The following is a 115,343-nucleotide window of genomic DNA, read 5'->3' as shown; positions in this document are numbered from 1 at the left end:
TTTGCTGGCCGGTCCGAACCGCCGCAACAACATTAGGCCTAACACAAATGCCAACAGGGCGGCAATCGCAAGTGACGCCTTTTCAACGATCGATGTGATCTTGGTCCAGTCAAACGTAGCTTCCGGAGCGGTCACGTTGAGGATCGGTTCGGTGAATGGCAAAAAATCGACGGTGATGCTGTCGGTGTCATCGCGAAACCCGACGGCGTTCTTGACCAGTGCGGTGACGCGTTCGTCCAGTCCGGGGATCAAGCTGCCGTCTTCCTGTTTGACGCCCTGGGTTTCGGAGTTGACCAGCACGCTGACGCTCAGGAAGTTGCGAATCGGGGTGGAATTGGCTTGGGTTTCTTCAGTGATCGGGACCAGATAGCTTGTTTTGACGTTTTCTGTTTTGTTCAGCACGCTGCTTTTGCCGTTTGTCCCCCGCCGCGATTGCAGGTTGGACGCCACACCGGCCGCACCGACGGCGGGCTGTTCCATGTTGGTCGTGGTTTCGGAAACCAAGTCTTCCTGACTGGGGACCGCCCCGTCGGCGTCGTATTTGGTGGTTTTGGTCGATCCCTGCGTGAAGGTCATGTCCAAACTGACTTGCACGCTGGCATTGCCATACCCCAGGAACTGCATCAATTGTGCTTCAGCCTTGTTGGCTAATTTGCGTTCGGCCGCCGCGATGTATTCGACTTGCGAACCGATCTGCTGGGATTGTTCGTCGGGGATCGTGTAGCTGCGACCGTCACGGTCGGTGATTTGAACGGATTCGGGGGCCAGGTCCTCGACGGCATAGGCGACAAAGGAGGCGATCGAGGCGGCCTGTTGGTCGCTCAATCGAGCTCCATAGCGCAGGGTGAGCATCACGCTGGCCGACGGAGGGGACGTTTTGCGTTCAAAGGGCCCCTTGTCGGGGATGTTCAAGTGAACGTCGGCGTGCTCGACGACGTCCAGCTTTTTGATCGTCTGCGCCAGGCTTTGCTGCTTTTGCAGTCGGGCTCGGTTGCGGCGTTCGGTCGGGCTGCCGAAGGCACCGCCCATCGGCAAATCGGCGACCGCGGCGGCATCGGAAACGCCGTTGGTTCGCGCCAACAAACGGGCTTTGGCAAAATCACGCTTGTCCACCAACAGGTTTCCGCCCGCGCCGGAGAGTTGGTAATCGATGCCGGCCTTGTCCAAGGCGTTGATCACGCGGTCCACCTGGTCGCCTTCGCCCTGGCTGACCAGCACGACGTAGCTGGGTTGGACCGACCAATAACCGACGCCACCAACGGTGACCACACACAGCACTGCCAACAGCAGGATTCCGATCCTTGCCGAAGGAGAGCTGTGCCGCCAGATATTCAGGAGGGCGTCGATATAGGGTTGGATGACGTTCAAGGCAAATCAAGCAAGCGAATGTCGCGTCGGGGAGGTAGCGCGAAGGTCGTCGGGGGCTGTCGCAAAATCACGAATCTCAAGGCGAGACCGAATACTAGAACTGCATTCGCATCAATTCGTTGTACGAATCAACGATCTGATTTCGCACTTCCATAAAGATCTGAAACGACATCTCAGCCTTGACGACTTCCATGACGACTTGTTGGACGTCCTGATTCTCGCCGGAAACCAAACCTTGGATCGCTTCCTCCGATCGAATCTGGTCTTCGTTGGCACGGGCCATCAGATCCATGAACAGGTTGCGATCAGTCGCCTCGGGCTTTGCCGGTGAGGACGGCAAGGCGACGTTGGCAGATCCCGTGGTGGCGATGGGGGGCAGGGCAGACATCACTGGCCTCCTTGGAGCAGTGTGAGGGTTTGTTCGACCATCTCTTTGAAGACGCTGATCGCTTTCGAATTCGCCTCGTAGGATCGGCTGGCCGTGATCAGGTCAACCATTTCTTCGGGAATCTTGACGTTGGACAGTTTCACGAAACCGTCGGCATCGGCATGCGGGTGGGCCGGGTTGTAAATGCTGGGAAACTCGCTCGGGTCGCCTTCCACCCCGACCACCTCCACGCCGTGCATGGCCGCGGCGCCGTGTTTCCGGTCGACCGGGTCCAATCCGGCGGCAAATACCACCGCCTGGCGACGATAGGGCTGGCCGGTGTCGGTCATCGTCGTGCCGGCGTTGGCGATGTTGTTGGCCGTCACCTCCATCCGAAACCGCTCGGCGGCTAAGCCGGAAGCGGCGATGTCGATCGTTGGAAATCTAACCGTCATGACGTTCCTTCGTCTCTGTTGGATAGTGGCGGGGGCGTTCGGCGAAATTCACCGGCAACGCCCTAACCCGAAATCGCTCGACGCATCGTCGATACCCTGGATGCCAGCAGGTGCGAAAAGGCCTGGAACGCCAACGCGTTCTCCTTCAATTCCGCAACTTCCTTCTCCAAGTTCACATTGTTCCCATCCACCCGTTCCACCAGGCCCTCCAAGTCCTTGACCGGCAATTCGATGCCGTCGGCGTCCTCGGCCTCGCCCGACTGAAGCTGGCTTAACAATCGCTCAAACTCCAAACGCTTGGTCTTGTAACCCGGCGTGTTGACATTAGCGATATTCTGGCTGACAACGCGATGGCTCTTTTCCGACGCGCTGACCGCTGAACCCAATAAATCCATTTGGTAAAATATTCCAGTCATGCCAGTTATATCGGCCCGAGAAGCTGTTCGCGTTAAGGGCAACTTTCCGAGAATGTCGCTGAAACGCCATCTCCGAGCCGACTGGCGGTGAGGGAGTTCCCTCAATTAGCCCATCCTGTGCGGCTGAGTCGACGTCAATTCGGTCGATCTCTAGCGATGAACTATGAATCGAAAGACGGTTTTGAATCTCGATTCGAACACGCAGCGCTAGAGTGCCTCTCGACCGCTCTGTCTGCGATCACACGGGGCGGCACGATGGGGCCGCGGGGGGAAATTTCGGCAGTTATGGATATCGCAACAATCATCGGACTGATCCTGGGGTTCGGTCTGATCTTGGCTTCGATCGCGATGGGCGGGGGTGGCTTGGGACCCTTTATCGATCCCCCCAGTATGATGATCGTGTTCGGAGGCGCTACAGCGGCATCCCTGATCAACTTCCCCCTGAAGTACAACCTGGGCGCCTTCGGCGTCATCCTGAAGTGCTTCCTGTTCAAACTGCCCACCGCCCAAGACACCATCGCGCAGTTCAAAAAGTTCGCCGAAGTCGTTCGTAAAGACGGCTTGCTAGCATTGGAAGATCAAGCGGCCGAGATCAAGGACGACTACATGCGGCGGGGACTGGAATCGCTGATCAGCGGCGTCCCGGCCGAAGACGTCGCGCGGACGCTGGAGATCGAACTGGCGTACATCGAACAACGCCACGTCACCGGCAAAAAGATCGTCGATTCGGCCGGCGCGGCTGCCCCGGCGTTCGGCATGATCGGCACCCTGATCGGTCTGGTCCAGATGCTTCGTTCGCTGGACGACCCCAGCAAGATCGGTGGCGGGATGGCGACCGCTCTATTGACGACATTGTATGGCGCCTTGATCGCCAACGTCGTCTGTATCCCCTTGGCCGGCAAGCTGGAGACCCGCAATCGCGAGGAGACGATGATTCGGGAGTTGATCATCCGTGGCATCGCATTGTTGGGCGAAGGGGAAAGCCCGCGGGTGGTCGAAGAAAAACTGCTCGGGTTCCTGTCCCCCAAGACCCGCCGATCGATCCTCGCAAAGGCGTAGACTGATGGCCAGCGATCTGCCCGAGGATCCGCCGGAAGACATCCCGGCGTGGTTCATGACCTACAGCGACGTGATCACCCTGTTGATGACGTTCTTCATCCTGCTGTTGACCTTTGCCACGACCGAACCGGAGCGGTTTGAGAAGGTCACCGCCAGCGTGTTCGGCGCCGCCGGGGCGAAAGGTGTCGCCGGGCACGAGCACGACATGTTGGATCGGAACTCGTGGAGCCAACGCATCCGCCCACGCGCGGCGCGGATCGCAATGCAGGGCAGCGAAATGCCGCCGATTCAAAAGGACGTGACGACCAAGGCGATCGGACGCGGATTGGAAGCGGTCAGCGAACTGGCCAGCCAAAAGGACGTGATGAAGACCTATGCGTTCGAAATGCCGCTGGAAAAACTGGTCGACCAGAACCTGAAACTCACCCAGCGGGGGACCAAGGTCGCAGCCAAATTGTCAGAACAACTGCGATCGCTCAGTATTCACTGCACCTTCGAAATCTCCGACCGCGGCTTGGAAGACCGCGTCTGCGCCTTCGCACACCACCTGTACCACGTCCAGCGCGCCCGGCCCGGTCAAATCGGGACCAGCATCGCCGATAACGTGACCACCAAAATGGTCCGAATCGTGATCGAGAAGTACGAGGGGAACCGATGAGCAAACGCAAGAAGCAGGCGCCCAGCGTTCCCAGCAAGGCCTACCTGGTCTCCTTCGGCGACACCATGACCGCGCTGTTGGCCTTTTTTATCGTGCTCAACTCGCTGGCCAAAGAACAAACCGGTGCCAACATGCACTCCGGAACCGGCTCGTTCGTCAACGCCTTCTCAAGCTCCGGCCAACCCGGGCACTTGAGCGGCAGCCGATCCAACGAAGTGATCCAACAGGAATCGCAAAAGCCGATCTATGCGTTGGCGGAGAACATGAAGGACGACTCCGACAAGAATATCGGGCCGGACGAGATCAACGAACAACAACGTGTGCTCGATCGAGAGAAAGAACAGTTTCAAAAGTTTCTCACCGAGCTGGAATCGCAACTCGATCTGGACATGCTGCCGGAGATCGAAAATCAGGTCGTCTTCGATTCCTTCGAACGACCGGATCCCACCACTGGAAAACTCAGCCTGCACGCGGTCCAGTTGATCTCCGAAGCCGTGACGAAACTCCGCGAACCCGGCATGACGCTGGAGATCGTGCTGTGGGCCGACATGCCGCGCGGCTCCGCGTTGAAACGCAAACTGGATAAATCGGTCGAGCTTCGCAAGGAGGTCGAACGGACGTTTTGGATGAAGGCGAACCAAAAGTCGCGGATCCGCTACCGCGTCAAACCGTGGCTGTTCGCCGACGCCAAACGCCCCTACCTGTCCGTCATCCTCGGCCGATCCTCCGTCGCCCCCGACGGCGCCTAAAAGTACGATCGCCCCTTCCGGGCCGTCGCTCGTATCCCGCCGGTACTCTTGAAAAAGCCGACGTCACCTTCGCCCGATGGGACCAAAAGGACACAGCGGACGTCTAGGTCCCCTACGTCCCATTCGTCCTATCAAACGCAACATCCATCGGCACCGCTTGAATCAACCGAACCAACGTTTCTCTACGAACCGCTGGCGCTGCGTTTCAAATACTCTAGATTGCCCTGATGCGGCGCCTGGCGATGGTCTTGCATCATCAAGTCGCGATCATGAATCGTGCCCGGCCGGACCGGCCGGTGGGCCTGGTCGGCAAGTGCCACAAGCTGCTTCAGCGTTTCCGGGTAGTCGTCGGCGACGTTCTGTTTTTCTTCCACGTCTTGCGACAGATCGTACAGTTCCCACGTCCCGTTGCGACCGCGATAGGCCTTCCAGTTGCCCATCCGCACCGCCGTCTGGCCCTGGTATTCCCAGTACAGAGACGGGTGCGTGGCTTGATCGTCATGCCCGAGCAACGTCGGGGCGAACGATAGGCCATCGGTCGCTGGACACGTTGCACCGGACAGCGCCGCGAGCGTCGGCATGACGTCCGGATAGTAGAGCAGATGATCGGCGACCGAAGCGGCCTGGATCTTCCCCGGCCATCGCACCAGATAAGGCACCTTCAGGCCGCCTTCGTACAGCGATCCTTTCCCGGCACGGAAACGCTCTCCGGTTTCCGGGTTCAGATTAGGACCAAAGAAGCCGTGCGGTCGTTCGGGCGTCTTGAAATAATCCTGGCCCCCGTTGTCGCCGCACAGAAAGATCACGGTGTTGTCGTCGACGCCACGTTCTTTCAGTAGCGAAATGATCTGCCCGAGTTGGCGATCGATCATGTGCAGGAACGCGGCATAGACCTTGGCATCGTTTTCGGTCCGTTGCCCCGCGGTCCACGGTTTGTCTTTGAAAAGCTGCCAGGAAGGATTGTCTTCATCGATGCCCCACAATCCATGCGGCGGCGTCCACGGCAAGTAACAGAAGAATCGCTGGTCGCTGTGCTCGCGAATAAACTTCAACGACTCATTGAAGATCTCGACATGGGCGTGGGTCTCGCCGTCGTAAAAACTCATCCCCGAGTTGCCCGGCAATGGCACCTCCTGGCTGTTGCGGATCAAGTAGCGCGGATAGAAGGTGTGGGCGTGGACTTGGTCGTAGTAACCAAAAAACTGATCAAAGCCATGCTGCTCCGGAACACCGGACGTGCCGCGGCCACCGATCCCCCACTTGCCGAACCCGCCGGTGACGTACCCCTGCTGTTTGAGCATGCTGGCCAACGTCGGCTCCTCCGCGCGAATCGGCGAGAACCCGTCGTTCTTTCGCATCGACATGTGCCCGGCATGCAGCCCGGTCAATAGCGAACAGCGGGTCGGTCCACAGACGGGTGCCCCCGCGTAGGCATTGGTAAACCGCATGCCCTCTTCGGCGAAGCGGTCGATGTTGGGGGTCAGCAGATCATCATTGCCCATGTGGCCAGATTCAAAGTAACCCCACTCGTCCAGCATGATGTAGATGATGTTGGGCGGCTCGGCTACCGCAGATTGAGCTGCTGCAGGGGAACCACCGACGACCAAGCCGGCAACAACAATCCAGGCGGCGGCAATCGCCACGACAGGGTGACCTTTCATCGGATACGAGTTTCCTCGGGAGGGAGTCTTTTTCTTCAACGCACCAGTACCGCCCCTGCGGGTTCGAATCATAGCAGGATCAAGAAACGCGTCAGGACCACGAAACGACGATGCCCGACGCCGCGCCCAACACCCGCCTGCAATAATCGTTTTGCCCCCATTGTTTTGCCCTCCCCACCCGCCAACACCAGCGAGAAGCGTCAACCAGCGGCACCGACGACACCGCGGCATCAGTTAGATTCAGGCGGATTCCTCGACGCTCCAGAGGATACGATCGACCATTTCTTCATCCGTCGCCGGATTCATAAACACGGCTTTCCAAGCAGGGATTTCGATTCCGAAAGGTTTAAACCCAAAATTCGTCGTGAAACCCAATCTCGCGTCAACCTTTGGATCCATCATCTTCTCACGCTTCCGCTGCGTTCGGGCGACTTCGGCAAAGTACTGTTCGCGTTCCGCGTCGGGCAATGTTCCTTCGACCAGTTGCCGATAGATGCGTTCGGCATCACGGCCCTTGGGCAAGACCCACCAATCGACGGAAACGCCGATCGTTTCGCGATTCAAAACCTTGCAATAGGGAAGCGTCTCCAATCCCTGCTTGAGCCGCTCGGCCAGTTCCAGACTCCGTGCGGTCAGCATTTGCCACCCCGTCAACCCGATACCATTAAGCGAGGCCATCACGATGTAGGGACCCAATGCAGGCCGCGAACACTCCAGCGTGATCAGCGCCGGATCACGACTGGCCTGTGCTTCCGAAAAGTAGGGTGTGTCGGTGACCTCGCGCGCAAGGTACTTCAAATCCCTGCGGTGATTCACCAAAAATGCACTGGAGGGATAATGGCCGCGACCGAGCTTGTGGAAGTCAATCGTCGCACTATCGACGACGCGCAAGCCCTTGCAGGCCTCCTGCACTCGTTTGACGATCGACAGCAGACTGTCCGAAAAACCGAGCGTGTTTCTGCCCAGATCGTAGTCGGCCAGGAAAGAAAGCGCCCAGCCCACGGCGGCATCAACGTGTAACTGCGGTGTCGGCTGTTGGTACTCGGTTGATTTGGCATCCAGAAGTGTGCGGATCGCAGCCAGATCATCGATCCCAAATCCGTCCGTGGTTCCAAAGGACGCGACGACATAAGCCACCTTGGTCCCGTTTTGGTAGCACTCGTCAAGCTGCTGCTCAAGCAGATCCACACGGATCGACAGATGGGCGTCCGTCGGGATGGCGATCAGATTGTTCACGCCGATTCCCAGCCATCCGGCGACGGTGCGGTTGGAATAGTGACTCGCTTCGGAACAAAACCCGACCACACGTTGCCCCCCGATGCCGTTCTGCATCGCCCCGGGAACGACTCGCTCGATTCCGATTTTCGCCCCGTACAGATTGGAGATGGTTCCTCCGATTGTAAAGACGCCCCACGGATCGTCGGTGTGATAGAAGATCAAATTGGCCAACGCCGTGACCGATTTGACCTCCAGTTCATTCGAACGCTGGCTATAGCGGTCCGTGCACAGGTTGGGATTCTTTAGCAAACAGGCGAACGCGCCGATCAACGACGCGTTGTTGGCCGGGCCACGTACGTTTTCCAAGTGCAGGGGGCTGTTAAAGCTGTCCGTGCCCCAAAAGTAAGGAAAAACGGCGTCGCGAGCGTCTTTCAGATTGCCCGGCAACATGTGAATCTCAGGATTCGCTTTCGCCGTCTCATAATTCTGCGACATCGCGTGGGCCGGGTGGAGTGCGTGTTCGGTCGCCGCAGCGCTCAGCAGCTCTTCCAGGATCGTCACAATCGACTCTTGATCCCACTTGAAGAAGGTGTCAACCAGTTTTCGATAGTCGTTCCGATCCATTGGTCTCCCCCGCGGTCGCTAAGTCATGATCGTATCATGAAGGATACCTCCCGCTCTTACGAGTGCGGCAAGAGCGACTGAAAGAGCTTGAGCAATGCTTTCGCGTGGTCGTCGTTTGCAAATCCGTACCAGCCATGCGAAATCTGGCGTTTCTGTGCGTCATAGCGCGGAACATAAAAATTCTGACACTCCCAACAGATGGTCGTTTCGAACAACAACGCGTCATCCCGGTACAGTCGCATTCCGTAAGCCGGTGTGTGACAAAACGCACCACCCAGACGATCAAATGACAACGATTGCCAAGCCCGGCGTATCCTCGCGCAGTCGCCACCGGTAATCGAAACGTGAGCGTGAATGTCGGCATGGACGCCGTAGGGACGCACCGGAAAGGATTGCGCCGACGACTCGCGCCGCGAATCCTGGTCGCTGAAGGGATCTCGTTTGGGCAATGAGACGGCGTACAGTTCCGCCCGGTCAAATCCCGGCAGCGCGTCGGTGTGGGCGAGCGACAGCATGCGTTCGGCTGGCGATTCGCCGTCAGGATGCGTCGGATCCCAATTCGTGTCCATCTCGCCTTTGTCGACCGATTCCTTGGCTGGGTTGGAGGCCTGTGACCATGCCGCGGGTACCCAAGCGACCTGCAACAGTAAATACAGTGAAATGGGTTTCATCGGCGCGGGTTGTGTTTCAAGGGCTGGTTGAGGGGGCAGCGGCGACGGTTCAGCGATTCCATTAGCTCGTCGGGAACGAAACCAGAGTAGCGGGTGATGAGAAGGACCATTCGGGGCTAACGAAGTGTGGCGATCAGCGCGAGGAATCCCAGCCCGAAGAGCAGCGCCCCAACGTTCACGAGGGTCGGATGGGCGGACGCTGCGGTCAATAGAGCGACGCCGCCAATCATCGCAGCGAGTCCGCCAAAAAGAGTCGCCTCATACATCAGCGAGGACTTGACAGCGTTTCGCGGCAGCTCCTCAGATGCCGGCGCCGCGTACGGATTGAGTTGCGACTGGTCTCGATCAAGTTCGCTCATGCGGAGATCAATCCGTTTCCACTGGGGACAACACCGCTTTCTCAAAGAGCCTCACTTTAACGGATCGTCGTCTTGCGTTGACAACACTTGCTCCAACGCATCGAGTACCCTGTCTTGACGATCCGCCTGCTTTTCCCATCGGTCCAGCAACGCATCATAGCGATCGGATTGTGCCTTGGATCGATTCTGTTGTCGCTCCGTCTCGTCTTGCTGTTGTTGTGTCCGATCAAGTTGTTTTTGGGATTGATCCAACTGCTGCTGCGTTTGAAGAAGTTGCCGCTCGGCCGTTTCTGACTGCCGATTGTATTCGTCAACTTGTTGTTGATACTCAGCATCGTACACGCCTCCCGATTGTGGCGCGCAAGAGCAGGTCAGAAGGAACATGAATACAATTGGAATGTTTTTCACCTTGTGCCTCATTCGGTGAGTGACACGCGTCAACCGGCCGTGCGAAAGGAATTCAACGTTTATACCACGCAATTTCGCCGCTCGGTGGCATACGTTGGTTCGTCCGCTTCGAGACCGCCTTGTGGATTGGACTCATTCTACCATCTCGGGTGACGAAAAGATGACACCGCTGCAGACGGATGCTTAGTCGGTCGACATCATTCGAAGTCAGTTCGCAGTCCTCCAATGCAATGCCCACCCAGCCTCGCATCGTGTTGGCAATCTTGAGTTCGTCCAGTTGATCCGCCGTTGGGATGGCAGTCAACGTGATGCGGTATTCAGCGCCGAGTGGCCACAAGGGGATCGAGCCCATTCGTCCACCGATCCGCGACACCGCATTAGAAAGCAGCTTCTCTTTGCGCGACATATTCCAACTGTCGATCGCGAGTGCGAAAACGCCCAAGGCAGCAATCAGCAAGATGGATTTCGACAACCGCGTCATCCTTGGAGGCAACGTGTGGACGAAGGAAAGGCGATCTATCGGCGCACGCGGACGATTGCGGATAGACCTTGCGCCAGAATTCTGTCGGCTCTGGTGTGGGCCGGTTACACGATCCGATTAGAGCGGATCCTGGCAGAGCGTGCCAGTTTCTCGGGGCCCAGGTAAACTTGAGTTGAGCGGCGGCAGACCCGTCCGATTCGGCGGCAGCCTCCTGCTCACCTTCTGACTCGCTTTTCAGGGAACGAACGAAGCTCGATTTCAAAGCCCAGCGGGCTGACAGAGTGTTTGCCGGGCCCGTCAGGGCCCGGTCTCGAATGGCAACTTCGGCGCAGGCCTGGAAGGCCGACACAGTGCGCGGCGATCGATCCGGCACGGTGGATGGCGTTGCCCCTTCAGGGCTGGTGTAGCGGACATTCAACCGGTGACTCACCGGACTATAAATTGAATTGTTTTCGACGAATGAACGCAACAGTAATCGGCTCTGTCCCGAAACCCGGCAAGGGGCGTATATGGTAGCGGAATTCGCCAAGAATTTCGGCTTTTCCCGTGTGAACTGCTGCGAGACGAAAGCCTTGGCGGCTTCCGCTACGGATTTAGGGACAAAGCCTAGCCCGAAGCGCAAGTCACCCTTGCTCGCGCCGCAGGCTACTGAATGAACAGGCCGTCACACCGCCTGCAATCATTCGTCTGCAATCACTCGCCTGCCCTCCGGGCATCACCATCAATGCAACGTACATCCGTCGTCACTCCCTTCTCCCGCACCGTCCGCTCTCCAAATCCACTGGCAACGTAGGCGGATTGTATCACGGAGGTCGGTGGAGATTGCCATCGTCCGGTGTTCGATTCAATCGGTCTTCTTCCGGTCGATCGACAGAAAGTAGCGATTTGCAGCGGTGGACTCAAACGACGTTGGTCGAGGATCGCCAGGATAGGGGAAGCAGTTGATGAAGTGTTTGTCGTCAAAATGAAAAATACCGGGTAGAGTCTGCCCGTCACGTGGGCCACCCACGTAGGTGACGTCGATCTTGTATGGCTTGTCCGAAACATCAATTTCGAAAGTGGCATGCCCGACTTCTTCGTCATCGGCAACGAACACGATCTTTCGATTTTCGATTCGGTAGGACCGATTGTCTCGCCCGTCTGAGGTGTCCTTGCCATGGATGATCCACTTCTCTGCCTTCCAGTGCCCTTGGAGCTTTCGAAGCACCATGGTTTCTAACTGCGATTCGTCGGCGTCCATCGATAGTGCCGCGGTCGCAAGTACGCTTGCGGCAACGAACAAAGAGATCACGCGCATGTTCACTCAAACCTCATCTGTTAAAACGGTGCATCTCTACGAGGGATGCGAAAGTGCCAAAACCCGACAGGGATGTCCATACCCGATTTCACCCGTATCTTCAGGGCCTGTACCGGCAGCGTTTACGGCACTGTCGAGTGCGGCGACGAATTCGTCAAATCCCGAGGTGCTCGCTGCGCGGAAAAAGTAGACCGCCTTGTTCTACTCAAAATGGAGGAATCACCCCGGCACCGTGCAGACCGAGACGTCATTCGGCCATGCAAACCTCAGCGATCTCCCAGTCACGAAGCGTGACAAAGTAGCCGCGGAACTCAGGATCGCCCTCGACGTTGTATGTGAGCTCGATCGTGGTTGAGTCACCATGCAGGTTGATGCCAATGTGACTTACGATCCGAGCAGACAACTCGTCGGACGTTTTGATCTCAGGGTGGCATTTGACGAGCGCTGCACAAATACTGGGCCACAGCTCCATATGTCGGGCCGGAAGATCACGAAGAAGTTGCCGTTGGTGAACAGTGGGACCGTTCTCATCAGCACAAACGTGGATGTGTGCCGATTTAAGTGGACAAGCGTCGAAAGGGATGTCGGCGTCCCACGCGTTGACGTAGTAGTTGAGCTTCCCAAGTTCGGCATCGTCAATTGACTTCTTGGGGCTACCGGTCATTCCGCACGGTTCGTCGAAATCGCCAGGTGGAAGAATGCGGATTGTGATTTCGTCACCGGTTGCAATTTGAGGTGACGCCCAATCCGCATGGTGCTGGCGTTCCTTCGAGTCGTCAAACACGCCGAGACCACCAACTTGCAGATCGTGACTCAGGTCCTGTCCCGGGTGTTTGACGTAGGTAACGCCAACAGAAAGAACACCATCGCCATTGATCCCAGAGATGCAAACACGTTTGCCGTTCTTCAGTATCTCGAATCGCGTTGACATTCGGCAAGCTAAACCACTATGCGGTCAGACGGCAGTCCTCACCGAGGACGGGCAATTGAAATTCGTACAAATCGTATCGGGTCCGAACTTTGGAATCCAACTCGACAAGCAATTTTGGCGAAGTGACTGACCAAAATCAAGAAATGAAATCAGCCCCCTACCGTGCGGCTCCCGCCATCCAAATGACGATCAAGGCGAGGGCGACAAAAACCAGCGAAACGATTGCCGATACTTGCGTTTTTCTGATTCTATCACGAATCTCGGACGCCAAATCGCGATCAGCGATCAAACCGAGCCATGTTCAACCCCGTCGGGGTTGGCGGCATGGTGACTTCCGGGGCTCGATGGGACCGATAAGTCCTAGCTGTCCTATCGGTCCCATTGCACGCTTGCTGCCCCACCAGCGAGGAATGGCAAAACGATGGGGGCCAAACGACAAAAAGAAAGACATTTCGGTAACCTGACCACACGCTGCAGCTGGATCATTCTGTCCCGAATCATTCAGCCAATCTCTCCCCGTCATCGTCTTGCCACCATTATTTTGCCCCATATTCGATTCATCGATTGCTGCTCCACGCCACCTTGTCTTCGGCCTCGAGTCTTCAGCAATATTCACATCCGCTTGCTGAGGCGGAGATGTCATTGGAAGGCACTGCGGAATGTGTCAACGACATTGAGACAACTTTTGGATACTTGTTAGCAGGGCGGCCCAGCGTACTCGGGGGCCAGCCCCCGAACCCCCGGGATTTTTTTAGGCATCGCTCGGGTGTTCAAACGACGGAAAACGGTTGCAATCCGCTGCACGTTCAGCGATCTTTATTTCAATGGCTTGCGTTTCAATGGCTAGCGTCTCACGCTGGGAGGGTGACATGGAACGATTCATCAAACGATACGGTGATCGCATCATCGGTGTTTTGTCGGGATTCGACCGAATTCTTTTTCGTGGGACCATACGGGCGTTGAGTTACGTGGACGGGATGATAAGTATCTGAACGTACATGGCGTCCTCTACAAACATTTCGGCGGGTTTGTTCAACGCATCTCAAACCAAATCAAGGAACACGCGGCTGAATATGCTGCAGCGCATGGTCGGCCGTTCCGATACCTGGCGTCTTCATCTATTTCCAAAGAAGACTGCGCGCGAAGCATTATGGAGCAAGACTCAGTTCAGCAGGGATTGGTATGCGTCTTGTCAGGTGTGGAATCGTGCCAAACCTATGAGCTTCGCAAAGATCGAAAAGGGAAACGTCTTGAATTGTGATCTGCTCGAAGGAAATGCTTGTTCCTCTATTTCTACTTTGTCGATCGGGAATTTGGCCTGATGCACGTCCGACTGCAGACTTGGCTTCCCATGACCATCCAGGTTTGTTTGAACGGGCGTGAATACCTTACGCGTCGACTGGATAAGGCTGGCATCGGTTACAGCAAACACGGCAATTGCTTTACCCATATCGACGACCTCGCCAAGGCGCAGCAGATGATTGACGATCTGCACCAGCGAAACTGGGTACACTTCCTCAATGCGCTGGCCCGTCGGTGCAATCGCTGGCTCAAACTGAAAAGTCAGCTGAAGTTCCCAGCGTATTACTGGACCATGCGCGAAAGTGAATACGCGACGGATGTGATGTTCGCCAATGAGGCAGCTCTTAATGCCATCTACCCCGCTCTTGTCAATCACGCAGTTCAGCACTTCAGCTGTCGCGATGTGATGCGATTTATGGGCCGTCGTTTTCATCGTGATTTCAACGGGGAAGTGACAAGCGATGTGAAGCATCGTGTGGAAGGAGTAAGAATGAAACACTGGGTCGATGAGAATTCGATCAAAATGTACGACAAGGCGGGCAGCGTACTGAGGATCGAGACCACGATTAACAATCCGAGACGCTTCAACGTTCGGAGAAAAGCGACCCGTGGCGGCGAAGTTGTTGTTGCATGGTTTCCGATGCGAAAGAGCGTCGCCGACGTTGCCCGGCGTGTGGAAATATGTCACGCCGCGAATGAGCGCTATCTTGAGGCACTCGCTGTCGTGGGAGAATCATCTCCCGCGCACAAACTACTTGATCCAGTAAGTCGCCGGATCATCCGACAGGGACGACCATATCGGGGACTGCGCCCGATCGAACCGGACGAAGTTCGCATGTTTTCGGTTCTGCAGGAAGGGACCTTTCTTTTGCAAGGGTTCCGCAATAAAGATCTACGGTCAAGGCTCTTTCCACATGTCAATCGCAATGACAAAGAGCGGAAGCGGGCGGTTGGGCGTGTCACTCGGTTGCTACGGTTGCTTCGCGCACACAGATTAATCCGAAAAGTCTCAGGTACGTTCTACTATCGAATAACACCAAAAGGTCAGAAAGTTATGACGGCGGCTCTGAAACTTCGCGATACCGAAGTCCTCGCGATGAGCGCATAATCTTTGTTGTCAAAACAAGCTTTTACGAGTTTGTTATACAGAGGGTCGCCCTAATCATGCCCGAGCTAGAGGTTGTCAGGTCTTTGATTCAAGCCGGAGCGGACGTCAATGTATTGGATCAACAAGGGGAAACTCCACTTCTGCTTGCCGTTCGGGCCCGTGATCCAGGCATTGTCAGGATGCTTGTCGAGGCAGGAGCGGCCCCCGATCTAGGTTCTGATTCGCATGGTTCTCCCCGCCAGTTCGCCGAAGAACTCGTCACCATGCACGAAGCGGCACTTGCTGATCCATCGACGCAGGATGAGCGTGAGGTAAGAGCGATTAACGAACTCTTGACGAAGGCCCGTGAGATTCTTGGTGCCTTCCCGACCGATAAGGATTTATAGCGAGTCCCAGTTTATCACAGCGCTGGCCCCCCTCATCCCCAGCCCTTCTCTGTGCGCAAAGCCGGGGGAGAAGGGAGCCAGGGTAGGTGCGTGAGGGTGTGCGATGCCAGCGGGAAGCGTGAGCGAGCGGCGTGTGGGAAAGCGAAATCGTCTGAAACGCTTCACTCAATTCGGCAGAAAGTACATCGCAATCGCATTGAGAATCCATAGCCCAATGACCACCGCTTCTGCGATCAGCATCGTCCACTCCCAGTCCGTGATCTTTCGCGGCGGTGGCTCTGCGAACGAGTCGTTGGTTTCGGCTGGTGGCGTGTAGGGATTCATGGCACCCAATGGAAGCCTTTTGGCGGTATCAAATTGAAGCCGACAACCTGTCCAAAGTCCGGCGGCAATGCTTGTGGCCGGGGCGATTGCAAATTGCAAAATGAACATTGCAAATTGCAAATTTTTTCGTCGGGGAGGAGAGCGAACAGATTCGGGCCCCGGCGGTGGCCTCGGTTTTTCGCGAATTTTCTTACCTCCAAAATCTTCCTACTATCGCCCATCAATCCGCCCGGCGCACAAAAAAAGCCGTTTCTCTTGTCAGAGAAACGGCATATAGGGCTGACAGGAGTCGAACCTGCACTTCCGAAGAAACTGGAACCTAAATCCAGCGCGTCTGCCAGTTCCGCCACAGCCCCGCAGGTTGCTTTTCCGGTGGACATTGCGTCGCCAACCGCTCGCGGCCGTCCTGTCTTGGCCCTGCCGATCGTGGGGTGGATCGGATCGGTGGGCGGTTGGGATCGGCCGGTGATGAAGCCGGCGAGGTCCGGTTGGTTTCCCGATGACCGGAAACCGCGATGCTTAGGAAACGGTCGCGTCTTCGGCGGCGGTCGGGACGACCCAGACCTTCAAATTCGCTTCGACTTCGCTGTGCAAGTGAACTCGGACGGTGTACAGGCCGAGTTCGCGGAGCGGGCCGTCCAGACGGATTTGGTCGTTGGCCAGGCTGAAGCCGGCTTCCTTGAGGGCCGCGGTGATTTCGTGCGGGCCGACGCTGCCGTACAGGTGGCCTTCGTCGTTCGCGTTGGCTTCGATCGTGATCGATTGCTTGCCGAGTTCGTCGGCCAGATCGCGATAGCTTTTGAGTTTTTCCAGCTCGATCGCACGCAATTTCTCGCGGTGTTTTTCGACCATCCGTTTGTGGTGATCGGTCGCGATGGTGGCCATGCCCTGGGGCAGCAGGTAGTTGCGCGCGTAGCCCGGTTTGACTTCGACGATATCGCCTTGCTTGCCGAGGTGTTCGACGTTGTGAATCAACAGAAGCTGGATCCCACCGTGTTCGCCTTTGGGCAATCGTTTGTAGGGTCGTTTAAAGGTTCGGCCGTTGCGTGACATCGTTGTGCTCTGGCGGGAGGGTTGGATTGGTGGTTGCAAATGAAAACAAGACGAACCGGGGCGTCATTGCCGGGGCCGTCCACAATAACGGTGTGTTGATTAGAACGGAATGTCCGGATCGTCGTATCCGGTCCCCTTTCCGGTCGGCTGGGCATCGCGTGCGCCCGAGTCGGCGGAATAATCGTCCGCGTTCTGGGCGTTGTAGCCGCCCTGGTTTTCGGCGGTTTGGCCGCTTGAGGTGCGTTGACTGGAATGGTGCTCGGAACCGCCGCCGGAGCGTCCGCCGAGCATTTGCATTTTTTCACAGATCACGCGCAACTTGCTTCGTTTCTGTCCGTCGGTCTCCCAGCGATCGAGCTTCAATCGGCCTTCGATCAGGACCGGCGATCCTTTGGACAGGTATTCGCTGGCGACTTCGGCATTTCGCCCCCACAGCGTGACATCGACGAACGTGGCTTCATCGACCCATTCTCCGCTGGCGGTCTTGCGTCGATCGTTGACCGCGACGGTCACGTCGGAAACGGCTTGACCGCTGGGGATGTAACGCAGTTCGATATCGCGCGTCAGATTCCCAACCAGAATGACGCGGTTGTAGCTGGCCATCGTTGTCCTGTGAGTTGCTGGGAATGAGGGGAGGGAAACAAAAACCGTGGACGTCTTATGCTAGGAATTCGAGCTGTCGTCGCTACTCGCGCTGTCGCTGCTCTCGCCCTCGCTGGCCGCTTCGCCTTCGGCAGCGGCGTCTTTGCCGGCGACCGGCGTTGCACCGCGGGCGTTGGCCAAGATCGGTTCGACCAATCGCGGGTCCAATTTCAGCGTCATCTGACGCAGCACCGGTTCGCAGAGGTGGAACGCGCGATCCAACTTGGGGACTTCGCTGCCTTCCATTTCGAAGTAGGTCAACCAATAGGTGCCTTTCTGGTGGCCATCGATCGGATAGGCAAGCTTTTGCTCCATCCACAGACGATTGACCTCGACTTTTCCGCCGGCTTCGGTGATCAAATCTTCGATCTGCTTGCTCACTCCGCCGGGGTCACGGGCGTAGTGGTTGCTGTCGAGGATGCAGAGTGTTTCGTAAGTGTTTTTGGCCACGACTGTTTCTTTTCTACTTGGCTACGTTTGGCTTCAGCCCGATCGGCCAGCGGCGATCGGACTGTCGCGGGTGTGAAACGGGAACGATTGATTGAACTGGGTTTCTTGAACTGGGGTTACTGCGGGCCGACCGATCGCGGGTCGCCTTGGGGCTGATCGGACGGTTTTCGTTGATTCGGTTTTGAGTCAGCGCCCGGGTCACCGTTAAACTGGCTCATCGTGCGATCGACCCCGTCGGTGACAAAGCTGATCACAGCCTTGGCCGCGCGGGTGGTCGCCGCTTCGATTGTATCGCATTCGCTCTTGGAGAATTTCCCCAAGACATAATCGGTCACCGTCCAACCTGCCGGAGGCCGTCCGATTCCGACGCGGAGCCGCGGAAACGACTCCGAACCGAGATGCCGGATAATATCCTTGATCCCGTTTTGCCCACCGGCACTGCCCGAGGGTTTGATCCTGATCCGGCCGCTGTCGAGATTAAGATCATCGCAAACGACCAGGATATCGCTTAACTGCAACTTATAAAAGTCGAACGCCTTGCGGACGCTCTGCCCGCTGGCGTTCATGAACGTGTGGGGGCAAAGGATAACGACCTTTTCCCCGCCGATCGAAGACTCCGCGAGTTCGCCTTCGAATTTGACCTTGGGGGCACCGGCATGGGTCAGCACGGCGAGCTTTTCGGCCACCGTGAAACCGACATTGTGTCGCGTTTGTTCGTATTTTCGACCGGGGTTTCCCAGCCCAACGATTAACTTCATCGCAATGTCGAAGGATCCATGGCCGAGCGGCCTGGTGAGTCAATCCGCGGCAGCGGCGGACTACTCCGCTTCGCCCTCTTCCTCAGTTTCGTCTTCCGCCAGGCCCTTGGGTTTTTCGACGTGGTAGATCACCGTTTCGCCGGGGGTGACCAAGCTGACGTTGTCGGGCAGCGACAGATCGGCCGCCGTGCGGTTTTCACCCAGTCCGACGCTGGCCACGTTGATCGGCAGCGATTCGGGGATGGCCACCGCGGGGCACTCGACTTCGACTTCATGAGCGTTTTCGATCGCGATTCCGCCCTGCTTTCCGCCGGCCGGTTCGCCCTTGAATCGAATCGGCACCGTCACGGTGACCTTTTCGTTCATGTCGACCCGCTGCAGGTCGATGTGCAGCACCTCGATCCCCAACGGATCGAATTGCAGATCGCTGACCAGAGCCGTTTCGCTGACCGCACCTTGCAGTTCGACGATCTTGCTGTGATGCCGCAAGATCGATTCCACCGTCTTCTGCGAAATCGACAGATGCTCGTTACTTTGCTTGTGCCCGTACAAAACGGCCGGGACGGAGCCGGACTTTCGCAGCCGGCGTGAGGCGGCCGTTCCTAGGCTGCCCTCACGTTTTTGGACCTGTACCACTTCCGCCATTGCGGATCACCCTGACGTCGTTAATTTCTTGTGTTTTGTTCCCTCAAACGCCACCAAAATCAAACTTTGGGGTGCGTTTGGCACGCCGATACGTTTACGGCGAAGCGGGTAAGTATGTCAGGGCAATGGATCTCTGCAAGCCCAAACAGGCGGCCGGCGGCAAGCGAGGATCGATCTTGAGGCTCCCACGCCGGATTTTGCTGTGATTTGCTGCGATTTGACGGCGTTCCGCTGCGATTTCGCCGCCGCTCGCGTCCTTCGGGAAAGGCGCTCAATTGAGACTTCGCTCTCCTCGGCGAGGTCGTGTGGTTTTTTGAGTCGTTGATCAGCACCGGGTTTGGTCATTTCCTCTGGCCTCCCTGATACCCTCGAGAGAACGAACCCTCGAGAGAACATTGCCCACGGATAGCAGCGCGAACCCACGGATCTCAGGCAGCAACACATCCGTGGGTTCGCGCTGCCATCGGTGGGCGTTTTCGGTTCCCCCAACCCTCCACCTCCGAGCGCACACCTCAATCAGAGGCTTTCTGATCGGGGGGAAACGCGTACACGCTTGGTATCCCAGCGGTTGAAAACCACACGACCTTGGTTGGCAGCGAGGGGAGGGGCGGTTGGTGGTCAATGCGGCTCTCTGGGACTCCCTCGCCTCTCGCGTCCCGCCGACCGCTGCCGTAGGATGCCGCTGGCTGGGGTTGGGGTGACCGGAAATCGAACCGATCTCCGGCAGGTTGAAGGTGCCCTTCACCTCGCTGGGCTCGACCTTGGCGTGCTCTTCCCCTTGGCGCGTCCTCCCGTCGCTGCGCCCTCCCCTCGCTGCGCTCGCCCCTCTCAGGGGGAGGGTGAACCTTGGAATGCCGATCCTCGCAGGGGGACGGTGGCTTTATACATTTGACCTTTCCCCTCGTTGCTCCGCCATCATCTATGTCGTTTGTCCCCGAATCCAGCGGCCCGCATCAAGGCTTGGTTACGTTCCTGGGTACCGGGACCAGCGTCGGCGTGCCCGCGATCGGATGCGATTGCGCGGTCTGCCAAAGCAGCGACCCGCGCAACAATCGCACCCGCTGTGCGATCACGGTCCGGCTGCCCGGCGGCACGGTGCTGATCGACACCCCGCCGGATCTGAGGGTCCAATTGATTCGCGAGCGGATCCGTGTGGTCCACGCCGTCGTCTACACCCACGAACATGCCGACCACATCTTCGGGCTGGATGATTTGCGGTTGATGCCGTTTCGACTCGGTCACGCCGTGCCGCTGTTCTGCACCGAGGCCGTTGATTCGAACATCCGGCGGGCCTTCGCCTACGCGTTTGCCGACCGCGAGGACACGCACCCCGGAGCGACACCCAAGTTGGCGCTGCACCGGATCAATCACGCGCCGTTTGAGGTGTTGGGGACCGAGTTCATTCCGATTCCGATGAAGCACGGACCGCATTTCAACGTGCTGGGGTTTCGGATCGGTGATTTTGCCTACTGCACCGACACCAACTTCATCCCCCCGGAATCGATCGAGCGACTCCGAGGTGTGAAAACCTTGGTCGTCGGCGCACTCCGCAAGGAACCCCACCCGACGCACTTCAACCTGGACGAGGCGATTGAGGTGTCGCGTGCCGTCGGAGCCCGGCGGACGCTGTTGACCCACACCGGCCATCAACTCGATTACCAGGAGACCTGTGATTGGCTGCCCGAGGGGATCGACATGGCGTATGACGGGTTGCAGGTTGAGGTCAGGGTTTAGGGTTTAGGGTTTAGGCAGTTGGGAGTTGGGAGTTGGGAGTTGGGAGTTGGGAGTTGGGAGTTGGGAGTTGGGAGTTGAAACTGATTCGCACGGGCACATGGGCGGGCTGAGTTCCTTTATACTTCGCCGCGGTTGAGGGTCTGTTTCATTGGCTGTCTTTCTTGAGGTCTCGATGTCGTCGCTTTCGGACACACAACGCTCCAACGCCCGTTTGGGGCTCTGGCTGTTCGCCGTCTATTTGGTGCTGTACCTAGGATTCGTTTTTCTGAGCGCGTTTGCGGCCCATTTGATGGAACGCCCGGTCATCGCCGGATTGAACTTGGCCATCGTCTACGGATTCGGCTTGATCGTCGGCGCCCTGGTAATGGCGTTGCTGTACGGGATGCTGTGCAAATCCGAGCCGCTGGACGAAACATCGGCCGGCCAACCGCCCCACGGGGCTGCCTCCGGCGATGAACCGCGGGGGGATCTCGCGTGATTTATGACCCTTCTTGGATCGCCGTCTTCGTTTTCTTTACGTTCGTCGGCGCAACGGTCGGCCTGAGTTTCTTCTTGGGGCGAAAAGCGAAATCATCGGCGGGATACTTCGCCGCCCATGGCCAGATTCCCTGGGCCGTCAACGGGATCGCGTTTGCGGGTGACTACCTGTCCGCGGCATCGTTCCTGGGCATCTGCGGCATGATCGCCTCGTACGGTTACGACGGCTTCCTCTATTCGATCGGGTTCCTGGCCGGATGGATCGTGGCATTGTTCGTCATCGCCGAGCCGATGAAACGGTTGGGGCGATTCACGTTCGCCGACGCCTTGGACGCCAAGTTTGATTCGCGCGGGATCAAAGCCGCTGCGGGCGCGAGCACGTTGGTCGTGAGTGTGTTTTACCTGATCCCCCAGATGGTCGGCGCCGGATCGCTGATTCAACCGCTGTTGGGGTTCCCGCACTGGGTCGGCGTGGTGTTGGTGGGGATCGTGGTGATCACGATCGTCGTCACCGCCGGGATGGTCTCGACGACCTGGGTGCAATTTTTGAAAGGGTCGTTGTTGGTCGTCTTTAGTGCCGTGTTGGTGGTCTTGCTGTTGGGGCGCGGCTTTGTCGCCCAGCCGGAGGCGTTTGAATCGATCGGGCCGATTTCGGTGAGTGAACTGGGGCAACCCGAGATCGCCGGCCGAACCGTTTTGCCGGCCGAAAACGGCTGGGAACAGCACGAGGACTTGGTCCGTTTCCTGCGTGCCGACCGCGTCGGATTTGACGTCTTTCATGTCCAACCGGCCGATGACGGTCAAGTGATCCTGCGACAGGCTCAGTCCATTGTCGCGACAAGTGACGGGCTGGAAATCGACGGTGCACCGCTGGGGCGCGACGCCAAGCAAAAGGAATTGCAACCGGTCGGCACACTCACGCGGCTGCCCGACGGTCAGGAAGAAACCGGGCCGCTGGGGCCGGTCAGCTTCTTCACCACGCTGAATGACAGCGAAGTTGTGTTGTGGCGAAATAAAACGGTCGTGCACAACGATGGCACGAAGTCGACGGTCTACTTTCAGAAGCTGACGCCCGGCAACGAGGTGCTGCGTCCCGGTGAGCATCCCAAGTTTGCCGGCATCCGCGAAGAAGCGATGGTGGGCAAGCTGAATTTCCTGTCGCTGATGCTGGCGTTGTTTTGCGGCACCGCGTCCTTGCCGCACATTCTGATTCGCTACTACACGGTCAAAGACGGCGCGGCCGCCCGAAAGAGCACGATCGTCGGGATCGCCAGCATCGGGTTCTTTTACGTCCTGACGCTGTACTTGGGTCTGGGGGCAATGACCAGCGCGTCGATGGACCTGACCGACAGCAACATGGCCGCCCCGCTTTTGGCCCGCAGCATCAGCACCTGGCTGTTTGCGATCATCTCGGCGATCGCATTCACCACCGTCTTGGGCACCGTCAGCGGCCTGATCCTGGCCAGCAGCGGCGCGGTCGCCCACGACCTGTTGGTCGGGGTGCTCGGATTACAACTGTCGGAAAACAAGAAGGTCCGAATCGCTAAAATATCCGCTGTTATCGTCGGTGCGATCGCGATCGTGCTGGGAATCCTGTTCAAAGAAATGAACGTCGGTTACCTGGTCGGATGGGCATTCAGCGTCGCCGCGAGCGCCAACTTGCCCGCCCTGGTGATGCTGTTGTTCTGGAAGTCGACGACCAAGGAAGGCATCGTGGCCAGCGTGCTGGTCGGCATGGTCAGTTCGCTGGGATGGATCTTGTTGTCCAGTGACACCTACAAGAGTGTCTATGGCTGGGATCCCGAACTGGCTTACGCGCCGTTCAGCCAACCCGGCATCGTGACGATCCCATTGGCGTTCGTCACGCTGATCGTGGTCTCGTTGATGACGCAGCGGAAAGGGGCGGAGATGGCGTGAGAATTAATGTAGGACGATTGTCCCAATTGTTCGCAGAGCAATTGGGACAATTGCTCTACACTGCCACTTACGCCGGCGAGGGACTGCGCCGGCGTCGGCGGCGACCGCCTCGCATGAATTTGTCACGCGCCTCGTTAACCGCTTGGACCAATCGGTCCACTTCTTCAAGCGTGTTGTAGAGATAAAAACTGGCGCGGGTCGACGCGGTTTTGCCAACCGAATCATGCAGCGGCATCGCGCAATGATGCCCAGCACGAACGGCAACCCCGCGGGTATCCAACCACTGGGCGATGTCGTGGGCGTGGATGCCGTCGACGGTGAAGCTGACGATGCCCGCTTTCTTGTCCGGCGTGGGGCCGAGGATCTGGACTCCCTCGATCTCTCGCAGCGCCGCATCGGCCGCCTGGCACAGCAGGTGTTCGTGGGCTTGGATGTTGTCCATTCCGACCGATTGCAAGTAACGCATCGCTGCGGCCAGCCCGATCGCTTCGGTGATCGGCGGCGTCCCGGCCTCGAATTTTTCCGGCAACCCCGTCGGGCTGAACCCCTCGGTTGTGACTCGATCGATCATCCCGCCGCCGCCCAAGAACGGTGGCATCGCGTCCAGCAACGTTTCTTTGCCGTACAGCACGCCGATCCCGGTCGGCCCACACAGCTTGTGACCGCTGAAGACGACGAAATCGGCGTCCCATTGCTGGACATCGATCGCTTGATGGGGCGCCCCCTGTGCCGCGTCGACCAGCACCGTCGCTCCGGCGGCGTGGGCCATGGTGGTCCACTGGGCCACGGGAAAATTGGTCCCCAGGACGTTGCTGCAGGAGGCAAAGGAAAACAGTTTCGGCCGCAGCGACTCAAGTTTCGCTTGAACCACCGCATCATCGATCGTGAAGTCCTCACGCAGCGGTAGAAATTCGACGCGGCAACCGGTCCGCTCGGCCAGTTGGTGCCAGGGCACGATGTTGGCATGGTGTTCTGCGATGGTTAAAAGCACGACATCGCCGGCGGCCAGGTTTTCGCCGCCCCAGGAATGGGCGACCGTGTTGATCGCGGCGGTCGTCCCCGCGGCGAACACGATTTCGGTCTGCGACCGCGCCCCGATGAACTGCCGCGTCGTTTCGCGAGCCGCTTCGTAGGCCGCCGTCGACTCTTCACTCAGCGTGTGGATGCCGCGATGCACGTTGGCGTAGTAACGCTGGTAACAATCGCTGATCGCATCGATCACAACTTGCGGTCGCTGGGCGCTGGCGGCATTGTCCAGAAATGCCAACGGAGCGCCGCTGGCGGACTTGCGCTCCAGGATCGGAAAATCGGGTCGGATTTGTTGGGGGTCAAGCGGCATCGTTAGCTCTCTTCACTTAAGCTGGGACCGCCGAAACTGGGCCCGGCGTCGTCATCGTCGGCAGAATCATCGACCGGAGCGTGCAGGGCCGATTGCAGCACCCGCCAAGACAACAAGCAGCATTTTTGGCGGTTGGGCGTCAGCTGGGGGCCGAACAGCTCCAACATCTCGTTGGCGGTAAACTCCTTCGCCTCCTCGACCGTCTTGCCCTCAATCGCCTCGACCAGCATCGATGCCGAAGCCTGGCTGATCACGCAGCCTTCGCCTTCAAACCACGCTTCTTCGATCTTTCCATCGCGATCCAAACGCAGCATCACCTGGATCACGTCCCCGCACAGAGGATTCTTGCCCTCGTCCGCATGGGTGGCCGTGGCCAGCTCGCCACGGTGGTAGGGGTCTTCGTAGTGATCCAAGACGTGTTCTTCGTAAATGTCTTGTTCGTTAGGCATGATCGGGCAAAACCAGAGACGATTGTCAAACGGACTCGGCGATCCCTCGGTCGACCGCCGCTGCATTAAAGTCGCTGCATTAAAGTCTACGCGCGTTGTCAAAAATCGACGAGTCCCTATTCCGGTCGAAATGGTCGCAGCTGGGCTGTCGCCGGGTGTTTCGCCCCCGGAATGAGGCGTGGGCGAGGCTTCCAGCCTGTCATTTTCTAGGCGTTTTTGATCCCCGATTGCTCGCGATGGGGGTTTGCTGTTCCAATTGAACACAACGCTAAAAAACCCCGTCACAGAAGGCCGCCAAGGCTTTCGTCCCCCCCGAACAAAACAGTAGCGGAAGCCGCCAAGGCTTTCGTGGCCACTCGAACGAAACAGTAGCGGAAGCCGCCAAGGCTTTCGTGGCCACTCGAACGAAACTCTTGGCGAGTTCCGCTACCTGAACATGAAGAAAACCGCTCCGAACCGCTCCCTCAATCGTCGCGCCGCGTTGTCGGCGCTGGCGGCGTCGGCACTAGTCACCACCGGCTGCCCGCTGTCGATCCCCGAATCCTTGCCCGACGGTGAGCCGGCCGCGGACGCCTCTTCGCTGCCCGTCGCGGACCTGGTCGCTCAAACGCTCGAAGCGGAAAAGCGTCGCCGGGGGCTGTCGACAATGGTCAACGGTGCCTGGCAGATCTTCCACGGCATCCTGGCCTATGGCAACGAGTTCCAGATCGACACGCCGCGTGGTCGCCAGAGCGCGCTGGAATACTTTCGTACCGGCGGGACCTGTGACGGGTTTCGCCCGATGATCGGCGATGCGTTTGAAGGAGACGATCGCTACGGGCTACGCGTCGATTTGGAACCGTCGACCAAAGTCGGCCAGGGACACCGCGACCAGTGGCTGGCCGTCGTCGCCCAGACAGGGCTTCCCGCCGATGCGACTTGGGTGGTCGAAGAACGCACACTGACGATCGACGATTGGATGCGACAAGCCGAGTGGGATGTCCCACTGAACTACGAAGCGGAATTCAGTTGGACCCTGATTCCGCTGTCCTACTACCGCACGACCGACCATCGCTGGACCGCCCGCGATGGCAACACGTACAGCACAGAATTGTTGCTGCAGTCGGAAGTCGAACACGACCTGGCCATCAGCGTGTGTGGCGGAACGCACCGGTTGATCGGGATCGCAACGGCACTGCGAAACCGGATGGCCGAAGGCAGCCCGATCACGGGCGTTTGGGCCGCCGCCAAGGAACACCTGGAAGCATCGATCGAACTGGCCCGCGTCAACCAAAACCCGGACGGAACCTACAGCACGTCCTACATGCATCGCACCGGTTGGTGCAACGACTTGGGTGAGACGCTGGGCACGACCGGCCACGTGCTGGAGTTCATCGCAACCGCGTCAGACCGTGACGTCTTGCAATCCGATTGGGTCGTCCGCAGCGTCCGCAAGTTGTGTGACGTGTTGCACCAATGCCGCGACGTCGACCTGGAGTGCGGTGTGCTGTACCACGCCCTGCACGGGTTGGTGGTCTACCAGCAGCAGACGGCCACGTAGCTACCTTCGCCAGAAGGTGGATCCCCGGCATTCACCACGCTCTGGCGAGCGTAGCTACATCCCGCTGAAGTCACCCCGCCAGCGCTACTCATAGATCGGAAAAAAGGTGTTGAACGCTTTTTCGCCGAACTCACCGGGATCGTTGAAACGCCGGTTTTGGTTGAGCGAGTTGAGTGCGTTCATCTGCTGGTCGGTCAATTCGAAATCGAACAGATCCAGATTCTCTTTCAATCGCTCGACGCGCGAGGTTTTGGGGACGATCGACGTTCCGCGTTGAAGACCCCAACGCAACACGACCTGGGCCGGAGTCCTGCCCACCTGCTCGGCGATCGCCTTGGTTTCCTTGCGATCGATCACGCCCTCGCCCTCTTCGGCCATGCCGATGGAGAAATACGATTGCGCCCCCAGCGGTGAGAACCCGGTCACGTGGATGTCGTGCTGGCCGCAGAACCGGAGCAATTTTTCCTGAGTCAAATAGGGATGCAATTCCACCTGCAGCACCGACGGTTTGACCGACGAGGACGCCATCAGGTCGCGGATCAGCGAAACGCCGAAGTTACAGACGCCCAGGTGGCGGATCAGTCCCGCTTTCTGGCACTCGATCATCGCCTGCCAAGTCTCCAGAATCGGCACCGGATCCTCTTTCATCTGCGGGTACTCGGCATCGGGATCATAGAACCATCCCGGCGGGTACCGTTTCTCGATCGGCACATGAGCCAACGAGATCGGAAAGTGGATGTGATACAGATCCAAGTAGTCCAGTTCCAAATCCGACAACGTCTTTTCGAGCGCGACGGGCACGTCTTCGGCGCGGTGGAAGGTGTTCCAAAGCTTGCTGGTGATCCAAAGGTCTTCGCGGCGGACCAAGCCGTCGTCGATCGCCTTTCGAATCCCGTCGCCCGCTTCGTATTCGTTGCCGTAATCACAGGCCGCATCGATGTGGCGGTAGCCGATTTCGATGGCCTTGTAAACAATCTCGGCGGTCGACTCGCGATCAATTTTCCACAGGCCCAGGCCGACCGAAGGGATCTTGTCTCCGCCGGCAAGGATAAATTCGCTAGACATCTGCAATTGGGGGGCAAAGGGAGGCGTTCAAAGTTGAGTCGCACTATGATCCCAAACCTGACGCGCCGATGAAAGCACACTTGTTGCTAGCGGCTTGTTGATTTAGTCGCAACCGAAACAATAGTGAGCCGATGGCGCGAGCGACGGGCCTCGAAGGGGCATGCTGGCACCGCTAGGCCCGCGGCTAGCGCCGTCGGCTCACTAAATCAACAGGCCGCTAGAGTGCATTGGCGGATCCCGCCGTGGTCGGGTAGGGTATCGTTTGGTGGTCAACTTCTCTTGCTCGGGTATTCCCAGATGGATCGCGAACAATCGGTAACCCGGTCGCTGTTGATGGGGCTCAGCAACGACGGGCTGGAAAACGTGCTGTCGGCGTTTCAGCCGCGCTCGTTCGACGCCGGCGCGACGATCATCGAGATCGGTGAGGAAGGCGACGAATTGTTCTTGATCACGGCCGGCAAGGTCCGCGTCTGGACGGGCGACGGTCCGGCAGTCGCCGAGCGCACGCTGGGCATGATGGGCGCGGGCGACCATTTCGGTGAATCGTCGGTGATCTCCGGCGGCCCGCGGACCGCCACCGTCACCGCGGTCACCTACGTCGAAACCCTGGTGCTGAGCGGCGAAGACTACCGCCGGCTGGTGAAAACCTATCCGCAACTGCTGGAAAACCTCAGCCGGTCATTGACCAAGCGGTTGTCGATGATGAACACCGCGGCATCGTCGCCGGCCGAGACCAATCGCGGCGTGCATTCGCTGGCAGTCATCGTTGATCACCCCAGCGGCTGGTCGCTGGCCGAACAATTGCTCGGCCAACTGCGATGCGATCAACCGCTTGTGCAACCGCTGTTGGTCAGCGACACCGAGCTGCCGTTTACACCAACCGACTTTGATCGCGACGCCGTCTCGGTCTCGGTCCCCGACTTGGGGTGCACGATCGCCGGTCGCAGCAAGCAGGCCTTGGCGGTGGCCGTCGCCAGCGGGACACAAGCAACCGCCGCGGCCGTGCGAGAATCCAATCGCGTCGTGTTTGCCGTCGATGCCCACCGCGGCCTTTCCGACCACGCGCAGAGCCTGTTGAAATCCATCCCGCTGCATCGCCGACCGATCGTCGCGGTGATGTTTGATTCGGAAACGCGACCACGGCCGAAGATGGATGCCCCCGACCTGCTGGCAGTGCGATGTGAGTATCGCGGACAAGGTCGACAAGCGCAGTTTGTTGCCCCGTCGATCATTCGACTGTATCGATCGCTGATCGGCAAACGGATCGGGCTCGCACTCGGCGGCGGCGGGGCGCGAGGGATTGCCCACATCGGCGTGTTGGAGATTCTGCAGCAACACCACGTCGTGTTCGATTCGATCGCCGGCACCAGCGCCGGTGCCATCGTCGCCTCGGCGTTCGGTGCGGGCTTCAGCCCCTGGGAGATCGGTGATTTTTTCCGCAAGGAGATGATCCCGCCGCGGTACCTGGCGGCGCGGGCGGCGACCCGACGGATGTTCCTGCTGCACAGTTTTCGGGGCGGTCGTTTCGAAACCAAGCTACGGCGTTATCTCGGCCAGATGACGTTCGCGCAAGCCGACTTACCGCTGGCGATCACCACGTTGGACCTGATCAGCGGCGAACAACAAATCCGCCGCTGCGGCGATCTGGTTCAGGCGGTGCTGCAGAGTATCAACCACCCCGTGTTCGGGCGTCCGATCATTCACGAAGGGCAAATGCTGGTCGACGGCGGGGTGTTGATGAACGTCCCGGCGTCGGTACTCCGCAGCGAAGGATGCGACCATGTCGTTTCGATCGACGTCGGGTCGACGATCACGACCGATTTTGCGAAGGACCGCAAAGGCAGGTTGCGTCCCCCCAGCTATCTTTCGACGCTATTACGCACGATGGACATTTCGCGGCGACATTCCAGCGCCCTGCATCGCGAAGAAAGCGACCTGATCATCATCCCTCAAACCAGCGCGTTTCGGATCGAAGATTTCCACGCCGTCGATCCGCTGATCGAAGCGGGGCGGCGGGCCGGTGAAAAAGCGGTCGAAAACGTCAAACGTGTCATCGAAAACCTCCAACCGACCGACGCTGTTGCATGAATGTTCCCGCCGATTCCGACGTCCCCTCCGCGGACGAATTGCTGGTCGCCCAAATCCGCGACGGCGATTCCGCGGCCTGGCAATCCCTGATCGATCGTTACGAAGGGCGGTTGCTGGCGTACACCCGCAGCCGGATCCGTGATTCCGCCGCCGCCGAAGACATCGTCCAGGAAGCCTTCGTCGGGTTTCTGATCAGTCTGCCCAACTACGACGGCGGCCGGCCGCTGGAAAGTTATCTGTTTTCGATCTGCGCCTACAAGCTGACCGATCACCTGCGACGCGAAGGCCGACGCCCGTCGCTGCAGCTGCACGGCCGTTCCAGTTCGACCGGGGATTTCGATTTAAAAGGGAGCGCCCGGGTGGCCAGTTCGATCGCCCGCAGCGTCGAACGCAAACGCATCGAAGAGCAAGCGATCCGCGATGCCATGCACGAACAAATCGATCGCTGGAAACAAAGCGGCAATTGGATCAAGCTGCAAGCGATCGAGTTGATGATCGTTCGCGGCTGGGGCAACAAACACGTCGCCGAAACGCTGGGCCTGACCGAACAGCAAGTCGCCAACTACAAGAGCGACTTTCAAATTCGCTTGAAATCGATCATCAAACGCGCCGAACTCGACGAGAGTGTGTTTCCCGAGTTGGCAGGGGAGTGAATGGCAATCGGACCGGCCGGGAGGATCATTCCTCGCCGAACACCGAGTCGTACGAATCGAAATCCAGCGCGGTGGTGAGCGACGATTGCATGTATCGTTGGCGGGCCTGTTCCAGTAGTTCTTCCGGATCGACGGGGATGGCTGCGTCGACGCCATAGACCTCCAGTTCCAATTGGACTTCGTCACGACACTCCAGGGCAAGTTCGATGAACTGGTCGATTGTCAGATCGAAGCGGTCGTCCAGCCACCCGCGGCAGGCCGCGATCGATTCATCGCCGGCGTACCAGAGTGCGTCGGTGACGAGTGTGCCGCCGTGGACGGCGATCGCGAGGGGCTCTTCGATCTCCGGATCGCGATGGCTGGCGACGGCGTCGCAAATCACATCGGGAAATTGCCATTGGCACAGCAGGCGTGCGCCGATGGCGACGTGATCGATGCCATATTTCTGCCGCTCCAAGGTCGCCAAGCGCTGGCCCGATGTGCTTCGGTAGAGCGACAGATACTTTTCGCCTTCGACCTGTGCAAACACCAGCGTGCCGAGATGGCTGAGCAACCCGGTCGTGTAGGCGTCATTGTGATCCACGTCGTCCAAGTGGACGGCCAGTCGGCGGGCAGCCGCAGCGGTGGTCAATGCCTGGCGCCAAAAGTCGTTGTACAACTCACGCGCGGCACCGGTGGAAAACGCATTGGCAATGCTAAAGGTCATCGCGATCAAGCGAATGCTCCGCTCACCCAACAGCGACACGGCCTGGTGCAGGTTCGTCACCGAGGTGTTCAACCCATAGCGAGAGGAGTTGACAACGTGCAACACGCGGCTGGACATCGCCGGGTCGGCGCGAATGCAATCGACGATTTCGTGCAGCCCGAAGTCGTCATTTTTGGTCAATTGCAATAGTGATTGAGCCACTTCGGGAGGCGAATGAAGTAGTTCGGGGCGGTCGATGACCTCCTCGATTCGTTCAATCGTGCTCTGGCGATCCATAGAACGTCTTCCAATCTCTTTGGGGTGCTGCAAGTGACTCGTCGCTACGAAAGCATAGCTCTGAAGTATTGCCCGCATTCGCGTCCGATGCGGCGGCTGGCCATCGAGACGGTCCAGCTGTGAGGGAAAACCCGCCCGGGGGTAAACACAACCGCCGCCCTGTTTCCGCGAAGCGACATTGTCTTCGCGAAAAGTCGGGCGGCGGCAGATCGGAATGGGTTTGTGTTTACGGGCTCAGCTTTGAGCTTCGACCAGCTTGAAGTCGACTTGGTTTTCCCCCGCGACGACTTCGATCGTCGACGGTTCCAAGGTGACTTCACCGGTCGGTCGGCCCTTGCCCTTGGGACGAACCAGCCCCGGATCGCCGGGCTTGGCCTTGGCGATTTCGAATCGAATGCGGTGTTTTCCCGGAAGCGCGCCCGGCATATTGGGCAGGTAGTACGCCGTGTAGCGTCCTTCCGCGTCGGTCAACGCCAGCGACGGACGCCCGCCCCCGCTGGGGACAAATTCAATGCTGCCGTTCTTCACCGGCTCGCCGTCCATCGTCAACACACCGGTGACTTGGCCGAGTTTCGGTGACGAGTCACATCCGGTCTGCAGCACCGCCAAAACCAGGATCATCGTCAGCCAGCCGAGTGGTCGGAGGAATCGTTGATGAAGCTTCATAGTCATTCTCTCTTTAATGGTCTCGATCTCCCGTTCATTCATCCTTTGCATCGATTAGTTCACCCACTCCTGATCAAAGACGTAGCGGTCCGAGCGGCCGCACAGCGCGGTGAAGATTTTGTCAAAATCGATGCTATCGGTGATGAATCGAACCGAACCGTCGCCCATTGTGAACTGCACCCCGCCGACGTGCTGTGATCGGAATCCGTTGTGCAACGTGTGCTCCATGTTCTGGGTCCAGTTGCCCGAGAACAGACTGTTGTTGGGATACCGCGGCACCGTGACATTGGCGGTCTTGCCGTGATACGCCCCCCAGGCGTAGTGCATCGGACGGGCGGCCCAGAAGCCTCCCGGACCACGACCGGGACGCGAATCTTCCTGGGTCCCGTCAAAGTGCTGGAGGAACGCACCGTGTTCGCCGACGGCGATCGTGTTGCTCAACCCATCCAAGACGCTGGAGAATTTCCGTTCACGGAATCGATTGTTCAACATCGACAGGAAGCCATCGTCTTGCAACCATCCCCAAGACCACGTCGCCGTGTTGTTGTAGTAACGGTCCCACGAAAAGACGTTCGATCCCGGCGGGTTGTAGTAACCGACCGACGCGACGTAATCAGGAATCTGGACTTCATAGTTGTCCGGGGCATTGGGATCAAAGTCTTTGGTCGCTTGGCTGGTGTCCTGAATCCGGAATCGCTCCAGCGCACTAGAAGGACAGTTGTAGGTCGGCACGTTGGTTCGCGACATCAATTCCCAGTTCCGGTTGGGAACATTGGAATCCTCGCTGAAATCGGTGCCCTCGTAAATGATCGCATCGGCCGCGGACGACTGCTCCAACTGGGGCAGAATCACCACCATCCAGGAAACGCCCGAGTGGGGACGTCCGCTCGAAGGCAGGTCCCCCCGCAGCCCGTGATTGGCCGGCATTTGACGAAACGTGTCATGGTAGTTGTGAATCGCCAACCCGATTTGTTTCATGTTATTGGAGCATTGCATCCGCCGGGCGGCTTCGCGAGCAGCTTGAACCGCGGGTAGCAGCAGACCGACCATGATGCCGATGATGGCGATCACGACCAATAACTCGACCAAGGTAAAAGCGTAACGTTTGTGACTGAGATTTCTCATCGTTTGAATGTTTGCATTGTGAAAGAGGCAGGACTCGAGCGAGCCGTCCGGCAACGTGCCGACGAACTGCTCGAACGCGTCTCTGCTAGGCAAACCACATACCGCTGTCCCAAACGAAGCGCGCCGTGCGCTGCGATTCGTTTGCGGTGTTGAAGAATCAAACGGCAGCAACCGCCAAGGTGAATTGATTTCCCATCTCACCTTGAGCCGTTTTGAAAAAAATTCGGAATCACGTCCTCGGTCGCGAGCGTATCGTATGTTCAAAATTAGGCAGTGCCTTGATCGTTGGCACACAAATTTTGCACACGACCCTCGACAGAAGTGTGAGTGACTTGCACCACAGAAGGACCTTGGTGACACGCCCTTGCCGAAACCCACCACAGGCGTCTTGATGTGTTAACCGCAATCACAGCATGCGGATCTGCGGTTAGCCGCAACCATCACCAATTTATAGCGTCCAGTGCGAGACTCTTAATATAGATCTTGCCATGCAGATGCCGATGTGCGCGTTTGTCGTGTGATCCGTGGTGCTCGCGCACATGGCGATTGCGGCCGGTGATCCGTGGGCGATGGCGAAGAATGATCGATGGGCGTGAAGCCGAGAAAAAGCCGTAAATTTCGGGCAATCCGCAACCACAGGCCCCAGCACACGATCGCCGGTTTGATCACCCTGGCGTGTCTGAAACCGTCGACCGGGCAGCACGTGTTTGTCGCAGCAGCTCACCCCACCTTCTACTTACAAACGAATGAATCAAAGACTTGCGACAGGATCCGCTATTAAATAAACAACAACAGAAAGGTGTAGTTTACGCGTCCCGCATGCGTTGGTTAACGGATGCGCACAACACACGCGGCGCAATTCCATCTCTCCCCATGTGAGCGTCATCGGATGGTCTTTTCCATGAAGTCCGAGACGACCGAAACGCTTCAATCGTGTTGATCGTCGGACGCGGGCCGGCTGGGGTGAGCTCCCCGCTCTTTGAGCCACGATGCGACCGCCGCGCGATTGGCTTTTAAGGTTTCCATGACCTCGTTCTTCGGTTGCTCCGTGACATCCTTGCCCCTCCTCACACCCCAAGGTGTCGTTTTGATCCGGACCCGATGGTAGCCCCACGAACTGACGGGTTCCTGCGTGGCATAGTCAAATGCATTGAGTCCGGCGCGTCCGCCGCGGAGATCGTCCAAGAGGTCTGTGACGAATCTTCCACGCTCCGTTTTGAAGACGGCTCCATACACTCCGATTCCCATCCCGCCTCGACTGCTGACGGAGGTCGTTTGGTGCCAACGCACCGTCACGACGGTTTGGCTGCCGCCCTTGGCAAGTTCCGCTTTCCCGCATCCGAGAGTGGACACGGCGTGAAGATCGGCCCCTTTGGCGACCAGCAGTTTGGCGAGCGTGAGATCACCCGCCGCAGCGGCAAGGTGAAGCAGCGTTTTTCCCCCACACCGGGCATTGATGTCGATCTCCCCACTTTCAATCCCAGCCATCAGGGCTGCGGAATCGCCGAGAATCAATTGTTCGATTGGTTTGGGATAGATCAACGTCGTGCTGCGGTAGGTCGGCTGGATCAGGGCCAGTTCGTCCAGGCTGAATCCGGAGGCGCGTTGCCATTGCGCCAGCCCGGCCGTCTGGATGTTGCGTAGATAGTCGAGTTGATGTTCGCGGTTAATCGCACCTGCCAACCGGCTGTGGCCGGATGTCGCAATCAGATGCCCGACCGCACAGTGCGTCCCCCAGGGATCGATAAAGACTGGACGGCGACCGGTGACAAAGATGTTCCGTGGGAAATTCCCCTCGGCCATGTAAGCCTGTAGGGTTTGCAGGTGAGCGGTCCGCTGGGCGAGCTGAGAATCACTCAGATGAGAGACGTCTGCCGATCGCAGCTGAGCGATCACGAGTTTGAGATGGGTCTGAATCTGCGAAACCTCATCGTCGATGGGAATCGTTCCGTTGAGGATTTCGAAGCGAGGCGTGTACCCGATCCAATTGGTGTTCAGCTCACACAGCATTTTGTAGAGCAACGCGTGGGAACCGTCTTGGAATCCGGCGCCGGCCTGAGCGTGCGGCCGTGGGTCGGGCGAGGTCTCGGATTCCGCCGTGCGTGCCGAGACCGGACCTGACAGCGTGATCATCGCCAAGACGGCGAAGGTGAAGATGGCATGAAAAAGCGGGTTGCTTCGGAACATCAAAAGGATTCCTGTCGAAAGGGTGTTTGCATCGAGAGAAACGCGATCACCTCCCCCTGCGGATTCCGCGGCGTTGCCCCTCAAAGCATTCCTCCAGTTTTTCCCGCCAAAGTCGCCCTGCGAGGGACGATCGCTTTTCTAAGTACAACAGCCCTTCCGGGCTGTCGATGAGACTCTGTGCAACGCTGCTAGAAAGTCGGTCGTACAGCCATCCGCTGACCACGTCTCACCCAAACGCTTCGTTCGTTTTCGTGGCCTGACGACAGTCGAACACGATCGTTGCGTCCGGAGAACGGAATTTCGCTGGTGTGGGGCTCCGGCCGGGTAGACAATTGAGGTGATCTACCGAACAAGCCGGTCAATTCACGTAACCTTGAAATGAGAATTCAAGCATGAGTCGATTTCATTATTGGCGTGTGTGCTCAGCGCTTCTGATCGCTTTCTTCGCGTCGAGCGGCGTTGCCTAGAGCCAACAAGACTCGCCGCCGGGAGCGATCAGCGACCAGCCCCCGGCAGGAGCGACGACTCCGCTGTTCGTGGGCATTACGGTCCACCATCGAGGCATCACCACCGAATCGGACGAGGCTCAGCGATACTTCGACCAGGGGCTGAATTTCGCCTACGCGTTCGATCACGACGAAGCGTTTCGGTCGTTTCAACAGGCGTTGCGGTTCGACCAAGACTGTGCGATGGCTTGGTGGGGAATCGGCCTTTGCCACGGACCGCATATCAACAACCCGGCGATGGATGACGCGATTCGAAGCCGCATGGGCGGATGCCGACACGCAAATCCAGTCGACCTGTTTGTGTGCCAGCGGGAGCTGACCTACCAATTCGGCGACAACCGACAAACCAGAATTTCAAGACACGCGTCGGTGTCCATCACCGTCGCGATCGAGTTCGAGCACAAGTTCGAAAAGTGCAGAATCTTGGCTTAGAAGATCATCTACGGAACGTTCGAAAGATTGCCTTTCAAAACTCTTTTTATCCCGATCTTCACTCGGCAATGGATGGTGATTGAGAGTCCAATCCGCGACAATGTCGTCTTCCAGATCACCTATCTCCGCCCACTCGATCAGACTGATCTGATCGTGAACGTCTGGATCCAGGTGCGATGGACTTCCGATGGAAGATGAGCCAATGAAACCGAAATCCGCTCGGAGTTCGGCCTGCTCTGCTTGGACCGTTGTGTCGGCGTTTTGCTGAAGAGCAATGAAATTGATGACGATGAGTGCATCGAGTGGCGTCACCTCATGATTGCCGTTGACGTCCAAGAACATTGAACTATTGGCGGGGAACGGCAAGGTTCCTTGCTGAGCCAATTGTCTGCCAAGGAAATTGATCACCAGCAGTGCGTCGTGCGTTGTCGATTCACCGTTGTTGTTGACATCCCATTGTTGAACCGGGTTCTGTGCAGGGATTCCGGCTGCGAGCACCGGACCTGCAATCAAATCGATCGTGCCGTCCGGGAGTTGATCCAGATCCGGCATGGATCCGTCGATGTACCGTGAAACGAGTTCGTCGTCGGCAATCGACTGAATGCCGGTACCGTTGCTCGGATCCCTGCGATAGGAGAAGAAGTTCGAGCCGTCGTCGACGACTTGGTCGGTAAAATGAAACAGCGAGGTGATTTCCGTGTCACCGTGCAGGACCCACGTCAAATCGATGGGGCCGTTGGCACCGGCAATGCCGAGTTCGATCGAGAACAACCCGCTGACGAAAGTCTGGTGGGATGGGAAAACCGCGCCACCTTGGGGTGACGGATTGGTGATCGCGGAAACGTTGTGAAGCGTCACCCCTTGAGACGCGACGAGCGTCACATATCGACCGTCAAGGGCATTGGGCAGCGAAGCGATACTGGCTTGCAAACTGTCCGGAATTCCATCTCCGTTGGCATCGCCTGCACCTGGCGCGTCGTTCTCCACCGTATCGAGGACTCCATCGTTATCATCGTCCAGGTCTTCATTGTCGAAGATCCCATCGCCATCGGTGTCCACGTCGTCGACGACCATCAACACGATTGAATCGGAAATCGATGCTTCAATCGAATCGGTCACAACAACGGTGATCGTAAAATCCCCGGCCGTGGTGTAGGTGTGATTCAGTTCAAAAAGCGTGGCCGTGGTTTGAAGGAGATCGACGGGGGAACCGTCGCCGTAGTCGATGCTGACCGTCCAGGAATCATCGACATCCGGATCGTTGAATTCGATGGCACGGAAGAAGTCGGAATCAATCAGAATGCTGTCGTCGAGTCCGAGTTCAAGTGCGGGCGGCGTATTGTCAGTGAAGACGGTGGTCGTCGCATCGGCTTGAGCGGGCCGCGACTCGGTATTGCCGGCGTTGTCCCGAGCGATGCTATAGAACTGATAGGTTCGCCCTTCCTTGCCGGAAAAGGGCGCGGCGGTGAGCGTCGTGTTCGCCAGCCAAACTTGATAGGGGCGACCGTTTTCGGAAACCCAAACGGTAAAGTCGCGAATGCCGGAACCGACGTCGTCGCCAGTCCAGGAGACGTCGAAGGTTGGGTCGGCGACTTCCGCGGGCAGAGACGCGACCGCGGTTTGCGGAAGGTCGGCATCAACGGTGTTGAAGATCGGTGGCGTCTCAATCGGCGGATTGATGTCGAAGACGATGCTCGCCACAGCATCAACGAGATCGCCGGTTTGAATCGCGGTCGGCTGCGGTCGCACGGAATAGGTCACAAAACCCTGGCCTTGGACACCATCTTCATTGGGAGCCAAGAATCCCAGCAGCGGATTGGCGGGGAGATCGCCGGTTGCCGGGTCGATCGAGCGGAATTGCCAGAACGCTTCGCCGCTTTCAACATCAATTCCGGCAACCACATCAAGCAGGATGCCGAATTCTTCGCTCAGATCGATTTGATCGATGTAGAAGCCTTGATCCTGCGGAACATCAACAACGGTCTCGCCGAATCCGAAGGAACCAATTCGGAAACTTCTGAAGTCCAAGTCCGGATCGAGTTGCTGAGTGATGCGGACGACTTGGGCCGGTGCGGTCGCCAGTTCCGGGTCATTCTCAAAACGGATCGTGTAACCGAGTGAATCGGCGAGCGAAACATAGCGATCATCGCCATATCCCTCCGGCCCCAGAATGTCATTGGGGTCGACCGCCTGGGGTCGGCGGATGTTGCGTTCATCGTCGGGATCGGGAAGATCCGGAATCCGAGGCAGTCGGCGGTTGCGACCGGGATCCTCGCCCGATTCAAGGCTGGTCAAGTACCATTGATTCGCCAGATCCACGTTGGCGACCCACAGCTCATAGGTCGCGATCGCGAGCCGTGTTTGACGAACGCTCGTTTCAATGTCATCGAGATTGCCCAGTGAGGCTTCCAAATCCAAAGGACGCACACCGGAAAGCAGGTTGGTGATGTTGGCGAGCAGAGCGTGTTGGGGCGTACCGCTTAACATCGCTCCTACATTGGCGATCACGGTCGCCGCGTTTGAGGCGGCTTCGGCGACGCTCAGCAACACTTGCCGGGCCCCTTCGACCGACGGTTGGCGGACAACCGATCGCAGTCGTTCCAGGGCCGTCTCAAGTTGCTGGCCCGTAGAGACGAGCGCACCGCTCACGGTTGTCGCGCCGTTGATTGCATTGACAGCCGAACTGGCCAGCGAAACGGCCGCCACGGCTTCGACCGCCCCCGCCACCGCCAGAACGATTCCCGCAAGCTTTCCTGCTTCACGAGCCACTTCGGTTGCCAAGAAGGGGATCGCGATGTCAAGTCGTTGGGCCAACGCCTCCTGATTCAACAACGCCGCGTCGCGGAAATTGTCACGGATCCGGATCGCTGCCTGCACGCGTTGGTAGGCTGCGGCACTTTCCAGTTGCCTGTCGTAGGGCTGTTCGTGCAGCGGCACGACGTCGGCTTCGGTCAGCAGTCCTTCGCGGACGAAATCACGTTCCGCCAAGGTCCCGGCGTCCGACAAGAACCCGAAAAAAGAACTCGACCGGGCTTCGCCTTCCGGCATCGGACCGCTGACCATTGGGACGTCGCGACCGAAGGCGACCGGCTGCACAACCGTGTCCGACAAGCTGGTTTGCTGACCGATCGTCGCGTCGATTCCGGTCAATTTCTGATCGCGATAGCCCGCGACATGAATCTGCAGCGTCAAATCGTTTCCCGCAGCGGAATCGATCGAAAAACTGCCGTCGGAATTGACCGTCACGTCACCGACAAGACGCTGTTGTGCATCCTCGACTCGGACCGATCCGTACGGGATCGGGTTGCCGTCGCTGTCCAGCAATCGTCCGCGAAGTTCCGTCGTGCTTGCTGTCAGCATGACGTCGTGCTGTTGGTCTGCACCTACAACAACCACCGAGTCGACCGCCGCGGCGAAGCCTGGTCGGACCACAACAACGCTGTACGTGTCATCCTGCAAGTTATCGGCCGTGTACGCCCCCGATTGATCCGTTTGCACCGATCGCACCAATGACGGGTTGGTTGTCGATCGGAACAGCAAACTGGCCCCCACGACGGGCGTGTTGGACGCGTCCGTGACCACTCCTTGGATCTGATATTGCCGACCGATCGGGAGAGCGATCGATTCTGTCGAAGCGGAGGAAAGGGTTGCCGAGGCGACGGCTCCACGTGTGGGCCCGTCGATGACCTCCACCTGGTAATTGCCGCCGGTCAGGTGACCAAAGCGGATGTCTCCCCCCTGCACGACGGCGCTGTTGACCAGAGTGCGCTCGCCGTTTTCAAGTGACAGGTAGAGCAGCACCAGAGCGCCGTCAGGACTTTCTTGATCATTGGTGACGCTCACTTCCAGAGCCGAATCACCCGAGAGGACATCGCGTCGTGCCGTGGCCCCTTCCGTGACCGACACACCGCTGACCGGATCGAATGTCGCGCCACCGCCGCGGAATTCCAGGTCGAACTGCCCACTTTGCAGCAAACCAAACTCATATTGCCCAAGCGCATTGGTGGTGGTCATCGCGACGGCTTGGCCGTTGTCGATCAATGCGACCACGACGTTTTCCAGCGGGAATGCATCCGAATTCTTGACCTCGCCTCGAATCGTCGCGACGGGCTGGAGGACAAGATCGGGAGCCGAAACAACGGTTCCGTCCACGGCGGTCACCTGGGCATCGACGGAACCCTCTGAAGCGACCGGAAGCAAGCTGATTTGATACGAACCAAGTTCTCGTTGACTCAAGCGATAGATTCCGTCCGCGTCGGTGACGACCATTTGGACGCGGCCTTGCGAATCCTCGGCCAGGACTCGCACACCGGCTTGGGGCATCCCCGAGGCGTCTTTCACTCGTCCCTCGACGCCCCCGCCCGGAAGCACTGGCAAATGGACACCACCTCGCGATTCGCCCTCGCCTAGCGTTACAGTCACCGAAGTGTCAATCGAACGTGTGGCATTGACCGCTCGAACGGAATAGCTTCCTGCCGGCAAACCCGTGATATCGAATTCACCGTTCGCACTGACGGCAGAGCTTCCGACTTGATCGTTACCATCAAACACTCCGATCAGCAAATCGGCGAGCGGTTCGTTTGCGTGCGTTGTGACAGTCCCGCTGATGCTCGCAGCGACAAGGAGTTCGATGTTCCCCACGTCGATACGTTCCGCCGCCTCGACTTGAACACCGACCAGGGTCGCGGGGAGATATCCGGGTTTTCGCAATGTCACGTCGTACGATCCGGCAGGCAGCCCTGCGACGGTGAACAGGGTTCCCGTTGCGGTGGTGCGGAACGCATCCGTGCTGCGATTTGATCCAGTCGGTGTAACGCTGACTTGCAGCACACCATCGTCGGAACCACCGGGTTGCAAGGAAATGGATCCCTGGATGCCCGCTCCCGGCACCAGGACCGCATTCTGCTGGACCGTGTCGGTGGCGGACTGGATCCCGGTGACTTCGTAACGGGCAAAGCCGGGGGCAGTGATCCGCAGCCGATACGTGTCCGGTTCAAGCCCTTCGAGTCGGTATTCGCCATCGTCGTTTGAGACCGCTGCAAATGATTGTCCGTCTGGGGTGGCAGCCACGATCGTGGCATCGGCAACGGCCTGGCCGGTGGACTCGGTGATCCGGCCAATGATCGTACCGCCGGGTTCCAAGGTCAGGACCAAACTCGTGACTTGCTGTCCGTCCACGACAGACACCGGTGTGGCACCGGTTTGGATCGCACCTTCGAATTCAAGCTCATATTCTCCCGCCGTGACGACCGGAAAGACAAACGACCCGTCGTTCATGGACGTCGCGCCAAAGACCTCACCGGTGCTTCGGTTCCTTGCCAGTACGGTCCGCCCACTGATCTCGACTGCAAAATCGCGGGCATACGCGATCCCGCGGATGGATGTACTGACGGCGGCTTGCGCACGCCGAAGTTCTTGTTGCAATAACACCCCGGGGTCACTGACGTTTCCGATTTCCGCTGGCAAGAGCGTCGCGTTGCGCGACAGCATCGCCAGATAGTCACCCCACGAATTCCCCACCTGCGCGATCAACTGTTGGAAGATCGGTTCAAAGGTCTCATCGGACATTCCTTGTGGCACCATGTCGCCACGAAGCGATTGCCAGTCAAAGGGCGCATCGGGATCCTTTCCCAGTCGATTGACCTTCAATTCGATGTCGTCGGGGTTCGGGTCGATCAAACCGAAGAATGTCGTCTGACCGCCTTGCCCCGGCAAGAGCAAGCCGGGCGGACCTTCCAGGCCGGTGACACCGAGGCGAACCACGGTTTGCGGCCCGAACAGTGTGACGGGGTTCCCGCCAAAGTCATCGAATCCGATGACATTGGGCAAGATGTCATACGTCGTTGCGATGGGGGCGCTGCCGTCAACAACCAGCAGTGGCACCGGGGCGTCATTGATGCCATCGTTCGCCCAGCGGACGAAGAAGTTGTACCGGAACGGGGGATCGTGATTCGGACGCCGCACAGCCGATGGTGTATTGAACAGATACGAAGCGTTGCTGGCGTCGTCGACGCCAACGATTTCCAGCCCGTCGGTAACGAGATCGCTCGCTCCATCGGCGTTGTCGATCCGCACGTCGTAAAATCCAACCGCCGCATTCTGTAACTCGAAGGTTGCGTACAGCTTTGTCTCGTCAACGTACCAGTGTGATGTGGCGGGAATACGGTTGCCTTCACCATCGATCAGGCTGGCAATGACGCTACGATCGAGCCGAGCCCCGTTGATTTCGAGAGTTCGTTGTCCCCCCGAACCGGCTTGTCCGTAGCTAACATCCAAGATACTGAACTGCAACAGATCAGCCGTTAATTGGAACGAGCCATCGGAACCAACACGGTCGCCGTACACTTGTAAAAAATACGTGCCCGCTTGCGTGTCGGGAATCACAACCCGTTGGTCCGATTGAAACGGTTCGATTCCCGCGCGGTCAAAATTGGCTCGGCTGGGGACATCGCCGTACCGCAGGTAGACCTGGAAGGACGCGTCGTCGTCGACCGCATCGAGCGCGACGAGCAGTGTTTCGCCCGCCGGGACATCCACTCGGAAGAACGTGGATTGACCGTTCCCGATCTGGCCGTCCAGTGGAGTGCTCAGGATCAATTGCCGGGCGTCCATTGCGAACTGGTCGAGTGAGCCTCGCAGGTTGTTGGACTCGTCGCTCTCAGGAATCCGGTTCAGGATGTCGCTGCGGACAATCACGTGGTAGTCACCGGGAACCACTGCCGGCAACGGAGCCGTCAACGACTGCGAGTAGCTTTCCGACGCCAAGACATCGCCCTGACGAAGGACCCGACCGAACAACGCGTCGCCGATGTCCCATTGATCGTTTGCCGATAGATAGATCGAATCGTACCAGGAACCGCGGGCCGGGCTGCTGCCGGCATTTTCGACGGTGTAGCCGATGGTTGCGGTTTGCCCCACAATGCTGTCTTGGGGTACGCTGATATTGCCCACGACCAGATCCGCCGGTGGCAACAATCGAACGTTCATCGACAGCGGGTCATAGGCGACGTTATTCAATTCTTTGGCGCGTTCGTAGACATCGTTGCTTCCGTCCGCCAAGACGAAGACATAAAACGGACCGGACAGTCCACGAGGCAGAACGAACGACGCGTCGTGGGTGTATTGTTCGTCATCGGCCAGCGGTTGCATTCGACGGTGGAAGCCCAAGAAATGGTCCTCTTCAGCATCGAACACCTGATCCAGTGAGAGATAGACCAAGTCATTCCACGGCGCCGTGGCGGCACTCGTCCCGGCTTCGTTGCGAACCGTCCAGGACAGATGAAATGGCTGGCCGGCAAAGGCTTCTGGCGGTGCATCCACATTGGTGACCGCCAGATCTGGAGTGGCGGACAATGTGATTTGTGTCGCGGCCGGTGATCTTCCTTCGTTGTTGTCCTCCGACGGGGATTCCAAGACCTCGTCATCGGCATCGGTGCGAACGATTACAAAATAGTCCCCGGAGATGTCGATCGGCAGTGTGAATTCCCGGGTCGCTGTATAACCCACCGTGGGCGGCAATGCCCCGCTGTGCAAGACCCGACCGAGCTGGACATCGATTTCGTCGAGGATCGAATCGGAGGAAAGGTAAACCGAGTCGGTCCAGACGTGACGATCGGTAGCCGCACTCCCCGCATTGGTGACCGTCCAACTGACCGAGAACGAGGTCCCGGAGGTAGTACTGGCTTGAACATCGTCGACGGTGACTCGCAGATCAGCGGTGTTGCGTCCCACGGTGATCGGCGATACGACACGATTATTCGCTTCGGTGCCTGGCTCGAACACCGCGTCGTCCTGATCGGTTTGCAGAATCATGAAGTACTCGCCCGGCGCAACCGACAATGGGATCGTCATCAGTCGCTGAGCGGTGTAGGCCTGTCCGGGCAGCAAACCGGAAGTGCGGTCGTCATTGACAAGCATTCTGTCGTTGTCGTCCAACACATCGTCGGTCGAAAGAAAAACCCGATCGGTCCATTGGTTGACTTCTGTCGCTGCCAAACCCACGTTTTGAACGGTCCATGTCGCCAGAACGGCCTGACCAGAAAGTGCGTTGGCCGGGACGGCGAAGTTGTCAACTTGCAAATCTGCCGGAGTCGAAGTGACTTCAATCGGCACGGCGTCCACCCCCAAATTGTCCTCGCTGAATTCGAACACCGCGTTATCAACATCCGTGACCACCATTGCGAAAGATTCACCAAGCAATTCGTCTGGCAGCCGCACCTTGAATTGTGCGTCGTAAAACTGGTCGGGGGCGAGCGCTCCGTACCGTTGGCGAACGCCCAGCGGCAGGTCGACGTCCGGATCAAAAACGTTGTCGGTCGACAGGTACAACCGATCGAGCCAAGACGTGTTGGGGGTCGTCGTCGTGCCTGCGTTCGTGACGCGATAATCGACCACCAACTCTCGGCTGGCCAGGGCTGAGGCGGGCGCATCCACACTCGTCACTTCTAAATCGGGTGGCGGCGTCAAAATGACTTGGGTGGCCGGTGTATCAAAATTCACATTGTTCGCGTCGAACGCATGCTCAAAAACACGGTCGGTTGCGTCGGTGTGGACCAGGAAGAAATAATCTCCACTGACGCCGATCGGCAGCTGCACCGTCGTTTGAGCTTCGTAGAATTCGCCGGCCTCCAGGCCTCCGACCAGCGCGCACGCCGGCAGCTTGAACGCGTTTGGATTGATCTCCGTGGTCACACTGACACTGCCGCTGCCGCTGGTGACGATCTGTGGACCAAACGTCGCTCGCGAGCAAATCAGACCGTCGGCGGCCATGGACACACTACGCAACAAACGGTCTCCCGCATCCAAGGTCTCGTCACTGGACATGTAGATTTGGTCGACCCACTGGGTCGGCAGGGCGGTCGTTTGCCCACGGTTTTCGACGGTCCAACGCAGCGAGATGCGTTGTCCACTGAAAGCGTCGATCGGCGCAGACACTTCGGTGATCTGCAGATCAGGCGGTGGTGTCAACGTGATTTGAATCGGTTCGCTGAAGTTGATGTTGTCGGATTCGAAAAAACTCTCGTAGACCGCGTCTTTGCGGTCGGCGCGCACCAACAAATAGAATTCACCGCTAATCCCGTTGGGCAACCTGGTCGTCAGCCGATTCAGATAACTCTCCCCCACATCCAAGAAGCTTGTGTTCGCCGATTCGCCTAGAAAAACGTCGCTCGCGTCCAAGACAGGGTCGAGGGACAAGAACACGGCGTCCGTCCAGGCGGCGGCGTTGGTGGACCCGGTTCCGACATTGTCGACGACCCATTGAATCACCATTTCTGTGCCGGAGAAGGCGTTTGGGGGAGCCGTGACTTGCGCCACCTGTAAGTTGGCATGCGGAGCGGGGCGGATATCAATCACGCTGCCGTCGATCATCGCGTTGTCATTCTCACCGGCGTGTTCATAAACATTTGAACTCGAATCGGTGGCCACGACCGCGCGATGCGCTCCCGACAGACTGATTGGCAAACGGATCGTTTGACGACGCGTCACCGATTGCCCCGGCAGAATTGTGCCTGTGAACGCGAAGTCTCCGAAATATTGATCGCCGCCGATCAAATCATCGTCCGAAAGAAAAACCGTGTCCCGCCAGGTTCCCGAAGCCGGTGCCGAGCCCTGATTGGTCAGCGTCCATCCGATGGGAATCTGTTGGCCCGATAACGCCTCGGCGGGGGCGTCGATGTTGGTCACCACCAGATTCGGCAACGACGGCAAAGAGATCGTAACCGGCGCACTGACTGCCAAATTGTTCTGTTCGTCGATCTCCGGCTGTTGCTGTTCGCTGTCCGCCTCGATCAACACGTAATACTGGCCGGCGTCCAGACTTTGGGTGAGCGGCAAAGGGACACTGACGTCACGTTGGTACTCGGCGGTGGCCGGCAGGGGACGATCGGCGGCCGCGGATTCGATCCCCAACAGGATGTCCGATGTATCGAGCAAGGTGTCGCGGGAAAGCCACGCCTTGTCCTGCCACACTTCCAGTGCGCTATCGCTGCCGACATTGCGAACGGTCCATTGCAGCGGTAATTGCGTTCCGAAAACCGCGGTCGGCGGCGCGTCGACTCGCACCGCATTCAGGTCGGGCGATTGCAATTGCAGTGACCCGCTATATGCGTCGATGACCTCGCCGTTGATGCCATCGGAATTTTGATCCATCGCATTGCCGGCGACATCTTGAATGTCCGGGCCCAGCGAGATCTGATACGTCCCGTCAACGGATTGCGGGTCGAACGTGACGGTGAAGGTTGTGCCCGATCCCGTGATGCTATTGATCGCGCCGCGCAGGTCGGCACCAACGGGACTTTCAAACAGCGTTATATCGTCGGTCGTCAACGTGACGGGGTCGATCTGTTCGTCAAACACGAAGGTCCATTGCGAAAATGGCGCTGCCGACTGTTGCAACGGAATCTGATTTGTCACCCTCGGCCCGCTGCGGTCAATTTCAAAGGATCCGACATGACCTTGACTGCCTTGTCCTTGCAGATCCGTGAACGCTCCGGTTGCCAATTGATAGGTGTAAACACCGGCGACGTCTGGTACCTGGACCGAGAATCTCACGGTGGCTCCATCGACCAATTCAACCGAGGTCGGCACCGCACCTCCGTCGACGCTTATATCCGACACGTCAAGCGAGTTTGCAAGGACGGCCTCCGAGAGACGAATGTCGATGAATGTTGGCGGGGCGGCCAATCGCTGTGCTTCCGACGGTACGGTTGTGACCACCTCCGGCATCGGATCGACGGCTCCCGTGGCGCCACTGACTTGCACGGTGTACGGGCCACGACCATTTCCCTCCACACGCACCACGTACTCGCCTGTGCCCTCGGTGGGAATCGTGTAGTCCACTCGAGCATTTCTGCCGTCAGCGGCTGAATTGTCGTCCCCCACAACAAATTGGCCCGTCGGGTTAAACAGCTGGATCGAAGGATCAAATCCATTGTCGATGGTCGACGATTCGCCACCGGGCGTTGTCGTCTGCACGACGATCTGGTCACCCGCTGCCGCGTGGAAGATGAAATGGTCCGGCAAATCGCTGATGACTTGTAGATTGTCGAGCTTCATGCTGCGGACGGCTTCCCCACCGGCGATCACATACGAGATTCCTTCCGGTCGACCGTTGACCGTCAGGCGTTGAATCGCGTTCAGGGGCAATCGCGCCGATGTTGCCTGGGCGATCAAGTTTCCACGATCATCGAAGGCCTGCAGAATGGCGCGGTCTTGTGCCACATCAGCAATGAAGTCGAGCGAGACCTGGCTGACCGGTTCTTCAAAATCGACACGCAAGCCTTCCGATAACTGGAATCGAGTGGGGAAGGGAAAGTTGCTGCCGGAGAAAACCCGCACGCCCGTTGATGCGGGAAGATCCTCTTGCGACCGAATGATGGCCGTCGGTCGACCGGCTTGGGAGAGGCGGACGCCGGGCCAACTGGAACGAATCAGGAAATCATCCGGCTCGACATTCGGAATCTCAGGAGCCGATCCGGCAACGATGACGGGAGCCGGATCCAGACGCTGGCCCTGTGCCGCGGTCGGACTCCAGCCCGACTCCAGATCGGCTGCACGGGAGGCGACAAGCGTGTATTCCGCCATCTCGCTGCCACTGACCCGTGCAAAATAGCCCCCTGACGGAGCGAAGAATTGCGTGATTCGTTGCTGACCCAACGGTACAGCAACGCCCGACGTCACCAACTGACCGGCATCGTCGAGCAATTCCAGCGTCAAATTGCCTGGATCGGCAAAGTCGGATTGGGGCGTGAGTACGAACGTCACCGGTTCGTCCGGATTCAGTTGCAGGGTGTAGACGTCGATATCCCCGGCATCGGCCAGGGTACCCAACACCGCGAGACGTGTTGCGTCACCTGGCAACGCCAAATTTGATGCGTTGATGTCTTGGGCCGTGGCCAGAGTGTCGTTGCCGATTCCGGCGATGTTTTCCGTCTCCACGGAGGCGTTAAGAATCACTTGCAGTTGGTACGATCCGTCACCGACCAGGCTGCCGGCGTCGATCCGATAATCACCGGCGGAATCAATGGCTACCGTTTGCAGGATCACACCGTCGCCCGGGTTAGCGGCGGAGGCCACTGCGACACTCGTTCCCGTCGAATCAAAGACTTGCAGTTGACCTCGGATCGTTGGGTCGCCCGGTATCAATATCACGGTCGCCGTCTGACCGGCGTCCAATGTGATCGTAAAGGGATCGATGTCACCGGACTGGTGGAAGTATTGTTCGGCAACTGGATCATAAACCAGCGATGCGACCGGCTGCTTGGGTTCCAATGGGGTCGGGTAGGGATTGCTGGCAGCGTCCAAAACAAAGTTCCTGACGAAATCACCCGCCCCACCATCGGACTCACCATCCAAGGGCCGCCCGGCCACATCTCGAAACGCATCCGAGCCGCTCTTGAGCGTCAGTGAATATCGCCCGTCGGGGAGATCGCCAAATGTCAAACGGAGCGTATTGGTGTCGGAGTCAAAGCCGAACGTGTCGACGGTGAACATCGTGTTCGTCGTCGTTTCCAGCAACGTCACATCTTCGGTTCCCAATTCGGTTTCGGCGATCCGCTCGCTGAAGGTCGCTTCGAAGACCAGTTCTCGGGTCACCACAACATCATTTTCATCCGTCGAAGTCGCGATGACCGTCGGCGTTTCGGTGTCGTAAATAAAGCTGCGATGGAATTCCGATAGCGGCACATCCAACCAACTGGTGATGGCGCCCGACGCCAGGCTGACGGCGTACGACCCGTCACCGGAATCAACTGCGCTGATGTCAAACTCGATGGTTTGTCCGTCAATCACGGTGAACGAACTTGCCGCAACGCCATTGACCAGCAGATCAGACGCTTCGACCGTATCGAGACGCACTCCACCAGAAAACCGGATGCGATAGCCGTCGGGAAACGCTGCAATGATCTCTGCGTCTGTATGCGGTGCGGTGAACACTTCCAAGGCTGGACTGGCCGGTGACGTTCCGTCAACGAACAGCGTGTATTCACCAACGGTTGTTTCGGCGGTCACCGACGCGGTGTAGATGCCTCCCTGACCGGACGGCACGACATGGTTGATGACTGCGTTGCGGAAATCAGATCCGCCGTTGTCGTCGCTTGAAACCTGGACCCCATCCGCGTTGAAAAGCGTGAGCACGGGATCCAGCGGGTTGTCGAATTCGTTGGGACCTCCGGAGGGAGTCGTTGTTTGCAACACCAAATGATCCCCCGGCTCGGCATGAAACCGATAGAAATCCGGTCGCTCATCGAAGATCTGAAGACTGTCCAGGCCGATGCGAGAGGTCCCGTCGCCACCGGCAAGAATGTAGGCGATGTTTTGGTCCGGTCGGCCGACCGTCAACGTTTGAGCCTCACGTGATAATAATTCTCTGGACAGCACTTCGTCGATCAGATTGCCGTCTTTTCCGTACGCCGCAAGCTTGCCAAAGTTGCTGTTGCTAAAGATGGTGCCGATGACATCCAGCGAAACCTGAGTCACTCCACCCAGAAAATCGACGCGCAACGGAACATTGGTCATGCTCCATAGCTGATCCGGCGTCGAGTCGTTTGCCGTACCGTGCTGGAAGGTGCGGCTACCGGTGGAGGCAAATCCGCTGCGAGAATAAACCTGTTCGTTCGGCCGGTTGCCCACCGAGAGCGCGACACCGGGCGAAACGATTAAAGTCCGAAGGTCGTCTGCGAAGTCATCCGGTTCGACATCGGGAATGCTCTCGGTCAGAAAACCGAGCACTTTCGTTCCCGGGTCTAGCATTTGGCCCACGCTGTGGACGCTATTGGGTTCCTGCTCCAGATCGGTGTCTCGGCTGACAAGCAGCGAGTAGCCGCCCGCCCCCGAACCGCTCACCCGCGCGTAATAGGTTCCTGCCGTCCCTCGCAGCAGGCCGATGCGAGATGATTCGTCCGGTCCAGGCACTCCGCTGGCAATCAACGTGCCGCTGGCATCCAACAACTCCAAACCCGACGCGACGCCGCCTTCCAGTGAAGTCAACGTCAGGCTTGCCAATTGACCGTCGACAAGCTGGAATGAATAAAGGTCGGCGTCGGAACTGTCATCCGATGCACCGACAACAGCCATTCGGCTGGAGAAATTCGGCAGCGCGACGGACGATCCGTCGATCGCTTGCGCGAATGCCAGCGTATCGTTGTCATTGCCACCAAAGGCTTCGTGTTCCAACGCAGCATTCAGCGATACGCGGATGTCATATCTCCCTTGACCGGCTAACGATGTCGCTTCAAGACGGTACCGACCGGGCTGGGTGAGGCCGAGATTCTGCAGCACGATCGACTGGCCAGGCGACGCAGCGGAGACGAGGCCGAGGGAAGCATTGCTGGGGTCAAACAGCTCCAATTGACTTTGCATCGATCCGTCGCGAGGAATCAACGCGAAGCTGCCCACGTGTCCGGCATCAAGTTCAAAGGTAAACGAATCGACATCGGAAGCCGAGTTGAAATGACCGTCGCCGCTCGTCTCGTAGATCAAAGCACCGGCCGGATCGACTCGCGTCATCGTAGGCGTTGTATCCACTTCCCAGCTGATGCCAAATGCTTCCAGTGGCTGGCCCGCGAGGTTGGTAAGAGCCCCCGCTGCAATTGCGACGCGATACGTACCATCCCCGTCGTGCAACGATGCGACGTCAAAGGCCACGGTGTTTTCATCAATCGCTTGCGCACTCACGGCGGGCTGTCCGTCAATCGTCAGATCGCTGGCATCGATCGATGGAAGCAGTACAGCCGACGAAACGTCGACCCGGATCGTTGTCGGAAACTCGCTGAGTACGACGGAATCGTCCGGCGTCACCGCCGACACCACAAACGGCGGCGCCGTCCCCGTGGCTCCCTGAATGGATACTGTGTATTCCCCGATCCCACTGTGGGCCCGCGTTGCCAGTCGGTAGGTGCCTGCGCTGCCGACCGGCACCGTGTATTGAATCACCGCATTGCGACCGTCCGTGTCTCCATTGTCATCGGTCGCCACCATCGAATTCATCTCGTCATACAAGTCGAGATGCGGATCCAGGCTGTTGGATGGCTGGCCGCTGCCATCACCGGGAGTCGACGTCACGATCGTCAGCGTATCGCCGGGATTCACTTCGAATTGGTACCAATCCACGTCAGCCGATTGATCCGCCGACGCGTGGGCTGCGATTTGATTTCCCGATAAAGCGACGTCGTAAATGGCGATTTCGTCCAGGTACCCCGACCATGCGTCCCAATTGAATTCGATGTCGTCGTACCCGATTCGCACGGGGGCTTCGTTGTGAACGATCGGTCCGTCAAATGCAAGCGAACCTTGTTCAACGCCATCGACAAACAATCGGATCGTTGCACCATCGTAGGTGCCGACGACATGTGACCATGCGTTCAACGGAATCGGCGCCGACACGCTCCAAAAGTCATCCACAAAGAACTCGATCGATGGATTGGACGTGAAGCCGTCAAACCAAAGTCCGTATCCGGTACTCAAGCTGTCGTCGTTTTTCGTCACAACGGCATCGCCCCGCTCAATCCCGTTGTCTGGATAGACCCAGGCTTCGATCGTTAACTGTCGCGGCCGCAAGGTTTCGTGGTCAGCGACCAACGCGAAATCATCGACTCCATCGAACTGTGCGGCGGTGTCGGGGTCGCCGGGGATGGCGCCCGGAACGCCGAGCGTGACGCCGTTGTAGCTGCCATCGTTACCGAATCCGGAGTGGTCAAACATGGTCGATCCACTCGTCTCCCCCATTGGCCAATACGCGACCGGCTGACCGGCCAAAACGAGATCGGCGTAGCTGGGGTAACCGAGAAACCCCAATACCTGGCCGGACAGACTGAGATCCTGAGCCTCCGTGGAGTCATCATTGAGTTCCTGTTCGAAGTCAATTCCACGCGTGACGAGCAACGCATATTGCGTCTCGATCTCTCCATCGACTCTGGCAAAGTACGTTCCACTTGCGGAAGCCACAAATCCGCTGATTCGCCGGTCGTCGTTAACGGCAGCGGTCGCCCCGTCGGCAAGCACATTGCCCGTCCCATCGATCAGCTGCAACGCGACATCGGCATCGGTGTGTGCGGACAGAGACAGCGTCGCGTACTGGCCTTGTTCCAACGAAAAACTGAAGTAGTCGCTATTGCCGTTCAGCAATCCAATGACACCAAGGCGATCGCCGCCGGTGCCAACGGCAACCGACGATCCGTCAATGGGCTCTGCTGTGCCAAGCGTCTGATTGGTCGATCCGATGCTGTCTTCCGCCTCGCCGGCGGCATTCAAAAGGACGCGAAATTTGTAGGCCCCGGAACCGGCCAATGCGGTGGTTTCCAGCCGGTAACTGCCGGCATCGGGCAACGGAATCGTTTGCATCAGGGCACGCCGGCCCGCCGCGGATGCGGAAACGGTTCCCAGACTGCTCCCATCGGGAGCAAACAATGTGATGCCTGCGCGGATCGATGGATCCAAGGGCTGCAAAACGACGGACAACAGCTGGCCGGCATCGAGATTCAACTGGAACGTGTCAACGTCAGCTGGATTTGAAAAGTGCCCTTCGACAGGAGGATCATGAATCAGCGATCCCAACGGCGTCTTCCTCTCGAGCGGGGCGATCATCTCCGCATCAAAGCTGGCGTCAAAGCCCGTGAGTGGCGTTCCGGAAATGCTGGTGATTGCGCCTGCGGCCATCGACACCTGATACGTGCCGTCACCGTGATTCGCGGATGTGATGTCAAATTCCAAGGTTCGGTCATCGACCATTCGGACCGCATCGGCAGGTACTCCGTCGACCGTCAAATCCGATGCGTCAACGCTGCTTATGAGCACGCTGTTCGAAAACGACACCCGATAATCGGGCATACCGAAGACGGCCTGTCCGTTACTCGGGGTCGATTGGGCGACTGCAAAGGGCGGCAGCGTGCCGCTGAACCCCGTCGCGATCAACTCGTAATCGCCAAGACCGGCCTCGGTACCAACCACAACGCGATAGCTTCCGTTGTTCAAGGCCAGATGCTCAATTCTGGCGTTCGTTCCGGCGGCACCGTTGTCATTGGCTGCCACCGGCGTGCCGGACGGGTCGAACAACACGAGTGTCGGGTCGAGCGTGTTTTGAGGTTCTCCGGTACCGGAACCGGGGGTGGCAGTCTGTAAGACCAGACTATCACCCGCGTTGACTTCGATCAAAAACTGATCGTCACGGTCGGGCGCGGCCCAGGCGATCGCCTGTTCGAGCAACCGATCCGCGCCGGCGGACAACGTGCTCCCATCAAAGTATCGCGGTTGCAGGTACACCGATCGCGAAAGGCTTGGCAAGCCGATCGCGCGATCGAATGAATCTTCTCTGACAATGATCGCCGGTAGTCCACCCTCACCGCTTGTCGCCAATACAGTCGCGTCGGAATCGGCACCGTTGGAACTTGTCTCCCCAAAACTGCTGAAGTTAGAGACTCCCTTGGCGACCGGATGAGCGCCGTCGACGATGATGATCGTCTCGCCGGTGAATTGGTTGGCGTTGGAAGCTGAGAGGTCAAGGGGAATAATCTCGTCCAGCTCGTCGCGCGCCGCGGAGGAATTGGCGTTGACTAATGCGCTGTACAGGTAAGAGGTTCCGACCACTCCTCCCAAACCGGATTGGTACCAGTCGCGGACTGCCGCCGCGGTGGATTCGTCAAACGTTTCGAAGTTTGGATTGTTGCTTCCAATAACAACCACGTCGAATGCGGCAAGTTCTGCGGGCGAATCGATCTCTGGATCGTCAACCGGCGTCGCATCGATATCGAAATACGTATCGTCGTTCAGCTGGTCAATGAACCGTTGCGAATGTCCGCCCCAGACTGCGACGCGAATCGGTCCGGCGTTGGTGCCGCCAAGCCGTCCGAGCACTTGGCCGCTCGACGACACATCCTTGGCATGGGATTGCGATCCGTTGGGTTCGATTTCGAACGATGAATCGCGAGTCACCATCAGGTTGTATTGTGCGAGACGGTCCGCGGTGATCTGCAGATAGTAAACGCCATCGGCTGGCGCAACGAAATCCGAGATCACTCGGTTCACGTTCGCAGCGTCCCCACGACTCCACGCCAACAGAGCCCCACCGGCGTCGAGCAGCTGTAAATCGAACCCTGCTCCACTGGGACCACTCAGCCCCATTGTCGCGACCTGACCCGCCCCCAATGAGAAACTGTACACATCCGCGGCATCGTCAAAGCGATTGATGCTGGCCGAATTGACGACGAAACCTTTTGACCAGTGATCCAGCGTGCCAAGCGAACTGACTTCACCTGACGTGGAGACTTGGAAAAGCCCATACCCATCGGACAACAAAAATTGGTCTTCCGAAAAATGGGACAGTCCGCGAAACGAGTCAAATGACTCTCCCTGCAAAGGAATATTCACCAGCGAACGGTCCGCCAAGTCGATCGACTCCAAAATCTCGTCATCACGGCCCGAACCGTGGTACAGCAAGCCGTCAATCGGATTGATGGCGATCGTCTCACCGCCGTCACCATTGCCGAGTGCCATGTAGACGGTTGGTGTTGCATCGGTCTTATTGAGCGTATAGAGCGTTTCGGGAGTCGTCGCGCCATCGCCAGTGACCCCATAGAGTGTCCCCGAACCGTCGAATGCGATCGCCGCAAATTTGTCGCCCGTGCTGCCAATCACGACGGAATTTCCAGTCGCCGGATCGATTTTGATCAAGTCACGCTGATCTTCGCGACCGCGCAGCGAGGCGAGCGCCCACAGCTCCCCCGTCGTTGGATCCCGCGCGATGCCGTTCATCCAGCGTACTTCTTCCTCGGGAACGTTGACCGTCACGCTTGAAATTGTCGCACCATCAGCCGGATTGATGACATACAACTGATCGCCAAACCCATCGATCGAATACGCTTCACCGCTTAGCGTCGTGCGAATGTCAATGACGCCTTGGATCGCCATGCGGTCCGCACCTGCGCTCAGCGGGATGCTGGAACTCTCCAGGCTCTCAGCGGTTGCAATCGAGTCGTTCGATCCCCCAATCGATTCGTCTTCCAACGCCGTGTTCAGCAACAACGACAATTCATAGTCGCCCGAACCGGTCATACTCGTGACATCAATTTGATGAACACCAGGCGTCGAAATGGATAAGGTTTCCAAAGCAAGCGTCTCGCCCGGACCCGCTGCGACGGCACTTCCCAACGGAACCGCCGCTGGATCCAATACAGTCAGCTCTGCCTGGATCGAAGCATCGTTGGGGACGAATAAAACCGTCGCGGATTGATTCACGTCCAATTCGACGGTGAAACGATCGCTTTCGGACGTCGCTGCAAAACTGTCTGCAGTGGCCCGCTCATAAACGAGCGATCCGTATGGCTCGACTGGATCCAGCGGCGAAGGGATGGTGGTCAGGAGAAGCCGTTTCTCCAGTTCTTCCATCCGCAGCGATTTGCCGCGCAAACGCGTGAAATGATCTCGAGAACGAAGCTTGCGATGACGACGACGGCGATGGGACCATTCGCGGTGCCCGACTGGATAACTCATGGATCGATCTCCTCAGCGTTCAGGCTAATTCACCGAGATCCTCCCTGCAATTTTGCTGCCGAAGCAGAGATCGAATAAAGCACGAGCTGAAAGCCTTTCTTGCACACATGCGGAGTGCCAAACGTGTGCGAAGTCGCGCACAAACGGTGACGTTTGCACGCCCACCATGGTTGGCAAGAGACGATTGTACGTAGCGAATCCAAGAATCCGGCGTCAGTTGTGCCGACGGGGTATCACGCGGTGGCGGCAAGCCGTCACCGCGTGATGGTCAGATTCATCGAAGAGGCGACGTCAACCGGATTCACGCTGGCGTTTGCTCCAACCCCGGCGGTGAAGGGGGCGGCACTCGACGGGGCCGATAGGCCCCATGGGACCCATAAGTCCTACATGTCCTATTGGTCCCATCGCGCGATCGATGCCCCCATCGTTTTGCCCCCATCGTTTTGCCACCATCGTTTTGCCACCATCGTTTTGCCACCATCGTTTTGCACCGTTTGTTGCCCGAACACGCAACACTTCCCCACAACCAACCGACCCGCCGAACGGATCCGGCATCCGCAGGGCGGTCTGATTCACCACGTCCACCAATGTGAATCTCCTCTCACCGGTCGTTGCCGTCCAGATCGACGTTGCGGGTTCGTTTCAGGGCTTGATCGGAATCTGAAACGATGGCGTTGGGCTGGTGTTGGGGGGAATTCGTGACGATTTCGAACGCCCAGGCGAACTGGCTGTTGCCAAGGTCACTCGGCGGTGTGATATGCAGCCCGTCCGGCCCGATCGACCAGTCGACGTCGCCCTCGCTGCCGAGCAACCGAACGGACTTCACCTCTGTCGCATCCCAACCCGCAGTGGCGTCGATCATAAACGGCGCCGTTGGCTTGGCGAGTTTGATGGCGAACAGCGTCTTGCCTTTGGTGGTGAAAGCCAGGTGTTCCTTCGGCTGCTCGCTCACTTTCCAATAACGCGTTCCGTAGATGGCGTCCCCGTTGATGTCCAACCAGTTCCCCATGGCACGAAGACGCTCGACTTGCTCGGGGACGAGCGTGCCGTCTCCCTTGGGACCGATGTTGATCAGGAAATTCCCATTGCGACTGACCACCTCGATCATCTCGTGGATGACGTCTTCAACGGACTTGTACCGATCGCCTGCCAGGTAGCCGAACGAAGATCCGAACGTCGTGCAACTCTGCCACTTCAGACCGATCACTTTGAGCTTCAGATTGTCTTTTTCCAAGCAGCCGACGCCCTCGGGCCAGTTGCGATTGCCGCCTTTGTTGTTGCAGTACACTTCCTGGCCACGGGACGCTGCGTCGTTCATGAAGTCGGTGATCATGACGCGTACGCGGTCGTCAAAGTATTTGATCTCCGGTTTCATCTTTCCGCTGCGGACACGATTCCCGTCGCGAGTGTAGATCGGAAAGTCGTCGACCCACAGAAAATCCGGCTGATACTTGTCCTGGATTTCCTTCCAGCGGGCCACGTAGTCATCGACAAAGGCCTTGTCGTAGCTGAACGGTCCATACAGCGACGCCGCCTCGGGAGCTCGCCGCATCTCTTCGGCAATGTCCTCGCGAGGCTCGCTGTGGACGGCGTACTTTTGCTTTGCAAAGAACCCTGTGTGACGTTCGCGATGGTAGGAGGGGGCATACTTCAGCCCGCGTTTGCGAACCGCACGGCCAAGATCACCGACCAGATCTCGCTTCGGCCCCATGTCGACGGCGTTCCACCGTGTCAGATCGGAATCCCAATTGGCCCAACCGTCGTGATGCTCCGCGGTCAACACCACATATCGGGCACCGACTTCTTGGAACAATTCCGCCCACTCGTCCGGATTCCACTTCTCCGCTTTGAACTCGGGGATGATGTCCTTGTATCCGAATTCCGGAGGCCTCGCGCCCCAGCGTTTCTGCATGTACAGGTAATAGTGTGTCGATTCTTCATATAGCAACTTCGGAACATGTTCTGCATAACCCCGATTGCCTTTGCGATATCCGATCGCACTGTAGGGTCCCCAGTGGATGAAGATGCCGATCTTGCCGTCGTCAAACCACGCCGGGACGGGCATCTTTTGAAGCGATTCCCAACTGCCGTCGTAGGGCGGCTCCGCTGCGATCGCGACGTGTGCCTGCAAACAGACCAAGGCAAGCAGGATGAAACGGTTGGTTGTTGATTGTAGGTTCATGCAGCAACGCGAGTTGAAAGGGCGTTTTGACAAACAGGATAGGGTGGCAGAATGATTCGGGGCATACGCACCAAGTTAAGACGAAACCCTCCCTGGCAGGGAGGGTCGAGCGTAGCGACGGGAGAGGCGATTGGTGATGTTTGAGTGCTTTCGAGCCACAACGAACCCTCCCCGCGTCGTCGTATACTCCTCCGCGCCCCTCCCAGAGGGAGGGTGACTTCAATTGCTTAACGCTCGAAGCCTTAACTTGATCCGTATGGGGTGGCAGAATGGTGGGGGCACGCGGGCTGGCGTCGAGCGACGGATCGAATCCGCTGTTCGGTACGCTCGCAGACACCTATCCACCCGACTCACTCGGTGAACGACAGCGAGACCCGCTGGATGATCGGTTTGGATTTGTTGTCCGTGGTATCGGTCAGGCGCAGTTCGACTTGGAAACCGTAGCCGGCCGGCAGGGTCGCGAGGTCCAGTTCGGCGGGTGTCTTTGCGATTTGCTTTGAGAACCCCGGGATGTAGTCGTAGGTTTCTTTGACTTCGGTCCAGTCGGTCCACCGGTCGATCTTGTCGTCGTTGTCCGTATCGACGCCGACACGTGCTTCGACCGATTCCACCCACGGCCCGGGGCTGACGAAGTCGGTCTTTTGTTGGGTGGCCAGGTAGAACTGCCCTTCGGCGAATGCGACGTCCGGATCGGGGTGCCCTTTGCCGATGTTGTCGCACCAGGTGAACGGTTCATCGATCGACGGCGATGTGAACCAGCCCACACTCATCTCGTGTCCGCCTGCCGGGTCGTAGTCACCGAACAGGTAATACCGGCCGCCGATACAAATCGCTGCCCAATCGCCATAAGCTTCCTGTTCGGGTTCGTGGATGTTGTACTCCGCAACGTTGGTTTTGTAGTTCTTCGGATCCTCCTTGGCCCAGTGCGGGTGCTTGTACGTGCCGATCTTTCCGGTCGGGGTGGTGCGGTTGTCGACGGCCGGTTCTCGAAAGACAAACCCGTCGATTCCATTCGGGCTGACGGCGTGCCCGGCCAGCGGCGAGTCCCAGGAACGCTTGTTGGCACTGATCGGGCTCCAGTCCTCGATAATGACATGCATGTTGCCCTGCAGGTCGCGAATGAACCCGGCATCGCTGCCGTGGGAAGGATCTTTGACCGCCATCCCCATGTTTTTCCCTGGTTGGCCGTCAAACAAATCCTCGTCGACATAGACGTGCGGATCCTGGTCGTTGGGGAAGTCGTAGTAGATCAACGCCTTGCCATCGACCCATTCAGCGCTGGTCACCCATTTCGAAAATGTTTCTGTGACCGGACCGTGATGGACCCAATTCTTCATATCGCGACTCTGCCAGGCGTGGTATCCGCCTTTGCCGGGCTTGAGTCCGCCGGGCGCGTCGAACTGATTGGGGAACCGCGTGGTTTGCAGCGGGATGTCGAAGCCTTCCAACGTCACCGGTTCCGGTTTGAAGGACGCCGATTTCGCCCCCTGTTTCTGACCTTTCGCTCGCCCAGGTTTGCCACCTCCGTAGCGGCCAAACATCCAGTAGTTGTCCGGCCCCACGGTCAGCAAGACTGGGGCATCGGCCAGGTTTGACGGACCGAGGTTTTCGATCGGGTTCCAGTTCTGCCAGATCGGCGACTGGTCGATGACGAGCGATTTGGCGGAACGTTTTTCGTCCGAGGTGTGAATCCGCGTGACGATGGTCGCGGTTTTTGCGGTCGGCGATACCGAGCCACCAGCGACCGTCGCGCCTTCGGCGGATTGGATGTTCGTTTTCCAGTCGTCGGCGCTGTCGATCGTCCAATCGGCGGCGTGGAGTTGGGCACCGGCAAGCAGCGCGGCGATGAGCGAAAGGGAGCGTAGGTTCATGCGTTTCGTTGGGGGGGTGAATGACAGGCGTCGGTTTTGCTTACGGTTGTTGCGGAATCAATCCGACCTTCGATAGGTCGATGGGCACCATGCCCAGTTTTAGTGCCGGTGAATCGGGGCGGAATCGGAAATCGCCGTTTTCAGGGTCAACAAACAACGGATCGGTGGCCAAGCTATGCTTGTCGATTCCGTCGCGTTGGTTTTTCGCCAGCACCTGCTCGCCCAGTTGTGGGTCGGTGGTGCAGAAGTAGAGGTTGTAATCCGTTTCGGCATCCTTTGCCCTGGCCAACGCCCTTCCCCGGCTATCCTCGGTCTTTCGACCGCGACCGGCGGGCAGCTCGTCGATAAAGACGGTGTCTTTGCCGGTGGAATAAAAAATGTTGCGTCGGATGGTCGCTCCTGTCATCGGCCCCTCTCGCAGTGAGAGGTAATAGCCGCGCGGCGGCGCCAAGACATCCGCGACGATGTTGTTTTCGCAGGCGTTGTTCAGCTTCAGAATGATCCCCTGCGCCATGCACTTGTAGATCAAGTTTTCGGCGATCAGCGTGTCCCGTTGGCCTCCATCGGTTCGGATCGCCGCTTGCATCAGCATCGGGGTCACTAGATGATGGATGTAATTGCGGCGAATCACGTTTCCGGCTCCCGCGCCGCGAATGTAGATGCCGTTGCCGTCCCCCATCGTTTCCATCACGTTGTGAATCTCGTTCGATTCGATCAGGTTGTCGTGTGAATGCAGGTAGGGCCGGACATCCTCCAGCGTCGGTTGTCTCGGCAGGCCTTCGATTTCGTGCCTGCGGATCGTGCGGCTCAACTCGCGGCCGTTTTTGTCAAAGAAGTGCGTCATGCAGCCGGAGACAATCATTCCGCAGTACGGCATGTGGTGAATCAGGCTATTTGCCACACGATTCTGGCCGCTTTGCCAGATCATCACGCCGGGTGAATGCAAATAGATTTTTCCCAGGTCATGAATGTGGTTGTTGTAGACCAGGTTGTTGCCGTTGACATCCTTGGTGCCCGGACCGTAACCACACAGAAGAATGCCGCCTCCGCCCAGATGCTCGATGTGATTTCCTGTGATCTTGTTGCCTTGGCCGTGCAAATCCACGCGGATCGCACCACTGCCGCTGTGGGCGAAATGACATCGTTCGATCGAACAGTTCTCCGTGCCGCGCAATCGAACGAGCGAGTTGGGTTTGTCCAGCATGTCCCAGTCGTGTTGCAACCCGGCATCGTCTTCGGCCAGGGTATACCGTTCGCCATGCATGAACGTCAGACCGCGGAAACAGAGGTTTCGCACAGGGACATCCTTAGGACCATGCTTGTCGATTTCGCCTTCGATGCGGATCAATTCCAGCAACCGCGGCGCCAACACGGGTGACGCGGGAGGAAACTTTCCTCTCGGCCAAAGGTAGACCTTTCCTTGCTCGGTGTTGAGAACCCACTCGCCTGGCTCGTCGAGTTCTTCGAGTACGTTTTCCACCCAACACGATTCGGTTGTCTTCAGGAAATGAAGCGGGTTCATCGCGTAGGTGGCGTCGATCGACGTCTGAGCCATTTGCCGCTGCTCGTCAACAGACTCCAGCGACAACACATTGGAGATCCATGCGTGATGCGGACGGACCACGATCTCCACATCTTGCACGTTCGGCCAAGCTTTCAACTTGCCTTTGGGATAATGCAGCCGGTTGCGGCTGCCGCCGGGCAGAGGGATGAAGCCTGCCGAACGAGCGCGAGGCAGCATGCCCTCGGCGTCATAAAGCGTGAAAAACCGCTCCGACACATCGGCGGCCCACAGTTTGCCGGCGGCTTCATCGGGCAGGCCAGGCAACTCTACTTCGACCTTTTTCCAGCCTTGGATTTCCTGTCCCGAACTGAAGATGGGAGTTTCCCCCGGGTAGGCGGAATAGGTCACGGTGGTATCGGTCGTCCCTGAATCCGCCATACCGAACACGACCGTGTTTTCAAGGCAATAGGTTCCTCCACGGATCAGGACCATGATGTCGGACGTCTTTGTCTTTTGCAGTTCGCGGACGGCATCGCGAGCCCGCTGGAGCGTGGCGAATGGGCCATCGGTTGACTCCGCGTTGGCCGCCGCCAGTGTGCCGGACCAGCGATCGGATCCGGAGGTAGACACGAAGAAGTCCGCCTGGGGATCGGCAGCACCGCTGGTTGTTCTGTCCGCTGTCAGGATCGCCAGCGTCAGTAGCACGATGAATGAGTGTCTCATTGTTTCGGCAATGGTAAAGAGAGCACTGATACGAAAGACTAGGGTAAAAACGGCTGGTGTACAGGCTTTCGCCGCGCCCTGTCGCTGCTTCGCAGCGACGGAAATCGGCTAAAGGCTAGACACCGACGGTCGCTGAAACCATTCCTCACGGACGCTGTTGAACTTCAACGTACTGCGAACTAATCGTCAGATCTCCGGATTCGACATTTACAAAGCAAGACGTCGTGTGATCGGGCAAATCCGCGGTCGCCACCCAATGATCCTCTTTTCGAGTCAGTGAAGCGGGAGATTCGATCCAGGTGCGATTGCCTGTGTACCCGGTGTCAGTCGTCGAGATCAGCACCGCGTGCTCTAAGGTCTTCGACGACGATAGCGTGAACTGAACGGAACTTCCGTTTAACTGTGTCCTGATCTGGCGGCACCACGGCATTCCTTCGCGGACGACGCTTTCGGCAAAGGCGTAGCTGTCCGGCGGATTCCAAGCGGCCGCCGTGCTGTGTCTCATACCGGGCAGCAGCGCGACCAGGAACTCGCCACTCATCGCACGATAGCTGGCCGCCTGGCTGTCGAGCGGAAAGTGATTGTCTTGCGGCCATGAAAACCATAGCGTCGGCATCGTCGCGTTGGGCAGGTAGTGCAGCGGGTCCCAAACCTGGCGATAGAACGTGTTGTCCCCCAAGGCGGCGCCCCAGTGGTTGTCCACATCGGCCATCTTTCCGCACCCATAGGTCGGAATGGCAAACGCGAAACGCGTATCGATCCCCATCACCGTGCTGGTGATGACACCGCCCCACGAAACCCCCATCACTCCAACCTTGTCCTGGTCAACCTCCGGTAGGGAACGCAACAGCGAGTTGGCCAGGATGGTGTCGGCCAACGCGTGATACATCCACTGATCCTGCAGCGGTTTGGAAACGTCCTTGTAGTGCCCCGGACGTGAGGGACCGGGCCATTGATGTTTCGCCCACTTTCGCGATGCTTCGCGGTGTTCGACCTGTCCCTCGTGCGCGATCGCGATCGCGGCGAAACCCTTTTCATTCCATTTTTCGACCCACTGACGAAACGCCGTTCCACCGCCGCCATGAACCAGCACGATGCCCGGAACCTTCCCACTGGGATTGGATGGCAAGCCCAGCCACGCAAACACTTTGGTCGGCCGGCCTTCATAGTCCAATGCGTCGTAATAGATCGCTCGGATCGTTTCGGTGCGTTCGAATCCTTCCGCATCGATCATCGCCGGTGGCTGAGTGAGTTGGCCCAGCGCGAGCACGTCGGCGCGTTTGGATGCGAAGTCGTCTGCATCGGCGACACAGGCGACGCTTAGAAGCGGGCCCAGAAGCAGGCTGGTAAGCATCCTGTTGGCAAAACCGCTCTTCAACGTAGCTACGCTCACCAGAGCGTGGACGGCAGCGAGGAACCACCTTCTGGCGAAGGTAGCTACGATAAATCGGTGGACGGCAGCGAGGAACCACCTTCTGGCGAAGGTGGCTACGATAAATCGGTGATAGATGATGCGTCGTAGGGGAAGTGGGGTTAGCCGGTTGTTCATGAAGATTGAATTGGTTGGAGACAGATCGGATTTTTCGTCTTGTTGTTCGGCGTCCCAACGGCGCTGGTGTTCAGGCTTTAGCCGCATCCTGTCGCTGCTTCGCAGCGACGGAAATCGCCTCAAGGCTACACACCATCGGTTGGGGATTCGACACGCTTATTCCCCCGCTGACTTGAAATCAAATCGTTCGACAAAGGGAAGGAACCCCTTGCGGCTGCCGATGTGAACACCCCAGCGGATCTGAGTGCCGTTATTCGAATCGGTGAAGGCTTCGGGGCGATAGGCTCCGGCCGCGTGTGGGACGTTTTTCACGTTGTGGGTTTTCGTGAAGTGGATGCCGTCTTCGGCATAAACGATCGAACGCACCCATTCTTTTGGGCCGGTCGTTCCAATCAACGCGGCAACCCCCTCACCCTGCGGCCAAACCAAGACTTCGTGGTTGCCCGGAATGACGGGATTGCCTTCGTATCTGACGTAGGGCCCCTCTGGTTTGTCGGCGATCGCAAGCCCGAGCTTGGTTTGCCCCGGGCCTTTCCCGAGCTGACGTCCCTTGTAGTAGAACCAATACTTGCCGTCGCGGACGATCAGGCAGGCATCATCGACCAAATGAGAATCGAAATCTTCCGGATCGTCGCTGTTGGTCAGTGCCGGGTTGGAATCGAGTCGCTCCCAAGGGCCGTCGGGCGAATCCGAGACGGCGATTCCGATTTTCGAATCCGGATTGAAGGGGCGAGTGAATTTGCGAGACGTGCCGGTGTAAAACAGCCAGTAGCGTCCTTCGGCGACCAAAATGTTTGGGGTAAAGACGCTAGCACCTTCCCAGGTTCCCGGCTCGCCTTTACCCAGCGCCATTCCTTTTTCGGTCCAGCTGTGGCCGTCGGGTGAAGTGGCATACCACACGGTCGCATCGTAACCTGGCGAAATCTTGCCCTTGGAATACCAGACGTAGTAAAGGTCATCGACCTTGATGATGTCGCTGGGGTCACGGCGCATCACGCCTTCTTCGGCGCCGATCCCCTCGGCGTCGCAGTAGACAACTTCGACGGTGCCCAATTGCGATTGAGCCACCGCGACGCTGCCAGCCATCACGGTGGTAGCAGTAATGATCCAGACCAAAAGTCTCACGATGATTTCCTCTTTAAAAATCAAACAAATTCGGATAGGCACGTTTCGCAGTCAGAAAGCGATAGATCTGGTGCGCCTTGTCGCCGTTGTGCAAGCGTGCCCAGAAACAGGTTTTCCATCCCGTACTCCAACCGGTCGATTCGTCACCGCGGTGGTGCATCGTTACCAGAGCGGCCCGATGCAATTCAGGGGTTGTCAATGGCGAGAGATCGCGACCTGGATGAAGGGCAATCAGGTGCGAAATGTGTCGATGCTTGTCCCTCGGGCGATCCCAGTCCTCCGGCCATTCCTGGAGCTGGCCATATTGACCAATCTTTTGTGGACAAAGCTTCGGGATGAATTCCTGCAGTGTCTTGCGGAACGACTCGTCGCGTCCCAACACCGTGGATGCTTCGATACAGTCGGTGAACGGTGCATAACCCCCGAGCGGCTGCGTGCTGCTCAGGTACTTTGTGGACAGGCCTTCCATGCTGCCCGGTTTGGTGCCGTACTTCCCGTCCCGGTAGGCCTGCCGGACGGTTTCGAGATGCTTGTAGGCACCAAGCCGTGTTCCCGACTGCGTGACTTCGTCCAGCCCACGTTTGGCATTCATCCACAGCGTAATGTCGTTGATCAACAGGTGCTCGGTCTCGATCCCGCCGGAAAACATGGCCCCAAGTCTGCCGTTACCCAGGGGCAACGCGGTCTGGATATAGCCGAGCCCTCGCGCACGTCCAGTTCGTTTGACCGGTGAATCGTCGATGGCCGGCGTGTCGTATTGCAGCACGTAGCGATCGTCTGCCGACAATACGGCGTTCGGTTTAAGTGCAGCCGTTACAAACGTCACCAGTGCCAAGACAACAAGGATGATGGGTTTACTGTTCTTCATCGCACTGTCCATCTCCTTATGAATCCAGCAGCAGCGTTTGGCCGGCCGTGATGTCCAGACCTTGCGGAAAGTGAACGATAATGCGTCGACCATCCCGCTGGGTCTTTGTCGTGATTTCGTGGTCATCGAGTTTGACGCGGGGATTTCCAGATCGGGCACCGGGGGCAATTTCAAGGGTCAGTTGCTTCAGGTGCAGCTTGCCGTAACGCAATTCGATCGCGTTCTCCTGACGCCCATTGCGAACCGTTTGGTTGAAGCGTCCCCAGCCTTCGGCTGGTGGTAAACGCGGCGCGAAAGTTGTCCTGTTGCATCGCCGGCCCGAAGGCGAGTTGCCCGGCCGGTCCGTCGTATCGATAGCCACAGATGGCCATGAACGCACTGTAACTGGCCATGGCGCGGGCGTAGTGGTCGCTGCACTCGATTTCGTTGTACGGATTGCGGTCATTCGGCAGATAGCGATCGTAAATCGCTTTTCCGATCGCCAGCCCTTTTTCGAGCATGCCTTCCCAGATCATGTGTGCGGCGACCTGCCATTCGAATCCGGTCATGCACTCGTTTAAATATCCTGCATAGCTCGCTTTGCCGCTCTTCGGTTCAACCTTGCCATACGGGAACGAGCACATCACCAGTCCCGCGTTGCCTTCGACGGCGTACCAACGTCCATCGGTCATGACCTTTCTGAAATCGCCCACATTGGGTGCGAAGTTGTACGTCCAGAGCGATTCCAACGTTTGGCGGATCTTGTCTTGCGGCAGCGTTCGATCGAGTCCGAGGTTCAAGAGCCAGAACTCGCCGAAGACCTGGTCGATGTGACAACCGTTGACCGAGCCGTGTTTCTGATCCTCGCCCGGTCCGGGTTTGTGGATGAAGTAGCCATAATCCTCGTTCCACAGCAGGTCGACCATCGCCGGAGCCCCTTTGGCAACGATCCGTTCATAGCGCTCTGCGACACGCGGTTGATTCATCTGGCGGGCCATGACCGCAGCGGCCTTGAGTGCGGCGTGGTACAGGTTGATCAGCCAATGCACCTGTCCGAACCAGGGTTCATCCAGCGTGTTGTGCTGCGCCCCGGCGAGCAGTCCATCACCATCCGGATCCCATTTGCGGATGACATGATCCATCGAAAGCCGGGTGCGGTCCCAGATGCTTACCAGGAATCGATAGTCCGTCGTCATCTGGCTCTCGCGCAGCACGCGTAGAATCGTGCCGCACTGGCCGTCAACGGCATCCTGGAATTTGCCGATGGAATGGCGAAAATTGATCGCACCGTCGCTTGGCCGGAATCCCTTGCCGTATTCCACCTTGTCGCGGCACTCGCGTTCGATGACCGGAAAGATCCGCGCCAATCCTTGGGCATACTGCCAGACGTGCGTGCAGTTTCCCGGACAGCAATTCACCCCTTCGTCCAGGTTGTACATGCCGTCCTGCAGCGCCAGCCGCTCGGCCAACTGGGTCTGCATGCAATTGATCGGGATGAAGGTTCGCTCCAGGAACCAATGGGGCAACGTGGAATCGTACCACGTTTCAACCCAAGTCTTCGTCGTCGCGTGCAGTTCGTTCTCTCGCGTCGCAACCGCAGCAGCGGCCGCGGTCGCGGTGGGCCACAAGGTCGAATAGAAATTGACGTCACGGGCTCCCGGCTTGCGGCCAAAGCTGGTCACATAATTCGCGTTGGGGAATCGCCATGACAGTGCGAACGAAACGGTTTTCTGTTCACCTGGTTGCAGCGAAAGCGTCCTGCCGACTGAGGCGAATCCCCGCTCGCTGAACGGGCGCTGGAAGCTGTCTCCATTTTGCGGACGAGGTTGCTTGGATTCAAACAGACCGGACGCATCTGGTTCGGCTCGTTTGATGTCCACGATGTCCGGTGTCTCGTCACCGAGCAAACCCAGCGCGATCGCCCCGAAATCGGTGGCTTGTTCTAAAGACGACTTGGATTGGCGGTTGGGTGGTTGATTCGAAAACACGATGTGGTCGACATCGATGTGGCCCCACCCTCGCGACGATGCATCTAGAATCTCGAGGTGCGCCCGCCGGCCGACCAATTCTGCGACGTTCCAACTGGCCCACGCCATCGCGTCGGACTGTTTTCCTGCGGTCGATCGGACCTTCTTTCCATCCACCCACAAGCTGATGTTCAGAGTTTTCAGATCCCGGCCGCCGCCGATGAGAAAATTGATGAAGGGTTTTTCGATGTTGAACTGGGGCGAAATCAGTTTGCCCTGGGGTTGGTCGCTCCCGGTCCAGGAATTCACCAATCCCTTGCCTTTGAACCCAGACAATTTTTGAATCGTGCGGCCGCCCGAGGCCGGAACGCTGCCGAAGGCGTCTCCTTCGACCTTCCAGTCGCCGTAATCGCCGCCCTCGAAATCGGCGAACACTTCGGTTTGCACCTCGCGGTGGTCGCGGGCAACCGAGGCCGCCCAGCATTCCACCGCGGCCAGTCCCTCCTGCTGGCGGTATCGGCTCATTCGGACACCCTGGGTACCGCGTCCGCTTCTAAAGTTGGAGAAGTTTTCGATCCAACCACCGATCGCGGTCTTCTGCACCCGATCCGAAGTGTTTTTGATCGTGTATCGCATCACGATCACGGGATAGCTGGAATCGTCCCGATTGAGCGGAATGAATGGCGTGTAAGCCTCCAGGCGGACATCGACGGGACAAGCCGCGGCGGAGTACGCCACCCGCGCCATAGGATAGGCGTTGGTGAAAACCACGTCTTCAAAGCCCTTGGAGTCCAGGGTGAAGACTTGTTGTTCGTCGCCCGAGTCAACTTGCAACGCAAAACCCTGACTCATGGGCGAGTGCATGGAATCCGGATCGGTGAACCGCGGCCCCTTGGTGGTGTGTTTGGCGTCTCGGTTTCCGTCCAAATTCCAATACCAAAGACGTCCGTCACCTCCCAGATATACCTGCCCCGTGCTCAATCCATTGATGGGCATTCCGATAAAGTCGAGTTCGTCTGCGGTCGCGGTCAACGGATTGCCGCGTGCGTACAAGCTGGCAATCCAATCCTTGCTTAACTTCTTGTCCGACGGAATGATCGTTTCAAAGTCCTCGGCCGCGAAGGGGCCCGCCATCAGCTTTGCCTGGCCTGCGGCGAGCATCGCGGACGTCAGTCCGGCGACTTTGATAAGGTTGCGACGCCCGATCACTTGGGGTTCACAGGAGGAACCTCCGCAACAACGGTGATCGGGATTCACGGGATCGATCGATTCGTTCTTCATCGGTTGGGTCGGCTGTTGTCGTCCGGCACTACAATAAATTGACTTCCAGTTTCTGTCCCGCTTTTAGCGTCAGCCCGCCGGGAAATCGAAGGGCATAGCGGCCTTGTTGATTCTGGAATTCGGCAGGAAGCTGCTTCCCATCAACGGCCACGACCGCGCCGCTGGCCGCTGTTCCGGCGACTTGCTCGAGACTGAGTTCGTTGAGAGCGAGCCGGCCGTAACGCAATTCGATCGACGCGGACTGTTTTCCATCGTCGACGTTTTGGGCGAAGCTGCCCCAGCCCTCCGCCGCGGTAAACGGGGCTTTGAAGTGGTCCGGTGAAACGCGTGGGGCGAATCCGATGCGTCCTTGGGGGCCGTGGTACGTGAATCCGCAAGCCGCTAAAAAGACACCGTAACTGGCCATGGAACGGGCATAGTGATCACTGCATTCGATCTCGTTGTATGGGTTGCGCTTCACCGCTGCGTATCGTTCATGCACCGACTTGGCAATCGCCAGCCCCTTTTCGACCAACGCGTCTCCGGGGGCGCCTTCATAAACCATGTGGGCGGCGACTTGATATTCGAATCCGTTCATGCATTCGTTGAAATAGCCGCCGGGTCCCGTGTAAACCGGTGGATTCGCCTTCGTCCGCATTCCGTCGCCGGGGACCGCCTCGATTGCACCACCCTTGGGCCACGTGCACATCAACAACCCTGCCTCTCCGGGCATCGCGTACCAACGGAACGCCTTTTCGATCTGAACATGATCGAGCGCGTATTGTCCGGCGTCGGGGGCAAAGTTGTATTTCCAGAGGCTGTTGAGCGCCGAAACCGTTTCCCGCTCCGGGATCACCCGGCCCAGTCCGACCTGCATCATCCAGGCCTGACCGAGCACTTGATCGATATGACAGCCTCGATTTGAGTTGAGAGCCCGGACGTTGGGATCGGGCTTGTGAATGAAGTACTCGCCGTCGAATAGTTCCTCGACGATCCGTTGCGATCCCCGGTCGAGGATCGTGCGACACTGCGTGGCAAATGGGGTGTCACCCATTTCGGTCGCCATCGCTTCGCCGGCCGCGAGCGCAGCCAAGTACATTCCACTCAGCCAGCCCATCGGGCCATACCAAGAGGCGTCCAGCGTGTGCGGTTGTTTGCCTTCCAGCAATCCGTCGCCGTCGCCGTCTTGACCGATCAAGTACTGGATTGCTTTCTTTACGTTCGGCCAGACCCGTTTCAAGAAATCATCGTCAGCCGACATCTGGTGTTCGCGATAGACACGCAAGATTGTTCCGGCTTGGCCATCGGTGGCGGGCGTTTTGTGGTTTTCGGCGCGATGGCCGATGGTGCCAGTCTCCGGGAGAAAACCGACGCCGGCTTTGAAGTCCACTCGTTCGCGAAAGGCACGTTCAATTTCGGGAAAAATCCGACCGAGGGCTTGCGCATAATGCCAAACGTGGGTGCAGGTTCCCGGACAGCAATCGACGCCCTCCCAAGCGTACGGACGGCCACTGTCGAACCAATGAAACGTCTGGCTGGCGATGCAGTCGATCGGAATGAAGCTGCGGTCGAGCAACCAGTACGGCAACGTGCTGTCGTACCAGGTTTGGTTCCAGTCGCGTGTGCCGCCCAGCAGCCTCGTCTTATTCTGGCTGATGTAACCGGCGACGTCAGCGGCCGAATTGAACCGAGGTGCATAGTGTCGGCGCAGCCGAACGAAATCCCGCACCCCGAGCATCTGGCTGCGGCCTCGACCTTTCTGGTTGTAGTCGGGGAAGTACCAGGTGATGGCGAAGTCGATGGTTTTCGACTGGCCGGGTGCCAAGCGGAACGCCGCGAACACCCCGCCGACGAGCAATTCGCCCAACGGTTTGACCGCGTCGTCTAGTTGATCAAGCGGCGTCGCTTGATCGAACATCTCACCCGGACGATTGGGATCGACCAGGGAGGTGGCGGCAGCAATCGACAGCCCCTTTTCACCGGCGCCCAGTCCAACGGTATCATGCAGCAGCGACAATGCCAGCGAACCATTCCCGTGTTTGTTTTTGACGCCTTCGCCTTCGACCGTGCTGAGCATGCTCAGGTGGTCGTCTGCCTGCACACAACGGTTGCGTCGCTGGCCGAGCGCGGGATCGGTGGTGTACGGGCAGGTGGCGTTTTGCAGCCAACCTCCCAGGTCGATTTCGACGGGCTGCTGGGATGGATTGGTGACCGTGTAACTCAAGATCGTTGCCGGGATAGCGGAATCCTTGGCCGCCAACGGTATGAAGGGGCTGAACGCTTCCAAACGCACCTCAACCGGTACGTCAGCGTCACGGTACGTCACCTTTCCGATCGGGTACTCGCCGCGGAACGTCACGTCCGGAAAGCCCTGCCGGTCCAGCGTCCGCGTGATCGTTCTGTCGGATGTTCTTACGCGGACCTCGAATCCCTGTGCGACGTCGGCACCGTTGCGATTCGTGTATTCTTCTCCTGCGGCGACCGGATGGGCGTAGTGTCCTCCCAGTGTGAACGCGGCGATCCGTTGACCGTGGCCGCGTTCACGCGTGTAATTGCACTTGAAGATGTCCCACAACCACAGCCGGCCATCGCCGGCCAAGTACAACTGGCCGCAGCCGATGCCGCCGACCGGCATGCCGACGTATTTGAGTTGTTCGCCCGAGAACACCTCGGCTTGGCCACGGTTGGTCAGCGAAGCCAACCACTCCGCGGACAATTTCTTGTCGGCCGGCACCAGATGATCGGAAACATCGGCCTCGGAAAACGGTCCCGCAATGGCCTGGGAGCCGGTCGGCAACACGGCTGCACCGCCACCGGCGCCGATCGCGCCCAGAAAACTCCTGCGTTGGATCGCCCCTCCACGACCAACGCTCGGGGCCGAGCACGAATTCTGACGTTCTTGGATGGTTCGCTCGGGCATGGGCTAAGTCTTGTCTTGCGGATTCGCCAAGTGATGGGGGCGCTGGTCGGAACCGATGACCTTGACATCGCCGATCTGGGCGCGAATCCGTTCGGCTTCCTGCATCAACTCGGCGACCACTTCCGGATGCTGGCTGTAGACGTTCTTTTTCTCGCCGACGTCGGAGTCCAAATCGAACAACATCGGCTCTTGAAGGGACAGGTGAATCTTCATGTGATTCCCGCCAGCCCTTCTGGCCCAGTACGGCTGGTCCGCGATCGTGCGTGGCAAATGCAATTTCCACGCTCCTTTTCGCACGGCTTGTAGGTTCAGCCCGTTATAGAAGTAAAAGAATTCATGCGGCGATTGCTCGGTCTGGCCCGTCAACAGATCGAAGATGTTACGACCATCAATCGTGCGGTCATCCGGAATCGGAACATTCGCCAGATGACAAAACAGCGGCAACAGGTCCATGCTGGTGATCATCGCATCGGAGACCTGTCCGGGAGGAATCTGGCCGGGCCAGCGGAAGATTGCCGGGACACGATGGCCGCCTTCCATGGTCACATACTTTCCACCGCTGAATGGTTTCGCCGAACCGTTGACCGCCGGTCCGTTGTCGGACAGAAAAACCACGAGAGTGTTGTCGCCGATCCCGGCATCTTCCACCGCGGCAACGACCCGCCCGACGCTATGATCGAGTTCCAGGAGGAAATCGCCGTATGCACCGGCACGGCCTTTCTTCCCCGACCTTCCTTGGTAGGGACTGCTGGGCAGGATCGGAGCGTGGGCGATGTGATGAGAGAAGTAAATGAAATAGGGTTCGTTCTTCTTCTCCTTGATAAAGTTGACAACCTCGTCGGTGTAGCGCGCCGTCACTTCTTCGAAGTCGATACCCGCTTCAAGCACGTCACGGTTGCGGTAGAGCGTGTCCGCATCGCCATGCGTCTTTGAATAGTTGCCGTGAAGCCCTAGATACTCGTCGAACCCGGCGTCCAGGGGATGCGAACCGTCGACATGAAATCCCAGGTGCCATTTCCCGACCATCTTGTTGTAGTAGCCAGCCGACTTCAGCAGCTCGGCGAGGGTCAGCTCCTCGGCCGCGATCCCGTATTCGGCGTACTTGGGGGTGTTGTGCCTGGAAATCGGATGTCCGCAGCGCATCGGGTAACGCCCGGTCATCAATGCGGCTCGCGACGGACCGCAAACGTTGGCCGCGACCAGACAATCAGTCGAACTAAACCCCTCGCGAGCCAGTCGATCGATCTGGGGTGTGCTCAACGTCGAACCATAACAGCCCAAGTCGCCGTAGCCGACATCATCGGCGAAAATCAAAATGATGTTGGGCGGTCTGGCCGGACTCTCCGCAGTTGCCGTTGTGGTCGATCCCAGAAGCAGTAGCAAACTGACAACGAAAACGACCTCAATGTGGCGTAGAAAACCAACGCTGTCGCTACGGTCTTCAAACTTTTGGTGTCTAGCTGGACAGCGCCACTTCGCTCCAAAAACACCGTGAATCGCCGGTCGAACGTATTTACCTTCGCCAGAAGGTGGATCCACGGGGGTTTCCACGCTCTGGCGAGCGTAGCTACGCCAAAGTGGCGCTGTCCAGCTAGCCTTTAGGCGATTCCCGTTCGCCGCAACGCAGCGAACGTGGGCGGCTAAAGCCTGGACACCAACACTCGAAACATCCAGATTCATTTCGTTCTTCGTCTCTCGGTGCGTGCCTTTTGTTTCCCTGTTTCCGCTTTCAACTCCGGATGTCGCTTCAGACGCTCGGCGTGGATCGCCCTGCGTGTGGCGGCATCGACCGTCGGCCAGTCTTTTCCGTGGCTGATGACCGGAGCATCCTTGATCGCCGAACCGGTCGGGCGTTGACCATCGCCCCGCTGCATAAATTCCCCCAGTTCCTGGCGAGTCTGTTCGGCCATGCGAACCATCTGCCGAACGATATCGGGGTTGGCCGCGGAGACGTCTTGCGACTCGGCAACGTCCGAGCGCAGGTTGTACAGGACGGGTGATTGGATCCGTGTGAAGGCCTTGTTCTTGTCCCAAAACGGGAGCTGCTCGCTGGAACGCGGAAGATGCAATTTCCAGTCGCCGTGACGAATCGCTTGCAGGTTCTCGCAGTTGTAATAGTAGAACGGCTGGTCATCGGCCCGAGTCAACTCTCCGCCGGTCAAGAGCGGCATCAGGCTCACCCCGTCATAAACCCGATCGTCAGGCAGGGGTTGGCCGATGATCTCCGACAACGTCGGAAACAGATCCATGGCGACGACCGGCGTGTCGGATTGGATGCCCTGCTTGATCACCGCCGGCCAATAAAAAATGAACGGGACTCGATGGCCGCCTTCGAAGGTGACGTATTTCGTGCCGCGGTAGGGTGCCGCATACTGCGGTTTCACCGGGCCGTTGTCCGAGGTGAAGATGACGATCGTGTTGTCCGCGATCCCGGCCTGCTGGAGTGCCTTCATCATTTCGCCAACGCCCCAATCGAGTTCCTCGATCACATCACCGCGAACGCCATCGTTTGACGAGCCGACAAAGTTCTTGCCGGCTTTGTAGGGCGTGTGCGGATAGTTGTGCGCAAAGTACAGAAAGAACGGCTTGTTCCCGTGATCGGTGATGATTTTCACCGCCCGATCCGTGTACAGCTTGGTCAGCTGAGCCAAGGGTGTCTGCCGATAGATTTCTTTTTTGCCGTCGTAAAACCTTGACGAATGCCCCGCGTTGTTGGGCATTCCGTAGTAGTGATCAAACCCGTGCCGGAAGGGATGGAATTCGGGTTCCTTGCCAAGGTGCCATTTGCCGATCAAAAAGGTTTCGTAATCTTGCTTTTTGAACTGCTCGGCCAGCGTGACTTCATCGGGATTCAGCCCCAGAAACCAGTGTTCGTCGCGGATCGGATTGATGCCCATGTAGAGGCCACATCGTTGGGGATAGGCACCGGTCAGAAACGCCGCCCGCGACGGGGAACAGATCGACGCGCCGGTATGGAAGTCCGTGAACTTGATCCCCTCGGCCGCCAAACGGTCGATGTTCGGCGTCTGCACCTTCTTCGCGCCGTAGCAGCTGATGTCGGAGTATCCCAGGTCATCGGTCAGGTAGAAGATGACGTTGGGACGCTCCGGCGTCTGGCCGAAACCGAGTGATGGCATCAGCGAGTGAATCAACACGCCGGCGAGCAGGACAACAGAAAAACTTCCGCGAAACGCCGCGGTTTGCTGTTTGACGGACCGCGCCGTGGGACGTCGACTGTTTAGGTGACGAATTTGTACGTAGCGGAAGTCGCCAAGACTTTCGTGATTCGGGGGCGGAAATGACTCTTCCGGCGCGGGCCCTCTCTGGCGTTTGCTTGCTGCGCAAACGCCGTCTCTCCCGGAGGGAGAGATTTGAGGTGGGGTAGCAAAAGTTGCTGGAATGCAATCGACGTCCTTGGGCAGACAATGGACTTCCGATGCTTTCCACGCTCTGGCGAGCGTCGCTACGTCAGCGCGAGCGACCGCGCTCATTGCTTGGTCACCTTCGGTTGGCGATTTCGTTTTTGGTTCTTCGCTGCCGCCTTTTTGGGGCGATAGCTCTCCAGCAAAGCCTCCATTTCCTTCACGACCTCGGGGAACCCGTTGTAAACGTTTTGGGTTTGGCGGACATCGTTCTGCAAATCGTAGAGTTGGGCGTGCGGCGCGTCCTTCTTGTACCTGCCGTTTTCGATGTCGCTGTTCACGCTGCCGACGAACGCCGTGGCCGGCGGCCCGCCCCAGGCGTGTTGGTGTTCCTTGCTGCCGCCAAATCCGCCGCTGCCCCGCGCCCCGATGTACAACCACTTTCCTTTGCGGATGGCCAAGTGCGATGGCTTGTGCGGCGCAAGGAGCAACTCCTCGCGAAGCGGCTCGGATGGATCTCCCAGCAAGGCGGGCAGCATGTTGATGCTGTCTTTGTTTTCCAGCGATTCGGGATCCTGGCCGACCAACGCCGCAAACGTGGCAAGCAGGTCGACGTTGCAGATCAACTGGTCCGACTTGCTGCCCGGGGCAATCTTGCCGGGCCAGCGGGCGATGAATGGAACGCGATGACCGCCTTCCCAGGCGCCGAACTTGAATCCCAGCAGATCGCCGTTGATCCGATGTCCCGCCCTGACCGCGTTGCGGCCACCCAGATTCAACATCGCGCCGTTGTCGCTGGTAAAAATGACCAGCGTGTTGTCACTCAAACCATGCTCCTCGAGCGATTTGGTGACTTGCCCGACCATCCAGTCCAATTCCTGGATGAAGTCGCCGTAGAGTTCCGCTTCGCTTGAACCTTGAAAGTTTTCCCCTGGCGTAAAGGGGTGGTGAATGTGGGTCGTGGCCAGGTACAGAAAGAAGGGCTTCTGCTTGTTGGCGGTGATCCAGTCGACCGCCTTGCCCGCCAAGACCGTTCCGACGGTGTAGTCGTTGTAGCGTTTGTGAGCCTCGACCGCCCCTTTAAACATGTTGGGCGTGCGTTGCGAGGCTTCGGGGGGGATCTTGGTGATCGGCGTTGCGTCTTTGTGTTGGCCCCGGCCGAGATAGACCAGCGGGTCGGCGGGATCGCCACCGACGATGCGATCATTTTCGACGTAGACATACGGCGGTGCGCTGTTGACCACGGGGAGTCCAAAGTAGTAGTCGAACCCGAGGTCCAGGGGACCGGGACGCAACGGTTCTTGCCAGTTGTTCGTCCCTTCACCGAACCCCAAATGCCACTTGCCCAGTGCCGCCGTTTTGTAGCCGTTGTTTTTAAAAACGTCCGCCGTGGTCAGTTTCTCCGTGTCAACGATCAATCCGCTGGTCACCGGCGCCGGCCCCCACACTCCGTTGCCACCATTGGCGCGGATGGGATACTCGCCGGTCAACAAGGCGTAGCGTGAAGGCGTGCAAACCGCGGACGCGGAATGAGCGTCGGAGAACATTCGCCCTTCTTTGGCTAAGCGGTCGATGTTCGGTGTCTGGACCTTGGTTGCCCCGTAGCACCCCAGGTCACCGTAGCCCAGGTCGTCGGCAAAAATCAGCACGACGTTTGGAGGAGCTTCCGCTGCACGACTGATGGGAACGGTCATCAGCAGCAAGAAGAAACAGACCGGGAACGCAAGGGAGGTGACTTTCATAGGATGTCGTTACGTCGTGGGGAAATTGGATCGCACCGATAGCGATCATGGTTCAGAGCGATCTCGCTGGGTGCAGGTGAACCTGAAACCGATCGGGATAACGGGCGTCCATTCTATCCTGATTCGCCGAGACGAACGGCAACGCGCTCCATTCGATCGAAAGGCTCCTCGCCTCCTCATCTGGACGTCACGCGACTCCGCCCCGGTCAAGTCCCTGGCAGGATTTTGATGTGTTCTTGAACCACCGGTGATGAGGATGCAGTGTCGGGGATCACGAGGGCGCGGACGTGGGCCAATTGCAGTCCCAGCGGTGAGGAAACTCCCTTCGATCGATTGTCATTGATCAAGCTGTCGTCACGAGAACGGAATGCGACATGAAGTCAGGGTTTTGCGACAGAGAAATCCGGAAAAGCGTGGCCCTCTTCGCGCGGAGACGACGCATTGTCACCCGTCGGGCAATCAGCTTGCCGACACCAAGGCTGGAAATCGATCACAATGCACGAGTTTAGTAGAGAAGTAGATATGATTCGTCGTAGCGTCCAATGTGCCGTGTTTTCTGGAATCATTTTGGTTCCCGGTCTTTTGTTCGCCCAGCCGCCCGGTCGCGGTGGACAACAAGGCGGGATGCGTGGCGGTCCGCCCACTGAAATGATCTTCCAGCTGTTTCAACAAGCCGACTCGAACGGGGACGGCAGCGTGACCCGAGCGGAGTTGACGACGGCGATGCAGACCATGGCGCGGGGAGATCGGCGCGGACGAGGTGGTCCGCCACCGCAAGGCATGCAGCCAGGGATTGGCCAGCCGCAGCCGTTGCTCGGCGCCGGCGGCCCGCCGCCTCGTGCCGGAGGTGAAGGGGAACCAGGCGGACATCCTGGCCCGCCGCCTCAACCGGGGCAGGTGTTACCTGAGCCGATCGCAGCCTCGCTGAACCTGACCGACCGCCAATCACGCCAACTGGCCGCATTGCAAGCCGACGTCGATAAACGGCTCGCCGCAATCCTGACGGACGAACAAGAAGCGCAACTTCAACAAGCCGGGCCGGCGCACGGACAGGCCCTCGGACCGGGGCCCGGTGAAGGCCAGCTGGGCGAGCGGCGTGGCGGCCGGCCCGAACGTCCGCTGTAGGTAGCAGTCGGTATTACCGTGGCGACGCTCGCCAGGGCGTGGAACTCACTTGGGATCCACCTTCTGGCGAAGGCAGCTACGCAGGACGGGCGGCGGACGACATCCTTAGAACAACAGGCCATCGTCGGTCAGTGCGGCATCGATCGATGCGATGTGGTTGCTCCTGTCGCGATTGCCGTCCTGTTGTCGTCCGCCGTTTCCGCTTTTTTGTGAGTCGTCCTTGGTTCCCGTCGCGTCATCGCTCACTGCGACAGAGAACTCATCCGTCACACTGGCGGCGATCGCACTGCCCACCTCTTGCCCCACGGTGTCGTCGAAGTTGAAGTGGATGCCCAGGTAGACTCGACTGCGACCGTTCTCAGCCATCGCTTCGCTGAAGGAACTGAACGAACGCGTCGCGTCGTCAAGGTCAATGCCGTACGCCGCCTGCAATTCGGGGTTCTCAAGCAAGTATTCCAATTCATCCGACGTCAATTCAAAGGCGATGTCGTCGGTGCCATAGAATTCTTGCAGCGTTGCGAACAGCGCGGCTCCGAAGGTCGCGTGGCCGGAGATGTAGGTTGGAAACTGTGGCGTGAATCCGGTCAGGTCTTTGCCGTTGGGAGCGCCCAATGCGGTCCAGTCGCCATCGCCTTCGGTGAGCTCGTTTCCGTCGGTATCACCGGCTCGGATCGCCGTGACCGGCCGCCAAAATTCTTCGCCGAACTTCGTGTCCCAGGCGACGATCCCCGCATCGGCCATCGCGACCGACGCCTGGGCGAACAGCGCCGCATTCTCTTCCATCGAATTGCCCTGTTGTTCGGCGATCTGGATCAAGACGTCATTAAAAAGTGCCAGCGGCGTGCCCAGCCCGACGCGGTCATAGGCCCAGAACAGACCCGCCTCGGTTTGATCGTCCGTGCGAACCTCGCTATCGACCGAACCCAACTCCAGGACTTCATTGTAGGCGTCCGCGTACACCTCGCTGGTCAGGTCGGTTGGCGAAGCGGGCAGAAACGCTTCGGTCGAATCGATCGCAAAGGTGTCGACCTCGCCCCACGCCGGCCCCCAAGCGGGGACATCGGGACTGAGCGGATCGGGTTGGAAGTAACCTGCTTCATCGGTGTACTGATACTGGCCGATCACGTCGGAACCGTCATTGGCGCGAATGGCCAGAATCGTGCTCCCGATCTCGCTGCCAAGCGTCCGACTTGCGTCGGTGCTTCGGTCGGACTCGGATCCCGCGAGGCTGGATTCCAAGAACGCATCCAGCGTTTCTTGCTGGGCGGGATACAAACCGCTTAGCACGGTGTAGGCCGCTTGTGCTGCGGCGACTTCGGCCGACAGGTTGGCATTGCCGCCGGAGTCAATCGCATAGTCGTAGAACGTTTCGGCGTCGGCTCCGTCGGTCGCGATGCCGACCGCATCGTAGATGGCAAGATTCAGCATCGCCATGGAGCGGGACGCGTAGCCGGGGTTTTGCAACGTCGCCTCGGCGTCCGCCAAAATCTCACCGAACAGATCGTTCCACGCGAGCACCACGTCGGAGCTTTCGTCGGAAACGGTGTCGACGTCTTCGTCGTCGTTCGGTTGATCGGTCTCGTCCGTTGGTAAGCCTGTCGGAGTGTCCGAATCGGGATTGCGATTGCCGAGATTCGCGTTGTCGCGGCCGAGGCGATTGATGACCATCAATGCGTCGAGCGCCGAGTCGCGACCGTCGTTGTTGACATCCGTCATGCGTCCGGGACCGCGTTGGTCTGATTGCTGGTTCGATCGGCCGTCGGCAGTCCCAGGACCCTGCGTCTGACGGCTCATTTCGTTGATCACGGTCAACGCATCACGAGCCGAAACCTGCCCGTCTTGGTTGACGTCCTCGGGCATCAGTTCGTTGTGAAAGAGATTGGCCGCCAGTAGTTGACGCGATTCAAGTGATTCGGTTCGCAGCCGACGCCGCGTCTTGGATCGTTTTTGAGCCATGGAGACACCTTGTTGAAAAGATGGGGAAGCGAAGGAGCCGAGAGGCGTGGGGCTCTATGAAAGGCAAATTGCGGCGTCAAAATGTCACAGTTCCACGGTAATTCGGCGTCACGGTGCTTCGGCATCAACACCACCGCATGGCCCTCCCGTGTGGAGTCCGTGCGGTTCTTGACAAGCGATCCTCCTGGCAGGAATGCCCACGGATGCCAGCGGTGTCCGACAAAAAGCTTTACCTCCGCAGCAACCAATCCCTGTACTGCATCGCGGATTCGAAGTGACGGTGCATGTCCGCCGACTCAGACCGTCTCGCAAACCATCCATGAACCCGACCATCGAATGTAGAACGCAGGACCGGTTGTCTACCGCAACTCAATTTGCGCACGTGATGATGCGCTGCGAGTGTCGCCGTGTTCTCCGAACTCGGCGTGCGCGAAATCAGGAAGCTTTACCCCGCGCCGACCTCGGAGAGGACGGCGACTGTCCAGCCCAATCGAAAACTAAGCTGCGGTTAGACTGCTAATGCTGCTTAAAACCCTCCACATCCTCCAACACGATCTTCTGGCGCTCATCTGTACCGCGAAGCGTTAGATTGACGTTTTTAAACTCGATGTTTCTGGCATGGCGGATGTACGCGCCCCAAGCAGGCAAGACGCCAAAGAAGAACTGTTCGGGATAGCGGTCGAGATCCTCCGGCACTTCCCGTTTCGCGTCCGCGGCGATTCCATGCCCCGGAAACGAGATCGTCACATTCTCCAAGACAACATTCTCGATAGGGTGCCCTGGAATACCGGTGATCATGATCGGCCCCGCCTTGGACTTCTCTTTGTCGGTCACCCCCGGCGTTGTGTCGACCTTCAGCCCTTTGTACGGCGCCTCCGCCGCCTTGCCCCGATCCTCGATGGCTACTTGGGCCACCACGTCGCTGATGCGGACGTTTTTCAACGTCCCGACCGGTGGTTTCCCGTCGCGGGTGCCGTAGGAATTGCCGCGATCGCCCAAGCGAATGAAGATCGGGTTGCCCACGTTTTCCATCACAATCCTTGAAATGTCGACATTCTCCAGACGCCCGCCGTCGACCAATTGCAACTTGATGGCCCCCATCGGACAGTCATAGAAATAGCAGTTCGAAACTCGGACGTCGATGAATCCCCCGTGGGACGAAGTGCCGAACTTCAATGCCGCGGTGTTGCTCGCCACCCGGCAGTCGCGGACGACGATGTTGCGGCATGGGTTCTTTGAACTCTTCAAACAGATGGCATCGTCGCCGGATTCAATGTCGCAATTCTTGATCAGGACGTTTTCACATCCATCCAAGTCCAGGCCGTCATTGTTGTAGTTGTTGTTGCGCATCCGCACGGTGATCGCATCAAAATGAATGTTCTTGCAGTCGACCAAATGCAGCCCCCAAAAGGCCGGGCGTTTGAACGTGACGCCGGAAAAGGTCAGTTGGTCACAGTGATCCATCCGCAGCAAACGCGGGCGTGGCAAACGTTGTCGAGAGTCCCGCGAACCGGGACTCGATCTCGGAAAGGCCAGATGTGTTCCCCGGCCGTCGATCACGCCGAGGCCTTCGATGGTGATGTTGCTGGCGTCTTTGGCATAGATCAGGCAGTGCGGGCCTCCCTCGCGAGGATCGTCCAGGCCATCAGTCGGGTAATCATCCAGATTTTGGCTGCCCAGCAAACTGGCCCCGTGATCGAGCGATAGGGTGATGTTGCTCTTTAGAATGATCGTTCCGATGCAATAGTCCCCCGCAGGCACCCGAACCACACCGCCCCCATCGGCATGACAGGCATCGATGGCCTGTTGCACCGCTTCGGTATCCAGGGCAACACCGTCCCCCACGGCGCCATAGATCCTGATATCAAGCACTTTTGCCTCGTGCGTTTTTTTCGCCGCGGCAATCAAAGTTGCGTTGTCACTAGCAAACAGGGGCGTTGCTGCAATCGTGTAGGAAACGCACACCAGTAGCAAACCGTATACTCGTCGTTCCATGTTTGTATCACCGCAATAAGAGTCCAGTGGTTTTTCCGAATAGCCACCAGCAGTAACGGGCCGATGACAAACGGATTTCGAACGATTTGTCGCCACGTTGGCCGGAGCATGGAATACGCCACCACTGCACGATTCGCCAAGTGTTTGGCGCGTCGGTGAGCGGCCGAAAGTCTTGGCGATTTCCGCGACGGAACGATCCCACATTCTGAATCGGAACAAAACCCTCCGAGAAACCTTCGCAGTTTCAACGAGAGTCTGGTCCCGCGTTCTTCATTGCGTCCGGCAACGGAGGCACTCGCCGTGCGCCCTCGGGGTCCGCTGTCAAATTTGACGTCGTGTCGGCATCGCCGTACCAGTAGCAGCCGACGGCGTAGCCCATCTCACAATCGGTCCAGGACCAGACTTCCATGTCCAGTTTCAACGACTCGGCAAATGGCATGGTGTCGAGCGCCCTCGTGCGCGTCTCCGTGCTGAACCCTAGCGTGTTCTTTTCGTCGATTTTCGGCTTTCGATTCAGCTTGTTGTACTTATGACTGAAGGTTTGGGCGTGGAATGGGTGCTCGTAAAAATCGGTGCTGCGTCCACCCCAGGAATACGCGTAGTAGTCTTCGGTTCCGGTGCCGAAGATGGAAGGAAACGCCTCGCCGTCGACGAAGATCTTTTCGTCTCCCTCTCCCCACCAGCGTTCCACCGGATTCATGATCGTCAGCGTGTCGCCCACATAGACGCCACGGCCCTTTGCCGTGATGTAGTTCCAATCCGAGTACGGTCGTGTGGGAACGGGATACTGGCCTCGCCAACCGGCGTGAAAGTACAGGCTGCGGTCATCCCATTGCCAATCATCGACGGCCACCGAAAGATCGACGTCGACGGGGCTGTCGCCGAGATTGATGATGGAAACGGTGGCGTTTTCCCGGTAGGGCATCACCCAGCGACTGGTCATCCCTCCGTCCGCGGTCACCGTGCGGTACCACCCCTGAAACGGATTCAGGCCGATTCCCGAGCCAAAGAAGTCGCCGATCGGGCACCAAACCGTGTCTTTCCCGTCCGCGGTGATTTTGAGCACGACGGTGCGTGTGACTTCGGGATCGGAATAGTCGGCCAGCTTGACCATTAGATTCCGGATCGCCGCAACGCCCTGGGGCAATGGTAAAGCGACTTCCTCGCCCGAACGTAGCTCGGCGGACTTCGATAGCGAATCTTTACCGTCGGACTTGCTCGCCTTGTCTTGCGTTTCAGCATCGGGATTGAGAAGCGATTTGCAGGTCTGGTCGATCAGTGGATCGGCTGCCTGGAAGTCCTGCATCGTGAATGTCTTGACCTTGGTTCCCTCGGCGTACTTGCGATACGTGAATTGGAAAAAGAAGGGGTGGTCCGACATCGTCACCTTGCAGCCTTTGGCGTACGGAATCGGAAAAAAGGAAACCGCAGACCGCAGCGATTCATGGGCGAGCGGAAACGGAATCAGGCCCTTGCCCTGGAACAGATCGAACATATTGCCTTCGATCGCCGGCTGGGACGAACCATCGAAGTAGAAACGGATGGTGATGTTGGTTCCCGGTTGAAGCTGGTTTCGCCACGGGACCCAAAACCGGGTGATCGCACCGGGCCCCTTGTCTTCCATCACGACCCACTCCTTGCGTCCGTCGTTCTGCTCGATGCGGACGAAATTATGGTGCTTGTCCGAGGTGTTCCGGTCGATGTTGTTGAACCATCCCTTGGGATCGTCGGGAGTTTTTGACGCCCGGTTGTAGCTGCTGGCCTGCTTCAGCCTGAAATCAACTTCCGGGAATCGCGCCACCGCATCGCGGTCGCTCATTTCGCGCAGCAGTGATTCGATGGTCACTGCTTCATTCGCACAGGATTGCGAAACGAAAGTGGACGCAATCAGAGCGCACACCGCGGTCGTTGCAGGTAGTTTCATCGGTTCACCAGGGAAAGGAGGTGCGTTTATGCTGGCTGATTCCTTGGCCGCTCTCAAGCAAGAAATGCGACGCCGGTTTAAGGTTCTGCGGCATTGCATCTCGAGCGTACCGGTCCAGCAATGAACAGACGTGGTGCGATCTGGCCGTTCGCCCGGCTACATCTTCGTGAACTCGATCGCCTTTAAACTTGCTGATTCCGGGTCCCCTTCCACCAGGCCAACGGAAATCTGATAGCGACCGGGCTTGGGAAAGTTAATCCATCCGATCGGAAAGGACTGATAGTTGTGCGAGGAGTTTTGCTGATTCTGAATCTGCTCTCCACCTTCGATCGCGACCTGCCAGACCAGACGTCCTTCACCCGCATAAGTCAGTTCGACGTTGTAGTCGCCCGGCTGCAGGACATCGACTTCCCATGTGGCTTTTCCACCGGGTTTCCACTGGTGCACCTGTGTGATCCGCTTCCACTCGCCGAACTTTTCCATCCAGCGTTTGCCGGATTGGGTCGCATCCTGAACGCTCGCAAACTCGGCCAGCAGTTCGGTTTTGACCTGCGGATCGAGAGCCCAGGTGGGATCGACCAGCGGCTCGGATGAAAATTCCAGCTCGATGACCGAAACGAGTTTCTCGGGGGCGCGTGGTGGCAATTGAATCACGCCCCAGTCGCCTTGTTTGTCCCACTGAATTGAGGTCGATCGATCGCCGAATAGCAGTTCCGCACCCTTGATTTCCGATTTCAGGTTTGGCAGGTAGAGTTTTCCGGATTCAGGCCAATCGAACACGCACAGGAACAGCGTGTTGTTTTTCCGAGTGACATCGCCCCAGGGGAGTGCATGTTGCCATGGCGATGGCTGCGTGCCGTAAACGACCTGGGGATAGCGGCGAATCCAATCGCCGGATTCTCGCAAGGTGTTTGCGGCCCGTTCCGGGACGGCGCCGTCTCCGCGCGGGCCGATGTTCAACATGTACGTTTCACCGCGGCCGACACAGGCCAGCAATCGCTTCAAGATCTCACGCGGCGATTTCCAGTACTCGTCGTACCAGGCGTAAGCCCAGGAGTCGTTCGTCGTATCAACACTCTCCCACATCCCTTCGATGTTGCGATGCGGCACCTCCATATCGCCGAGCGTCTGGTAGTCGCCCAGGCCGTGTCCTGCGCGACCGGACACCAGGGCACGCGGCTGATTGGCGTGAACGATCTCGACAAGTTGCTCGACGTAGTGTTTGGGCATCTTTCCCGGCGTGTCGAACCAAACGATTTCAATGGGGCCATACTCAGTCGTGATCTCCTTGACTTGCGGTAAGCATTTTTTCGCAAAGTAGTCATCAAACGTCGCCTCATTACCGTTTTCATCGACGGTCGGCCCGCCGCCGCCACCGGGAAAGGTCCAGTCTTGATTGTGCGAATAATAGAAACCGAAACCGAGCCCCTGCTCTCGGCAGGCGGCGGCCAAGTCCTTCATCGGGTCCTTCTTCCACGGCGTCGCGTCGACGATGTTAAAGCCGCTCGCCTTGGAATCGTACATCGCGAACCCATCATGATGTTTGGCGGTGATGACGATGTACTTCATGCCGGCATCTTTGGCCAGCTTGGCGATCGCCGTCGCATCAAAGTTGACGGGGTTAAACGTGCCGGCCAGCTGCTTGTATTCGGCAACGGGAATCCCCGCCATCCGCGGATTCATGATCCACTCACCGATCCCGTAGTACGTCTTTCCGTCAACCTTGTTCGCCAGTTGCGAATAAAGCCCCCAGTGGATGAACATGGCATAGTTGCCTTCGTCAAACAGTTGTCCCCGCTCGGCGTTTTCGGCGCGAAGTTTGACGACGCGATCACCCCAGAGACGGTCCATTGATGGTTCGCCCTTTTCGCCGGAAGCTTGTTCGCCGGAAGATTGGGCGACCGCGGTCATGCAATGGCAGATGCAGGCGGCGGAGACGAGGAGGCGGAAGAGGCAGGTTCGATCCATTATCGGCTGTCGCGGTCTTTGAAATAGATGAAATCGGGTAGGTGGTCGAGCAATGTGTGGAACAGGAATTTCTCTTGCTCGAAGTCCGCCTGTGCGACCTCATGCGCCGTCACATCCGAAAACGCCGCGATGACGCCAAACAATTTTCCGTCGGGATCGAGCACCGGCGACTTTCGAACAAGAACACTACGGTCGACTTTGCCGGCCAAGTTCGGCTCGACCTGCGTCATCGGCTGACCTTGCCGCATCACCTGATGGTCATCGTCACGATAATTTTGGGCAAGGTCACGGGGAAACAAATCAAAGTCCGTTTTCCCAAGGATCTGTTCGGCCGACTGTCCGATCAATTCGCACGTCTCGTGATTGACATACAAAAATCGTCCATCAACGTCTTTCAAGATGATGTTCAGCGGCAAGTCGTCCACCACAACATGCACGAGCCAATCGGGCAATCGGTTCGTGTGCGATGGTGAACGGCCGGACATGAGATTACCTTTGGGAATAACCGTGCTGCCACGCGAACACTCGACCTGGAGGAGACCAGTTGACGGACGCATCATCGATGCGATTCCATCGTAATCCATCAGAGTCTCAGGGGACAATGTTTCGCCGCCCACGCCGCTTGGGTTGATGACGTCGGCTCATGCGTGTTCCAAACCATATGGTGATCCTGACGGTCGCAAACGTCGCCAACAGCTTGTCGATTTACAGCGTCAGCCGAAACTCTTGACGGGTTCCGCTATCGACAAAAACCGAATTCTCAGAAATGGCCAGTGCTCTGTCGGATTCCCATTCATGCGCACTCGGTGGAGTTGTTGGTTATAGTTTCAGCGCCCGTTGTCGGTAGTGTTCATCGCGCCGGTTGGCGATGCGATCGACGTCCGCGTCGCTCATGAATACTGGGCCACCCAATGCCGCCGCACCGACGAAGATCTCCGCCGACTTGTGCGCCATCAGCATTGCGGCTTTGACCGCCCCGGGGGTCTTGCCCAGCGTGATCAAACCGTGATTGGCCAGCAAGATCACTCGCGGGGGCGTTCCGAATTCGGCCAGGTAGGCCTTCGTCTTATCGCGAATGGATTGTGACAGTTTCAGGCCGGGATCGGTGTAGGGCACGAACACGGACTGGGCACCGCAGCAAACGACTTCATCGGGAAAACGTTTACGGGTGGCAAACTCTTCGGCACGCGGCGAACACAGGATCTGGTTCACCGGGATACTGTGCGTGTGCCCGATGAAATGGATGTCCGGCAGCGACAGCAGATAGGCATGAAACAGCGTCTCGACGGATGGCTTTTTGGATTCCGGGTCGACGCGACAGGCCAGCAGGTGGTCTTCGATCTCCTGGTCACTCAGCGCGTCCAACTCCAGCATCGGCAACAGTTTGTCAAACCGGCAGGCAACGACGTCGTCTTCGGCGAGTGTTTGCAGGCAACTGCCGCTGGCTTTGACGAGAAACGTTTCCGCATCGATTCGCGCCGACGTGTTGCCTTCGCCTAGAATCGCCAGTCCACGATGTTCTTCGCCGAGGAAGCGGGAAAGGGAAAGCAGTTCGTCCAGATTGGTTTGAGTGTTCATTGCAGGGGGAAAACTTCGTTCGGCGCTTTCACAGGCCGTCATCAAATGAAAGGGCGGTTCAGGTGGATGCAGGTTCTGCGGTGTTTTTTGCGGCCAAGAAATTGACCGAGAATCCGAAAACTGCGATCACCACAAAGCAAACAAAAGGGAGAAAGAACGAGACACGCACCGACTCCAGTGCTTGGCCGGCGATTGTCATTCCGTCACCGTCGATCATGGCGCCTTGGAAACGTGGCATGAAAGCGCCGCCGACGATGGCGAAGATCAAACCGGCCGAACCGAGCTTGGCGTCATTGGGCGACAATCCGGTCAAGGCGATGCCGTAAATGGTCGGAAACATCAGCGACATGCAGGCCGAAACACCGACCAGACAGTACAGCCCGGTCATGCCTTGCAAGAAAATCGCCCCCAATGTCAACAGGCCACCGCCGACCGCCAGGATCCCCAGCAACAGTCCGGGGCGGAGGTACTGCAAGATAAATGTGCAGATAAACCGGCTGGCCAGAAAAATGCTCATCGCCAGAATGTTGTAATTCTGGGCCTGGGCCGCGCTCAGCCCCACCAGCGTCATGCCGTAGTGAATGATGAAGGTCCAGCACATGATCTGGGCACCGACGTAAAATGCCTGAGCGATCACTCCGCCGACGTACCGCCAGCTGGTCAACAGATGTTTCATCAGCGGGACCAGTTCGATTTTTTCTTCTTCGTGCCCCGTGTCGGGTAACTTTGAAAAGACAAAGATCAACATCACCGCGATGACGATGACAGCGATGACGACGTAAGGTGTCTTCACGACGTCCAAATCATGTGCCACCATCGCCTGATGTGCTTCGGGATCGGCCTTCGCGCTGGCTTCCATGGCGGTCGTGATCAAGCCATCGACTTCGCTGGGCAGCATGGTTGCATACTCCGGGTGGGCCGCCTTCTCCGCTTCGCGGAATTCGGCCACCTCCAGACTCGGCAGAATCAGCATGCTGGCCACGACCATTCCGGTCAGCGAACCGATCGGGTTGAATGCTTGGGCGAGATTCAACCGCTGGGTTGCCGTCTCTTTCGGCCCCATCGACAAGATGTAAGGATTGGCCGTCGTTTCCAAAAACGCCAAGCCGAACGTCAAGACATAAAACCCGACCAGAAAGATATTGAAATTCATCGCGACGCTGGCCGGAATCGTCAGCAGTGCCCCGACGGCGTACAGCAGCAACCCGATGATGATCCCCGACTTGTAGGAAACTTTGCGGATGACCAGTGCCGCGGGAATCGCCATCGTGGCATAACCGCCGTAGAACGCCCATTGGACGAGACTGCTCTGGGCGTTGCTGATCAAGAAGATCTCTTTGAACGCTCGGACCAGCGGATTGGTGATGTCGTTGGCAAACCCCCAAAGCGCAAATAGGGTGGTGACGAGGACAAACGGATAGACATAGTGCGACGGCACCACGCGATGCGCCTGTTTGGTAGTGTCACTTGATTGAGCTTCGTTGTGATTGCCGTGGCTTTCCAATTCGACCTCGTGTTCGTTCATCGCCTTCCCTTTGCCAACCGTGTTCGTCGGCGTCCCAACCGTTCCCAGCACGCAGCACACCGTCAGCACGCAGCACACCGTCAGCACGCAGCACACCGTCAGCACGCAGCCTACCGTCAGCGATGGAACAAAACGCGTCACGGCCGTTTGTGTCAAAATTGCCTTCGCGGGACTGTTCTAAGACCGCCGGCCGCGGAATCGAGGGGAGAACACGACACCGGGGCAATGAATTGCGACACGCAGTGTGGCATCTGCTGCGGCAGGACGACCGGGAGGCAAAACCGTCGGGCCCGATTTCGATCTCCGTTTTCGGCTACTTTTATTTATTTTGCTGTGACACGGGGCGACGGGCCGTGTTTGCTTGGTAGGAGAAAAATTGATGTTGCAGGGTCCAGAAACACGAGCGTCACTGATCGGCAAGCTGAACCAACCGGCTTCGGACGAGGTTTGGGCGGAGTTTGTCGGTATCTATCGGCCGCTCGTGATTCGGGTCGCCCAGGCCAAGGGAGTGCAACATGCTGACGCGGAAGATCTGGCACAAGACGTTTTCACGGCGGTCAGACGCTCATTGTCAACGTTCCAAACGCGTGGGCGCGGTTCGTTTCGCGGCTGGTTGTTCCGCATCACCCGTAATTTGGTCGTCAACCATTTGACGCGGTCCAAGGGCCCCGTCGGGTCAGGTGACAGCAACGTCCAACAGTTGTTGATGCAACAACCGGATCGGCAAAACGAAACGGCCACCTTGTTCGCCCACGAACTCCGGCGTCAGCAACTTCACACCGCCGCGGATCGGATACGAACCAAATTCGAACCCGCCACGTGGGACGCATTTTGGCAGACGGCGGTCCAGGGCGAATCGATCTCCAGCGTCGCGGCATCGTTGGGAAAATCCGAGGGCGCCGTGCGGATGGCAAAGTGCCGCGTGTTTGCACGTTTGCAAGTAGAAGTTCAACGCCTGTCAGAATTGTGGGAGACCGAAGGATGATTGCACCCATGCACTACAATCGCGAAACACTGAACGACTTTCTGCATGACCGGCTGGATTCCGATACAGAAGACATCACCGCGCACATCGAGGCCTGCGAGGAGTGTCAGTCCGCGATCGAGCAGATGGTCGAAACGAATTGGAGCTGGCGGGATGCCGGCGAACTGCTGCGTACGCCGGTGGCAGACTTCACGCTTGAGTCCGCATCGCAACGAGCCGCCAATGAGCAAAACGCTCGCTCCGGCGCGACGAATTACCTGGCGCCATCCGAGCATCCCGATTCGATCGGACGTTTTGCACGCTACGAGATCCAGCGGGTGCTCGGTCGCGGCGGGATGGGGATCGTGATGCTGGCCTTGGACACCTCGCTCGGACGCCTCTGCGCCGTGAAGGTGCTGGCTCCCGAATTGGCCACCTCCGCCGCGGCGCGCAAGCGGTTTTCTCGCGAAGCCAAGAGTGCCGCAGCGGTCGTTCACCCGCACGTCGTTCCGATTCAAACGGTCGATGAACATGACGGGCTTCCCTATCTGGTCATGCCGGTGGTGGAAGGCCCGAGTTTGCAACAACGGGTGGCACAAGAAGGGCCGCTGTCGCTGATCGAAACCGTCCGAATTGCGGCCCAGATTGCCGACGGTCTGTCAGCCGCCCACGAACAGGGGCTGGTGCATCGCGACATCAAACCGGCCAACATCCTGCTGGAAAACGGTGTCGAACGTGTCCAGATCACGGACTTCGGATTGGCCCGAGCGGTCGACGATGCCAGCGTGACACGCAGTGGCGTGATCGCCGGCACCCCACAATACATGTCGCCCGAACAGGCACATGGCGATTCGATCGACCATCGCAGTGATCTATTCTCACTCGGCAGCGTCATGTACTTCATGCTCACCGGGCGCAGCCCCTTTCGTGCGGAAACGACGATGGGCGTGCTCAATCGGATCGGCAATGACACGCCCCGGTCGCTGCGGGACATCCACGCCGACGTCCCCGAGTGGTTGGAGTCGATCGTGATGCGGCTGCTAAGCAAGCATCCGGACCAACGTTATCGATGTTCGTCCGAAGTCGCCCAGGCATTGAAAGGCTGGCAATCCTATCTGCTTGCCCCGGGCAGAGCCGAGGCCTTGCAGGACGCACCGCCGATTCAGCTCCCGGAAAGCGTGCCCGCCGGCGGTCGCAAGACCGGTGGGACACTGCCTTGGATCCTTGCCGCGGGTTTGATCGCCGGCCTGCTGTGGGCCGCCACCATCATCATTTTTCAAACCGACCAGGGAACCCTGCAAATCGAAAGTTTCGCCGATACCGACGTGCCCATCGTTGTCCGGCAGGGAGACGAAGTTGTCAAACAATTGACGGTGACCCGAGAGGGGGCCTCGATCGAAGTGAAGTCAGGAGCCTATGTCATTGAGATCACTGGCGTGGCCGATGGTTTTGAAATCAAGAACGATTCAGTGGTCATCAAACGCGGGGCAACTCAGGTGGCAAAGATCGTTGAAACGAAGTCCGCCGCCGGCGACACAACGCCCGACACGGTGGCTCAAGTGCCCCAGCGCAGCGAGTTTCAACGCAGTGAATCTCAACGTACTGAACCTCAGCGTACTGAGCCTCCCAAACTCTCCCCCTTCACTCGCATGGAGTTCAACGAGAATCAGGTCCTTGTCACCTATCACTCCCAGCGATACCAGCTGCTTCAGATTGACCATTTCGCGATCGATGATTTGGTCCAAAAGGCCCAAGCACACTTTGGGAAGATTTGGAAGAAGCGATTGAGTGAAGACTTGGTCCAGGTCTTCTGGAGTCAGGGGCACTTTCCGGGTGAGTCTGTCAGACTAAAACTCAAGCGACCTAAATCGGGGAAAGTGGTTTCTGTCGTCGCGAAAATGACGGAAGCGAATCGGCAGACGCTTTATCGCGAAAATGGGCACAACCAACCGGTGAACCGCCACGTCGAAGACTTCTTGCAGGAAGTGCTTTCGAGCAAAACGTCCGTCCAAGCGAATGATGTCCCGCTGGAGAAGTTCCTATCGGAGATTGCGGAGAAACATCGCGTTCCGATCCTTTTGGACCGACGAAATCTAATGCAGGCGGGCGTCCCCAACGACGCGTCGGTTACGATCGATCTCCAGAACGTCAGCCTTCGCAGCGTTCTAAAAATGGCCCTCGCCAAGGTCGGTTGCCGATACGAAGTGAAGCACGAGATCATCCGCGTCTTCGCCGCAACCAAACCGTGACATCGGTGGAAAGCTCGTTTCGCACTCAGCACTCTCAAAAGACGACCATTTCGGTGAGATTGGCACCGTCTTCCCGGATACGCTCTAATCAATGCGCTTCGTTGCATAATCGGAAGGGCGAAAACGTTCGCCCGGTCGATCCCTCGCTACCGCATGCGTCTTCATCGCAAATCATTGCCCCCACTCTTAACCGACTGATCGCACGGGCCAGACAATGACTCGCAGTATTTTCTTTTTGATTGCTTCGATGGTGTGTTGGATCTCCATTGCATTTTTTGTAACAGGTGAAGACGAAGTCACCTCCAATGCGGAGTTGAGGGAGCTGCAATCGGAGAAGTTGTCGCTACTGCAGGACATCGTGGGCCGCTATCAGGCTGGCTTCAAAAAGGGCAAGCCCGTTCTGGAGGAGTTGCTTGCTGCAGAGCATGAACTTCTTGTTGCACAACTTGAGCTGGCAGACTCGGCCGCAGATCGCCTTGAGTCCCTAAACCTGATTGCGATAAACCGCGGCAAGCTGGTTGAAGTTCGAACAGCCGGGCACAAGCTCGGAACCAACGCTGAGATCGATATCCTCAAAGCCCGCGTTTGGCACGTCGACGCAAAGATTGCCGTCATGCATGAGCAAGCAGCGAGCCGGAATCGATAGCACTTCCCCGGGGCCGCTTCGCGCCCCCGGGCTGTGGTATTCTGGGGCGGTAATTCGCTCCCCTCCTAGAATCGAGGCCCGGTATGAATGGCATGACTCGCGTCGCCTTCGGTTTCGTTGCCTATCTGGTACTTTTCACCTGCACGATTCCACCCACCCCACTGCACGCCGATGAACCGCTCGACGCACGGGAGCAAGAACGGCAGCAGCGTCTGGAGTACCTGACCGGTCAGGCCCGCGGCTATGCAATGTCGCTCGCCGGCCAGCCAGACACGTCGCTCTCGCTTGAAGAACGCCCGGTGTTGCGGTACACCAACCCGGTTCGCAACTTTTTCACCGACGGCGTGGTCTTTTTGTGGCGACACGATTCCGAACCGGCCGTTTTGGGCGCCCTGTCCGTCCGCGGAGACGGGAACGTGTTCTGCGAATTCGCATCGCTGACATCGAATCCGTTGCATTGCGAACTCGGTCTGCGTCGGGCTTGGACCCCCAAGAAAGAATCGCAAGTCAATGTCCCGTTGAAAGTCCGCTTGCCACAAGCCAGCGACACAAGACGGCAAACGCTCGCGATGCGTCAGCTGATCCGTCGGTTCTCGGTGTCAATGTACGAAGTCGAGGATCCGGACCAAAAGCAACAACTGCGTCGATTGACCAGCCCGCTGGTCCAGTGGTCGGATCCATCCGATGGTTCATTGATCATGTGTTTCGGATTCGCCGAGACGAATGATCCGGAGGCACTGGTCCTGCTGCATCACACGCCGAACCCCGACGGCAAGGCTGACAGCTGGACGTACACGCTCTCGCGCATGACATCGCGGCCACTGGCGTTCGAGCTTGACGGCAAAGTCATCCACGAAGTCAAACCGTATTGGAAGAACCCTCAATCCGACACCGACAGTTACCTGGAACGGCGACTCGGAGAGTATCCGACCGATGGGTCGTAAACGACACAACGAGTCCATTCAGCTTTCGCGTCGTCCACGACCGTTTACCCGAAGATGAAGGCGAGACGGAATACTAGCTCGTCAGGTCCAACGGCCCGTCGGCACAGAAGTCGGGCGAGCCGAATGACGTCAGGCCTTGATGTCCCAGGCCTTGCGCGAGCGACATCCACAATCGATTGTGGGGGACGCCGCCAAAGTCGATCGCGCGGCCGGTCTTGAATCCGGCTCCTCCACCGACCAACAGGAACGGAATGTCGTTCAGCGTGTGGGAGTTGCCTTTTCCGAGTTCGTTCAACCAGACAATTTGAGTGTTGTCGAGCAAGGACTCGCCGTCGCGGCCCGGTTCGGGGATCTCGGAAAGTCGTTTCGCCAAATAGGCAAGCTCGCCGGCAAACCAGGCATTGATCCGGCGAAGCTTCTCGTGGGCTTGTTCATCGCCGTCGGGTTCATGTGACAGCGAATGATGTCCTTCTTCGATGTCCAGCCACCGCATCCGAGCTTGCCCGACCGAACGCATGAACTGCAGCGTCGCGACTCGCGCCAGATCGTTCGCCAAACTGTTCACCAACAGATCGATTTGCATGCGGCTGATTTCGGGCGTGTTGTCGTTGACCAGCTCGATATTCGGATCAATCTCGGGCTCGGGGTGAACGAGTTCCGACTCCGATGCGGCCGCCGCAATCTGTGTTTCTAGCTGCCGCACGTTGTCCAGATGTTGCTCGAGCATCTGGCGGTCCGCCGCACTCAGTTTCCGCGACAGCTTGGCCAGGTCTTCGCTGACATGATCCAGGACACTCGCGACCGTCTGTCGATCTTGAGCTCCACCGTACAACTTCTGAAACATTTGCTCCGGGTCATCGATCGGGGCGACCGGGCGATCGCTTCCCGCATAGCACATCCGCGTCCAGGGATCGGCGCGGTCGGGAACGGCGACGCCGAATTCCAACGACCCGAACCGTGTGCGCGTTTGATCGTTGGATTGAAAATGGTTGCGAACCTCTTGATCGATCGAGATTCCGCTGGCCCATCCCGCCGGCGTGTGCCCACCACCTTGAATGTTTCCCGGGTTCAGTTGTCTGGCCGTCAATAGGCATGACATTCCACGCATGTGGTTGTCGCCGTCGCCGCCGACCTGATTGTTCACGCCTTTTAATACCAGCGTCTGATCGCGGAAGGGCTCGAGCGCCGCGAGCATCGGTTTGAGCGACAACTCACCACTGGGGTCCAACGAGTCCGGCCAAAACTCGTCAGGCAGCGTCCCGTTGGGCGAAAACAGGATCACCAACCGTTTGGGACGCGTCGGAGGTTCCGCATTGGAATCCCCCGCGTGCAGGCTATTGAGCCCAGACAAAAAGGGCAGCGCCGCGGTTCCGATGCCCAGGTCACGCAAAAAGCGACGTCGAGTTTCAAAGGATCGATTCATCGAGCATTCTCGGAGAGCAGGGCGTTGGAAGAAGCCGCACCGTCGACGGCCAGGACGGCCAATCGGGCGCACAGTTTCTGGATATTGAAGTCATCTTTGGCGAAGGCATCGCGAAGCTGGTTCAACCGTTCGGAGCCGGCTTCGTGGGCACTTTGCTGAAGCAGATGCTCATACAGGTGGGTGATGAACGCCAGGTGGGCGGCCGGATTGTTGACCGCAAATTCCGCCACGTCACGGGCGTTGGTCAATCGCAGGGTTTCCCCATCGGTGGTCGTGTAGTCACTTTCGCTGTCGATCGGTTTCGCATTGTCCGACTCTCGCCACCGCCCCACCGCGTCAAAATTCTCAAGCGTGAACCCGAGCGGATTGATCACGCTGTGACAGGCCATGCAGGCACTGTCGCGCGTCAACAACGTGACTTTCTCACGCATCGTCAAATCGTCGGGAAATTCGTCTTCATCAAAGGCGATCGCATTGGGCGGCGGACTCAGCGCTCGCCCGACGATGTTCCGTGTCAAGAAAACGCCGCGATGAATCGGCGACGTGTCGTTGTGATAGGCAAACGCGCTCAGCAAGTACGGATGCGTCAGAATTCCGGAGCGTTCCTTCTTGTCAAAATCCACCGGCTGAAACGCAGAGGCGAACTCACGACGCCTGGCCAGCCGTTTGATTTCTTCGCCGTTTGCGGCACGCTGCTCTCGTGATCGGCTGGGCGCGTAGATGGCTTCCAAGCGGTCATTCAACATCAAGTGCGGGGCGAGCAGCAACTGGCGATAATCGGAGTCACGACTCCAGACCACGCTGTCAATGAACAGCTCAAGCGAACGACGCAGGTCGGCGACAACCGCATCGTCGAATTCGGGGTACAACGACGCGTCTTTGGACAGATCGCGGTCTTCGATTTCCAGCCAACTGTTGAAAAAACGCCGTAACTTTGATTTCGTTCGCGGGTCACGGAGCATCCGACTTGCATAGGACTCGATTTCCTCGGGTGAGTCGAGGCGCCCCGATTTCGCCGCCGCGACCAACTCGCGATCGGGAAGGCTGTCCCACAACGCAAACGACAGCTTGGAAGCGACCACCCATGGTGCCAGCCGCTCACGCTGCTCCGGCTCGATCGCTCCTTCGGTCGATTCGATCAAGTCGGGGTATAAGAAGTGTGGCGACATCAGCACGAGCACAACCGCTTTGCGGACTCCAGACTCCACATCGTTTTCATCGGCGGTGACCAACGAGGCAAGAAAACCGGCTTCGTCGTCGTGCAACGGGCGGCGATAAGCGACTTCGGCAAACTCATGAACAAATCGGGTGATCGCTTCGCTGCGATTTTCGTTCGTTTGCAAGTTCGCCAGCAGCGGCAAACGCGACACCACTTCGCTTGCCGTCCGGACCGCACCTTGCATCACCGCGGTTTGCCATTGCGGGGAGACCGAGCTGCCGCGTTCGAACCCCAGGCTGCGATCGTCCGCCGGAAACGGCACGCCACACGCGAACGTCCGCGGGGACTCGGCCGTCGACGTGTGGTTGTAATCCAACACGGACCAGGTTCCGTGAGGCGGTTTCCATTCCAGTTTGACCGACGCACGGTCTTCCAGGTACTTGAAGAATTCCAACCGGATCGGATAACTGCGACCGCCGAGCAGAAACATGCTGGCGGTTTTCTCGCGTCGCTTTCCCGAGCCGACCCAATCATCGATGAAGGCTTCGTTGTCGCCCGACGAGCGATCATCGCGAAGCGATCCGGTGTTGGGACGCGGGTCAAAATTCAGGTACAAACGGGCACCGTTTTCGGTGGTCAAACGAAAGCGATATTCGCCCGTGTGCTCGGCAATCAAACTGCCTTGCCAGATGATCGCAAATTGGTCCGCCGTCAAACTGGGCACCGGGGCTTCGCTTCCGAAGTCAAACTCCAATCGCGTTTCGCTGCGGTAGTGCCCCAGACGCTTGGCCTTGTTCATGCCTTCGGACTGGTAATACTCGCCGCGAAGCCCGGGAACGGCGCCGCCCGTCCCACGGCCACGATCGCGCGCGTTTCGACTCCCCGATTCCGGCTGCGGTGTGAAATGGGCAAGCAGATCGGCGATCGAATTGCGATACTGTGCCACCGTCATGCGAGTCAGTTTTGGGGCAGCGTAGGAGGACTTTGCCTCGGCCAATTCTTCGCGGATATAACGAGCCAACTGGGTCGCTTCGTCACCCACGCAGGACTCCGGATCCTCTTCCGGCATGGTCTCTTCGATGACCTTGGCGATTTCCTCGATCGCTCGATCGGTACGCAGCGGTTTGCTAGAGCCATCGTTGGTTCCTTGACCGTGTGCGCCATGGCATCGCTGGCACTTTTCTTTGTACAGCGCAGCGGCATCCAGCGGTTGGTTCGAGACAGCCGATTGAACGGAGTCCTCAGCGGGCTCCGTCCCCGGACTGACACCGCACAGGCAGACGGCAACAATGAGGAAAGCTGCGATGCGTCGCGCAAAATCCATGATCGGTCACTGGGTGGGATTCTGAGGGGGGGAACCCTAGTCTATCGCAATCGATCCCCCCCATGCAACGAAACCTAACAAGTGCAGCATCTTGATGCGCATTTGACGATGCTCGCGGCACGCTCGTACTCCCCGGGAGAACCATGAAAAACCGATTTGCTTTCCTACTGGTTGTGTTTGTTCACGGTTGCTTTGCTTCCGATTTGGCTTTCGCCCAGGAGAAAACCACGACTCGAAAGCTGGTGATTTGCGGTGGAGGCTCTCTACCTGACACGGTCTTTGATAAGTTTCGTGAACTTGCAGAGGGCATGCATCCGGCAACAGAGCCCCAACTGGTCGTGATCCCGACGGCGTCGCAGCGGAAGGTCGACCTGAAAGCGACTCAGGAACTCTGGTCGGCTCGGGGCTTTCGCGACGTTCAGGTGCTGCATACGACGGATCCCGACATCGCATCAACCGACGAGTTCGTGCAGCCATTGCTGACGGCATCCGCGGTTTGGTTCGATGGAGGATCCCAACAGCGAATCGCGAATGCCTACTTGGATTCCCGTGTTGACTCTGAATTGCGGCAATTGCTGCTGCGGGGAGGCGTCATCGGTGGAACGTCCGCCGGTGCTGCAATTCAATCCCGAGTGATGATCGCTGGCGGAAAAAACGAACCGAAGATCTCGACCGGATTGGGGTTTCTTCCCGAAGCGATCATCGACCAGCACTTCCTGAAACGCAACCGTCTTGCTCGGTCGCTTGCTGCTCTGCGCCAACATCCTAATTTGATCGGGCTCGGCATCGATGAGGGAACTGCACTTGTCGTTGAAGGCGGAGCGACCGAAGTGATCGGGAAATCGTATGTCCTTCGTCTCGAATGGGGCGATGAAAAACTGAAGCTCGATGCGTTTGGTAATGGAGCAACCGTACCGCTGAAGTCTCAACACGACAGCGCCCGTAGAAATCACGCGTGTTCCTGACGGCATCTTACGGGGGCAACCTCTGTTCTGTCCCTGGAACCCGAACCTGCTCGTTCAGGAGATCAACGAATACGTCTCGGGCACGAACGAGGGCGTGTCCCTTGCTTCGCAACACACAAATCGTGCGTGACGGCGTTGGTTTCTGCAATTCAACGCACTTCAAGACCGACGTACTCGCGACTCCTATCGTCCAGTTCGTTGAGGACCGCTTGGCCTTCTTCGAGGACCTGCAATGCGTTGCGAGCATAATCCCGAAACGTCTCGCCGGCCTGAGTCAACCGGGCACGCCTCCCCACCCGCTCGAACAGAGCGATTCCGAGTTCTCGCTCCAAGTCCTTGATCTGCTGCGAAAGTGTCGGTTGTGAGACCAGTAGCTCATCGGCGGCGTTGCGGAAATGAGAGTGCTCGGCCACGGCCAAAAAATAGCGTAAATGCCTGAGTTCCATTGATAGCGCCCCCCAATCAAAGCGATCAGAAGTTCGTATTGGACGGATCATTCTACGCCTCCTACGATGCCCCTGTCCAACGGAGCCCCTGTCCAACAGAGCCTCTGTCCAATGGACTCCTTCGTCGCGTTTTGCCACTGGCCCCCGTTTCACCTTTGGAGAAAATCATGTCTAAAGCCGTTTTTTACCATGCCGGTTGTCCTGTCTGCGTCAGTGCCGAACACACAGTCGCTGACCATCTAAAAGAACCCGTCGAAAAGGTTCATTTGGGCCAGCAGAGTGATCGAGTCGCCGAAGCAGAACAATCGGGAGTCAAGTCGGTCCCGGCACTGGTGATCGACGGCCAGGTCTTCCACATCAACCACGGAGCCGATTTGTCGGCGTTGAAGTAGAGCAATGATTCTTGGACAGATTGAGTCCATCCAGGTCGGTCGCCCGCGTCGCTACGACGACGCGGGCGATTCGGCCAAACCGTGGACATCGGCCATCGCAAAGCAACCGGTTTTGGGGAACGTCAAGGTCGGTATGACCACCATCGACGGTGACCAGCAAGCGGACTTGAAACATCATGGCGGTCCCGACAAGGCCGTACTGGCCTATTCCGCGATGCACTACAACAGCTGGAAACGAGAGTTTCCCGACATACCCTTTTGCGCCGGCAGCTTCGGTGAAAACCTGACGCTTTCAGGTTGCAGCGAAGCGGATTACTGCATCGGCGACATCGTGCAGATCGGCGGCTGCCAATTACAGGTGTCACAGCCTCGACAACCCTGCTGGAAGTTGGCCCGTTTCTGGCAGTTGCCCAAGCTGGCCGTGCGGGTGCAACAGACCGGACGCACCGGTTGGTACTTCCGAGTCTTGCAGGAGGGTACGATTAAACCGGGACTGTCCGTTGAGCTGATCGAACGTCCCTTCGCTGAATTCACCGTCGCACGGGCGATCGAGGTCATGTACGCCAAGCCGCGGTGTTCCGAAGACGACCTACGGCTTGCCGAGTGCGCCGCGTTGTCAGCGTCATGGAAAGAAACCTTGTACCAACGCGGCACGAAAGGCATTGAGCGCGATCCATCGGCCCGGCTGAACGGCCGTTAGGCGATTTCCGGTCGCCGCGTTCCGCTCAAGGCCCGTGTGACCGGCGTCATCGCCAAGGACAGCTACCGGGGGAGAAGATATCGAAACGCAAACCAGCGGGCTGAAACCGTAGTGCTAGGGCGCCCTAAGTTTTAACGTTGACGACGCTCTAGAACCTGCGATAGCAGTGGGGGATGACCAGCACGGGGACTTCGCACTCGTCCATCACGTCGGCGCTCAGCCAATGCTCGACGACGTTGCCGCTGCTGGCCCCCATCACGATCAGATCGGCGTCGGCCTGCTTGGCGGCCGAGATGATCGTGTCGACCAGATTTCCCGTGGCCACCTTGGACCTGACCGACACCCCGGTGTCGTGGGCCGCTTCGCTGAAAACCGCACAACAGTCCTTGCCGTCGTCGGGGGTTTCATCGTCTTTCAAGATGTGTAACACCATCAATTCGGCGTCCAATTGGCGGGCGACCGCGATGACGTAATCGGCGATCTCAACGGCTGCTTCTTCCCCCGCGGTGGGCACCAGAATCATCATCGGTCTGTCGTGTTGCTTTGAGGGTCGATCGAATCTCAGCCGTTGGACGCAACCCAGCGCGTCTCGTTGCACGCGCGAGAACGCCGACCTTGATCATACCGCATCCAGCCGCACGCCTGCCCCCGGCCGTCTGGAACACTCCGAGGTCAGTCCCCACCGATGGCAGCGCGAACCCACGGATGGTCCCACGAGGCGGATTCTGGCACGAAATGTGCATTTGTGTCACAGCGTCACTACTTTTGGGAGGATTGGAATGAAAGGTTCTTGGCATTTAGGACAACTCGCCGGCATCGATGTGCGGATTCACTGGACGTTTTTGCTGCTTCCGATCTGGATTTACTACTCCAGCCTGGCCGCCGGCAGCGGCGCGGTCGCTGCCACCGTGGCAGTGTTGCTGGTTTTCGCGATTTTTGGCTGCGTGGTGCTGCACGAACTGGGGCATTCATTGACCGCCCGGCGGTTCGGGATCGAGACCCATGACATCACGCTGCTGCCGATCGGGGGCGTCGCCAGTTTGCAGCGAATCCCGCGGAGCCCGTGGCAGGAGTTGGCGATCGCGGTGGCCGGTCCGGCGGTCAACGTGGTGATCGCGCTGGTGTTGTTTGCGTTGTTGCCGGTGCTTGCGGCGACGTCGCTGCTGCCTGTCGGTGCGATCGCATTTCTGAGCAAGCTGGCGTGGGTGAACGTGGCCCTGGTCGTGTTCAACATGCTGCCGGCGTTCCCGATGGACGGAGGGCGTGTGTTGCGTTCGGTCTTGGCGCTGGGTTTGCCCTACCGCAGTGCGACCCGGGCCGCGGCGGGCGTGGGCCAAGTCGTCGCGATCCTGTTTGCCTTGTTCGGGCTGCTGTCGGGGAACTTGATGCTGGTGATCTTGGCCGGTTTCGTGTTCTTGGCCGGACGCGGTGAATCGATGATGGTCGAGCGTGAAGCCGCATGGCAGGCCCAGCGATGGCAACCGATGGGCAGTTCCAGCTTGGAAGGATTTCCCGATGATCGTTCGCAACAGGCACCGTCGTCGTATGCCGCGGCACCCGATCGCCACTCATTGCCGGTGGTCAGCGCCCAGTGGGACGCCCGAAATGTTCTCGGGTGGTTGTCCAACCAATCGGTCGACGAATTCTTGGTGTCCAGCCACGGGGTGGTGGTGGCGGTGGTTCGCAAGTGCGACCTGCTCAAGGCCGTCGCGGCCGGCATGGGATCGTTCTCGATGGAGCGACTGTTGGCCGGCCGTTTCCTGCCGTTCCGGAACCTGCGTTCGCCTTCGATGATGTAGTCGGGAAAGGGGATGTCGATTCAATCGCTGCAGGATTTGGCAACCGATTGAGATGCTCTCCCGCCAGAAGAGACGGCGTTTGCGCAGTAAGCAAACACCAGAGAGGGCCGGCGGCTTGTCAACGTCGTGGCGACTTCCGCGACGATCAAATCCGTCACCTAAACAATCGATGTCCCACGCGGCGACGCGGAATCGCCTCAAGGCTAGCTTGGCCCGTGTCGATCTGCGATCATGGAGGGGACTGGATCGCCATGATGAGATCGACACAGGTTTGCAATCACAAAGCCTGAACAGCCGCTGGGAGTCCACCGTGACCGCCGACTCAACCGAATACGTGACGACCGAATGCCCCAACGGACACCGTGTCCGCGGCGACGCCGGGTGGCTGCACCGCGAGGTCCGCTGCCCACATTGCCAGACCAAGTTTCGGTTTGATCGGCCGGGCACGACGGCGGCCGTCGTCACGGACGCCAGCGACCCTTCACAGGACAGTGCCCCTTCACAGGTTGAACCCCGGTCGCTCAGCGATACCGGCGTGTTGCGGATCATCGACAGCTTCGGCAAACCCGTCCTGCCCGAGGACGACGGACGCACCCGCCACTGCAGCAACTGCGGGGCGGTCTACCCCAGCAGCATCTCGATCTGCTACGGCTGCAACATCGAACTTGACCCGCCGGTGGACGAGACGGCAACGGACGCAGCGGGTGGCGCCGCGGGGATCCGCGATTCGGTCGAATTCCAACCGGTCGACGAGTCGCCGTTTGAAAACATTTCGATCAGTGCCGTGATGCGCCCGCGGAAAGCGATCATCGCATTGAACGTTGCCGATTCGTTAGTGGAAACCTTGGATCGTGTCCGTGAGTTTCCGCACACCTGCTATCCGGTCGCCAGTGAAACCGGAGATCGGTTCGTCGGTTGGGTCAGTATCGAACGGATCTTGATGGCCGAATCCAACGACTTTGATCTTCGCAAATTGGCCCGACCGATGACGGTGATGGCACAATCCAAACCGGTCAGCCGCGTTCTGCCGTTGTTGCATCGGACCAAGTCGTCGTTCGTCTTGATCGCCGACGAGGCCGATCGGGTGGTGGGGATGGTCACCGCCAAGGATGTCTTGCTGGGACTGGTCAAGTGAATTGGGCGACGTTGATTTGCCCCGTTAACCCGTGCCACCCAACCCGCATTCCGCCCGGATTGCAGCTTAACGGGAGAAGGACGCGGTCCGCTGAGGTAGAATAAGGTCCCTGGAATGACTGCTTCCGGGGAAACTCTTCGACGTCGGAGCGGTACGCGGTGGATATTCGAACCTCCTACATGGACCTGGGCGCGCTACGCGAGACCAAGGACCAAACCTTTACCAAGGATCAGCTTCTGCGCACGCTGATCCACGCCGCTCGGCATCTGGTCTGGTGCACGACACTCGACGGAAAACTCCTGTACGTCAATCGTGTCGCCGAACGCGTGTACGGCAAACCGCTGAAGGAATTGGCCGCCGATCCCGATTACTGGCTCGACGCGATCCACCCGGATGATCGGCCACAGGTGGTCGAGAACCTGAGCGAGTTGTTAAAGAAAAAAAACGTCGAACAGGACTATCGCATCGTGCGACCCAACGGCTCGGTGATTTGGCTGCATGATCGCGTCAGTGTCGTCCATGACGCCAACCGCAAACCCAAATTCGTCGGCGGCATCGGCACCGACATCAGTGCGATCCGCGAATCCGAAGCACTCTATTCGTCTCTGGTCGAATCGATGCCCATGCAAGTGGTCCGCAAGGATCTCAAAGGCCGGGTGGTGTTCGGGAACCAACTCTATTGCGAGTCGATGGGGATGACGTTGGACGAGGTTCTCGGCAAGACCGATTTCGACTTGTTCCCCAAGGACCTGGCCAAGAAGTATCGCCAGGACGATCGCCGCATCGTCAAAGCGGGCAAAGCGTTCAATTATGTCGAGGCACACGAGAAATCCGACGGCCAGCGGATTTATGTCGAAACCTTCAAAGGCCCGGTCCATGATGCCGCCGGAAACATCAGCGGCATCCAAATCATGTTTTGGGACGTCACCCAACGACACTTGGCAGAACAACAAGTGCGCGAGGCCAAGGAGATCGCCGAAGCCGCCAAGGAGATGGCCGAACAAGCCAACCAGGCCAAGAGCGAGTTTCTGGCCAACATGAGCCACGAAATTCGTACCCCGATGAACGGCATCATCGGCATGACCGAGTTGTTGCTACACACCGAGCCCACCGAGGAACAACGCGACTACTTGAACATGGTCAAACAGTCCGCCGACTCGCTGCTGCGGCTGCTGAACGACATCCTCGACTTCTCCAAAATCGAAGCCGGCAAACTGGATCTGGAACAGCAGCCCTTCAACCTGCGCGATTGCGTCGGGCAGACGATTCAAACACTCGGTTGCCGCGCCGGTGGCAAGGGGCTGGAATTGCTCTGTCACGTCGCCCCAGAAATTCCCGAGGTCGTCGTCGGTGATGCCGGGCGACTGGCGCAGATCATCGTGAACCTGGTCGGCAACGCCATCAAGTTTACCGAGCAAGGCGAAATCGAAGTCGACGTGGACGCCGAATCCCGCAGCGACACCTCGATCGGTTTGCAGGTTTCGGTGCGCGATACAGGCATCGGAATTCCCGCCGATCGCCAGCAAGCCATTTTTGAATCCTTCCGCCAAGCCGACGCATCGACCAATCGACGTTTCGGCGGGACCGGGCTGGGGCTGACGATCTCGACCCAACTGGTCGAATTGATGGACGGTCGAATCTGGGTGGAAAGCGAGGTCGGAAAGGGGACGACGTTTTTCTTCACCGCCAACCTTGGTGTCCCCGGTCAACAACCCACTGCAAGTGTCGGCGATCTCCTGGAAGGCGTCCCTGTACTGGTGGTCGATGACAACGAAACCAATCGCGGCATCCTGAATGAAATGCTCGCCGGTTGGGGCCTTTCGGTGACCATCGCACCGGACGGGTCGAAGGCGATCGAGCAATTCAAACGTGCCGCCGCCGATGGCCGACCCTACCCGCTGGTCATCTTGGACTGCGTGATGCAGCCGATGGACGGTTTCGCCGTCGCCGCCGCGATGCAACAGGAATCACAGGTCAAATCCGACGACTTTCAAATCATCATGCTTTCCTCGGCCGTCAAAGCCGGCGACGTCGAACAGTGCCGACGACTGGGCGTTGCCCGGTACATGCAAAAACCCGCCGTGCACTCGGACATGCTGAAAACCATCTTGAAAGCACTCGGGCACCAGGAAGCGGCTCAACCGCAGTCGAGCGCTGATGCAACCAAAGAGTATCGCAAGCTGAAAGTGTTGCTGGCCGAGGACGGCGAAGTCAATCGAAAGGTGGCGATCGGTCTGTTAACGCATCAGGGGCACGAAGTGCAGGTCGCCGAGGACGGTGTGGAGGCGATCGAGGCACTTGAGCAACAGCGGTTTGATCTGGTCCTGATGGATGTCCAGATGCCGAACATGGACGGGATCGAAGCGACACGGATCATTCGCGAAAGCGAGCACAACGTCGATCGACACACGCCGATCATCGCGATGACCGCCGGGGCGATGAAGGGCGACCAGGAGGATTGTCTCGAAGCCGGGATGGACGGCTATGTCTCCAAGCCGATCGATCCGGAAAAACTGTTCGAGGTGATGGAACGCTGCGTCCGTGACCACGTCATCGGCCCCACAACCATTTCTGGCCACAACGGGGCCGATGTCCCGACTGCCACGCCCGTTCAGATTCCAGATCCAACCGAGGCCCTCGATTTAGACGCGTTGGTGGCGGATCCGGCGGCGGCGCAGAACCTCGGTGCGATCGACATCGAAACGGCGCGCAAACGATGCCGGGGTAACGACGCCCAGGTTCGTCTGCTGGCCGACGTGATGGTCGGCGAGGCGACGGATCTGGTGAAACAACTTCGCGATGCCGCCGACACGCACGACACCGTCACCATCCGCCGCTGCGCCCACACCCTGAAAGGATCCGCCTCGGTCTTCGGCGCCGCCGACGTCGTCCGCCACGCGTCACGACTGGAGAGCACCGCCGAAACCGCCGACACGGACGACCTGAACGGGCAAATTGAAGCGTTGGACGCCGAAGTCGGCCGCCTGATCGCCGCCCTGCTGCTGCTGAACAAGTAGCTCGGATGACAGAAAAATGGGGGGCAGAAAAATGCGGTGCCCGTTGACGGCAGAGGAATTCACGTCGATAGCCCCGAGACCGCTGACCGATGGTAACCTAGTGCTTCGTCAACTCTTAAACTTGGGGTGCCGCGGAGAAGGGGGCAGGTACCAAAAATGCGAAGCATCCGTCGGGCCATTGGGTTTTTGGTACCTGACCTTTTTGCCGCTCGCAATGACGGTCGCAATTGATTCGACTTTACTCGTATTCAGCATTCGACCATCCAGCCGAGGTCAACGTGCGCATCGTTTATAAACTTTTGCTCGCGACCATCCTGCCGGCAGTTTTGATCTGGCTGGTGGGAATCTATGCGACGGGTGTCAGCCAGTCGAGTTTGCGGAAGGCGATCGAAGCGAACTCCGCGACTCGCGCCCGCGACGTGATGAACGAGATTGACTGGATCATCCAAACACGGGCCACCAATTGGCAGGCGTACCTGAGGTCTGATTTGGTACGCCAAACACTGATCGAATCGAACCGTCAGATTGCTGCCCAGGGAAATCCGCAAGCCATCATTGACCAACGCGATCAAGCGTGGCAGTCGACCCCTGAGGGTGTCGTCACGGAGTTGATGAAACAGTTCACGGAAAATGATCTCGCTCGCGATCTACGAAATCGGCTGACCGAACTGGATCAATCCGCCGGCTACGCGGTCTTCGGCGAAGTTTTCTTGACGAACCGATTCGGGGGCAATGTCGCCCAGACCAGCCGGACATCGGACTATCAGCAAAGCGACGAGTCATGGTGGCAACAAGCCGCGACGGAAGGAATGTTCATCGGCGACGCCGCCTATGACGATAGTGCGGGCCTGTATTCGATCGATATTTGTCTGCGGTCGGTTGACGATGATGGCAACCTGCTGGGGGTTTTAAAAGCGGTCATGAACATTCGCGAAGTGGTGAACATCATCGACGATACACGACACCGGACTCACGCCGACGGTCATTTGATCTTGTTTAATCGTCAACGCGACATCATCCGGAAATCCAACACGTTCTCACGGGACATGCAAGATGGTTCGGCGTATTTTTCGGGAATCACGCTGGGGCCAGACAGCCCAGAGGTGACTGCCAGCTTGACCGATCCAGACACGGGGGAGGAACTACTCGGCGCCTTCGCTTATTCACGCGGCCACGGCGACTTTGGCGGGATCGGGTGGACGCTGTTGGAGGCGAGAAAGTACTCGACTGTCTTCGCACCGGTCATTCAATTGCGAAACCGGATCATTTGGCTGGCGATCATTGCGACCGTCATCGTCGTTGCCACGGGCTGGTGGATCGCTCATTCGATTACCCAGCCGATCGGCGAATTGCTCGACGGAACGACGCGGATCGGCCGAGGAGCGTTCGACCACCGCATCACGGTTCACAGCAGTGATGAGACCGGCGAATTGGCTTCGGCCTTCAATGAAATGACCAACAATTTGCAGCAAATGGTGCGGCACCTGCAGGAAAAAGAAGACGTGTTGCGGGACCAGAACCAAACCTTGCTTTCACAGCGCGAAACGCTCGCCTATCAGGAGGAAATGCTTGCCGCCCAAGCCGAACGAGACAAATTGTTTCACGCCGTCGGTGACGCAGTCCGTCGACTGAACGCAGCCAGTGACGACATTTTGCAGTCGACGTCCAGTCAAGCGCGCGGCTCGCAGGAGCAGGTCGCGGCAGTCTCTCAAACCGCCGGAGCGGTCTACGAAGTCGCACAGATTGCCCACCAGACGTCGGGCCGGGCGGACGAAATGGTGGTCCAAGCGGGAAAAGCAGAAGTGGCTGCCCAACAGGGACGCGACGCGATGTCGAATTCGATCGACGCGATCCGATCGGTTCAATCGCGAAGCGAATCGACCGCCCGGACGATTCTGTCGCTCGCCGACCGCGCTCAAACGATTGCCGAAATCACCGCGACGGTCAATGATATTGCCGAACAAACAAATGTGTTGGCGCTCAACGCAGCCATCGAAGCGTCGCGCGCCGGCGAACTCGGCCAGGGATTCGCCGTCGTTGCCAGAGCGGTCAGGGAACTTGCCGGCCAGTCCAAGGACGCAACCGTGCAAGTCCGCAAAATCCTGTCGGAAATCGTTGACGCGACCGGCCAAGCTGTGGCGTCGACCGAACAAGGCATGAAGGCTGCCATCGAAGCCGCCGAGGTCGCCGCGGAAACCGGCGATTTGGTGAATCGTCTGCTGACAACGATTTCGGAATCAGCACGCAGTGCAAAACAGATTTCACAATCGGCAAGCGAACAAGCCTCGGGGGCGATTCAATTGAAAGAAGCGATGACAAGCATCGAAGCGGTCGCCGTCGAAAACGCAAAAGCACTCAAACAGATCGAACAATCTGCCATGGACCTCAGCAGCCTCAGTTCCGAACTGGCAAAGTTGACCGCAAGCTCCTCCGCGCTGCAAAGCAGCAGTGGGAAATCACCGGAAGGTTAGACACCAACGCTGATGCCCGTGACAGCCCCCCGCCCTCTTTTCGCTCGCGGCGACGCTTCAGACACCGCCTAGAACCTCAGCGTGAACTGAGCGTAAGTGAATTCGCCGTCGCCGCCGTTGACGCCGTTGTTTGCGATCCCGGCAGGCCCGTTTTGAATGACCGGACTGTCAAAGTAGTCCCCCGCCCACAGATAGGTGTAGCCGCACAAGAAATGCGTTCTCGGTGTGATACTCCAGCGAACCTGCAGATCCAATTCGGTGGCAAGCTGATTCGATGCAGAACCAGTGGGGTCTTGGTAAAGCGGTGCCCCGCCCAGGCTATACACGGCATCCTTCCGACTTTCCAACCAGAAACTGTGGAAGTAGGACCGAAATTCAACACTCTCGGTGACCGGGATCGACATCTGCAGATTCAGGTCCTGGATGTTTTGGCGTCCGGTCAAATCCGCCCAACCGAGGTAGAAATGCCCTCGTGGTGACAGTTGTTGGAACGTCCCATGCGTCCCATCATCCAGGTCACTGTCGCCGGACGCCCAGTCGAAAAACAACCACAGCGTCGGCTTCATCGGGATTCGCGTCAGGTCACGACCGATGCCAGCGGTAAAGAATCCGGCCGAGTGACGGAGCGTCGAAAAGGTACCGAATTGATATCCGCCTTCCAATTCGAAATGGTTGTCGTTGTGGTTGACCTTAACCCGCCCGCCGATCGTGTGAATATCAAAGTCGCCCAGGTTGCCGGCGAAGTCAGGAACCCGCGGATCGTCTTCCACCAGGCCATAGTAGTACACCTCCGACAGGCGGTCGTCCTGTTTCGTTTGCACAAAGGCACCGAAAAACTGTCGACTCCGATCCGGACGATCGAAATTGTGATCCTCGGGGATGTGCTGAGCGGGGCTCAGTGGATGAACCCAGAACGCATCCAACCGATGATTTTTCGAAGACCACCAGCTGCGCACGCCGTCATGATTCAAGGGGGTATTTCGCCAGGGTCGGCTCGAGACCAAGCGTTGTGACCCGAGGTACAGTTCCTGGCGTCCCGCCCGGAGCCACCACTGGTCGGTTGAGCCCAGCGTCAGCAGTCGCACGTCGACCACCAGGTTTTGAACATCCATCCGATTCAACTCGGTCGGCCGCGAGGTGAAGTCATTCTCCTCGCTGGTCGCATCAATCATCTCGGCAAACAGTCGCAGATCTTGTCCCCAATGCAAATCGGTGAACAACCGCGTCCGATGCAGGTAGAAATTGTCGCTGCGTCCGCTCAAGCGGCGTCCACGAAGATTGTTTTCGTTGTGGAATCGCGTTCGGTACTGACCGCCGACATCGATGGTCAAGCAGTCCAGGGGACGCAGTCGCTTCAACGATTCACCTAAATAGGAACCGTTGTAATCATCGTCATCGAGATAGCTGAAGTCGTTCTCGAGATACGATTGAGCGTAGGCATCGCGAGCGAGTTTCGCATCGTCCCCGCGTGCCGGTGATGCAGGCCACATCGCTACCGCGGCCGCGAGCATCCAGATCGCGGACAGTCGACCGCATCGCGTGTTGATCAAGACGACGGCTGTGTTGGGGATTGTAGCTCGCATTTGCAGCTAGCTTCGTCATGGGGGGAGCCACCGGTCCACCGAATCAGCCGGATCCACACACCTTGCCGCCCTGCGCAGCTGTCGTCGCCTGACAATCGGCAAGGTTTCCCAAAGCGTCATTCAGCCCGCGATTCCAGCTTACGCCATCACGTCCCGCCATGACGTGTCTTCGCTCCCCGTTGTCACATGCGACCGAGTTCGTGGTTGATGCATGAGCATGCCCTTCCGGTTGGTTTCACCAGCATTTCCGTAGCCGAGGCTCGCAGTGGGGAGTTAGCATGAAACGGGGAAAGGCGCAAGGGTCGGACTTTGTGACTGGCAAGCCGCTCGTTTACCGATCTTCCATTCCCGGCGTCCAGCGGTCGCAGGCGATAATCACTGATTTGCGATCGCTTCACTCCAGCCATCGAACCCGATCCACAAAACGGTCACATGCGTTTCCACTTCGCTTCTGCATCCATCGGCCAGGTCTGGTTTCCACTTGTCTTGTTGATGGGGCCCGCGTTGATGGCCGGTGAGAGCGATGGTCGGAAGTTCCGCGTCTGGACCAGCCCCGACGGACGGGCCAGTGAAGCGCTAGCGCTGTTGAGCTATGACGAGCCGAGCGGCACGGTCACGTTTGTCAATCAGGCGGGGAAACGACTGCGGACCGAATTGAATCGACTCTCGGTCGCCGACCAACGTCGCATCACCGCCGATCACCGCCGGCCCCCGTCGGCGTTGGTCAATACGACCGCCCAGGCGGAGCAGGCCGCCCAAGCCGAGCAGGCGACGGAGGCCGAGCAACTGTTGATGGATGATCAGACGATCGCAGAACTCGGGCTGCCTGAAAACGACCGGGCGGTTTACGCCAAGCCACGCAAAGCTGCCGCAGCGCCGATCCAAGTCATCACGATGAAGACGGTCACCAAAGAGGTGCGGGTGCCGCAAGTGGAAGAGTACAACGTACTGGTCCCAGAACTTCGGACCCGGACCGTGATGGAACCGGTCCAACAGCGGGTTCGCTGTGTCGAACGCTACGGGCTGTTCAACAAACGCCGTCGCATCGTCTATCGGACGCGAACGGTTTTGCGTCCCGTGACCCGCACCGAGCAGGTCATGCGGCCCGAGACCCGGACCCGAACCGTGATGCGCAGCGAGACGCGAACGGTGGACGTCCCGGTCGCCAGCAGTGTCGGATCGCTCAAGGCCGCCGGTGGATCCACCAGACGTCAAGAAGGCATCGAAGTGGCGGCCCCGTTATCGGCCGGCGCGATTTCCCGCGAAGTCGTCAAAGTGTTCGAACAACTGATCACAGAATTCGTCCCCGCCCCGCCCTTTGAATCCTTCAATCCCCGCCGGGTGGACGAGTCGATCATCGACTACGAGCAACCCGCCGCGTCCCAGGGGATGCGGTACCTGATGCGAGTGGAGATCAACCAATTGAACCCGCGGAGTATTACCTTGGAGACCGGAGCGCTCGATGTGAACGATACGTCCGAGAGCGAACCGAAAAACAATCTACTGTTTCAGACGCTGTTTGACCGGCTGACGAAATGATCGGCTGACGAAAAGATCCATGTCGGAGCAACCCCCGAGCATCACCGCCGCGATCGGCCAACTGTTCTCGTCGATCGTTTCCAAATGGAAAACCCAGCCGGACTACGGCGATATCTATCGCGGCGACCAGGTCGAACGAACGGATCATCTGCAGCGGATGGCCGACAAGTTCGCCGACCGGGGACGTCGGCTGGGCCGCCGCGCCGGCTGGATGCTGGCTTTCAGCCTGCTGTTCATCGTCGGCGGCATCGCCGTCTTTCTGGCGCCCACCGAGTTCACCGACGCCATCGCCGCTGAACGCGAGGTCCAGGAGGCGAGTGACATCAAGACCGGGATCTTGACTCAGGAAGCAGCGGCCGAAGTGGCCTACCTGCATGCTCGCGATTTGTACAACCTGTACGGAATCTTCCACGAACTCGAATGGACGTTAAATAATTACCAGCCCGGAGCGGATTTGGCAGGCAGTCCCGTGTACGGCCCCCGAATCCAGTGGGCGCGGGACGCCAGCCGGGAATTGGCGACCGCCGAGCCGACCGACAAACGGTATCCCTTTGACTCGTTCCGGTATCACACCATCGAAGGAACGACGGCCACCAAAGTCCCCGCCGAGGTCTTCCGGACCGCGGGCCAGCAGATGCGAACACGCGGGATCGATGTCCCTTTCCTAACTGTTAGCCTGGAAAGACTCAGTTCGGCAGTCGGCGGCGATGACGAGGAACCGGCCGTTCGCATGTTGCAACGCGAATTGTTGGCGTTGTCGCCGCTGTACGACGATGCAAAGCGCGAAAAGGACCGATTGTTCGTCCAGTTGGATGACGAAGCCAAGAATCGCTTGGCCACGACGGAGCAACTCATTGAAGCCGAACAGCGGATCTCCGACGCGTTGCTCGAAGTTAATCAGGCCCAGTCGAACTGGGCCAATCAACCTTGGGTGACCCTGCTGGCCGTCCGAGTCGGTGTGGTCGTGTTGCTGCTGTTCCTGACGACCGTGCTGCTGGCGAGCTATCGCTACACGCAAACGTTGTCGGCCTACTATTTGGCCAGGGCGGACGCCTTGCAATTGCTCTCGCAGCAACCCGACGACCGACTGATCGACGCCGAAGAGTTCAAGACGCTGATCCCACTATTGTCCCCGGACAGCTATCGGATCGACCAACCACCGGCCCCCTATGAGTCGCTCGGTCAAGCTTTCGCAGGCAACCGCTAAGCATCACCTTCCCCAGCTTAGAGCCGCGAGAAGTAGCAGGGGGCGGAGTCGACAGAAACCTCGATCAAAAACCCTCGGTCGCCATCGGCGATCGCGTGGCAGAAAAATGGAGGGCAGAAAAATGCAGTGCCCGTTGACAGATCACGCCGGCACGTAAAACGAGTGCTGAGTTTCTCCAATTCGGCTCGCACGCACCCCATTTTCTTGTCATCCATTTTCCTGTCGCCGCATCCCCGATGCATCGCTCGATGCCGCGAAGTGCGTTGCGTTGCGTGCACAAAAAAAGCCGGGTCACATGGACCCGGCCTGTGGAATTGCGAAGTGGCCTGCTCCGCAGTACCCCCGGTAGGGCTCGAACCTACGACCCACGGATTAAGAGTCGAGGCCTTTAAGTGCTCTTGAGTAAGAGAATACCGCGTTTTCTGCGTCCTGTCTACCATTTTCGAAAAGTGCCGTTTTCCCAGTGTTTACGGGGGTTTCTAAAGACAGCAAGTGTCGTCGGGTGTCGTCCCTTGGGAAACCGATTTGCGATCCACTGCTCTCGCCCCTCAGCCTCTCCCTGTCGCCTTCCGTGTCCGCCCGGCTCAATCATCCCGTGGCGTCCGTGTGGCTCTCTCGTGGCGTCCCTGGCTTCCGTGGTCCCTGCGCCACCAGTCCGACGCGTTCAACAGTGGTGTGGGAGGGAACCCGGAGCAATCCGGGTCCCTGTCCGATACCGATGGTTCGCCGCGATTTTGCGAGACAATTACCGATGTGTCTGTGAGTCCGGGCCAAACCATTCGTCGCTATTTTCAATTGTATCAGCAATGCATTGGAGATTCGCTGCCGACGGTTCAACGCTCGTTATAGTAAAGACATCTGTCGAGGCAGCGTCTTTGGCCGATCCACCTACGGAGTATATTCGTTTGTCGTCCAGCACCAGCCAGCGATCGTGAAGTGAATCGGCGATTACAAGGCGATATTTGTCATGGCCACGTTCTGCCGCGAATAGGCGCGATACATCGAGAAACTCGTCCCATCGGTCTCGATTCGCCCGTCCAGCGCGTTGCCCCGGTTCCGAGGCAACGAGCGTTACGCGAACGTCGTTGGAGACGAATTGAACGTACCTATGGAAAATGTTGGCCCCGAAGTAAGGGTCAAACCAAATTAGGGAGTTCTTTGCATCGGCTTCGCAAAGTGAACGAAGCCGACAAAATGCGGTGAATGGAGTTCCGGCTTCAAGAATCACCGAGGATCGGGGCACGGGTATTGCCTGAATCGCGTCGCGTGCAATCTTCAGATTTTCGCGAACAACGTCTTCAAGTGCATGGCCGTTCTTCAGCCTATTGGCAACTCCGTAAAGCGCGTTGAAAAACTTCTCGAATTCGATCTGATAGTTGTGCCCCGTTTGACCAATCGAGAACGCGCGGCATTCATCGTTCAGCTTGGGATACTCCGCAAAGTATCGCGCCAGAGTCTCGGCTCGTTCTTGCTCGTCGAAGTCCTCTGGTGTCTCAATCAGCCGCTCAAGCGGCCCGAAGAGGCGGCCGAGTTTGAGGAGCATGTCAAGTTTGGCGTCGAGTCGATCCATCAAGATTGTGTCTCAGTCGGCGAACGTAACGATCACGTGGCCGCCGCGAACGACTGACCACTTCAATAAATTCAACTCGGCGGCTCACGTGCATCCGCTGGTTCGCCGTCTCGCCCTGCTTCGGCCGAATTGACGTGATGGCGTGCGGATTGCCGAAACGCCAGTATCGGTATAGGCGTCACTGCGATCAACACGACACCAAAGAATATTGATCCGCCAAGATCGCTTGGGTCGTAGGCCGAGAATGAAGCCCAAGCGAAAAATGCAGCGAGGCAACACCCCCATCCAATTGTCAAGTTGCGGAAAGCCGGGGTGAAGTCACGCATTCCCAGCCAGATGGTGGCGCAGCCGAGAATGAGCATTGCAAATCCTGCTGCGATCAAATGGAGCCCGGCCTGCAAGCCAGAGAGAATCGTCAACGGCCCTGTTGCAGCATAAAGAGTTCCAACCAGGATCAACAGAGGTTTGGCTGGATTCTTCGGGTCAACTACTGGAGTGTCGTTCGCATACGATGTTGATGCAGCATATGGATTCACAGTTTCATCAATCGGCGAACGGTGGACATCACCGAGGACGCGCGAAAGACTCAACCATCGCCAAACCGCTTGGCTCGCGTCCTTCGGTGGATGTCATTGTTACGCCCCGGTTACAATGG

77 protein-coding genes and 1 tRNA gene (1 of these 78 running past the window's edge) are annotated in these 115,343 nt (G+C 58.3%); 26 read left to right on the top strand and 52 right to left on the bottom strand.

All coding sequences use genetic code 11. From position 1 onward, the window contains the following. From fliF to H1B37_RS17810, 4 genes are all read right to left on the bottom strand, one after another. On the bottom strand, positions 1-1,368 hold the 5' portion of the coding sequence (gene fliF, locus H1B37_RS17825; protein WP_182868008.1) for a flagellar basal-body MS-ring/collar protein FliF. 165 nt of this gene lie to the left of the window's left edge; 1,368 of the gene's 1,533 nt are visible here — the first part of the coding sequence; the start codon lies at positions 1,366-1,368; its stop codon lies off the left edge, out of view. Positions 1,369-1,462: 94 nt separating this feature from the next. Next, positions 1,463-1,756: a flagellar hook-basal body complex protein FliE gene (gene fliE, locus H1B37_RS17820; RefSeq protein ID WP_182868007.1), complete on the bottom strand. Its 294-nt coding sequence runs from the start codon at positions 1,754-1,756 to the stop codon at positions 1,463-1,465. Continuing rightward, the gene (flgC, locus tag H1B37_RS17815) at positions 1,756-2,190 is read right to left on the bottom strand and encodes a flagellar basal body rod protein FlgC (protein ID WP_147867288.1); all 435 of its coding nucleotides are present in this window, start codon (positions 2,188-2,190) and stop codon (positions 1,756-1,758) included. The genes fliE and flgC overlap by 1 nt, the downstream gene beginning before the upstream one ends. Positions 2,191-2,252: 62 nt before the next feature. Continuing rightward, entirely contained in the window at positions 2,253-2,606 is a 354-nt protein-coding gene (locus H1B37_RS17810) for a flagellar basal body rod protein FlgB (protein ID WP_182868006.1), read from the bottom strand. Between the two features lie 285 nt (positions 2,607-2,891). On the opposite strand from H1B37_RS17810, the gene H1B37_RS17805 reads away from it, so the two are divergent. Genes H1B37_RS17805 through H1B37_RS17795 form a run of 3 tightly spaced genes read left to right on the top strand, consistent with a single transcriptional unit; the run spans position 2,892 to position 5,072 of the window. Beyond that, a complete protein-coding gene (locus tag H1B37_RS17805; RefSeq protein WP_182868005.1) occupies positions 2,892-3,665 on the top strand; it encodes a motility protein A in 774 nt (257 codons plus the stop codon). Positions 3,666-3,669: 4 nt separating this feature from the next. Beyond that, the gene (locus H1B37_RS17800; RefSeq protein ID WP_182868004.1) at positions 3,670-4,323 is read left to right on the top strand and encodes a flagellar motor protein MotB; all 654 of its coding nucleotides are present in this window, start codon (positions 3,670-3,672) and stop codon (positions 4,321-4,323) included. Further along, positions 4,320-5,072 carry a flagellar motor protein MotB gene (locus H1B37_RS17795; RefSeq protein WP_182868003.1) on the top strand — a complete coding sequence of 251 codons (753 nt, stop codon included), beginning with the start codon at positions 4,320-4,322 and terminating at the stop codon, positions 5,070-5,072. The genes H1B37_RS17800 and H1B37_RS17795 overlap by 4 nt, the downstream gene beginning before the upstream one ends. Before the next feature lie 182 nt (positions 5,073-5,254). On the opposite strand, the gene H1B37_RS17790 is transcribed toward H1B37_RS17795, so the two are convergent. The 8 genes from H1B37_RS17790 to H1B37_RS17755 form a co-directional block, all read right to left on the bottom strand. Further along, complete coding sequence (locus H1B37_RS17790) at positions 5,255-6,733, bottom strand: arylsulfatase (RefSeq protein WP_182868002.1); 1,479 nt, start codon at positions 6,731-6,733, stop codon at positions 5,255-5,257. Between the two features lie 240 nt (positions 6,734-6,973). Beyond that, the gene (locus H1B37_RS17785; RefSeq protein ID WP_182868001.1) at positions 6,974-8,575 is read right to left on the bottom strand and encodes a pyridoxal phosphate-dependent decarboxylase family protein; all 1,602 of its coding nucleotides are present in this window, start codon (positions 8,573-8,575) and stop codon (positions 6,974-6,976) included. Between the two features lie 56 nt (positions 8,576-8,631). After that, entirely contained in the window at positions 8,632-9,246 is a 615-nt protein-coding gene (locus H1B37_RS17780; protein ID WP_182868000.1) for a hypothetical protein, read from the bottom strand. A gap of 116 nt (positions 9,247-9,362) precedes the next feature. Continuing rightward, a complete protein-coding gene (locus H1B37_RS17775; protein ID WP_182867999.1) occupies positions 9,363-9,605 on the bottom strand; it encodes a hypothetical protein in 243 nt (80 codons plus the stop codon). 51 nt (positions 9,606-9,656) lie between these two features. Then, positions 9,657-9,947 (bottom strand): hypothetical protein, encoded by a 291-nt coding sequence (locus H1B37_RS17770; protein ID WP_182867998.1) that lies wholly within the window; start codon positions 9,945-9,947, stop codon positions 9,657-9,659. Between the two features lie 118 nt (positions 9,948-10,065). Beyond that, a complete protein-coding gene (locus tag H1B37_RS17765; protein ID WP_182867997.1) occupies positions 10,066-10,485 on the bottom strand; it encodes a hypothetical protein in 420 nt (139 codons plus the stop codon). 853 nt (positions 10,486-11,338) lie between these two features. Further along, positions 11,339-11,785 carry a TIGR03067 domain-containing protein gene (locus tag H1B37_RS17760; RefSeq protein ID WP_220498253.1) on the bottom strand — a complete coding sequence of 149 codons (447 nt, stop codon included), beginning with the start codon at positions 11,783-11,785 and terminating at the stop codon, positions 11,339-11,341. A gap of 253 nt (positions 11,786-12,038) precedes the next feature. Next, a complete protein-coding gene (locus H1B37_RS17755; RefSeq protein WP_182867995.1) occupies positions 12,039-12,722 on the bottom strand; it encodes a hypothetical protein in 684 nt (227 codons plus the stop codon). Between the two features lie 1,279 nt (positions 12,723-14,001). Between H1B37_RS17755 and H1B37_RS17750 the strand changes: the two genes are divergently transcribed. Continuing rightward, positions 14,002-15,132 (top strand): hypothetical protein, encoded by a 1,131-nt coding sequence (locus H1B37_RS17750; protein ID WP_182867994.1) that lies wholly within the window; start codon positions 14,002-14,004, stop codon positions 15,130-15,132. A 56-nt stretch (positions 15,133-15,188) separates the two neighbouring features. After that, a complete protein-coding gene (locus H1B37_RS17745) occupies positions 15,189-15,518 on the top strand; it encodes an ankyrin repeat domain-containing protein (protein WP_182867993.1) in 330 nt (109 codons plus the stop codon). A 165-nt stretch (positions 15,519-15,683) separates the two neighbouring features. Here H1B37_RS17745 and H1B37_RS17740 read toward each other — a convergent pair whose 3' ends face one another. From H1B37_RS17740 to H1B37_RS17710, 7 genes are all read right to left on the bottom strand, one after another. Further along, on the bottom strand, positions 15,684-15,842 hold the full coding sequence (locus H1B37_RS17740; protein WP_182867992.1) for a hypothetical protein: 159 nt from the start codon (positions 15,840-15,842) through the stop codon (positions 15,684-15,686). Positions 15,843-16,116: 274 nt separating this feature from the next. After that, positions 16,117-16,198 (bottom strand) — tRNA-Leu (locus tag H1B37_RS17735). A gap of 163 nt (positions 16,199-16,361) precedes the next feature. After that, positions 16,362-16,895: a 50S ribosomal protein L9 gene (rplI, locus tag H1B37_RS17730; protein ID WP_182867991.1), complete on the bottom strand. Its 534-nt coding sequence runs from the start codon at positions 16,893-16,895 to the stop codon at positions 16,362-16,364. A gap of 99 nt (positions 16,896-16,994) precedes the next feature. Further along, on the bottom strand, positions 16,995-17,498 hold the full coding sequence (gene ssb / locus H1B37_RS17725; RefSeq protein ID WP_182867990.1) for a single-stranded DNA-binding protein: 504 nt from the start codon (positions 17,496-17,498) through the stop codon (positions 16,995-16,997). A 60-nt stretch (positions 17,499-17,558) separates the two neighbouring features. Then, positions 17,559-17,987: a 30S ribosomal protein S6 gene (gene rpsF, locus H1B37_RS17720; protein ID WP_182867989.1), complete on the bottom strand. Its 429-nt coding sequence runs from the start codon at positions 17,985-17,987 to the stop codon at positions 17,559-17,561. A 116-nt stretch (positions 17,988-18,103) separates the two neighbouring features. Continuing rightward, a complete protein-coding gene (gene pth / locus H1B37_RS17715) occupies positions 18,104-18,745 on the bottom strand; it encodes an aminoacyl-tRNA hydrolase (protein WP_182867988.1) in 642 nt (213 codons plus the stop codon). Between the two features lie 60 nt (positions 18,746-18,805). Continuing rightward, a complete protein-coding gene (locus tag H1B37_RS17710; RefSeq protein ID WP_182867987.1) occupies positions 18,806-19,390 on the bottom strand; it encodes a 50S ribosomal protein L25 in 585 nt (194 codons plus the stop codon). A gap of 921 nt (positions 19,391-20,311) precedes the next feature. On the opposite strand from H1B37_RS17710, the gene H1B37_RS17705 reads away from it, so the two are divergent. The 3 genes from H1B37_RS17705 (at position 20,312) to H1B37_RS17695 (ending at position 23,518) form a co-directional block, all read left to right on the top strand. After that, complete coding sequence (locus tag H1B37_RS17705) at positions 20,312-21,124, top strand: MBL fold metallo-hydrolase (RefSeq protein ID WP_182867986.1); 813 nt, start codon at positions 20,312-20,314, stop codon at positions 21,122-21,124. A gap of 172 nt (positions 21,125-21,296) precedes the next feature. Continuing rightward, positions 21,297-21,602 (top strand): DUF485 domain-containing protein, encoded by a 306-nt coding sequence (locus H1B37_RS17700; RefSeq protein WP_182867985.1) that lies wholly within the window; start codon positions 21,297-21,299, stop codon positions 21,600-21,602. Then, positions 21,599-23,518, top strand: a complete 1,920-nt coding sequence (locus tag H1B37_RS17695) for a sodium/solute symporter (RefSeq protein ID WP_182867984.1) — start codon at positions 21,599-21,601, stop codon at positions 23,516-23,518. The genes H1B37_RS17700 and H1B37_RS17695 overlap by 4 nt, the downstream gene beginning before the upstream one ends. Before the next feature lie 67 nt (positions 23,519-23,585). Here H1B37_RS17695 and H1B37_RS17690 read toward each other — a convergent pair whose 3' ends face one another. Together H1B37_RS17690 and sufU are read right to left on the bottom strand one after the other, a co-directional pair. Beyond that, positions 23,586-24,857, bottom strand: coding sequence for an aminotransferase class V-fold PLP-dependent enzyme (locus tag H1B37_RS17690; protein WP_182867983.1), 1,272 nt, complete (start codon positions 24,855-24,857; stop codon positions 23,586-23,588). Positions 24,858-24,859: 2 nt separating this feature from the next. Beyond that, positions 24,860-25,306 carry a Fe-S cluster assembly sulfur transfer protein SufU gene (sufU, locus tag H1B37_RS17685; protein WP_182867982.1) on the bottom strand — a complete coding sequence of 149 codons (447 nt, stop codon included), beginning with the start codon at positions 25,304-25,306 and terminating at the stop codon, positions 24,860-24,862. Between the two features lie 436 nt (positions 25,307-25,742). On the opposite strand from sufU, the gene H1B37_RS17680 reads away from it, so the two are divergent. After that, the gene (locus H1B37_RS17680) at positions 25,743-26,846 is read left to right on the top strand and encodes a hypothetical protein (RefSeq protein WP_182867981.1); all 1,104 of its coding nucleotides are present in this window, start codon (positions 25,743-25,745) and stop codon (positions 26,844-26,846) included. 84 nt (positions 26,847-26,930) lie between these two features. Here H1B37_RS17680 and H1B37_RS17675 read toward each other — a convergent pair whose 3' ends face one another. Further along, positions 26,931-27,911 (bottom strand): aldo/keto reductase, encoded by a 981-nt coding sequence (locus H1B37_RS17675; RefSeq protein WP_182867980.1) that lies wholly within the window; start codon positions 27,909-27,911, stop codon positions 26,931-26,933. A 297-nt stretch (positions 27,912-28,208) separates the two neighbouring features. Between H1B37_RS17675 and H1B37_RS17670 the strand changes: the two genes are divergently transcribed. Both H1B37_RS17670 and H1B37_RS17665 read left to right on the top strand, forming a co-directional pair. Continuing rightward, a complete protein-coding gene (locus H1B37_RS17670) occupies positions 28,209-29,999 on the top strand; it encodes a patatin-like phospholipase family protein (RefSeq protein ID WP_182867979.1) in 1,791 nt (596 codons plus the stop codon). After that, the gene (locus H1B37_RS17665) at positions 29,996-30,652 is read left to right on the top strand and encodes an RNA polymerase sigma factor (protein WP_182867978.1); all 657 of its coding nucleotides are present in this window, start codon (positions 29,996-29,998) and stop codon (positions 30,650-30,652) included. The genes H1B37_RS17670 and H1B37_RS17665 overlap by 4 nt, the downstream gene beginning before the upstream one ends. Before the next feature lie 25 nt (positions 30,653-30,677). On the opposite strand, the gene H1B37_RS17660 is transcribed toward H1B37_RS17665, so the two are convergent. From H1B37_RS17660 to H1B37_RS17645, 4 genes are all read right to left on the bottom strand, one after another. Then, entirely contained in the window at positions 30,678-31,634 is a 957-nt protein-coding gene (locus H1B37_RS17660; RefSeq protein ID WP_182867977.1) for an HDOD domain-containing protein, read from the bottom strand. Between the two features lie 234 nt (positions 31,635-31,868). Then, entirely contained in the window at positions 31,869-32,306 is a 438-nt protein-coding gene (locus tag H1B37_RS17655) for a carboxypeptidase-like regulatory domain-containing protein (RefSeq protein WP_182867976.1), read from the bottom strand. Between the two features lie 48 nt (positions 32,307-32,354). Continuing rightward, on the bottom strand, positions 32,355-33,425 hold the full coding sequence (locus H1B37_RS17650) for a DUF1559 domain-containing protein (protein WP_182867975.1): 1,071 nt from the start codon (positions 33,423-33,425) through the stop codon (positions 32,355-32,357). A 927-nt stretch (positions 33,426-34,352) separates the two neighbouring features. Beyond that, positions 34,353-35,612, bottom strand: coding sequence for an ankyrin repeat domain-containing protein (locus tag H1B37_RS17645; protein WP_182867974.1), 1,260 nt, complete (start codon positions 35,610-35,612; stop codon positions 34,353-34,355). 536 nt (positions 35,613-36,148) lie between these two features. Between H1B37_RS17645 and H1B37_RS17640 the strand changes: the two genes are divergently transcribed. Next, positions 36,149-36,550 (top strand): tetratricopeptide repeat protein, encoded by a 402-nt coding sequence (locus H1B37_RS17640; protein WP_182867973.1) that lies wholly within the window; start codon positions 36,149-36,151, stop codon positions 36,548-36,550. Here H1B37_RS17640 and H1B37_RS17635 read toward each other — a convergent pair. The 12 genes from H1B37_RS17635 to H1B37_RS17580 all read right to left on the bottom strand — a co-directional run bounded on the left by H1B37_RS17635 (position 36,473) and on the right by H1B37_RS17580 (position 77,084). Next, the gene (locus H1B37_RS17635) at positions 36,473-56,032 is read right to left on the bottom strand and encodes a carboxypeptidase regulatory-like domain-containing protein (protein ID WP_182867972.1); all 19,560 of its coding nucleotides are present in this window, start codon (positions 56,030-56,032) and stop codon (positions 36,473-36,475) included. The two genes, H1B37_RS17640 and H1B37_RS17635, sit on opposite strands and share 78 nt — an antisense overlap. Before the next feature lie 601 nt (positions 56,033-56,633). Then, a complete protein-coding gene (locus H1B37_RS17630; protein WP_182867971.1) occupies positions 56,634-58,214 on the bottom strand; it encodes an alpha-L-fucosidase in 1,581 nt (526 codons plus the stop codon). A 350-nt stretch (positions 58,215-58,564) separates the two neighbouring features. After that, a complete protein-coding gene (locus H1B37_RS17625; protein ID WP_182867970.1) occupies positions 58,565-60,085 on the bottom strand; it encodes a hypothetical protein in 1,521 nt (506 codons plus the stop codon). 40 nt (positions 60,086-60,125) lie between these two features. Further along, positions 60,126-62,312, bottom strand: coding sequence for a right-handed parallel beta-helix repeat-containing protein (locus H1B37_RS17620; protein ID WP_182867969.1), 2,187 nt, complete (start codon positions 62,310-62,312; stop codon positions 60,126-60,128). Positions 62,313-62,457: 145 nt separating this feature from the next. Next, the gene (locus H1B37_RS17615) at positions 62,458-63,666 is read right to left on the bottom strand and encodes an alpha/beta hydrolase family protein (RefSeq protein ID WP_182867968.1); all 1,209 of its coding nucleotides are present in this window, start codon (positions 63,664-63,666) and stop codon (positions 62,458-62,460) included. A gap of 351 nt (positions 63,667-64,017) precedes the next feature. Beyond that, entirely contained in the window at positions 64,018-64,947 is a 930-nt protein-coding gene (locus tag H1B37_RS17610; RefSeq protein ID WP_182868032.1) for a family 43 glycosylhydrolase, read from the bottom strand. Positions 64,948-64,999: 52 nt separating this feature from the next. Further along, the gene (locus H1B37_RS17605) at positions 65,000-66,028 is read right to left on the bottom strand and encodes a glycosyl hydrolase family 95 catalytic domain-containing protein (RefSeq protein WP_286177864.1); all 1,029 of its coding nucleotides are present in this window, start codon (positions 66,026-66,028) and stop codon (positions 65,000-65,002) included. Then, complete coding sequence (locus H1B37_RS17600; RefSeq protein ID WP_286177863.1) at positions 66,025-69,081, bottom strand: GH116 family glycosyl hydrolase; 3,057 nt, start codon at positions 69,079-69,081, stop codon at positions 66,025-66,027. Before H1B37_RS17600 ends, H1B37_RS17605 begins: the two co-directional genes overlap by 4 nt. A gap of 28 nt (positions 69,082-69,109) precedes the next feature. Continuing rightward, complete coding sequence (locus H1B37_RS17595; RefSeq protein ID WP_182867967.1) at positions 69,110-71,980, bottom strand: GH116 family glycosyl-hydrolase; 2,871 nt, start codon at positions 71,978-71,980, stop codon at positions 69,110-69,112. A gap of 3 nt (positions 71,981-71,983) precedes the next feature. Continuing rightward, complete coding sequence (locus H1B37_RS17590; protein WP_286177862.1) at positions 71,984-73,363, bottom strand: sulfatase family protein; 1,380 nt, start codon at positions 73,361-73,363, stop codon at positions 71,984-71,986. 293 nt (positions 73,364-73,656) lie between these two features. Then, a complete protein-coding gene (locus H1B37_RS17585; protein WP_182867965.1) occupies positions 73,657-75,117 on the bottom strand; it encodes a sulfatase family protein in 1,461 nt (486 codons plus the stop codon). 350 nt (positions 75,118-75,467) lie between these two features. Beyond that, positions 75,468-77,084, bottom strand: coding sequence for a sulfatase family protein (locus tag H1B37_RS17580; RefSeq protein WP_182867964.1), 1,617 nt, complete (start codon positions 77,082-77,084; stop codon positions 75,468-75,470). Between the two features lie 522 nt (positions 77,085-77,606). Between H1B37_RS17580 and H1B37_RS17575 the strand changes: the two genes are divergently transcribed. Continuing rightward, positions 77,607-78,209, top strand: coding sequence for an EF-hand domain-containing protein (locus tag H1B37_RS17575; RefSeq protein ID WP_286177861.1), 603 nt, complete (start codon positions 77,607-77,609; stop codon positions 78,207-78,209). 105 nt (positions 78,210-78,314) lie between these two features. On the opposite strand, the gene H1B37_RS17570 is transcribed toward H1B37_RS17575, so the two are convergent. The 7 genes from H1B37_RS17570 to fucP all read right to left on the bottom strand — a co-directional run bounded on the left by H1B37_RS17570 (position 78,315) and on the right by fucP (position 89,155). Beyond that, a complete protein-coding gene (locus H1B37_RS17570; RefSeq protein WP_182867963.1) occupies positions 78,315-80,165 on the bottom strand; it encodes a dockerin type I domain-containing protein in 1,851 nt (616 codons plus the stop codon). Between the two features lie 516 nt (positions 80,166-80,681). Next, positions 80,682-82,160: a glycoside hydrolase family 28 protein gene (locus H1B37_RS17565; protein ID WP_182867962.1), complete on the bottom strand. Its 1,479-nt coding sequence runs from the start codon at positions 82,158-82,160 to the stop codon at positions 80,682-80,684. A 244-nt stretch (positions 82,161-82,404) separates the two neighbouring features. After that, positions 82,405-84,006, bottom strand: coding sequence for a glycoside hydrolase family 172 protein (locus H1B37_RS17560; RefSeq protein ID WP_353620860.1), 1,602 nt, complete (start codon positions 84,004-84,006; stop codon positions 82,405-82,407). Positions 84,007-84,240: 234 nt separating this feature from the next. Beyond that, positions 84,241-85,935, bottom strand: coding sequence for an alpha-L-fucosidase (locus tag H1B37_RS17555; protein ID WP_182867961.1), 1,695 nt, complete (start codon positions 85,933-85,935; stop codon positions 84,241-84,243). A gap of 116 nt (positions 85,936-86,051) precedes the next feature. Then, positions 86,052-86,504 (bottom strand): PAS domain-containing protein, encoded by a 453-nt coding sequence (locus H1B37_RS17550; RefSeq protein ID WP_182867960.1) that lies wholly within the window; start codon positions 86,502-86,504, stop codon positions 86,052-86,054. A gap of 367 nt (positions 86,505-86,871) precedes the next feature. Further along, positions 86,872-87,630, bottom strand: a complete 759-nt coding sequence (locus H1B37_RS17545) for a class II aldolase/adducin family protein (protein WP_182867959.1) — start codon at positions 87,628-87,630, stop codon at positions 86,872-86,874. Positions 87,631-87,688: 58 nt separating this feature from the next. Next, positions 87,689-89,155, bottom strand: coding sequence for an L-fucose:H+ symporter permease (gene fucP / locus H1B37_RS17540; protein WP_182868030.1), 1,467 nt, complete (start codon positions 89,153-89,155; stop codon positions 87,689-87,691). Between the two features lie 379 nt (positions 89,156-89,534). Here fucP and H1B37_RS17535 point away from each other — a divergent pair, with 379 nt between their 5' ends. The 4 genes from H1B37_RS17535 (at position 89,535) to H1B37_RS17520 (ending at position 93,958) form a co-directional block, all read left to right on the top strand. Further along, positions 89,535-90,140, top strand: a complete 606-nt coding sequence (locus tag H1B37_RS17535; protein WP_182867958.1) for an RNA polymerase sigma factor — start codon at positions 89,535-89,537, stop codon at positions 90,138-90,140. Between the two features lie 8 nt (positions 90,141-90,148). Next, entirely contained in the window at positions 90,149-92,368 is a 2,220-nt protein-coding gene (locus H1B37_RS17530) for a serine/threonine-protein kinase (protein WP_286177860.1), read from the top strand. 214 nt (positions 92,369-92,582) lie between these two features. Continuing rightward, positions 92,583-93,014, top strand: a complete 432-nt coding sequence (locus H1B37_RS17525) for a hypothetical protein (RefSeq protein WP_182867956.1) — start codon at positions 92,583-92,585, stop codon at positions 93,012-93,014. Between the two features lie 83 nt (positions 93,015-93,097). Then, entirely contained in the window at positions 93,098-93,958 is an 861-nt protein-coding gene (locus H1B37_RS17520) for a hypothetical protein (RefSeq protein ID WP_182867955.1), read from the top strand. A gap of 73 nt (positions 93,959-94,031) precedes the next feature. Here the strand turns inward: H1B37_RS17520 and H1B37_RS17515 are convergent, their stop codons facing one another. Together H1B37_RS17515 and H1B37_RS17510 are read right to left on the bottom strand one after the other, a co-directional pair. Further along, positions 94,032-95,381 carry a DUF1552 domain-containing protein gene (locus H1B37_RS17515; protein ID WP_182867954.1) on the bottom strand — a complete coding sequence of 450 codons (1,350 nt, stop codon included), beginning with the start codon at positions 95,379-95,381 and terminating at the stop codon, positions 94,032-94,034. Next, the gene (locus H1B37_RS17510) at positions 95,378-97,864 is read right to left on the bottom strand and encodes a DUF1592 domain-containing protein (RefSeq protein WP_182867953.1); all 2,487 of its coding nucleotides are present in this window, start codon (positions 97,862-97,864) and stop codon (positions 95,378-95,380) included. Before H1B37_RS17510 ends, H1B37_RS17515 begins: the two co-directional genes overlap by 4 nt. Positions 97,865-98,007: 143 nt before the next feature. Between H1B37_RS17510 and H1B37_RS17505 the strand changes: the two genes are divergently transcribed. Continuing rightward, a complete protein-coding gene (locus H1B37_RS17505) occupies positions 98,008-98,829 on the top strand; it encodes a cyanophycinase (RefSeq protein WP_182867952.1) in 822 nt (273 codons plus the stop codon). 149 nt (positions 98,830-98,978) lie between these two features. On the opposite strand, the gene H1B37_RS17500 is transcribed toward H1B37_RS17505, so the two are convergent. After that, the gene (locus H1B37_RS17500; protein ID WP_286177859.1) at positions 98,979-99,326 is read right to left on the bottom strand and encodes a LysR family transcriptional regulator; all 348 of its coding nucleotides are present in this window, start codon (positions 99,324-99,326) and stop codon (positions 98,979-98,981) included. A gap of 116 nt (positions 99,327-99,442) precedes the next feature. Between H1B37_RS17500 and H1B37_RS17495 the strand changes: the two genes are divergently transcribed. Together H1B37_RS17495 and H1B37_RS17490 are read left to right on the top strand one after the other, a co-directional pair. Beyond that, positions 99,443-99,667, top strand: a complete 225-nt coding sequence (locus H1B37_RS17495) for a thioredoxin family protein (RefSeq protein WP_182867951.1) — start codon at positions 99,443-99,445, stop codon at positions 99,665-99,667. 4 nt (positions 99,668-99,671) lie between these two features. Then, positions 99,672-100,367: an MOSC domain-containing protein gene (locus H1B37_RS17490; protein ID WP_182867950.1), complete on the top strand. Its 696-nt coding sequence runs from the start codon at positions 99,672-99,674 to the stop codon at positions 100,365-100,367. Between the two features lie 148 nt (positions 100,368-100,515). Here the strand turns inward: H1B37_RS17490 and H1B37_RS17485 are convergent, their stop codons facing one another. After that, complete coding sequence (locus H1B37_RS17485) at positions 100,516-100,893, bottom strand: universal stress protein (protein ID WP_182867949.1); 378 nt, start codon at positions 100,891-100,893, stop codon at positions 100,516-100,518. A 253-nt stretch (positions 100,894-101,146) separates the two neighbouring features. Here H1B37_RS17485 and H1B37_RS17480 point away from each other — a divergent pair, with 253 nt between their 5' ends. The 4 genes from H1B37_RS17480 (at position 101,147) to H1B37_RS17465 (ending at position 108,789) form a co-directional block, all read left to right on the top strand. Continuing rightward, positions 101,147-102,166, top strand: a complete 1,020-nt coding sequence (locus H1B37_RS17480) for a site-2 protease family protein (protein ID WP_182867948.1) — start codon at positions 101,147-101,149, stop codon at positions 102,164-102,166. 271 nt (positions 102,167-102,437) lie between these two features. Further along, positions 102,438-103,301, top strand: coding sequence for a CBS domain-containing protein (locus H1B37_RS17475; RefSeq protein WP_182867947.1), 864 nt, complete (start codon positions 102,438-102,440; stop codon positions 103,299-103,301). 158 nt (positions 103,302-103,459) lie between these two features. After that, positions 103,460-106,318 (top strand): hybrid sensor histidine kinase/response regulator, encoded by a 2,859-nt coding sequence (locus H1B37_RS17470; RefSeq protein ID WP_182867946.1) that lies wholly within the window; start codon positions 103,460-103,462, stop codon positions 106,316-106,318. A gap of 227 nt (positions 106,319-106,545) precedes the next feature. Then, a complete protein-coding gene (locus tag H1B37_RS17465; RefSeq protein WP_220498252.1) occupies positions 106,546-108,789 on the top strand; it encodes a methyl-accepting chemotaxis protein in 2,244 nt (747 codons plus the stop codon). Positions 108,790-108,857: 68 nt separating this feature from the next. Here the strand turns inward: H1B37_RS17465 and H1B37_RS17460 are convergent, their stop codons facing one another. Continuing rightward, positions 108,858-110,372 carry an alginate export family protein gene (locus H1B37_RS17460; RefSeq protein ID WP_182867944.1) on the bottom strand — a complete coding sequence of 505 codons (1,515 nt, stop codon included), beginning with the start codon at positions 110,370-110,372 and terminating at the stop codon, positions 108,858-108,860. A gap of 432 nt (positions 110,373-110,804) precedes the next feature. Here H1B37_RS17460 and H1B37_RS17455 point away from each other — a divergent pair, with 432 nt between their 5' ends. Next, on the top strand, positions 110,805-111,911 hold the full coding sequence (locus H1B37_RS17455) for a hypothetical protein (RefSeq protein ID WP_182867943.1): 1,107 nt from the start codon (positions 110,805-110,807) through the stop codon (positions 111,909-111,911). 19 nt (positions 111,912-111,930) lie between these two features. Continuing rightward, on the top strand, positions 111,931-113,118 hold the full coding sequence (locus tag H1B37_RS17450) for a hypothetical protein (protein ID WP_182867942.1): 1,188 nt from the start codon (positions 111,931-111,933) through the stop codon (positions 113,116-113,118). A 745-nt stretch (positions 113,119-113,863) separates the two neighbouring features. Here the strand turns inward: H1B37_RS17450 and H1B37_RS17445 are convergent. Beyond that, entirely contained in the window at positions 113,864-114,688 is an 825-nt protein-coding gene (locus H1B37_RS17445; protein ID WP_182867941.1) for a hypothetical protein, read from the bottom strand. Between the two features lie 71 nt (positions 114,689-114,759). Then, positions 114,760-115,278 carry a hypothetical protein gene (locus H1B37_RS17440; protein ID WP_182867940.1) on the bottom strand — a complete coding sequence of 173 codons (519 nt, stop codon included), beginning with the start codon at positions 115,276-115,278 and terminating at the stop codon, positions 114,760-114,762. Positions 115,279-115,343: the final 65 nt, after the last annotated feature.

It is taken from the genome of Stieleria mannarensis, assembly GCF_014154935.1.
Classification (GTDB): domain Bacteria; phylum Planctomycetota; class Planctomycetia; order Pirellulales; family Pirellulaceae; genus Stieleria; species Stieleria mannarensis.
Note: the sequence above shows the minus strand (reverse complement) of the source record. Positions and strands in the feature narration are given on the sequence as shown.

Coding starts and splice junctions, on each gene's coding strand:
- H1B37_RS17710 (WP_182867987.1), bottom strand. CDS start 19,390: ATGGCGGAAGTGGTACAGGTCCAAAAACGTGAGGGCAGCCTAGGAACG.
- H1B37_RS17745 (WP_182867993.1), top strand. CDS start 15,189: ATGCCCGAGCTAGAGGTTGTCAGGTCTTTGATTCAAGCCGGAGCGGAC.
- H1B37_RS17680 (WP_182867981.1), top strand. CDS start 25,743: ATGAAGAAAACCGCTCCGAACCGCTCCCTCAATCGTCGCGCCGCGTTG.
- H1B37_RS17675 (WP_182867980.1), bottom strand. CDS start 27,911: ATGTCTAGCGAATTTATCCTTGCCGGCGGAGACAAGATCCCTTCGGTC.
- H1B37_RS17705 (WP_182867986.1), top strand. CDS start 20,312: ATGTCGTTTGTCCCCGAATCCAGCGGCCCGCATCAAGGCTTGGTTACG.
- H1B37_RS17650 (WP_182867975.1), bottom strand. CDS start 33,425: ATGAGAAATCTCAGTCACAAACGTTACGCTTTTACCTTGGTCGAGTTA.
- H1B37_RS17565 (WP_182867962.1), bottom strand. CDS start 82,160: ATGGAACGACGAGTATACGGTTTGCTACTGGTGTGCGTTTCCTACACG.
- H1B37_RS17665 (WP_182867978.1), top strand. CDS start 29,996: ATGAATGTTCCCGCCGATTCCGACGTCCCCTCCGCGGACGAATTGCTG.
- H1B37_RS17515 (WP_182867954.1), bottom strand. CDS start 95,381: ATGAATCGATCCTTTGAAACTCGACGTCGCTTTTTGCGTGACCTGGGC.
- H1B37_RS17740 (WP_182867992.1), bottom strand. CDS start 15,842: ATGAATCCCTACACGCCACCAGCCGAAACCAACGACTCGTTCGCAGAG.
- H1B37_RS17500 (WP_286177859.1), bottom strand. CDS start 99,326: ATGATCCGTCCAATACGAACTTCTGATCGCTTTGATTGGGGGGCGCTA.
- H1B37_RS17530 (WP_286177860.1), top strand. CDS start 90,149: ATGCACTACAATCGCGAAACACTGAACGACTTTCTGCATGACCGGCTG.
- H1B37_RS17635 (WP_182867972.1), bottom strand. CDS start 56,032: ATGAGTTATCCAGTCGGGCACCGCGAATGGTCCCATCGCCGTCGTCGT.
- rplI (WP_182867991.1), bottom strand. CDS start 16,895: ATGTCACGCAACGGCCGAACCTTTAAACGACCCTACAAACGATTGCCC.
- H1B37_RS17505 (WP_182867952.1), top strand. CDS start 98,008: ATGAAAAACCGATTTGCTTTCCTACTGGTTGTGTTTGTTCACGGTTGC.
- H1B37_RS17795 (WP_182868003.1), top strand. CDS start 4,320: ATGAGCAAACGCAAGAAGCAGGCGCCCAGCGTTCCCAGCAAGGCCTAC.
- H1B37_RS17785 (WP_182868001.1), bottom strand. CDS start 8,575: ATGGATCGGAACGACTATCGAAAACTGGTTGACACCTTCTTCAAGTGG.
- H1B37_RS17660 (WP_182867977.1), bottom strand. CDS start 31,634: ATGGATCGCCAGAGCACGATTGAACGAATCGAGGAGGTCATCGACCGC.
- H1B37_RS17670 (WP_182867979.1), top strand. CDS start 28,209: ATGGATCGCGAACAATCGGTAACCCGGTCGCTGTTGATGGGGCTCAGC.
- H1B37_RS17630 (WP_182867971.1), bottom strand. CDS start 58,214: ATGAACCTACAATCAACAACCAACCGTTTCATCCTGCTTGCCTTGGTC.
- fucP (WP_182868030.1), bottom strand. CDS start 89,155: ATGAACGAACACGAGGTCGAATTGGAAAGCCACGGCAATCACAACGAA.
- H1B37_RS17480 (WP_182867948.1), top strand. CDS start 101,147: ATGAAAGGTTCTTGGCATTTAGGACAACTCGCCGGCATCGATGTGCGG.
- H1B37_RS17495 (WP_182867951.1), top strand. CDS start 99,443: ATGTCTAAAGCCGTTTTTTACCATGCCGGTTGTCCTGTCTGCGTCAGT.
- H1B37_RS17620 (WP_182867969.1), bottom strand. CDS start 62,312: ATGAGACACTCATTCATCGTGCTACTGACGCTGGCGATCCTGACAGCG.
- H1B37_RS17690 (WP_182867983.1), bottom strand. CDS start 24,857: ATGCCGCTTGACCCCCAACAAATCCGACCCGATTTTCCGATCCTGGAG.
- H1B37_RS17755 (WP_182867995.1), bottom strand. CDS start 12,722: ATGTCAACGCGATTCGAGATACTGAAGAACGGCAAACGTGTTTGCATC.
- H1B37_RS17535 (WP_182867958.1), top strand. CDS start 89,535: ATGTTGCAGGGTCCAGAAACACGAGCGTCACTGATCGGCAAGCTGAAC.
- H1B37_RS17490 (WP_182867950.1), top strand. CDS start 99,672: ATGATTCTTGGACAGATTGAGTCCATCCAGGTCGGTCGCCCGCGTCGC.
- H1B37_RS17520 (WP_182867955.1), top strand. CDS start 93,098: ATGAATGGCATGACTCGCGTCGCCTTCGGTTTCGTTGCCTATCTGGTA.
- pth (WP_182867988.1), bottom strand. CDS start 18,745: ATGAAGTTAATCGTTGGGCTGGGAAACCCCGGTCGAAAATACGAACAA.
- fliE (WP_182868007.1), bottom strand. CDS start 1,756: ATGTCTGCCCTGCCCCCCATCGCCACCACGGGATCTGCCAACGTCGCC.
- H1B37_RS17525 (WP_182867956.1), top strand. CDS start 92,583: ATGACTCGCAGTATTTTCTTTTTGATTGCTTCGATGGTGTGTTGGATC.
- flgC (WP_147867288.1), bottom strand. CDS start 2,190: ATGACGGTTAGATTTCCAACGATCGACATCGCCGCTTCCGGCTTAGCC.
- H1B37_RS17655 (WP_182867976.1), bottom strand. CDS start 32,306: ATGACTATGAAGCTTCATCAACGATTCCTCCGACCACTCGGCTGGCTG.
- H1B37_RS17580 (WP_182867964.1), bottom strand. CDS start 77,084: ATGAAAGTCACCTCCCTTGCGTTCCCGGTCTGTTTCTTCTTGCTGCTG.
- sufU (WP_182867982.1), bottom strand. CDS start 25,306: ATGCCTAACGAACAAGACATTTACGAAGAACACGTCTTGGATCACTAC.
- H1B37_RS17615 (WP_182867968.1), bottom strand. CDS start 63,666: ATGCTTACCAGCCTGCTTCTGGGCCCGCTTCTAAGCGTCGCCTGTGTC.
- H1B37_RS17775 (WP_182867999.1), bottom strand. CDS start 9,605: ATGAGCGAACTTGATCGAGACCAGTCGCAACTCAATCCGTACGCGGCG.
- H1B37_RS17510 (WP_182867953.1), bottom strand. CDS start 97,864: ATGGATTTTGCGCGACGCATCGCAGCTTTCCTCATTGTTGCCGTCTGC.
- H1B37_RS17485 (WP_182867949.1), bottom strand. CDS start 100,893: ATGATGATTCTGGTGCCCACCGCGGGGGAAGAAGCAGCCGTTGAGATC.
- H1B37_RS17575 (WP_286177861.1), top strand. CDS start 77,607: ATGATTCGTCGTAGCGTCCAATGTGCCGTGTTTTCTGGAATCATTTTG.
- H1B37_RS17570 (WP_182867963.1), bottom strand. CDS start 80,165: ATGGCTCAAAAACGATCCAAGACGCGGCGTCGGCTGCGAACCGAATCA.
- H1B37_RS17445 (WP_182867941.1), bottom strand. CDS start 114,688: ATGGATCGACTCGACGCCAAACTTGACATGCTCCTCAAACTCGGCCGC.
- H1B37_RS17600 (WP_286177863.1), bottom strand. CDS start 69,081: ATGAAGAACGAATCGATCGATCCCGTGAATCCCGATCACCGTTGTTGC.
- ssb (WP_182867990.1), bottom strand. CDS start 17,498: ATGGCCAGCTACAACCGCGTCATTCTGGTTGGGAATCTGACGCGCGAT.
- H1B37_RS17450 (WP_182867942.1), top strand. CDS start 111,931: ATGTCGGAGCAACCCCCGAGCATCACCGCCGCGATCGGCCAACTGTTC.
- H1B37_RS17625 (WP_182867970.1), bottom strand. CDS start 60,085: ATGAACCTACGCTCCCTTTCGCTCATCGCCGCGCTGCTTGCCGGTGCC.
- H1B37_RS17790 (WP_182868002.1), bottom strand. CDS start 6,733: ATGAAAGGTCACCCTGTCGTGGCGATTGCCGCCGCCTGGATTGTTGTT.
- H1B37_RS17810 (WP_182868006.1), bottom strand. CDS start 2,606: ATGACTGGAATATTTTACCAAATGGATTTATTGGGTTCAGCGGTCAGC.
- H1B37_RS17555 (WP_182867961.1), bottom strand. CDS start 85,935: ATGGACCGTCTCTGGGGTGATCGCGTCGTCAAACTTCGCGCCGAAAAC.
- H1B37_RS17545 (WP_182867959.1), bottom strand. CDS start 87,630: ATGAACACTCAAACCAATCTGGACGAACTGCTTTCCCTTTCCCGCTTC.
- H1B37_RS17780 (WP_182868000.1), bottom strand. CDS start 9,246: ATGAAACCCATTTCACTGTATTTACTGTTGCAGGTCGCTTGGGTACCC.
- H1B37_RS17585 (WP_182867965.1), bottom strand. CDS start 75,117: ATGCCATCACTCGGTTTCGGCCAGACGCCGGAGCGTCCCAACGTCATC.
- H1B37_RS17800 (WP_182868004.1), top strand. CDS start 3,670: ATGGCCAGCGATCTGCCCGAGGATCCGCCGGAAGACATCCCGGCGTGG.
- H1B37_RS17645 (WP_182867974.1), bottom strand. CDS start 35,612: ATGTTCCGAAGCAACCCGCTTTTTCATGCCATCTTCACCTTCGCCGTC.
- H1B37_RS17610 (WP_182868032.1), bottom strand. CDS start 64,947: ATGGCTGGCAGCGTCGCGGTGGCTCAATCGCAATTGGGCACCGTCGAA.
- H1B37_RS17805 (WP_182868005.1), top strand. CDS start 2,892: ATGGATATCGCAACAATCATCGGACTGATCCTGGGGTTCGGTCTGATC.
- H1B37_RS17455 (WP_182867943.1), top strand. CDS start 110,805: ATGCGTTTCCACTTCGCTTCTGCATCCATCGGCCAGGTCTGGTTTCCA.
- H1B37_RS17700 (WP_182867985.1), top strand. CDS start 21,297: ATGTCGTCGCTTTCGGACACACAACGCTCCAACGCCCGTTTGGGGCTC.
- H1B37_RS17460 (WP_182867944.1), bottom strand. CDS start 110,372: ATGCGAGCTACAATCCCCAACACAGCCGTCGTCTTGATCAACACGCGA.
- H1B37_RS17595 (WP_182867967.1), bottom strand. CDS start 71,980: ATGCCCGAGCGAACCATCCAAGAACGTCAGAATTCGTGCTCGGCCCCG.